Below are 86,213 nucleotides of genomic sequence, written 5' to 3'. Positions count from 1 at the left end.
GCCTTGTGGGGGCGGCGGCCCTGCTGGGGGTGCTGCTGCTGGGGGTGGCCGCCACCCTGGGGTGTACCCGACTGCTCACCGCTACCGTGCTGAAAGGTACCCCCTCCGCCTTTGCACTGGAGCTGCCTCCCTTCCGCCGTCCCCGGGTGGGGCAGGTGGTGGTGCGCTCCCTGCTGGACCGCACGGTGTTCGTGCTGGCCCGGGCGGTGGCGGTGGCGGCCCCCGCCGGGGGTGTCATCTGGCTGCTGGCCAACATCACCCTGGGGGACACCACCATTCTGGCTCATATCACTGGATTTTTGGACCCCCTGGGGCAGCTTATGGGCCTGGATGGGGTGATTTTAACCGCTTTCCTCCTGGGCTGGCCCGCCAATGAGATCGTGATGCCGGTGATGCTCATGGCCTACCTGGCCCAGGGCAGCCTGGTGGACTTTGACCAGCTCACTGGAGTGCAGGCGCTTCTGGAAGCGCACGGGTGGACCATGACCACGGCGGTGTGTACCCTCCTGTTCACGCTGTTCCACTGGCCCTGCTCCACCACCTGCCTCACCATCTGGCGAGAGAGCAAGAGTATCAAGTGGACCCTGGTGGCGGTGGCGGTGCCCACCCTGCTGGGAGTGGGGCTGTGCATCCTGGTCAATGCTTTGGGGAGTCTGTTGGGAATCTAGAAGAAAGGGGCTGTTGCAGACATGCGGTTTGCAACAGCCTGTTTCTGTTTTGCAGCGGCTTCTTCATAGCCTCCCAATGTAAGGAGATACGGAACGGGGTGGGTCCAGATTGAGCACCCGCTTGCCCATTTGCTTGGCCAGTGCTGCATATCTGGCTGCATGACCACAGGGATGGGTCACATATGTCACCACATAATCCGACTGTTTTAACATCCAGCGATTTCTCCAGTCCATGGCGAATTGCTTGGGAATGGTGTCAATACCGTCTGGAAGAATCAAATGGGAGTCATCCATGGCGTTCTCTCTCGTCTCTTGCCCATGGATGGGGAGATGCGCCAGAACAACCCCATAGGTGACGCTTGGATATTCCAGGCAAAGCTCACGGAGGACAGAACAAGCCATGCGCTCAAAACCGCCTTGGTTGCCTACATAGAATGTACGAACGCCGTGCTCTTCGATGAAATCCATGAGAACTCGGCGCAGTTGCAGCCTTAAATCAGGTGGACATTGACGATGCCCCAAAAATGTACACGTTGACATATTGCTCCCTCCAAAGAAGTTACCTTTATTCGGGTATATGACAATTGTAAAACAAAATTATTCCACAAGTCAACCCGTATTCGGGTAGGTTCTCCCTTGTTTGTTGCTATCATCACATCAACCCGTAAATGGGTAATGATTGCAGAGGGAGAAGCCTATGGAATATTACGAGCTATATATTCAGCGCATCCGGGAGCTTTGCAGACAGCGGGGGATTTCCATCAATAAACTGGCCTCCATGAGCAATGTCAAGCAGTCCACCTTGGACAACATTGTGCGAGGGGTGACCCAAAATCCACGGGTGAAGACGCTGCACAAATTGGCGTTGGCCTTCAACATGACGGTGGCAGAGTTTTTAGATTTTGAGTCGCTCAATGAATATTCCTTTGAGGATGACGAAGAAGAGTGATTTACCTGGGGGAAACCCGTTGCAAATGATAGTGGCTGAGTCCAAACAGAAAGCTGGGACATGAAAAAATGAGTGAGAATCGCCTTTTGGCGGCTCTCACTCATTTTGGTTGATGGGATAGGGATTAGCCCTTGCAGGCGTCCAGCAGAGCCTGGGTCATGTCGGTCTTCTCCCAGGGCAGATCCAGCTCGGAACGGCCAAAGTGGCCGTAAGCAGCGGTCTGGCGGTAGATGGGACGGCGCAGGTCCAGACGGTTGATGATGGCGGTGGGCCGCAGGTCAAAGACCTGGTTCACGGCCTGCTCCAGCACCTCGTCGGACACCTTGCCGGTGCCGAAGGTGTCCACCAGCACGGACACAGGCCGGGCCACGCCAATGGCGTAGGCCAGCTGCACCTGGCAGCGGTCGGCCAGCCCAGCGGCCACCACGTTCTTGGCCACCCAGCGGGCGGCGTAGGCGGCAGAACGGTCCACCTTGGTGGGGTCCTTGCCGGAGAAGGCGCCGCCGCCGTGGGGGGCGGAGCCGCCGTAGGTGTCCACGATGATCTTGCGGCCGGTGAGGCCGGAGTCGCCCTGGGGACCGCCTACCACGAAGCGGCCGGTGGGGTTGATGTAGATCTTGGTGTTCTTATCCATCAGATTAGCGGGGATGGTGGGACGGATGACGTGCTCCACCATGTCGGCACGAATCTGCTCCAGAGAGGCCTCGGGGCTGTGCTGGGTGGAGATAACCACAGCGTCCACCCGCACGGGGTTCTGGTTCTCGTCGTACTCCACGGTGACCTGAGACTTGCCGTCGGGGCGGAGGTAGTCCAGAGTGCCGTCCTTACGCACGGCAGTGAGCCGCTGGGCCAGCTTGTGGGACAGGGAGATGGCCAGGGGCATGAGCTCCTCGGTTTCCCGGCAGGCGTAGCCGAACATCATGCCCTGGTCACCGGCGCCGCCGTCCAGCTCGTCGGTCATCTCGCCCTCCCGGGCCTCCAGGGCCTTGTCCACGCCCATGGCGATGTCGGGGGACTGCTCGTCGATGTTGAGCACCACGCCGCAGGTGTCGCAGTCAAAGCCGTACTTGGCCCGGTCATAGCCGATGTCCCGGATGACCTCCCGGGCCACCTTGGCGATGTCCACGTAGCAGGAGGTGGTGATCTCGCCCATGATGTGCACCAGGCCGGTGGATACGGTGGTCTCACAGGCCACACGGGCCACAGGGTCCTGAGCCAGAATGGCGTCCAGAACGGCGTCGGAAATCTGGTCGCAGATCTTGTCGGGGTGTCCCTCGGTGACAGACTCCGAGGTAAAGAAACGTCTTGCCATAAGTAATCTTCCTTTCTTTGTACGGTAAAAGCGAAAACAAAAAATCCGCCGGACAGTCCGGCGGATGGAGACAGCGTGTCCTCATCTTGCGCGCGAGTGTAACACTCGTCTCCGCCGGATTTGGCACCTTGCTCATGCGAGCAGGTTGCCGTGGCTTCATTGGGCCGATCCCTCCGCCACTCTCGATAAGGCAATGTTCAATTGCGGGTAACATTATATCTTTACACCACTGGCTTTGTCAATGGCAGAAACATGGAAAATCACTTCTTGGGCCGGGGTCGAAACAGGAAAGATGCCACAAGACCCAGGGTGATGGCCAAGGCGATACCCCCAGCGGTGGCGGTGAGTCCTCCGGTGAGCACCCCCAGCCAGCCCTCCTCCTCCACGGCTTTGCGCACCCCCTGGGCCAGGGTGTGGCCGAATCCGGTGAGGGGGACGGTGGCCCCGGCCCCCGCCCAGTCCACCAGAGGCTGGTACAGCCCCAGTCCGCTGAGGATGACCCCCGCCACCACGTAAAACACCAGAATCCGGGCGGGGGTGAGGCTGGTGCGGTCCAAGAGTACCTGACCGATGACGCAGAGAATGCCGCCCAGCAAAAAGGCGTTGAAGTATTCCATCAACTTGCACCTCCTTCCAGCACAATGGCGTGGCAGATGCCGGGGATGGACTCCCCCTGCATGGTGGACACCGGGGAGAGCAGCGCCCCGGTGGGGCAGAAGAGGACCCGCTTCCATCGCCCGGACTGGAGGCCGGGCAGAACCATGGTGGTGAGCACGGCGGCGCTGCACCCGCACCCGGAGCCGCCGCAGTGGACGTCCTGGGCCTCCCGCTCAAAGAGAAGCAGGCCGCAGTCGTTGTAGTTGGACAGGGGACACCCGTCCCGGGAGAAGAAGTCGGAGACGATCTCCCACCCCAGCTGGCCCAGGTCCCCGGTGAGGATGAGGTCGTAGTCGGCGGGACTGCGCCCGGTGTCCCGGAAATGGGCCCGCAGGGTCTCGTAGGCTGCTGGGGCCATGGCCGCCCCCATGTTGGCGGGGTCTTTGACCCCCTTGTCCATCACCTTGCCGATGGTGACGGCGGACACCACCGGGCCCTTCTCCCCTTGGGAGGAGAGCACCACCGCCCCGGCGGCGGTGGCGGTCCACTGGGTGGTGGGGGGCCGCTGGCAGCCGTACTCCAGAGGGGTGCGGTACTGCCGCTCGGCGGAACAGAAGTGGGAGGAGGTCATGGCGGCGGCGTGGTGGCCCCAACCCCCGGAGAGGAGCAGGGAGGCCAGGGCCAGGCTCTCCCCCATGGTGGAGCAGGCCCCATAGAGGCCCAGATAGGGCACCCCCGCCCACCGGGCGGCAAAGGCGGAGCTGATGCACTGGTTGAGAAGGTCCCCCGCCAGGAGAAAATCCAGCTGCTGGGCCTCTAGCTTGGCTCGTTTCAGCGCAGACTCCAGGGCCATCTGCTGCATGGTGGTCTCCGCCATCTCCCAGCTGGACTGCTGGAAGGTGTCGTCTTCACAGGTGTGGTCAAAAAAGCGGCCCAGGGGGCCCTCTTTCTCCTTGCGGCCTCCGGCGCTGCCGTAGCCCACGATGACGGGGGGCCGGGAGAGAAGGTAGGTTTGGGACGAGCGGGGCATAGGCAAAGACTCCTTCAAGAAAATGTCTTGCCTCTAGTATGCGCACCGCCAAGGAATTTATCACAAAAGCCAGGGAGTGCTAGAAAAATTCACAAAGGGGTGGTATAATGCACTCTGTTGGAAAAATTTTTTGAGAAATGTTATGGGAGGAATCCTGTTATGTCGGAACAGACCAGATACATCGGCTATATCTGTCCCGTGTGCGGCAAGGCTGTGGTGGTGGAGCGCACCGCCTTTGCCCTGGCCGCTGGGGACCAGACCATTCCCTGCCCCTGCGGCAAGTCTCAGCTGGAATTTCACCAGCAGGGGGAGCACTGTCAGGTGACGGTGCCCTGTCTCTTCTGCGCCAAGGACCACCACACCGTGTGCTCCACCCGAGCCATGATGGAGGAGAAGCTGCTGGTGCTCTCCTGCTCCGCCTCGGGGCTGGGCTGCTGCTTCATCGGAGAAGAGGAGGCAGTGTTCGGCGAGATGGAGAAGCTGGAGCGGGCCGTGGACAAGCTGCGCATGGATGACCAGGAGGAGACCCGGGGCACCTTCCTGGACGAGATCGTCATGGGCGAGGTGCTGGCGGAACTCAAGGACATTGCAGGCCGTAAGGGCATCTCTTGCGGCTGTGGCTGCGACCAGTACGGTATCAAGGTGGGGTACTCCTCGGTGGATGTGGTGTGCGCTGGATGCGGTGCCACCCTGCGGCTGCCTGCCGCCACCCTGGACGACGTGGACGAAATTTGCGCCCGCTACACCCTCACCATTCCTGGAAAGAAGGAAGAGTAAATGAGTCATCAAATCACTGAAGTCACCTTCCGGGTGGGCTCCCTGGATGTGGACATGTTCAACCAGTGCCGACCCTCGGCGCTGCTGGGCTATTTGCAGGAGGCCGCCACCCAGGCGGCCATCCAGCTGGGGGCCTCGGGGCCGGAGATTTTTGAGCGGTATCACTGCCTGTGGATGGTGTCCCGCAACTGGGTGGAGCTGTATGCCCCTCTGCGGTGGAACGACGAGTTCACCATTCAGACCTGGCACCGGGGCGGCACCGGTGTGGCCACCTACCGGGACTTTGACATCTACCGGGACGGGAAGCTCATCGGCCAGGGTGTGGCCCAGTGGGTGATGGTGGACGCCGACACCCACAAGCTGTTCCGGCTGCGGGATGTCACCGAGTTCCAGGGCACCGACGGCGGGGAACGGAACAAGTCCATCAAGCTCCACCGTGTACCGATGCCCAAGGAATTTGGTGCGGCAGGGAAGCGGTATCTCGGGTATTCGGATACCGATATCAACGGTCATATCAACAACAGCCACTATGCTGACTATGCCTGTGATGCCCTCCACATGGAGCGAAACGGGAAGGGAAAGTACATCCGGGACATCCAAATCTCCTACATTAGTGAGTGCCGGGCGGGGGAAGAGCTGTCCATGGCCACCGCCGTGGAGGGAGAGCACCTCTTTGCCCGTGGCATCGGCCCAGAGGGCGAGGTCCGGTTTGAATACGCCATGACCTTGGCGGACGAGGAACAATAAGATGATAAAGCGAAACAAGAGACAGAGAGGGGATGGCCAGCTTCGGCAGCCCGTCCCCATGGATCGCTATTTTCCCACTCCGGAACAGGGCTTGACCCAGGCCCAGGCGGCTCAGTTGGCCGCCGCCGGGTGGCACAACCGGGTGGAGGAGACCAACCTGAAATCCACCGGGGAGATCATCCGGGAAAACACCCTGACCTTCTTCAACCTGGTGTTTGTGGTGCTGGCGGCGCTGCTGGTGCTGGCGGGCAGCTTCCGGGACATGTTCTTTCTGCTCATCGCTGCCATCAACTCCCTCATCGGTATCGTCCAGCAGCTGCGCTCCCGAGCCACCCTGAGCAAGCTGGCTCTGGTGGCTCAGGCCCGGGTCAAAGTGGTGCGGGGCGGACAGCTGGGCACCGTGCCTGTGGACCAGCTGGTGCGGGAGGACATTGTGGAGCTGGGGGCCGGAGACCAGATTCCCGCCGACGGCCCGGTTTTAGTGGGCCAGGTGACGGTGAACGAGGCCCTCATCACCGGCGAGGCGGACCCCATTGTGAAGAATCCCGGGGACCCGCTGCTCTCCGGCAGCTTTGTGGTGTCTGGCAAGTGCCGGGCCCGGATGGACCAGGTGGGAGCGGCCAGCTACGCTGCCCGTCTGGCCCATGAGGCCAAGGCGGACCAGGGGGCAGGCAAGTCCGAGATGATGAAGTCTCTGGACCGCCTGATTCGGGTCATCGGCTTCGCCCTCATACCCCTGGGGATCGCCCTGTTTTGCAACGAATTTCTGGTGCAGGAGCAGAGCTTCTCCACCTCCATCACCTCCATGGTGGCCGCCCTCATCGGCATGATTCCCGAGGGGCTGTATCTGCTCACCAGTGTGGCTCTGGCCGTCTCGGTGATGCGCCTGGCCCAGCGGAAAACCCTGGTCCACCAGATGAGCGCCATTGAGACCCTGGCCCGGGTGGACATGCTGTGCGTGGATAAGACGGGCACCGTCACCCAGCCGGACATGTCGGTGCAGGAGCTGGTGTGCCTGGACCCCCAGACCTCTCCCCAGCAGGTGGAGGGAGTGCTGGGTGCCTACTACCAGGTGATGGACGCCGACAACGACACCGCCAAGGCTCTGGCCCGGCGCTTCCAGCAGGGGAACGGCTGGCAGGCCCAACAGGTGGTCCCCTTCACCTCCGCCAATAAGTGGTCGGCGGTGGTGTTCCAGGACCACGGCTCCTATGTGCTGGGCGCCCCGGAATTCATTCTCAAAGAGGGCTACCAAGCCATTGCCCACCGGGTGGAGCCCTACCAGCAGGCGGGGTGCCGGGTGCTGCTGCTGGCCCAGTGTGACACGCCTCCCACCCAGGAGGGGGGCTTGCAGGGTGCGGTGGTCCCCGTGGCCCTGGTGGTGGTGGCCAACCCCATCCGCCCTGAGGCCCCGGACACCTTCCGCTACTTCGCTAAGTACGGGGTGGACGTGAAGGTCATCTCCGGTGACAACCCCCAGACCGTGTCCCGGGTAGCCCAACAGGCGGGCATTGCTGGGGCGGAGCGATTTGTGGACGCTGCCACCCTCAAGGAGCCGGGGGACTATGACCGGGCTGTGCAGGAATACAACGTCTTTGGCCGGGTGACCCCGGACCAGAAGCGCAAGCTGGTGAAGGCCCTGCAAAAGGCGGGGCACACCGTGGCCATGACCGGCGACGGCGTCAACGACGTGCTGGCCCTGAAAGACGCCGACTGCGGCATCGCCATGGCCTCGGGAGCCGAGGCCGCCTGCCAGGTGGCCGAGCTGGTGCTGCTGGACTCCGACTTCTCCGCCATGCCCCGGGTGGTGGAGGAGGGCCGACGGGTCATCAACAACATCCAGCGGGCCGCCGCCCTCTACCTGGTGAAAAACATCATGTCGGTGTTTTTGGCCCTCATCACCCTCATTGCCGGGTTCCCGTACCCCTTTGTTCCCATTCAGCTCACCCTCATCAGCGCCTTGACCATTGGCATTCCCTCCTTTGTCCTGGCTCTGGAGCCCAACCATGAGCTGGTGCGGGGCCGATTCATGCACAACGTGCTCCGCCGGGCGCTGCCGGGAGGCCTGACCAACATCGTGCTCATTGTGGGCTTGGAGCTGTTCACCTACGCCTTTACCTTCCAGCGGGCCACCTTGTCCACCCTGTCCACCGTCACCATCGGGGCGGTGGGACTGCTGGTGATCTACTATGTGGCCCGGCCCCTGGACAAGAAGCGGTGGGCCCTGCTGGGGGCCATGACCGTGGCCATGGTGGTGGCCGTGGTGTGGTTTGGACCCTTCTTCGAGCTCACCGCCCTGGACCTCCAGTCCGCCCTGGTGGTGACGGTGTTCCTGCTGCTCACCCCCTCGGTGATTTACGCATTTGAGACTGCCTTTGAGTGGGGCAGCCGCATCAAAGGGGAGTGGCTCAAGCGCAGGAAGCAGCGTGCGAAAACCGAACAATAAGAAAAACAGCCTCTGAGTGCACCTCAGAGGCTGTTTTTCAGCCCAAAATCTGGGCCAGTTCTTCAAAGCTGTGGGCAATGTGGGTGGCTCCGGCCTGGGTCAATTCCTCCTGGCTGCCATAGCCGAAGGTGACGCCGATGGAGTCCAGGCCGTTCTCCTGGGCCCCATGGATGTCGTGGAGGCGGTCGCCCACCATGACGCACATGGCCTTGTCCGGGCACTTTTCCCCCAGCCGGGCGAATACCTCCCCAATCACCTCGCCCTTTTTGGTGCGGGTGCCGTCCAGGCAGCTGCCCACAATCTGGTCAAAGTAGCCGTCGATGTGGAAGTGCTCCAGGATTTGACGGGCGAACACCTCCGGCTTGGAGGTGGCCAGACACACGGTCTTTCCCGCCGCTTTCAGCTGGGCCAACAGAGGCTGAGTGCCGGAAAACACTTTGTTTTCAAAAATACCCTTCTGGGAGAAGTATTCCCGGTATTTCTCCACCGCTTTCTGGGCGGTGGGGAGGTCAAAGTGGTAGAACTCCATAAAGGAGTCGATGAGGGGCGGACCGATGAAGGGGGTGAGGCGGTCCGGGTCCTCCTGGATGCCGAAGGACGCCAGAGCATAGGCCACCGAGTTGGTGATTCCCTCTTTGGGGTCGGTGAGGGTGCCGTCTAAGTCAAAGAAAATGTGGGTGTACATAAGTTGCTTCCTCGTTTGTATGGGATGGAACTATTATACCGGAAGTGGAGGGCAGGGACAAGACCAAGATGGAGTGGTTGAGTTCACCCGGCCCCTGTGCTATCATGGGGAGCAACGACACACAAGGAGGGGAGCCCATGCAGGACCAAAACCCATGGTTCACCGTGGACCAAGTGGACCCGGATACCTATATCATCAGCGAATACCGCCACTGGGAGGAGACCCACTGCTATTTGCTCAATGGCAGAGACCGCACCCTGCTCATTGACACGGGGCTGGGCATCTGTGATATCTCCCCGGTGGTGGCTGCGCTGGCCCGGGGCCCGGTGACGGCGGTGGCCACCCACATCCACTGGGACCACATCGGCGGGCACCGCTACTACCTGGACTTTTACGCCCACGAGGCGGAGCTGTCCTGGCTCCAGGGGGGCTTTCCCCAGCCCATTGAGCTGATTCGGGGCTATGTGACGGACCGCTGCCAGCTGCCTGAGGGTTATGACGTGAACACCTACGAATTTTTCCAAGGCACTCCCACCCGGGTGCTCCGGGGCGGGGAGACCATCCATCTGGGAGGCCATCTACGCCGCCATGGGTCAGGCCTTCTTCACCCTGTCTCTGGGCATCGGCGCGCTGGCCATCTTCGGCAGCTACATCGGCAAAGAGCACACCCTGCCCGGCGAGGCCCTGCGGGTGGGCATTCTGGATACCTGCGTGGCCTTCACTGCTGGCCTCATCATTTTCCCCGCCTGCTCCGCCTTTGACGTGGCCGCCGACAGCGGGGCAAACCTCATCTTCATCACCCTGCCCAACGTGTTCAACTCCATGAGCGGGGGACGGCTGTGGGGCGCTCTGTTCTTCGTGTTCATGTCCTTTGCCGCCCTGTCCACCGTCATTGCCGTGTTTGAGAATATCGTCTGCTTCTACATGGATAAGTGGGGCTGGAGCCGGAAAAAGGCGGTGCTGGTGAATACCGTGGCCATTCTGTTGCTGTCCATGCCCTGCGTGCTGGGCTTCAACCTGTGGAGCGGCTTCCAGCCTCTGGGGGCTGGCACCTCCATCATGGATTTGGAGGACTTCCTGGTCAGCGACAACATTCTGCCTTTGGGCTCTCTGGTGTATCTGCTGTTCTGCGTTACCCGCAAGGGCTGGGGCTGGGACAACTTCCTGGCCGAGGCCAACACCGGTTCGGGCCTGCGCTTCCCCCGCAATGTGCGCTTCTATGTGACCTATCTACTGCCCATTATCATGTTCATCATCTTTGTCATGGGCTATTGGAACCGCTTCTTTACCTAACCAAAAGGGCCGGGACATCCCGGCCCTTTTTCTGTGCAAAAATGATGGCTCGCTAGTGTGCGAAAGTGCTTGAAATTTTGACGGCCCTGGGGTAAAATGAAAGCTACGAGTACACGCCCGAGGCAAGGGAAAAAGGAGCGATACCCATGAGTAAAATTCAGATGAAGACCCCCCTGGTGGAGATGGACGGGGACGAGATGACCCGCATTCTCTGGCAGCAGATCAAAGAGGAGCTGCTGGAGCCGTATATTGACCTGAAAACCGAGTATTACGACCTGGGCCTGCGCCACCGGGAGGAGACCGGGGACCAGGTGACGGTGGACGCCGCCGAGGCCACCAAGAAGTATGGCGTGGCGGTGAAGTGCGCCACCATCACCCCCAACGCCCAGCGGGTGGAGGAGTACAACCTCTCCCAGATGTGGAAGTCCCCCAACGGCACCATCCGTGCCATTCTGGACGGCACCGTGTTTCGTGCCCCCATCATGGTGGAGGGCATCAACCCGGTGGTGAAGAACTGGGCCAAGCCCATCACCATCGCCCGTCACGCCTTTGGTGACGTGTATAAGGCCACTGAGATGCGCCTGACTGGCCCCGGCAAGGCCGAGCTGGTGTTCACCGCCGCCGACGGCACCGAGCAGCGCCAGACCATCCAGGACTTCAAGGGGCGGGGCGTGGTGCAGGGCCAGTTCAACCTGGACCAGTCCATCACGTCCTTTGCCCACTCCTGCTTCCAGTACGCCCTGGATGTCAAGCAGGACCTGTGGTTCTCCACCAAGGACACCATCTCCAAGCAGTATGACCACACCTTCAAGGATATCTTCCACGATATCTTTGAGGCGGAGTATAAGGAGAAGTTTGAGCAGGCGGGCATCACCTACTTCTACACCCTCATTGACGACGCTGTGGCCCGTGTCATCCGCTCCAAGGGCGGCTTCATCTGGGCCTGCAAGAACTACGACGGCGATGTCATGAGCGACATGGTGTCCACCGCCTTCGGCTCTCTGGCCATGATGACCTCCGTGCTGGTGTCCCCCGAGGGCTACTATGAGTACGAGGCCGCCCACGGCACCGTCACTCAGCACTACTATCGCCACCTGAGAGGGGAGCAGGTGTCCACCAACCCCATGGCCACCATCTTCGCCTGGACGGGCGCCCTGGCCAAGCGGGGCGAGCTGGACAATCTGCCCGAGCTCACCGACTTTGCCCACCGCCTGGAGAAGGCCGCCATTGACACCATCGAGTCCGGCGTCATGACCGGCGACCTGGTGGGCCTGTGGGAGGGGAAAGCCCCCGCCCAGAAGGTCACCGGCCTGGAGTTTATGAAGGCCATTGCAGCGAAACTCTAATGTGATCCGTGGCACAGCAAATGTGCCGGATGCCGAATGAAAAAAGGATGCAGTCCGCCTAGGACTGCATCCTTTTTTTGAAACCTATGGAAATGGAAGAAGTTATATGGTATGATAGAAAAAATAACAGAAAAATATACGTAAAAAGTACAATATATTGTACTTTGACTGTGATAAAAAGAAAAAGAAGTCCACAAACGTGGACTTCTCGCTCACACACTGTGAGGCCAGTCGAGCTGGCGGGTTTGGCAAAGCCGTATTTGAACCTGTCGTGTTGTCATAGATGGTAGTCTAGACGCTTTGTAGTATAGTTCATTCACCTTCGGTTGTCAATCTTTTTAGAAAGAAGTGGGAGAAAATGAAGGAGCAGTATTATGTAGGCCTGGATATTGGCACCGAGTCGGTGGGGTGGGCCGTCACCGACACCCAGTATCAGATCAAGAAAGTACACGGGAAAGCCTTATGGGGAGTGCGGCTGTTTGATGAGGCGCAGAGTGCCCGGGACCGGCGAGGCTTTCGGGTGGCCCGGCGGCGTATCCAGCGGCGGCGTCAGCGTCTGGATTGGCTGCAAGAGCAGTTTGCCCAGGCGGTGGGAGAGGTGGACCCGGGCTTTTTCCAGCGCATGGAGGAGAGCCGATTCTGGGAGGAGGATAAGCGGGGGGAGGTACCTCTGGGGAAATATACCCTGTTTGGGGACAAGTCCTTTACGGATTGGGACTACCACCATACCTATCCCACCATCTACCACCTGAGAAAAGAATTGATCTTGTCCCAGCAGCCCCATGATGTGCGCCTGGTCTACCTGGCCATCCATCATATTCTGAAAAATCGAGGCCATTTTCTCTATGGAGATATGTCTCTGGACGCCATCTCCCTGGACAAGGGGGTGGAACGGCTCAATGGGGCTTTGGAGCGGGAAGAGGCGGATCCTCTGTCTACCCAGCGTTTGGGAGAGGTGCGGGAGATCCTTCTGGATCACAAAATACGTAAGACTGCCAAGAAGGCAAAACTGCTGGAGCTATTCGGGTTGAGCAAAGAGAAAACCACAACCACCTCTGTGGTGGAGTTATTGACGGGCAGCAAGGTGAGTTTATCCGCGCTATATGGGGAGGAGGTGTCCTCGGAGGAACTCCAGAAATTGAGTTTGGAAGATGACTTTGATGGGGTAGAGGGCCCTTTGCTGGCCGCTGTGGGTGATCGCATCGAACTGGTGTTGGCCGCCAAAGAGGTGTATGACTGGGCATTGCTAGAAAAGATGCGGGATGGGGAGCAATACCTCTCGTTTGCCAAGGTAAAAGTCTACGAAAACCACCGGCACCAGCTGGAGCAGCTGAAAGAGGTGGTGAAACGGTACGGCGGAGAGGACTGCTGCCGTGAGATGTTCCATGGGACCAGAGAGGGGAACTACCCCTCGTATGTGGGGAAGGACTGCAAGAGCAGTCGGTGCGATTACGATACCTTCTGCAAGTATGTGTTAGGCAAGATGAAGGGGTGGAAGGACGCCGACGAGACCACCAAGGAGATCTATGCCCGGTTGGAGCGGCGGGACTTTCTGCGCAAACCCACCAGCAAGGACAATGGGGTGATTCCCCATCAGCTTCATCAGATGGAGCTGGAGAAGATTTTGGCCAATGCCCAGGGATATCTGCCTTTTTTGTCCCAGCGAGATGAAAGCGGCCTGACGGTGGCCGAGCGCATTGTGCGTATGTTTGCCTTCCGCATTCCCTACTATGTGGGCCCCCTGCAATCCGGCGGCCCTCACAGCTGGGTGGTGCGCAGCGGGGAGAAGATTTATCCCTGGAACTTTGACCAGGTGGTGGATCTGGAACAGTGCAGGGAACACTTTATTACCCGCATGACCGCCAAGTGCACCTACATTGGGGAGGATGTGCTGCCCAAGGACTCTCTGCTGTATAGCCGCTTTATGGTGCTCAACGAGCTGAATAACCTGCGTATCAACGGAAAACCCATTTCGGTGAAGCTGAAACAGGACATCTATACCAATTTGTTTGGGAAAGGGCGGAAGGTGACCCAGGCGGGGGTGAAAAAATACCTCATGGTCCACCATGGTATGACCCAAGAGGACACCATCAGTGGCCTGGCCGGCGATTTCCAAGCGACTTTAGCCCCCTGGCGGCAATTTGGCTGGTTGCTGAGCCGTGACGGCGGAGCGGAGATGGTGGAAGAGATCATCCGCTATAAAGTGTTGTTTGGGGAGGATAAGAAGCTGCTGCGGGGCTGGCTGGACAAGACATATGGGGAGAAACTCACCCCCCAGGAACAAAAGCAGGTGTTGGGTGTGAAATGCTCCGGTTGGGGCAGGTTGTCCCGACAATTTCTCACCCAGCTGTTCCATGTGGACCAGAACACCGGGGAGGCGTTCTCCATCATGGATCTGCTGTGGAACAGCAATGAAAATTTGATGCAGCTGCTCAGCGGGCGGTATACCTTTGCCCAGCAGGTGGAGGAGTACCGCAAGCGCAAGCAGGCGGAACACAGCCAGACCTTGAAGGAGTATCTGGCGGAGTGTTACGCCTCTCCCGGCATCAAGCGGGGCATTTACCAGACCATGGCCATTGTGCGGGGGATCGCCAAAATCATGGGTGGCCCACCCGCCCGGGTGTTTGTGGAGATGGCCCGGGGGGAGGAGAAGGACAAAAAGGGGAAGGTACCCAAGTCGCGAAAGGCGCAGTTGGTGGAACTGTATCAGAAGTGCGGAGAGGAGAGCAGTCCGCTCTTTGAGCAGCTGCAAGGGGAGCCGGAGGGAAATTTACGCCGGGACAAGCTGTATCTGTACTACACCCAGATGGGAAGGTGTATGTACAGCGGGGATGTGATCTCCATCGCGGAGCTGGACTCTCGCTATGACATCGACCACATCTACCCCCAGAGCAAGACCAAGGATGACAGCCTGGAAAACCGGGTGCTGGTGCGCCGGGAGCTCAACAGCAAGAAGGGAGATACCTATCCCATCAGCGGTGAGATACGGGAGCATATGCGGGCCTTTTGGACCATGCTCAAGGGGAAGGGATTGATCAGCGAGAAAAAGTATCAGCGGCTGACACGTGCCACCGGATTTGACGCGCAAGAGCTGTCCGGCTTCATTGCCCGCCAACTGGTGGAGACCCGGCAGTCCAGTAAAATTGTGGCCCAGCTGTTGGAGCAGACCTTTGGGGCGTCCACCGAGGTGGTGTATGTCAAGGCGGGGAACGTCGCCCAGTTCCGCCAGGATCAGCGGATCACCCCGGACGGACAGTCCATCCAGGCGGGGGAATGCAAGGGAAAAGCCTATCCCCAGGATCCCTTGTTTGTCAAGTGCCGGGAGGTCAACGACTTCCACCACGCCAAGGATGCCTACCTCAACATTGTGGTGGGCAACGTCTACCATGTGAAATTTACCTGCAGCCCTGCCAATTTCCTGCGGGAGAAGGACAACCGGTATAGCCTCAACCGAATGTTTGACTTTGACGTTCAACGGGGAGGAGAGGTGGCCTGGAAGGCGGGGGAGAGCATCCAAACGGTGCGCCGCACGATGGCCAAGAACAATATCCTCTTTACCAGAAGAGCCTCCACTGTGGGCGGCGGTCTGTTTGACCAAATGATTGTCAAGCAGGGAAAGGGACAGGCCAGCATCAAGTCCTCCGACCCCAGACTGACGGTGGAAAGATACGGCGGTTACAACAAGCTGACGGGGGCATATTTCTGTCTGGTAGAGCACACAGACAAGAAAAAGCGAGTGCGATCTCTGGAGACGGTTTTGCTCATGTATCAGAAACAGTATGAACAAGACCCCGTGGGGTACTGCACGGATATTTTGAAGCTGCATGAACCACGCATCCTGGTTCCGTGCATCAAGATCAACGCCCTGGTGTCCTTTGACGGGTTCCGTATGCACATCTCCGGCCGAACAGGCAGTCAAATTATCTATAAGAATGCCAATCAACTGGTCATTGAGCCCACATGGCAGCAGTACATCAAAGGCATTGTCAAATATCTGGAGCGGTGCAAAGTGGCGGGGCGGGAGCTGGAGCTGACCCGCTTTGATGGGATCACCCCGCAACAGAGCGTGCAGCTGTATGCACTGCTGTTGTCCAAATTGGAAAATCCACGCTATGGAGTGAAGTATGAGACGGCAGCCAACACGTTCCGGGAGCAACAAGAGAAATTTTCTACCCTCTCTCAGGCGGACCAGTGCCGCATTCTGATGCAAATGCTCAATCTGTTTGCCAACAACGCCGCCAGCGCAGACCTCAAGCTGCTCAACGGAAAGGCGGGTATTGGCATCGTATTGACTTCCAAGAACCTGAAAAATTATGAGGGACACCGGTTTTTGCTGCACCATCAGTCTGTCACTGGCTTCTATGAGCAGACCGTGGATCTGCTGCGCGTATGAGCTGGCGGGTGGTGGTGGTGTCCAGCAATGCCAAGGTGGACTATAAGTTGGAGTATCTGGTGGTGCGTACGGTGGACGAGGTCAAACGAGTCCACCTCAGCGAGGTGGGTGTGCTCATGCTGGAGAGCACCGCCATCTCCCTGACCACGTATCTTCTCTGTGAACTGGTGCGGCGTAAAATCATGGAGCGTGTGCGGGACAATAAGCCACCCCAGGGGCTGATCCAAATGCTCACCGTCACCGAGCGCCAGTTTGCCAAAATGGAACTGGTGCTGGGCGAGTACCGCACCGAGATCATTGACGATGAGAGAAGGCTGGTGATTTTATGAAGCTGATGCACCCTTTGCTGTCCCGCCCGTTGGAATTGGGACGGAACCGGGTCCCGGTGCTGGCAGTGGAGTCTCCCCAGCTCTTTCGTCAATGGGTGTTGGATTGATCCGGTCAGAGCCAAGGGGAGGAGGGAAACTGGGTGCTCTCTTGCCAGGATGAGGTGTTGGACTGCGGCCAGCACCTGCTGGTGGTCAGCGACCTTCTCCACCTCTCCCTGGAGGACCGGAAGCTGCACCATCGCTTTCAGACACTGGTACACTCTCTGATGTGGGAGGAACTGGAGGTGGAAAGTACACATCTCCAGCAGAGCATTCAGGGCTATCTGGCCCGTTTGGCGTCCCAAATTCCGGTTCCCGTGGAGTATGGAGAGGGGGATGCCGTGTGGCCCCTGCTCAAAGGGTTGAAATTTCAGCCGGTGCTGGATGGTGTGTCTCCGCTGGAGCGCTTGACCCAATACCTGGAGCTGTACCATCAACTGATGCCCCGGCCCTGTGTTCTGTTGGTGGGGATGCACCTGTACTTTTCCCGGCAGGAGCTGGAGCAGCCTTACCAGATGGCCCTTTATGAGAAGTGGAATGTCCTGGTGTTGGAACCACACCAGTGCCCTCCACAGCCCCAGGAGCAGTGGTGCATCATAGATCACGATGGCTGCGAATTAAGGGTTGATTCCCCGGGAGAAATCCCGTAAAATAGAATTGGTCAAGAGAAAACCATCTAAAACAACACAGCGCAATGTCGTGGCGTACACTCTCATTTGAGGTTTGAGAGTCATGTTGTTTTAGATGGTAGTCAAACCAGGGGACTCATCGGCGAAATCATCGGCAGGTTTGAGAGTCGTGTTGTTTTAGATGGTAGTCAAACCTGGAGTTGATCTCCACGACAAAGGACTTCGTTTGAGAGTCGTGTTGTTTTAGATGGTAGTCAAACCGGTCCAGCACTGCCAGAGGCGTGCCATCGTTTGAGAGTCGTGTTGTTTTAGATGGTAGTCAAACGAAGTGCCACGGTCAACAATGACCCACGCAGTTTGAGAGTCGTGTTGTTTTAGATGGTAGTCAAACAAGAGCCTGTAAACGCCGCCCCGCTGACGGGTTTGAGAGTCGTGTTGTTTTAGATGGTAGTCAAACCAGATAGTACAGCCGTTTGTGTCTCGGTCAGTTTGAGAGTCGTGTTGTTTTAGATGGTAGTCAAACACCACCCCCACTTGCCACGGGGGGAAAAGGGTTTGAGAGTCGTGTTGTTTTAGATGGTAGTCAAACATGGCTCAGCCCCTGCATAGAGTGAGCCCGGTTTGAGAGTCGTGTTGTTTTAGATGGTAGTCAAACGGGTGACGGTCTCCCCGTCTATGTCCTCCAGTTTGAGAGTCGTGTTGTCTTAGATGCAAGGGGAAAAAACCTGCGTGCAGCCTTTTCGCTGCACGCAGGTTTTCACTTTATTGGAACGTAGGTGTCAGCACCAGCTTACCCTCCACACACTTGACGTCCAGGGCCACAATGGGCTGGTCGTAGTGGTCGATGAGCAGGGTGGCGATGGCGTCCTCCAAATCCTTCTGAATCTGGCGGCGCAGGTTGCGGGCGCCGTAGACGGGGGAGAAGGAGGTGTCCACCAGGTAGTCCAGCACGCTCTGGTCATAGGTGAAGGTGATGCCCTTGTTGCGCAGCACCTGGCTGAGCTCGCCCAGCATGATCTTGGCGATCTCCTGGAAGTTCTCCTGAGAGAGCTGGTTGAAGCAGATGATCTCGTCCACCCGGTTGATGAACTCGGGGCGCAGGAAGGACTCCAGGCCCTTCATAGCCTTATCCTTAGCCAGTTGGGTGGGGGAGCGGTCGAAGCCCAGAGAGCCGCCCTTGACGTTGCTGCCGGCATTGGAGGTCATGACGATGACGGTGTTCTCGAAGTTGACCACCTTGCCGTGGGCGTCCGAGATGTGGCCGTCGTCCAGAATTTGCAGCAGCACGTTGAGCACGTCGGGGTGGGCCTTCTCGATCTCGTCAAAGAGGATGACCGAGTAGGGCTTGCGGCGGATCTTCTCGGTGAGCTGTCCGGCGTCGTCATAGCCCACATAGCCCGGGGGAGAGCCGATGATACGGCTGACGGCGTGCTTTTCCATAAACTCGGACATGTCCAGACGGATGAGGGACTCGGGGGAGTCGAACAGGTCGGCGGCCAGCTGTTTCACCAGCTCGGTCTTGCCCACACCCGTGGAGCCCACGAAGATGAAGGACACGGGCTTGCGCTTGGCGGAGATGCCCACACGGCCCCGGCGGATGGCCCGGGCCACGGCGGACACCGCCTCGTCCTGGCCCACAATGTGGGTCTTCAGGCGGTCCTCCAGATGGGCCAGACGCTCAAATTCCTGCTCCTGGATTTGGCTGGCGGGAATTTTGGTCCACAGCTCCACCACACGGGCCAGGTGGGCCACGGTGAGCATGGGGTCGCCTTTGGCTTTCAGCTCCTCCAGCTGGGCATTCAGCTGGGCCTGACGGCTCTTGAGCTCGGCCAGACGGCGGTAGGCCTTCTGGTTGCACTCCTCCTGGAGCTGCTCTTTCTGGGCGGTCACCTGGGACAGCTTGCTCTCCAGGTCCTGGAGCTGGCTCCGGCGCTCCTCCTGGCGGGTCTGGAAGGCGGGGTCCTCCCGGTTGGGGGCCTCGTTGTCGTCCCGGCTGATGGCCATTTCCAGGCTGTCCCGCTGCCGCTGGAGCTTCTGCTCCTGCTGCTGCAGATCTTGGATTTGGGGATTGTCGGCCCCGGTGGCGGCCAGCACCACGTCCACCTCTTTGGCGTAGTCGGCCAGCTCCTTCTCGATCTCTGCCATGCGGGCCAGGTCCTTGTTGTGGAGGTTGACCTCCGAGGCGGCCTCGTCGATGAGGTCGATAGCCTTGTCGGGGAGGTAGCGGTCGGTGATGTACCGCTCACTCATGGACACCGCCAGACGGCAGATGTCCGGGGTGATGACCACGTGGTGGTAGCCCTCATAGTAGGGGGCGATGCCCTGGAGGATTTGGGTGGCCTCCTCCATGGAGGGCTCCTCCACCATCACAGGCTGGAAGCGGCGCTCCAGGGCGGTGTCCTTTTCGATATACTTGCGGTACTCGGTGAGGGTAGTGGCGCCGATGACCTGAATCTCACCCCGGGACAGGGCGGGCTTGAGGATGTTGGCGGCGTTCATGGAGCCCTCGGCGTCGCCGGCACCCACGATGGAGTGCACCTCGTCGATGACCAGGATAATGTTGCCCAGCTTGCGGATCTCCTCAATGAGGCCCTTCATACGGCTCTCAAACTGGCCCCGGAACTGGGTGCCTGCCACCAGAGCGGTGAGGTCCAGCAGGTACACCTCTTTGTCCAGCAGTTTATAGGGCACCTGGCGGTCCTGGATTTTCTGGGCCAGGCCCTCGGCAATAGCGGTTTTACCCACGCCGGGCTCGCCGATGAGACAGGGGTTATTCTTTTGGCGGCGGTTGAGAATCTGAATGGTGCGCTGAATCTCATTGTCCCGTCCCACGATGCGGTCCAGCTTGCCCTCCTGGGCCTTGCGGGTCAGGGAGATGCAGTAGTTTTCCAGAAACTTGCGCTTGGGAGGCTTGGGCGGGCCAGAGGGCTTTTCCTCTTTGCCGCCCCGGGGGCCGGAGCCCTCCTGGGGGGGCTGCGCCCCGAAGAGCTTACTGAGGAAGGGGAAGGTGGCGGTGCGCCCCTCGTCCTCCTCCTCGTCGGGGTTCTCCGGGCGGTCCTGGGCCAGCTGCTCCAGACCCTCGACGCCGCCGAAGGCGGACATCATCTCATGGGAGAGAGAGTCCAGGTCCTCGTCGGAGATGCCCATTTTCTGCATCATGTCGTCCACAGGCTTGAGCCCCAGTTCCCGGGCGCATTTCAGGCAGAGGCCTTCGTTTTTGGTCTCGCCGTTTTCAATTTTCGTGATGAAGATCACTGCCACGTTCTTGTGGCAGCGAGTACAAAGTGTCGGCTGCATGGTTAAACTCCTTTCGGAAGGTATCCTTTTTGGGGTACCCTACCAGAAGAATGTGAACTAGGCATGAAGAATCTGAAATTTCCCTGAAAATCACAGGAGAAGCCGATCCAACAGAGCGCCCAGTCCCTTGGGGGTGAACAGGGAGAGGACCGGGGTGGTGGGGTTGGCGGGGATGATCTCCGCCAGCTGGCCCAGCCACACCAGCACAAAGACGATGAGCACCGCCTTCAAAAGCCCTGCCAACAGTCCGCCCACGGTGTTCACCGTGGCCAGGATGGGCAGGTGGAAGGCCAGGTCCAGAATGTGGCTGAGCAAAAACCAGATCAGGAGAATGAGCAGGAAGGACAGGGCGAACAGGGTGGCCTTGGCCACCAGGTTGGCCAGGTAGTCCGCCAGCGCGCTGGCTACCGTGGTCCCGCCCTCACTGGGGATGGACGCTTCGTTCTTGGCCTGGTCCAGGAAGTAGGAGAAGCCGGCGAACAGGCCCTGCTCCTTCATGGACTCCAGCAGCTGGTCCAGGGTGTAGTCGGGCTCCGCCTGCTCGGCGATGTTGCCGGGAATGCTCAGACTGGGGTCACCGGAGTCGGTCTCCTCCCCCTGGGGCTCGGCCCCACGGATGGCCTGGTAGATGGCAGGCTCCATAATGTGAGCCACAGGGCCGTGGAACTGGGTGGAGATGAACTGTGCCCCGAAGAAGGCCACAAACAGGCCCAGCAGTCCGCACAGAGTGAGGATGAGGCCCTTTTTGGCGCCACGCCAGGCGAAGAAAGCCAAGATAACGACAATGGCGGCATCGAAAATATAAGCGGTCATGGAATCCTCCTTAACTATACGCCCTCAGGGGCAATCTCATTCGTTTAAGGCACGTAGAAGCTGGCACTGTCTGCGGAGATGAGAACGGCGGAGCCGTCCTCCATGAGCAGCACCTGACGGGCGCCCTGGGTGCTGTCCAGGGTGGCGTACAGCTCCAGGTCCTTGGTGTAGATGTTCAGCTGCTTGCCTGTGAGCACGGCGATATACCGCCCGGCAGCGGACAGGGAGAGCACCTGCTGGTCGATCTCCAGGCTCTTGTGGGAGCCGTCGGAGGAGACCACCCACAGCTCGCCCTGGCTGCCTGCCCGGTACTTGGCCAGCAGAGCCACGGCGAAGCCGTCCCCGGCCAGGGAGTAGCGCTTGAGGTGCATGTCGTTGAAGTCGATGACGGCGTTGTTGCCCTCGTGGTCGGTGAGGGTCAGGTTCTGGTCGGAGATGGACCAGACCTGGGAGACGGTGTGGCGGGTCTCCAGCACCACCGAGGAGCCCAGATCACTGGTGAGGTTGGGCTCAAAGTTCCCCGAGTCCGTGGTGTTCAGGGTGTACAGGGAGAGGGTGGAGTCAAACACGCCGTCGGTTTGCCCCACGTTGAGGATGGACAGGGTCTGTCCGTCGTCGGACAGAGCGGCGTCCATGACATAGGCGGAGGAGAGGTTGACGCTCATCATGGGCTCGTAGTCGGTGCTGTACACCGTCACGGAACCCTTGTAGCCGCTGGTCTGGCTGACCACGGTGAGCTGTCCGTTTTGGTTGAGGTGGGCGGAGAGGATGGAGGTCAGGTCGGTGGCCGACCAGATCACCTCCCGCTGGCCCAGCACGTACAGGGAGGAACCCCCGGCGTCATAGATCACAGCCAGAGAGCCGTTGGTGTCCACCACGGGGTTGTCCATGTCCACGGACAGGTCCACATACTGGGTGCCGCTGCCGGAGTACAGGGAGATGGAGGTGGAGGAGCACACCAGCAGGTCTCCGTCCAGCACGGCGAAGGTGTCGTCCAGGCTGCCGTCGTGGGGGAAGGAGTCGGCCTGGCCGCTGTCGTTGAGTACCAGGGAGCGGTAGTGGAGCCACCGCTTGAAGTTGTCCAGGGACAGCCGGTCCCGGAACACCACCACGGCCACCGCCCCCAGGACCACCAGGACGGCCAGGAGAAAGAGCAGAACCCGCACCAAAAACTTGGGCTTTTTGGGCTGGGTGTTGGATTGGTTGTTCTTTGTGTCTTCCATAATCGTATACCTCAAAAGGCGGCGGCGCACACAGGCGCCGGAGTATCGTCACAGTACGTCCTCGTCATACCACAGGTTGGTCATATACAGCCCGTCCGGCGGGGCGGTGGGCCCGGCCAAGGTGCGGTTGCGGGAGGAGAGAATGTCCGGGATATCCTCGGGGGCCAGCTTGCCCTCGGCGGCATAGATGCAGGTGCCCACCATGGCCCGGACCATGTTGTACAAAAAGCCGTCGGCGCACACCCGACAGTCGATGATCTGTCCCTTGCGCTCAATGTCGAAGTAGTGGACGGTGCGCACGGTGGTGCGGGTCTCGGTGCCCACTGAGCGCACGGCGGCAAAGTCGTGGGTGCCCACAAACTGGGCGGCAGCCGCCGCCATAATGGACTCGTCCAGATGGCGGGGGTAGAACCACACCCGGTTGACGTAGAAGGGGTCCCGGATGCGGGAGTTGTAGATGCGGTAGGTGTATTCTTTTTTCAGACAGGAGCCGATGGCGTTGAAGTCATCGGGCACCAGGGTGGCCTTGGACACCACAATGTCGTCGGGCAGGCGGGTATTCACCGCCAGAGGCAGCCGCTCCAGGGGGATGGCGGAGGTGGTGCGGAAATTGGCCACGTAGGTGCGGGCGTGGACCCCGGCGTCGGTGCGGCCCGCCCCGGTGACTTTCACCGGGTGATTGACCACAAAGGACAGGGCCTTTTCCAGAGTCTCCGCCACGGAGACGGCGTTTTTCTGCACCTGCCAGCCGTGGTAGGCGGTGCCGGTATAGCTCAGGCGCAGGGCAATGTTACGGGATTGCATAGGAACACCTCATAGATAAGATGGGGGCGCTCACAGACTCACGTGGGCCAGCAGGCCCACCGCCACGGCCACCACCACCAGGCCCAGGAGAAACAGCCAGTCAGCGGGGCGCAGGTGCAGCTCCCGCATCCGGGTGCGGCCCGTCCCGCCGCAGTAGCAGCGGCACTCCATGGCGGTGGCCAGCTCGTCCGCCCGGCGAAAGGCGGAGATGAACAGGGGCACCAGCAGGGGAATGAGGGCCTTGGCCTTGCGGATGAGGCCGCCGGAGTCGAAGTCGGCCCCTCGGGCCCGCTGGGCGGACATGATCTTGTCCGTCTCCTCAATGAGGGTGGGGATGAAGCGCAGGGCGATGGACATAATCATGGCCAGCTCGTGCACCGGCACCTTCACCTTTTTCAGAGGGGAGAGCAGGCTCTCCAGACCGTCGGTGAGGGCCAGGGGGGAGGTGGTGTAGGTGAGCAGGAAGGTGGCACAGATGAGCATGAGAATGCGTACCACCATGAAAAAGGCGTGTAAAATGCCCTCATAGGTGATGGTGAAAACCCAGAAGGACACCAGAGGGGTGCCGGGGGTATAGAACATGTTCAAGACAGCGGTGAAGATCAGCAGGAAAATCACCGGCTTCATGCCCCCCAGCAGGGTTTTGGCCCGGATGTGGGCCACAGCGCAGCCCCACACCAGCAGGGCCAGCATGATGCCGTAGGTGACAAACCAGTTGGCCAGAAACAGGGCCACCACATACACCAGAAGCCCCGCCAGCTTGATGCGGGGGTCTACCCGGTGGAGAAAGGAGTTGCCGGGGAAAAATTGCCCCAGGGTAATGTCCTTGAGGTTCATGCCTGCGCCCCCTTTCGGGCCAGCAGGATGGCGTCCCGAGCCTGTTCCACGGTGTACACCGAGGCGGGCACCTCATAGCCCATGTCCCGCAGCCGGGCGAACACCCGGGTCATCTCGGGCACGCCCAGGCCCATCCGCTCCAGTTCGGCCCCGTGGGAGAACACCTCTTGGGGGGTGCCGGAGTAGGGAATGGTGCCGTCCCGGAACACCACCAGCCGCTGGGCCTCCCGGGCCACCTCATTCATGGAGTGGGACACCAGAATGATGGCGGCCTTTTTCTCCCGGTGATAGGCCCGGATGTTGCCCAGAATCTGAGCGGCTCCGGCGGGGTCCAGCCCGGCGGTGGGCTCGTCCAGAATGAGCACCTTGGGCTCCATGGCGATGACTCCCGCAATGGCCACCCGGCGCTTTTGGCCGCCGGACAGGTCAAAGGGGGACTTCTCCAGAGTGTGGTCGGACAGGCCCACAAAGCAAGCGGCCTGCCGCACCCGGCGGTCCACCTCGGCCTGGTCCAGCCCCATGTTGGTGGGGCCGAAGGCGATATCCCGGTACACCGTCTCCTCAAAGAGCTGGTACTCGGGATATTGGAACACCAGGCCCACCTGGAAGCGCACCTGACGGGTGCGCTCCTTGGAGCCCCAGATGTCCTCCCCTTCAAAGAGTACCTGTCCCGAGGTGGGACGGAGCAGCCCGTTGAGGTGCTGCATCAGGGTGGACTTGCCCGAGCCGGTGCGGCCAATGACCGCCAGATATTCCCCCGGGGCCACGGTCAGGTCCACGTTTTGCAGGGCCACGTGCTCAAAGGGGGTGCCTTGACTATAGATATGGGTGAGTTGTCTGAGTTCAATGATAGGCGTCATAGATACGGGCCTCTCTTATCGGGGTAGAATGTGGGCCAGTGCCTGGGCGCAGTCCTCGCAGGTGAGGACGTCCAGGGGCACGTCCAGCCCGGCTTGGCGCAGCTCATAGAGCAGGGACACGGAGTCGGGCACTTCCAGCCCCAGGCGGCGCAGGCCCACCACATTCTGAAAGACCTGGGCGGGGGGGCCGTCCATGACCACATGGCCATTGTCCATGACCACCAGCCGCTGGGCCCGGGCCGCTTCGTCCATGTGGTGGGTGATGAGCACCACCGTCATACCCAGCTCCCGCTGGAGACGGCACACGGTGTCCAGCACTTCCCGGCGTCCCACCGGGTCCAGCATGGCGGTGGGCTCGTCCAGCACAATGCACCGGGGGCGCATGGCCAGCACGCCAGCGATGGCCACCCGCTGCTTCTGGCCGCCGGAGAGCAGATGGGGAGCGTGGCGGGCATATTCCGTCATGCCCACCGCCTCCAGGGCCTCGTCCACCCGGCGGCGAATTTCCGCCGAGGGCACCCCCAGGTTCTCCGGGGCGAAAGCCACGTCCTCCTCCACCACACTGGCCACAATCTGGTTGTCTGGGTTTTGGAACACCATGCCCACGGTGCGCCGGATGTCCAGCAGCTTGTCCTCGTCGGTGGTGTCCATGCCGTCCACGTACACCTTTCCGCTAGTGGGCAGGAGGATGGCGTTGAGGTGCTTGGCAAAGGTGGACTTGCCCGAGCCGTTGTGGCCCAGAATGGCCACGAAGGTCCCAGCCTCAATGTCCAGGTCCACATGGTCCAGCACCGTGGGGGCTACTCCCTCGGCGGTGGTGTAGCGAAAGGTCAGGCCTCTGGCCTGGATGATGGGATTAGCCATGGTAGACATGCTCCACGGAAGATGCCACCCAGCGCCCGGTGGCACCGCAGGGGAGCGCCAGCCCGGTCTGGGTTACCGGCAGGCCCAGCTCGTCGGACACGGTGCGCCCGCCGAATTTGCCGCCGATGACGGTCTGCAAAATATAAGTCAGCACCGACGGGGCCAGGCCCGTGGTGTAGGAATTGAGAATCACAAAGAGAGGGTCATCGCTGAGGACGTTGGACACCAGCTCCACAAAGGGGTACAGGTTCTCCTCCAGCTTCCACACCTCACCGGAGGGGCCCCGGCCATAGGAGGGGGGGTCCATGATGATGGCATCGTAGCGGCGGCCCCGGCGGATCTCCCGCTCCACAAACTTGGCGCAGTCGTCAATGATCCAGCGGATGGGCTTGTCCTCCAGACCCGAGGACTTGGCGTTCTCCCGGGCCCACTGCACCATGCCACGGGCGGCGTCCACGTGGCACACGCTGGCCCCGGCCGCGGCGCAGGCCACCGTGGCCCCGCCGGTGTAGGCAAACAGGTTCAGCACCGAAATGGGGCGGCCCGCCCGGCGGATGAGGTCCTGGGCAAAGTCCCAGTTGGCCGCCTGCTCGGGGAACACGCCGGTATGTTTAAAGTTCATCAGGCCCACGTTCAGGGTCAGTTCTTTATAGTGAATCTGCCACCGCTCGGGCACCTGCTTGGAGGCCCACTGGCCGCCACCGGTGTGGGAGCGGGAATAGCGGGCGTGGGCCGTCTTCCAGCCCTTGTTCTGGCGGGGGGTATTCCAAATGGCCTGGGGGTCCGGGCGCACCAGCAGGTGAGAGCCCCAACGCTCCAGTTTTTCTCCACGGCCGCAGTCCAGCAGCTCATAATCTTTCCAATTTTTGGCCAACCACATGAGCACATTCTCCTCATTATATAATCAACGTATTATACTACACAGGTGGGAATTAGTCAAACCCGTGGGGGACGAAAAAACACCCCACGGAAGGGGGAACATTCCGTGGGGTGAGGGGGTTATACTTCGATGGGATAGGACCCGGTAAAGCACCCGTCGCAGAACCCGCAGTCGGCCTGGGGTGCGATCTGGTGCAGGGCCTCCAGAGACAAGAAGTGGAGGGAATCGGCCCCAATCATCTCCCGCATCTCCTCCTGGGTGTAGTTACAGGCGATGAGGGCGTCCCGGTCGGGGATGTCGGTTCCGAAGTAGCAGGGGGCAATGAAGGGCGGGGCGGAGGAGTACATGTGTACTTCCGTGGCCCCCGCCTCCCGGAGCAGGGAGACAATCTGCTTGGAGGTGGTGCCCCGGACGATGGAGTCGTCCACCATCACCACCCGCTTGCCTGCCACACAGCTGGCCAGAGCGCCCAGCTTGATGCGCACCGCCTGCTCCCGGCTCTCCTGGCCGGGGGTGATGAAGGTGCGGCCAATGTAGCGGTTTTTCACCAGGCCCACCCCGTAGGGGATGCCGGACTCCTCGGCAAAGCCCATGGCGGCGTCCAAGCCGGAGTCGGGCACTCCGATGACCACATCCGCTTCCACGGGGAACTCCCGGGCCAGCAGCCGTCCGGCGTTGCGCCGGGCCAGGTGCACCGATTGGCCGCACAGCACCGAGTCGGGGCGGGCGAAGTAGATATACTCGAAGATGCACATATGGCTGGAGGAGCCCTGACAGTTCTCCCGGATGGAGCGCACCTGGGTGCCCTCCACCACTACGATTTCGCCGGGGTCCAGCTCCCGCTCGAACTGGGCGCCCACGGCGTGGAGGGCACAGCTCTCCGAGGCGAAGATCACCGCATCCCCCCGGCGGCCCATGCACAGGGGGCGGAAGCCCCAGGGGTCCCGGACGGCGATGAGTTTCTGGGGGGACATGACCAGCAGGGAGAAGGCGCCCCGCAGGCCCTTCACCGCCCGGCACACCGCCTCCTCGGCGGAGGCGCAGCGCAGCCGCTCCTGGGCGATGGCGTAGGCGATGAGCTCGGAGTCGGTGGTGGTCTGGAAGATGGCGCCCCGGTACTCAAAGAAGGTGCGCAGCTCGGCGGTGTTCACCAGGTTGCCGTTGTGAGCCACCGCCAGGGTGCCCTTGACGTACTTGAGGGTCAGGGGCTGGGCGTTTTCCCGCTGCCCGCCGCCGGTGGTGGCGTAGCGCACATGGCCCACGGCCATGGTGCCATTGAGACGGTCCAGCACGTCGGGGTGGAACACGTCTCCCACCAGGCCCACATCCTTGTGGAAGGAGAGCACACGCTGGTTGATGGTGGCGATGCCACAGGCCTCCTGCCCCCGGTGCTGGAGGGCGTACAGGCCGTAATAGGTGGTGCGGGCACAGTCCCCGTGGGGGTCGCTGATGCCGAACAATCCGCATTCCTCGTGAATGGACATAGTCATTCCTCCTGGGAAAAAATCAAATGGGCGCTGTGACCACAATGGCCACAGCGCCCTTGCTGTCGTCATACACCCATTATAGCGGAGTAGACAGGAGCTTGTCAATCTGCGAATTGCCGAAAAATGGCTCTTAGCGCAAGGTGGCGCCCAGCTCAGAGGCCAGAGCGGCCAGAATGTGCTGCACCTCGGTCTCCGCCTCCTCGCCGGTGAGGGAGCGGTCGTCGGCCCGGAGGGTGAGGTTGAAGGCCACGGACTTCTTGCCGTCCTCCACGCCCTTGCCCCGGTAGATGTCGAAGAGGGTCACCTGCTTCAGCAGGCCGTGGGCGGCGTTCTGGATGCAGGCCTCCAGGGCGCCCACGGTGACGGCCTCGTCACACACCACAGCGATGTCACGGGTGACGGCGGGGAACTTGGGCAGGGGAGTGTACACAGGGTCAGCGCCCTTGGCCAGAGCCAGCTCGTCCAGGGCCAGCTGCGCGCAGTACAGCTCGCCGTCCACCCCGTAGTTCTGAGCCACCAGGGGGTGAATCTGGCCGAAGAAGCCCACGCAGTCAGAGCCCACCCACACCTCGGCATAGCGGCCGGGGTGGTAGGACACCAGCTCGGTGAAGCCGGAGCCGGTGCGGAAGGTGACGTCGCTGGCCCGCAGGTCCTTCAAAATGGCCTCAATGCACCCCTTCATGGTGTAGAAGTCCATGTCGGAGCCATAGGCGCCCAGGGTGAGGGTCTTGGACTCCACCGCCAGGCCATCCTCGCCGCCGGGGGCGTAGGTGCGGCCCACCTCGTACAGGCGCACGTTCTGGTTGCGGTAGTTGTAGTTGCGGGTGAGAATCTCCAGCATGGAGGGGAGGGTGGTGGTGCGCATGATGGAGGTGTCCTCGCCCAGGGGGTTTAAGATCTTCAGGGAGTTACGGCCCAGGTAGTCCGTGGGCCAGTTGATCTTGTCGTAGCAGGTGGGGGAGATGAAGGAGTAGGTGATGATCTCATCATAGCCCATGGTGCGGCACATGGCCCCCAGCTGACGCTCCAGCAGCTCCTCATCGGAGTAGCCGCCCAGGGTGGTCTGGCCCCGCATGAGGGTGCAGGGGATGTTGTTGTAGCCGTAGAACCGGGCCACTTCCTCGGCAAAGTCTGCCATGCCGATGACATCGCCACGCCAGGAGGGAACGGTGACCTGGTTGCCTTCTACCTGGAAGTCCAGGCTGCGGAGGATGCGCACCATCTCCTCCTCGGCCACGTCGGTGCCCAGCAGGGCGTTGATGCGGTCGGGCTCCAGGGTGAGCACCCGGGGTTGGGGCACGTAGTTGAGGATGTCGATGATGCCATCCACCACGTCACCGGCGCCCAGCAGTTCCACCAGCTCACAGGCCCGCTGCACGGCGGGGAGGGTGTTCATGGGGTCCAGGCCCTTCTCAAACTTGGCGCTGGCCTCGGTGCGCATACCCAGGGCCAGAGCGCCCTTGCGGATGGTGGCGCCGTCAAAGCAGGCGGACTCGAACACCACGTCCACGGTGTCGTCCACGATCTCGCTGTTCTCGCCGCCCATGATGCCAGCCAGGCCCACGGCCCGGGTCTCGTCGGCGATGACCAGGTGGTTGGCATTGAGGGTGTGGCTCTTGCCGTCCAGGGTGGTCAGCTCCTCGCCCTCCTGGGCACGGCGGACGATGATCTTGCCGCCGTGGACATAGCGGTAGTCAAAGGCGTGCATGGGCTGGCCATACTCCAGCATCACATAGTTGGTGATGTCCACGATGTTGTTGATGGGGCGCACACCCATGGAGCGCAGCCGCTCCCGCATCCACTTAGGGGAGGGGCCGATCTTCACGTTGCGCACCATCCGGGCGGTGTACCGGGGCACCAGATCGGCGGCGGGGGTCTCCACATCCAGCAGCTCCATGAGGTTGCCCTCGGCTCCGCCCTTCACCACGGGCTCGTGGAGGGTGAGAGGTGCGCCAAAGGTGGCGGACACCTCCCGGGCCAGGCCGATGACGGACAGGCAGTCGGGGCGGTTGGGAGTGATCTCAAACTCCACCACGTGGTCGTCGGCGTTGATGATGGGCTTGATGTCGTCGCCGGGCTTGCAGTCCTCCCGGAGCACGAAAATGCCGTCGGGGATGCAGTGGGGGAACTCTGCCTGCTGGGCATGGAGGTCCGCCAGGGTGCAGATGGCGTCGGTCTTGGTATTGTAGGCCACCAGATCCCCCTCGTGGAGGTTGGGGCAGATGGTGTCGGGAGCGGCGGTGCCGTCACCGGTATCCAGGCAGGTGTGGAAGGTGCCGTCGGGCTGGGAGGTGCACTCCAGGACCTTGGCGGCCACCACGGGGCCGTAGATCTTGTCGCCGGGCTTGATATCGGCGGAGATGGAGGGCTTGGCGGGGTCCAGGGGCTTGTAGTCCCCCAGAATGGCGGCGGGGGTGATGGCGGCGTAGGGGAAGTCCCGCTCGTCCAGGCCCAGCTCCAGCAGGCCGCACATCATGCCGTTGGACAACACGCCACGCAGCTTACCCTTCTCAATCTTCTTGCCACCGGGCAGGGTGGACTTGTGCAGGGCCACAGGCACCAGGTCGCCGGGATGGACGTTCCAGGCGCCGGTGACGATCTGCACCGGCTCGGCCTGGCCGGCGTCGATCTGGCAGACCCACATGTGGTCGGAGTCGGGGTGGCGCTCCATGGACAGGATGCGGCCCACCACCACGTTGGAGATCTCAGCGCCCAGGTCGTGGGTCAGCTCTACCTTGGATCCGGACAGGGTCATGGCCTCGGCAAAATCATGGTCATTGGCGTCTACGGTGACAAATTCACGCAGCCAGTTTCTGCTTAAATTCATGGTAATGTTCCCCTCTTTCCTTAAAACTGCTCCAGGAAGCGCACGTCGTTTTCAAAAATCAGGCGCAGGTCGGCGATCTTGAACCGACGCATGGCGGTACGCTCCAGGCCGATGCCGAAGGCCCAGCCGGAGTACTCGTTGGGGTCGATGCCGCTCATCTCCAGCACCCGGGGGTGAATCATACCAGCGCCCAGCAGCTCAATCCAGCCCTCTCCCTTACAGGTGGGGCAGCCCACGCCGCCGCACTTGTGGCACTGCACGTCCATCTCGCAGGAGGGCTCGGTGAAGGGGAAGTGGTGGGGACGGAACCGGGTCTTGGTGCCCTTGCCGTAGAGCTTCTCCACCACGGTGTTCAGGGTGCCCTTCAGGTCGGCCATGGTGACGTTCTTGTCGATGACCATGCCCTCCACCTGGTGGAACATGGGGGAGTGGGTGGCGTCCACCTCGTCCTTGCGGTACACACGGCCGGGGGCGATGATGCGGATGGGCAGCTCCATGGTGTCCATGGCCCGCACCTGCATGGGGGAGGTCTGGGAGCGGAGCATCACCCGGCTGTCCTCGTCAAAGTAGAAGGTGTCGGACCAGTCCCGGGAGGGGTGGTTCTCCTCGGCGTTGAGGCGGTCGAAGTTCAGCTCGGCCAGCTCCACCTCGGGGCCGTCCAGCACGGTGAAGCCCATGCCGATGAAGATCTCCTTGATCTCGTCCAGGGCGATATACATGGGGTGACGGTGGCCCACCTTCACGGGCTTGCCGGGGATGGTCACGTCCAGAGCCTCGTCCTTGAGCCGCTGCTCCAGGGCCTGGGCCTCCAGCTTCTTGCCCTGGGTCTCCAGAGCGGCCTCCAGGTCTGCGCGCACCTGGTTGGCCAGCTGGCCCATGACGGGGCGCTCCTCGGCGGAGAGCTTGCCCATCTGCTTGAGCACGCCGGTGAGCTCGCCCTTCTTGCCCAGGTACTGCACCCGCAGGGCGTCCAGAGCTGCCAGGCTGTCGGCGGCCTCGAAGGCGGCAAGGGCCTGCACACGAATGTCGTTTAATTGCTGCTTCATCTATTCTCTTCCTTTCGGGTAAAATATAACATGAAAAAAGCCTTTCCTCCCTACAAACAGGGACGAAAGGCCAGCCTTCCGCGGTACCACCCGCATTTGTGCGCCATGCGCGCACACTCTCTTTGCCCCATAACGGAGGGCACACCGTCCTGCTCTCACAGGCCGCTCCCGGGCGAACCAAGCGACACACACCAAGGCGGCTTTCAGCCGGTGACCGCCTCTCTCTGAGATATGCCAGCACGCTATTTTCCCGTTCTTCGCATTTGCACTAAAAACTTTTATATCACAATATAGGTTGAAAAGCAAGAGGGAAAACTTTATAATGGGGCGTGCACGATCTGACATACCCCCATCTCGGCTTCATATATATGGAGACAGGGGCGGCGGTTTCCGCCCCTCAAGTACGGGAAAGGGGGGAGCGCATTGCGCAGAGAATTGGCCTGCGGAGCGCTGATAATGACGGTGCTGCTCACAGGCTGCTCCAAGCAGGACCAGCAGGCGCAGCAGCAGGGCGTGCTGCTGCGGGGCCAGTACCAGACCATGAGCGGCTGGTCGGGCACCTTCCGGGTCAGCGCCCATTTAGGCCAGCAGCTCTATGAGTTCACCTTGGAGGGAACGGCCCAGCAGGAGGGAGAGACGGTGCTCACTGTGGTGGAGCCGGAGTGGATGGCAGGAGTCACCGCCCGGATGACCGATGAGGAGGCTGTCTTGGAGTATGACGGAGCGGGGATGACCTTGGGCACCCTCAACGGGGACGGCCTGAGCCCCATTGCCGCCATACCGGAGATGCTGGACCAGGTGGCCCAGGGCTACATAGCCCAGTGCAGCTGGGCGCAGGAGGGGGAGAACACCTTCCTGGAGCTAACCTGCCGGGACCCGGAGCAGGAGCAGGGAGCGGGCACGGAGTACACCATGTGGTTTGCCCCGGACACCTTTGCCCTTCGCATGGCGGAGGTACAGGTGGAAGGAGTTACCGTGCTCACCGTGACAAGTGATGATTTTACCATGGAGATGAACGAGGATGAATCAACAGACCATGCGGACCTGGACGGAGATCCGTCTGGACAATCTGGAGCATAATTACCATGTACTGCGGGCCTGCGCCCCCCAGAGTAAGTTTCTGGGCGTGGTGAAGGCCAATGCCTACGGACACGGGGCGGAGGAAGTGGCCCACAAATTGCAGCAGCTGGGGGCGGACTATCTGGCCGTGGCCTGCCTCAACGAGGCCACCGAGCTGCGCCAGTCGGGCATTACCATGCCCATTCTCATCCTGGGGGCCACCCCGGCGGAGTTTGCCCCCCAGGTGGTGGAGCACGACCTGACTCAGGCGGTGTTTACCCCCGAGCTGGCCCAGGCCCTGTCCCAGGCCGCTGTGGCCCAGGGCAAGCGGGCCAAAATCCACGTCAAGCTGGACACCGGCATGAGCCGTCTGGGCATTCTGGCCCATGACCCGGCCCAGGCTGCCCAGGACGTGGACGCCCTGTGCGCCCTGGAGGGGCTGGAGGCGGAGGGCATTTTCACCCACTTTGCCAACGCCGACGGGGACGAGGGGTACACCATGGAGCAGTTCACCCGCTTCCTGGACACCCTGGATTTGCTGAAAAATACCTATGGCCGCACCTTCCAGCTGCGCCACTGCGCGGCCAGTGCCGCCGTGCTCAACTTCCCCTGTACCCACCTGGATATGGTGCGCCCGGGCATTGCCCTGTACGGCTACCTGCCCGACCCCTCCTGCCAGGGGCTGGATGCCGGGGAGCTGTGGCCGGTGATGACCTTGAAGACCCGGGTGGCGGCGGTGCGGGAGCTGCCGGGGGACACCCCGGTGAGCTACGGCTGCACCCAGCACATGCCCGCCTCCGGCGGCCGGGTGGCGGTGCTGCCGGTGGGCTATGCCGACGGCCTGCACCGGGTGTTGTCCGGCCAGGGCACCGTGCTGGTGGGCGGCCAGGAGCGGCCCATTGTGGGCCGGGTGTGCATGGACATGTGCATGGTGGCCCTTCAGGAGGGGGACCAGGTGCAGCCGGGGGACGAGGTGGAGCTGTTCGGCGCCCACCACTCCCTGGAGGATATGGCCCAGCTGGCGGGGACTATCCCCTATGAGCTGCTGTGCGCCGTCTCCCCCCGGGTGCCCAGATTGTACCGGGGCGCATAAGATAACACGGGGGGTCGCCCCCGAGGGAGCGGCGAGAGATGGAGCGGCACCCGGTGGCGAAGGAATCCTGTTCCACCGGTATAAGATCCGCCCCACCGTGGGAGAATGATAGTACCCGGCAGGCATGGCAAGGACCGGGCACTATAAATCCGGCGGAGTGTGAAATCCTGTGGACAACAGTGTCAAACGCGGCGATATTTATTACGCCGACCTCAGTCCGGTGGTGGGCAGCGAACAAGGGGGCGTTCGCCCTGTCCTGATCGTGCAAAACGACACCGGAAACAAACACAGCCCCACTGTCATTGCAGCGGCCATCACCTCTCAGACGGGGAAGGCCCGACTGCCCACCCATATCACCCTGGCAGCCCACAGCTATGGCCTGCCCAAGGACTCCATCGTGCTGTTGGAGCAGATTCGTACCCTGGACAAACGGCGGCTACGGGAACATATGGGCCGGGTGGACGAACAAGTGATGAAAAAGGTGGATGGGGCCATTGCCGTGAGCTTCGGCCTGTCCAACCAACAACTGGTTTGATGCGGCGGCCTGCCTGGTTCCTCCGGGCAGGCCGTTTCAGCGTGTCGAAACAATTCGACACGCTTCTCAAAAATGCCAGCATTTTTGAGAGGAGTTGCAGCCCGCTGCATGCATAATCGGGTCAAAGGGCGACCCGATTCCACACTGGCGGGCTGAGAAGTGTTTTTTTTTCGATGCACATGTCCCCGAAAAAAACAGATTTCAATTTATTTTCCCGCCCTCGGGCTGGAAAACTCTGCCGAGGGCTTTTTGGATGATGCAAGAAACCATATCCTTCTTGTGTGCACATGAGCTTTTTTGGCAGACTGCCCCTGTGTGAGGCCGATTTTGGGGTTTACAAAAGGTTCACAATGGGTTCCCAAATTGTCTATCATTCGACATGGGGGTTCTGGTATCATAGGCCATGTCAGGAAGAGATGTCCAGGCAGAGCTGAGACCTCCCCTGACAGCGACGAACGAACAACCGGGGCTGCTCTGGCAGCAGTCGGAGCCCCCCGGACAAACAACTCCAGAGACACCCTCTCTGTTTAGCCTGTCGGAACGGCCAAGCCTTTCCTGACAGGCTTTTTTTGTGCCGGGAGAAGGGGGAAAACGGAAAACACTTGCCAAGTTCGCCTGGACGGGGTAGACTATGGAGAGATGCCGAATGTCCGGGGACGCCCGGGCCAACCTAGAGAATGGAGAAATCGTATGGATTACTTTCACCTGTCAGTGGGACAGGATGTCCTCCACCCCATGAGCAGCCTGGCGCTGGCCCATCTGGGGGATGGAGTGTATGAGCTCATGGTGCGCACCTGGCTGTGCCTGAAGGGCAAGGCCACCAACAAGGGGCTGCACCGTGCGGCGGTGACCTATGTCTCCGCCCCCGCCCAGGCCAAGCGGGTCAAGCTGATTTTGCCCATCCTCACCGAGGAGGAGCAGGACGTGTACCGCCGGGCCCGCAACAGCCACACCGCCGCCATCCCCAAGGGGGCCAGCGTGGGAGAGTACCACGCCGCCACCGGGCTGGAGGCCCTGTTCGGCTGGCTGTACTTGCAGGGCCGTCTGGACCGGCTCAATGAGCTGTTTGAACGGATGATGACGGAGGAATGAGCCATGCCCTTGGATGCAATTGTCATGACCGCCTTAGCCGGAGAGCTGCGGGAACGCATCACCGGCGGAAAGGTGGACAAGATCTATCAGCCCACCCGGGATGAGGTGGTGCTGCACATGCGCACCGGGCAGGGAAATGTGAAGCTGCTGCTGTCGGCAAACCCCGCCCACCCCAGAGCCCAGCTCACCACTGTGACCCGGGAGAACCCGGAGACGCCCCCCATGTTCTGTATGCTGCTGCGCAAGTATTTCTTGGGTGGCCGCATTCTGGAAATCAAACAGCCCCCCATGGAGCGGCTGCTGGAGTTCCGCTTTGAGACCCTCAGCGAGTTGGGGGACCGGGTGGAGCGGGCCCTGGTGCTGGAGTGCATCGGCCGCAAGTCCAACCTCATTATGCTGGACGGAGCGGGGCGCATCACCGACAGCATGCGCCGGGTGGACGGGGATATCTCCGCCCAGCGCCCGGTGATGCCCGGCCTCTTCTACCAGTACCCCGTGCCCACGGGCAAGCTGGACTTCACCGCCATGGGGGAGGAGGAGCTGGAGCAGCTGGTGTCCAGCCAGGCGCCCCAGGGAGAGGGGCAGGACAAGTGGCTGCTGGACACCTTCAGCGGCATTTCCCCCCTGGTGGCCCGGGAGTTGGCCTTCCGGGCCGACGAGACTTCCCGGGGCCTGGCCCGGGAGGTGCTGCGGCTGCGCTCCATCATCCTGGAGGGCAAGTATGAGCCGGTGGTGCTGAAAAAAGAGGGGAAGGAGATGGACTTCTCCTTCCTGCCCATTCTGCAATACGGCCCCGAAGTGGAATTGACCCGCTGTGAGACCTTCTCCCAGCTGCTGGACGACTACTACGCCGCCCGGGAGGCCCAGGAGCGGGTGAAACAGCGGGGGGCGGATTTCATCCGGTCGGTGACCCAGGCCCGCAACCGCACCGCCAAGAAGATCGCCAACCAGGAGGCAGACCTGCGGCGCGCGGGCAACCGGGAGCAGATGCGGGAGTACGGGGACATCATCACCACCAACTTCTATCAGATGCACCGGGGCCAGTCGGTGCTGGTGGCCCAGAACTACTATGACCCGGAGTGCAGAGAGGTGGAAATCCCCTTGGACCCCCTGCTCACCCCCCAGCAAAACGCCGCCAAGTACTATAAGGACTACAAAAAGGCCCAGAAGGCGGAGGAGATGCTGGCCATCCAGCTGGAGAAAAACCGCACCGAGCTGGAGTACCTGGACAGCGTGCTGCAAATGATCACCTTGTCCGAGGGGGACCGGGACTTGCAGGAGATCCGTCAGGAGCTCATGGACAACGGATATTTGCGCCAGCATAAGCGGAAGATGACCGCCAAGGGCAAGGTGAAGATCATCCACGCCAAGCCCATGGAGTTTCGTTCTTCCGCTGGCCTCACCATTTTGGTGGGCAAGAACAACAGCCAGAACGACCGCCTGACCTTGAAGGACTCGGACAAGCGGGATTTGTGGTTCCATGTGCAAAAGCTCCACGGCTCCCACGTGATTTTGAAGACCGGAGGGGTCCAGCCCGACGATCAGTCGGTGACCGAAGCGGCCATGCTGGCTGCCTGGTTCTCCCAGGCCAAGGACTCCGCCCAGGTGCCGGTGGATGTGACCCCTGTGAAAGCCATTAAGAAGCCTGCGGGGGCCAAGCCCGGTTTTGTCATCTACAACACCTATAACACGGTGTATGTCACACCCCAGGAGGATCTGGTGAAGAAACTGCGGGTGAAATGAGCAAAGGGGACAGCTTCCAATTCGGCGGCTGTCCCTCTTTTCTGTACTAGGCGCAGATTTGCTAGCGTGGCAAATACGCTCCGCTGGGCCCGATTTCTCCGCGATGAGAAATCGGGGAAAGAATCGCCTAGGGCGTTCCCCCTAGGTACCCCCTGAGGTCTCCTTGCATGGCGCTGGAGCATCCCCCACCGACGCTGAGGGAGGAAGGATTGTCTGGTTCTTCTTGCTCCGCTGCCGCTGATATATTCCCCGTATTGCCACGGCGATTCCTTGGGTATAGCGTCGGTGCATGGTGGAGACTTGCAGTTCCCACCCACCACCGGCCCTATCCTTCTGGGGCAGTTCCTTCCACTCTGGAAGATTGAGCGGTAGCGGATGTAGCGGCATAGAGGATCGGCTTACCCCTGGGCCGGTTGGGATTTATCCAGAGTCAAAGGACTACTGACCCAAGCAGGGTACCTAGGGGTGCAACCCCTAGGCGGCTTTTTCGTCTATTTTTGGCCGCTCAAAAATAGACCCCTAGCGGAGCGTCCCCGCCAGACTGGCAAGTCTGCATAAAGACATTGGAGAAGAGCAGATGATTGACCATAGAAAAACAGCGGAAGCAACCAAATGGCTGCTTCCGCCGTAGTTATAGAGGGAATCAGGCTTTCAGCTTCTGGACACCCAGCTCCATGCGGCGCAGGGTCTCCTCCTTGCCCAGGATGTAGCACAGCTCCACGGCGCCGCCGGGGGTGACGGTCTTGCCGGCGATGGAAATGCGCAGGGGCCACATGAGGGTGGCGTTTTTCACGCCCAAAGACTCGGCCAGCTGGATGAGGGTGTCGTGGATGCCCTCCTGAGTCCAGTTCTCCAGAGCGGAGAGGACGGGGACGGTCTTCTCCAGCATGTCCAGGGACACCTCAGAGTTGGTCTTGGACTTCTTGTTGGTGAACAGCTCCACGCCGTACTCGGGGAGCACATCGAAGAAGTCCACCTTCTCGGGGATGTCGGTGAGGCGCTCGCACCGGGCCTGGAGCAGGGAGGCGATGACGTCGGCGTCATAGGCCTCGTTGGTGACGGCCTGGCGGATGTAAGGCCGGGCCACCTCAGCAAAGGCCTCAGGGGTCATGGAGCGCAGGTAGGTGGCGTTGAAGTAGTTGAGCTTCTCCATGTCGAAGGCGGAGGGGGACTTGGAGATGCCGGAGATTTCAAACGCCTTCACCAGCTCGTCCAGAGTGAAGAACTCCTGCTCGCTGAGCTCACCGTGGGGGGCCCAACCCAGCAGGGAGACGTAGTTCACCACAGCCTGGGACAGATAGCCCATCTGGATGAGGTCCTCGTAGGAGGGGTCGCCCTTGCGCTTGGACATCTTGCGCACGGCCCCGGTCTCGGGGTCGGTGATCATGACAGAGGAGCAGTGGACGTAGGTGGGGATGGCCCAGCCGAAGGCCTCGTACAGCAGGTTGTACTTGGGGGCAGAGGAGAGGTACTCGGCGCCGCGTACCACGTGGGTGATGCCCATGAGGTGGTCGTCCACCACGTTGGCGAAGTTATAGGTGGGCAGACCGTCCCGTTTCAGCAGCACCTGGTCGTCCAGGGTGTCGTTGTCCACAGTGATGGCGCCGTACACGGCGTCCATAAAGGTGGTCTGGCCCTCGTGGGGGATGCGCTGGCGGATGACATAGGGGTCACCATTGGCCAGACGAGCGGCCACTTCCTCGGGGTCGAGGTTGCGGCAGGGGTCCTCTTCCTTCTGGAAGTTGCCCTCTTCCTCCTCGGTCTCCTCGTGCTTATCGCAGAAGCAGTAGTAGGCGTGACCGCGCTCCACCAGCAGCTTGGCGTACTCGGCGTAGAAGGAGCGGCGCTCGGTCTGGATGTAGGGGCCCACGGGGCCGCCCACGTCGGGACCTTCGTCCCAGGTCAGGCCGCAGGAGCGCATGGTATTATAAATGATTTCGGTGGCGTCCTCCACCAGACGGCCCTGGTCGGTGTCCTCAATGCGGAGGATGAACTTGCCGCCGGCGTGGCGGGCGATGAGGTAGGTGTACAGGGCGGTGCGGAGATTGCCCACGTGCATGTAGCCCGTGGGAGAGGGGGCGAAGCGGGTGCGCACCCCGTCGTGGGGGATGCGGGCTTCCATATCGTCAAACCATTGCTGATTGAGAGCCATGTCAATCAAAACCTCCAGTTTACAGTGTGCCCCCATTATAGCCTCCAGGGGACGGTTTGGCAAGAGGCAGACAGATTGCACAAGGAAATGGCGGGAAAAAGAGTAAAAAATAGATAGGTGAATCTGGGCGTTTTTCCTTGACGAGAGGACGATTTTGTGCTACAATCCCAAATTGTGCTGATATGCCAAAAAGGAGGTCTGCTTGGATGCTGACCAAACTGGAACAAGCCGGCAAGGTTGTGGGCGTCAAGCAGGTTCGCCGGGCCCTGAAAGATGGGCGGGCGACGGGAATCTATCTGGCACGAAATGCCGATCCCGCCCTCACCGAGCCACTGGCTCAACAGGCCCAGGAGCAAGGGGTGGAGGTCCACTGGACGGACACCATGAAGGCTCTGGGACATGCCTGCGGCATCGCCGTGGGAGCCGCTGTAGCGGCAACTGTATAATTTTTTGATTTTAGCGAATAATCTACGGAGAGTTCGTTAAAATATATATTCATTGAAAGGAGGAAAATCATGCCTACTTTTAACCAATTGGTGCGCAAGGGCCGTGAGAAGACTACCTACAAGTCCAACTCTCCCGCCATGCAGCATGGTCTGAACACCCTGAAGAACAAGGAGACTGACCTGCCCTCCCCTCAGAAGCGCGGCGTCTGCACTGCCGTTCGTACTTCCACTCCTAAGAAGCCGAACTCCGCTCTGCGTAAGATCGCTCGTGTGCGTCTGACCAACGGCTACGAGGTGACCGCCTACATCCCCGGTGTTGGCCACAACCTGCAGGAGCACTCCGTGGTGCTGATCCGCGGCGGCCGTGTTAAGGACCTCCCCGGCGTGCGTTACCACATCATCCGTGGCACTCTGGATACCCAGGGCGTCAATGGCCGTATGCAGGCCCGTTCCAAGTACGGTGCCAAGCGTCCCAAGGCCGGCAAGGGCGGCGCTAAGAAGTAATTCTTACCCCACCTGTGCATCTAACTTGCTTACTGCGCTGACTGCGCAAGGCAAACTGCGCCTTGCCGAGCGTTTATTCCATATATATGTGGGTAGACCTCGGACAGGCATGACACAAGCCCCGGCCATCGGGGCCTGAGTACCTATGAATTCTATTTTATTAAGAAGGAGGGAAGCAAAGTGCCCAGAAGAGGAAACGTACCCAAGCGGGAGGTTCTGCCCGATCCGCTGTATAATTCCGTCTTAGTCACTAAGCTCGTTAACAGCATCATGCTGGACGGCAAGAAGGGTGTTGCCCAGAAGGTCGTCTACGGTGCCTTTGACATCATCAAAGAGAAGACCGGCCAGGAGCCCCTGGAGGTGTTCAACGCTGCCATCGAGAACATCATGCCTTCTCTGGAGACCAAGTCCCGTCGTGTGGGCGGCTCCACCTATCAGGTGCCCATGGAAGTGCGTCCCGAGCGCCGTCAGACCCTGGGTCTGCGCTGGCTGACCACTTACTCCCGCAACCGCGGTGAGAAGACCATGAAGGAGCGTCTGGCTGGCGAGATCATGGACGCCGCCAACAACACCGGCTCCGCCGTGAAGAAGCGTGAGGACACTCACAAGATGGCTGAGGCCAACAAGGCCTTCGCTCACTACCGCTGGTAATCCGGGAGGAACAGAGATATGGCTACTAGAAAGACTTCTCTGCAGAATACCCGTAATATCGGTATCATGGCTCACATCGATGCCGGTAAGACCACTACGACCGAGCGTATCCTGTACTACACCGGCGTGAACTACAAGATCGGTGAGACCCATGATGGTACCGCCACCATGGACTGGATGGCTCAGGAGCAGGAGCGTGGTATCACCATCACCTCCGCTGCTACCACCTGTTTCTGGAGCGGTTCTGCTCAGCAGTTCCCCCAGACTCGTATCAACATCATCGACACCCCGGGCCACGTGGACTTCACCGTTGAGGTGGAGCGCTCCCTGCGCGTGCTGGACGGCTCTGTCACCGTCATGTGCGCCAAGGGCGGCGTGGAGCCCCAGTCTGAGACTGTGTGGCGTCAGGCCGACCACTACCGGGTGCCTCGCATGATCTACGTCAACAAGATGGACATCATGGGCGCCGACTTCTACAACGTGCTGCACATGATCCACGATCGTCTCAAGTGCAACGCTGTGCCCATTCAGCTGCCCATCGGCGCCGAGGATACCTTCCGCGGCATCATCGACCTGGTGGAGATGAAGGCCGACGTGTACTATGATGATCTGGGCAAGGATATGCGCGTGGAGGAGATCCCCGCCGACATGATGGAGCTGGCCCAGGAGTACCGGACCAAGCTCATCGACGCCTGCGCCGACATCGACGACGAGATCATGATGCTGGCTCTGGAGGAGGAAGAGATCCCCACCGATATGATCCGCAAGGCTCTGCGCAAGGGTACCATCGACAACCTGCTGGTGCCCGTGGTGTGCGGTACTTCTTACCGCAACAAGGGCGTGCAGAAGCTGCTGGACGCTATCGTGGACTTCATGCCCTCCCCCCTGGACATCCCCGCCATCAAGGGCGTGGATCCCGAGACCGAGGAAGAGGACGAGCGTCCCGCCGACGACAACGCCCCCTTCTCCGCTCTGGCCTTTAAGATCATGACCGACCCCTATGTGGGCCGTCTGTCCTTCATCCGTGTCTACTCTGGTAAGCTGACCACCGGTTCCACCGTGCTCAACTCCACCAAGAAGCAGAAGGAGCGCATTGGCCGCATCCTCCAGATGCACGCCAACCACCGTGAGGACATCGAGGAGGTCTTCTCCGGCGATATCGCCGCCGTTGTGGGTCTGAAGAACACCACCACCGGCGATACCCTGTGTGTGGACGACCACCCCATCATCCTGGAGTCCATGGAGTTCCCCGAGCCCGTTATCCGCGTGGCCATCGAGCCCAAGACCAAGGCCGGTCAGGAGAAGATGGGCATCGCTCTGGCCAAGCTGGCTGAGGAGGACCCCACCTTCAAGACCTACACCGACGAGGAGACTGGTCAGACCATCATCGCCGGCATGGGCGAGCTCCACCTGGAGATCATCGTGGACCGTCTGCTGCGTGAGTACAAGGTGGAGGCCAACGTGGGCGCTCCCCAGGTCGCCTACAAGGAGACCATCAAGAAGAGCGTGGAGCAGGACACCAAGTATGCCCGTCAGTCCGGCGGTAAGGGCCAGTACGGCCACGTCCGCATCACTGTGGAGCCCAACGAGCCTGGCAAGGGCTATGAGTTCCTCAATGAGATCACCGGCGGTGTCATTCCCAAGGAGTATATCCCCGCTGTTGACGCTGGTATCCAGGGTGCCATGCAGGCCGGTGTTCTGGCCGGCTACCCCGTGGTGGACGTGAAGGTCCACCTGACCTTCGGTTCTTACCACGAAGTGGACTCCTCCGAGATGGCCTTTAAGATTGCCGGTTCCATGGCCTTTAAGGAGGCCTGCCGCAAGGCTGGCGCCTGCCTGCTGGAGCCCATCATGAAGGTTTCCGTCATCGTGCCCGAGGACTACATGGGCGACGTCATTGGTGACCTGAACAGCCGCCGTGGCCAGATTCTGGGCATGGAAGCTCGTCCCGGTGCCCAGCAGATCGATGCTCTGGTGCCTCTGAGTGAGATGTTTGGCTACGCCACCGACCTGCGTTCCCGCACTCAGGGCCGTGGCCAGTACTCCATGGAGCCCCACAGCTATCTGGAGATCCCCAAGAACATCGCTGAGAAGATCATTGCCCAGCGTGGTCGTAAGGACGACTAAAAATCTTAATAGCTGGGAAAAAATCTGTTGATTTTTTCCCAGCGATAGGATAAAATAGGCCCATCATGGGTCTGGATGAATGAATCCAATTTTATTGAAGTATAAGGAGGAAACTCAAAATGGCTAAGCAAAAGTTTGAGCGTACTAAGCCCCACGTCAACATCGGCACCATCGGCCACGTTGACCACGGCAAGACCACCCTGACCGCTGCCATCACCAAGTACCTGGCTCTGAAGGGTCAGGCTCAGTACGAGGACTATTCCAGCATCGACAAGGCTCCCGAGGAGCGTGAGCGTGGTATCACCATCAACACCGCCCACGTGGAGTACGAGACCGACGCTCGTCACTATGCCCACGTTGACTGCCCGGGCCACGCCGACTATATCAAGAACATGATCACCGGCGCTGCTCAGATGGACGGCGCTATCCTGGTTATCGCTGCTACCGACGGCCCCATGGCTCAGACCCGTGAGCACATCCTGCTGGCCCGTCAGGTGGGCGTGCCCGCCATGGTCGTGTTCCTGAACAAGTGCGACCAGGTTGACGACGAGGAGCTGCTGGAGCTGGTGGAGATGGAGGTCCGCGAGACCCTGTCCGAGTACGAGTTCCCCGGCGACGAGATCCCCGTCATCAAGGGTTCCGCTCTGAACGCTCTGACCTGCGAGTCCGGCGACATCAACGATCCCGACTTCGCCTGCATCAAGGAGCTGATGGACGCTGTTGACAGCTACATCCCCACTCCCGACCGTAAGGCTGACCTGCCCTTCCTGATGCCCGTTGAGGACGTGTTCACCATCACCGGCCGTGGCACCGTTGCTACCGGTCGTGTGGAGCGTGGCCAGGTCAAGATGGGCGACAAGGTGGAGATCGTTGGTCTGTCCGAGGAGAAGAAGGACACCACCATCACCGGCATCGAGATGTTCCGCAAGCTGCTGGACTACGCTGAGGCTGGCGACAACATCGGCGCTCTGCTGCGTGGTATCGACAAGAAGGAGGTCGAGCGTGGCCAGGTTCTGTGTGCTCCCGGCTCCATTCACCCCCACACCAAGTTCGTTGGCCAGGTGTACGTCCTGTCCAAGGAGGAAGGCGGCCGTCACACCCCCTTCTTCAACAACTATCGTCCTCAGTTCTACTTCCGTACCACCGACGTGACCGGCGTCATCACTCTGCCCGAGGGCACTGAGATGTGCATGCCCGGCGATAACGTCGACATGAACGTTGAGCTGATCACCCCCATCGCCATCGAGAAGGGCCTGCGCTTCGCTATCCGTGAGGGCGGCCGTACCGTTGGCTCCGGTGTTGTTATCGACGTCATCAACGACTAATTTTTAGTTGTTCCCAAAAGAGCGGCCTTCGGGCCGCTCTTTTATTTTACACAGCAAAAATAATTTAAAAACAAAAAGTGAAATACGAAAAATACCGAGAACTGACAGTTCTCGGTATTTTAAACTTTCCATTTTGAAACATGATTGCAACAACACGGGTGAAAAGAGAACATCAATCTGAGGAAGAATCCGGGTCAGGTGTTGCTAGACCATTCTTGGTAGATTCAGGAACCTGTATCACTAGGTCGCTTTCATCCGATAGATATTTTTGAGAACTACTTTTGGACAAATCATAACTTTGCATGGACTGTATAAAGTCGGTGCTGCTTTGATCACCACCGGAAGGGAACAGATGTTCTGCGATTTTACTAGGAAGTATAATGATAACACTTAGTATGCTAGCCAGACCTGTGAGAGCAGCACCTAGATCGGCCAAAGAAATATTTTCTTTTTTGGAAACATTTAAAATTGTCTGCCCTCCAAAATAAATTGTGATAACATAGGTACTACATACAATCAAAAAAAAGAAAATTTTAAGAATAAGTTGAGATATATCCGTACGGCGCTGATTATTTACATAATGTTGGAGCAGTTTGACATATTCTCGATCACGGTTTAGGTGATTACGAGAATACTCTAAATTTTTGGTATCTATCAAACTTCTTGTATCCTTTTTTTTAACAGTCATAGTAAATCATCATCTTTCGTATAGAGATAGAATCAGCTGTCATATGTGTCCATGTTGGGGTTGGACATTGCGTTTACAATACTAGCAACTTCTACACGAGACATACCTTTGCGCTTGATAACAACTTCACTTCCAGCCAGTTGAGCAGGTGTTTCAGCGGTAAATCGTGTGATATCACGTAGAGTTTTCCCAGACTGTCGCCCAACATAAAGCTCAGCGTTATGTTGAAAGACGATATAGCGAGGCTTTTTATTTTGGCTAGAGGTAGAAACGATTTTAAAGCCTGGTGTTGTGGAGGAAGTACGGATGGTTGGGGAGGAATGGGATACAGATACCTCTGCGTTTCTTAGAGAAGTAGTGGGCCTAAAATCTGAAGTAATAAAAGAATGTCTTTTGTGCTGATTACGTTTTGGGTTGTTTTGATGATAGCTTTTTTTTCCTAATCTCATATATATTCTCATCTCCTTTGTATAGATGGTAATAAACATTTCTATGCACCTCCAGTTTACCATATTGGAAGATTTACTTCAATCAAGAACCTGAATTTTGTATACACTCCTTAGAAAATCTTTCTCTAGAAATTCAAAAAGTGAAAGAAAGGGTAGGATTAGTTTGGTGTATTTTTCATTGAGGATACCCTTTGTCTATGGTAATATGATTATATAATAAATAGAAACGAGGGTTGCTTATGCCATGGAACAATCTCACGGAATTGCTGAGCCAGTTGGTGGACTTTGCCGTGGGGAAGATTCTGATCATCGTGCCGGTGGTTGTGGTCAGTTTGATCGTCATCAAGATCATCATGAAATTGGTGGACCGGATGCTGGGCCGTCTTCCCACAGATGAGACCATCAAGACCCTGGTCCGCACTTCCATCAAGATCCTGCTGCTGGCGGTGGCGGCCATTGTCCTCATGAGCTGTCTGGAGATTCCGGTCACCTCCTTTGTGGCCCTGCTCTCTGTGGCAGGCTTGGCCCTGTCCCTGTCCATCCAGAACTTCCTGTCCAACGTGTTTGCCGGCCTCCAGCTGTTGGCATCCAAGCCCTTCAAGGTGGGGGACTACGTGGACGCGGGCAATTGCTCCGGCACCGTGTATGAGATTGGCCTGTTCTATACCAAGCTCACCAGCGTGGACAACAAGCTCATCCAGTTGCCCAACAGCACCATTGTGGGTTCCAATGTGGTCAACTACTCCAGCCAGACCCACCGCCGGGTGGAGATCAAAGTCACCGCCTCCTATGATGCACCCACCGAACAGGTGAAACAGGTGTTGTCCAAAGTGGTGGAGGACAACCCCCTGGTGGACCGGGAAAAGCCCATCATGGTTCGGGTGAACAATTACCAGGATAGCGCCATTGAGTATATCATCCGGGTCTGGTGCGCCAATGAGGACTATTGGACGGTGCACTATGATTTGATGGAGGCCATCAAGCCCGCCTTTGATGCCAACAACATTGAGATGACCTATCCACACCTGAACGTGCACATGATGAAAAACTGAAGGAAACAGCAAAATGGGTCTGTGGAACACCACAGGCCCATTTTCGTCTAGATGGTGGCGGAGGCAGCAGGAGAGGGAGCAGCAGAAGGCGCTGGGGACGGCGTGGCAGACGGGGCTGCCGATGCGGCGGGGAAGTCCAAGGTGCTGACAAAGCTGCCATCAGCGGCCTGGATGTGTCCCCCAATCAAGGTCCCGTCACACACCAATAGCACTGCCTGCACATCCGACCGCCCGGTGGGATGGTTGGAGATCGGATAGACGTACCGCTGGACCCGCTGGCCGCAGTAGTTCTCCAGGTCAAAGCCCTGCTGACGCAGCAAGGTCTGATAGGAGTCATAACTCTCATCCAGAGTGTCCGGGATGAGCAGTTCTTGGGTGGAAACCGCTTGGTCTCCCACCGTCCAGCCCCGTTGCTGGAGATAGGTGACCCGGGCCGAGTTGTCTTCCATCCCCGACACAGAGGCTGAGGTGGGCACTGCTCCCCCATTGAGACTCAGAACCAGTGCCACCACCAGCACCAGACAGCAGCACAGAACACTGACGCCCCCCGCCATCAGTCGGCGCCGGGGAATGCGAGCCGTGACAATGAGCATGTTGATTCCTCCCGTCTTCATGGACTCATACACAGGATGGATATGTATTTTCCCGGGAAAATATGATACAATTTCTACAACCATACCACACAAGGAAAAGGAGAAGGGATATGGAGCGATTGGACAAGCGGCTGGCATCCACAGGACGGTGGAGCCGGAAGGAGGCAAGGGAGCTCATTCGGGCGGGCCGGGTGCAGGTGCAGGGCCAGGTGTGCCGCAGCATTGACCAGAAGGTGGAAGAGGACGCCCTGGTGGCGGTGGACGGCGCTTCCATTGGAGCGGCGGGGCCGGTGTATCTGATGCTGCATAAGCCTGCCGGGGTGGTGTCCGCCACAGAGGACCGGGAGGAGAAGACCGTGCTGGACTTGCTCCCAGACCCCTATCCCGCCATGGGGCTGTTTCCAGTGGGGCGGCTGGACAAGGACACGGAGGGGCTGCTGCTTCTCACCAACGACGGACCGCTGGCCCATCGTCTGCTCGCTCCCAAGCGCCATGTGGACAAGGTATATTACGTGGAAGTGGACGGAATTCTGGACCAACAGGACGTGGAGGCGGTGTCCCAGGGCATTGTATTGCGGGATGGATACCAGTGCCTACCGGGAAAACTGGAACTTCTAGAAGGGAATACTTCGGCTTATATCACTATCCGAGAGGGAAAATATCACCAAATTAAGCGGATGATGGCAGCCCGTGGGAAACCGGTATCTTATCTAAAACGCATAAGGTTTGGGCCCCTCCAGCTGGACCCCCAACTGGATAAAGGTGGTTGGAGAGCACTAACCCAGGAGGAATTGCAAGAGCTTTTCCGTCAATGAGACGAAAGTTATGGCAATATCACCAAAAAAATTAAAAAAAACTATTGAAGTCGGCGGGACAAACCGATATAATATCATTTGTGAAAATAAACAAGGCAGTGGGAAGCGTCAAACTGCCAGGAAAGGGGATTGCGCAATGTCCAGCCGCATTTTCCAGAGCATCGTTCTCCAGATGAAGGATTGCTCCGACCGAGCCATCGGAGTCATCGACGAGCAGGGCACCGTACTGGCATGTAACGAATTGGCTTACATTGGTGAGAAGTGGGGGAATGTACCCGCACTGTTGGCTGCCGAAGGGGACAACATGGTGGTGAGCAACGGCTTCACCTTTAAGGCCATGTCCGGTTGGAATGGTCAGTTTGACTATGCCGCCTTTGTCCGGGGTGAAGATGAGCAGGCTGCCACCATGTGCGCCATGGCCACCATCGCGCTCAACGGTGCCAAGACCTATTATGAGGAGAAGCACGACAAGGCTACCTTTGTCAAGAACATCCTGTCCGACAACATCCTCCTGGGCGACATCTATGTCCGGGCCAAGGAGCTGCACTTCGTCTCCGAGGTGCCCCGGGTGGTCCTGCTGGTGCGCCAGCTGGGTGTGCCCGACGTGTCCGCCGTGGATGTGATGACCAACCTGTACCCCGACCGTCAGACCGACTTCGTCCTCTCCCTCAGCGAGACCGACGTGGCCCTGGTCAAGCAGCTCAGCGAGCACACCGACGCCCGGGACGTGTACAAGATCGCCCAGAACATCCAGGAGACCCTGCTGCGGGAGCTGGGAATCAAGACCGTTGTGGGCATGGGCACCGTGGTGGGCCATGTCCGGGATCTGGCCCGGTCCTATAAGGAGGCCCAGGTGGCCATCGAGGTGGGCAAGGTGTTTGACACCGAGCGCTCCATCATCAACTATGAGAACCTGGGCATCGGCCGTCTGATCTATCAGCTGCCCACCACTCTGTGTGAGATGTTCCTGCAAGAGGTCTTTAAGAAGAACCCCATTGATGCCCTGGACCAGGAGACCCTGTTCACCATCAACAAGTTCTTCGAGAACAACCTCAACGTCTCTGAGACCGCCCGGAAGCTGTTTGTCCACCGCAACACCTTGGTCTATCGACTGGAAAAGATCAAAAAGCTCACCGGCCTGGACCTGAGAGAGTTTGACGACGCCATCACCTTCAAGGTGGCCCTGATGGTCAAAAAGTATCTGGTTTCCCGGGGAATTGAGTCCTAATTTGTCACCTGTTCAAAGAGCACCTGGTTCCAGGTGCTCTTTTCCTATTTACATATATGGGCATAAATTGTTGACACAGGTCAAAGGGCAGTATATAATGAAAAAAGATATGTGTAACAAATGGTTACAAATAGTTACTACGGAGAGGTCAATTCCATGATACGAATGGTGGACGTTTATAAAGAATATGACAACGGCACAAAAGCCATAAAAGGACTGAATTTACGGATAGATGACGGAGAATTCGCTTTTCTGGTGGGGCCTTCCGGCTCAGGTAAATCCACCATCATCAAGCTTTTGACGGCGGAAGAATTTGCCACCAAGGGACGCGTGATGGTAAATGGTTACAACCTCAGCACCATCAAGCGCCGCCAGATTCCCAAGATGCGCCGCACCCTGGGTGTCATCTTCCAGGACTTCCGACTCATCGACAAAAAGACGGTGTGGGGCAATCTGGAATTTACCATGCGCATCATCGGCGCCACCAACCGGGAGATGAGAAAGCGCATTCCTTACGTACTGGACCTGGTGGGCTTGAGCGACAAGGCAAAAGCCTACCCCAACGAGATGAGCGGCGGCGAGCAGCAGCGTGTGGCCATTGCCCGAGCACTGGTGAACAATCCCCAGATGATCATCGCCGACGAGCCCACCGGAAACCTGGACCCCCAGCGCTCCCTGGAAATCATGACTCTGCTGGAGCGCATCAACTCCATGGGCACCACCATGCTGGTGGTCACCCACGAGCGAGGCCTTGTCAATCATTTCTCCAAGCGTGTGGTGGCCATCCAAAACGGAGAACTCATCAGCGATGAAGAGGGAGGCTACTACAAACTATGAGAAAACGGCGAACCAACCTTGGATATTTTATCAGCGAGGGATTTCACAGCATCTTCTCCCACGGGCTGATGTCCTTTGCCGCTGTGTGCATGATTGTGGCTTGCCTCATTATCATGGGCTCCTTTAGTTTGCTGGCCCTGAACGCCGACCAGGTGATGAGCCAGCTGGAGAGTGAAAACGTCTTTTACGCCTACATCGACGAGAACTATACCGATGAACAGATTACCGAGCTGGAGGCCAAGGTCAAACAGATCGACAACGTGGCCTCGGTGGAGTTTGTCAGCCGGGAACAGGCCAAGGAGGAATACCTGGGAGGCCGCACCGAGGAGATGTTTGTGAACATGCCCGACGAGGTGTTCCGGGACCGCTTGGTCATCCACGTCTATGATCTGGAGAAGTTCTCCCAGACGGTGGATGAGGTGTCCGCCCTGGAAGGGGTGGCAGATCACCGGGCGGAGCAGGATTTGACCGACGCATTTATCACCGTGCGAAATGTGGCCACCGCTGTGGCGGGCATTCTGATCGGCATTTTGGCGGCCATCTCCCTGTTTATCATTGCCAATACGGTACGCCTGGCGGCCTTTGCCCGCCGGGAGGAGATCGCCATCATGAAGATGTGCGGTGCCAGCGACAGTTTCATCCGCTGGCCCTTCGTCATTGAAGGTATGCTGTTGGGCCTGTTTGGCGCCCTGTTGGCCTTCTTTGCCCAGTGGGGCATTTACGCCGGGGTGTACAAAGCGGTGATGACCAGCAGTGCCGCCACTATTGTGATTCCGGTGACCTTCGGGGCGGTTTGGTATTGGGTGCTGGGGGTCTTTGCCCTGGCAGGTGTCCTCATTGGTGTGTGCGGCTCTGGCCTGGCCATCCGCCGTTTCCTGCGTGTGTAAAAGGAGTGTCATGATGAAAAAAACAGGAATCCGAGTCATGGTGTTGCTTCTGGCTGTGGTCATGCTGTTGTCCGTGCTCATGCCCGCCATGACCACGTTGGCTGGCGCAGCTGTGACACAGCAAGACATTGACAACTACAAGAGCAGCCTCCAAGATGTCCAGGGACAGCGGTCTGAGCTGCAAAAGAAGCTGGATGCCCTTCAGGACGACAAGGAGGCCACGCAAGAGAAGCTGGCTCTGCTCCAGGAGCAAATCCTCCTCACCGAGCAGCAGATCGGCGAGAGCCAGAAGCTGCTGGACAGCTATGACCAGCAGATCGAGGACAAAAAGGCCGAGATCACCGAGCTGGAGGAGCAGGAGGACCAGCAGTACGACGAGTTCTACACCCAGACCCGCTGGATGGAAGAGAACGGCGGCGCCTCCTTTATCTCTATCATTTTCCAGGCCTCCAGCTTTTCGGAGTTGCTGGACTACATGATGCTGGTCACCGACATCATGAACTACAACGATAAGATCATCACCCAGCTGGAGCAGACCCAGGCAGATCTGGCCCAGGCCCGGGATGATCTGCAGAGCGCCCGGGATGAGCAGGCAGCTGCCCAGAGCCAGCTGGAGACCGCCAAGGCTGATTTGAACAGCCAGAAGAAAGAGGCGGACGAGTACTATCAGCAGCTGCTGGAGGATGAGAAGAGCTACGACAGCGAGGAAGCTCAACTGGAGGCTGAACAGAAGCAGATCGAGGCAGATTTGGCTGAGGCTGAGGAGAAGTATAAGAAGCAGCTGGAAGAGGCCAAGAAGCCCAAGCCCACCCCCACGCCCGCTCCTCCCAGCAATGGTGGCAACACTGGTGGCGGTAGCAGTACTGGTGGTGGAGGTAACTCCGGTGGCGGCAGCAGCAACCCCGTGGTGGACCCCTCCGGTAACTGGTATTGGCCTTTGCCTGGCTACTATTACATCTCCTCTGTGTTCGGCGGTCGTTATCATCCCATCACTGGTGTGTGGGAGACTCACACCGGCACTGATGTTCCCGCTCCCGGCGGCACCCCCATCCAGTGTGCCAAGGACGGCGTGGTGACCACTGTGGTGCCTGAGAGTGCCGGCAGCAGTTACGGTAACTACTGCATTGTGTACCATGGAAATGGCTATGCCACTCTGTACGCTCATATGCAGAGCACACCTAGCGTCAGTGTGGGTGAGTCTGTGTCCGCCGGTCAGGTGATTGGTTACGTGGGCACCACTGGCAGCTCCACCGGTAACCACCTGCACTTTGAGCTGCGTATCAACGGCCAGCGCGCCAGCGCCCTGGATCTCTATCCCAACCTGAGCTTCAGTGGGCTGTAAAGTATGATTTCTCTGAGGGGGTGCAGACTGGTTCTGCACCCCCTGGTTCTTTTTTGAAATGTGGGGGTATGGTCCCGCATAAGCATAGGCCAAGGAGGTTATCACATGGAGGAACAGCAAAAAAAGCGCCGCCGGTTTCCCGGTTGGGCGAAGATCGTCATAGCGGTGGTACTGACTCTGGTGTTGACACTGGGAGCCGTGGCAGGCGCCGCTGTGGTGGTGTTTGGTAAAGATGGCATCGCCCTGATGCAGGGGTATCTGCTGGCCAAGTTCTCCTTTGTGGAGACGGATGCAGACCTGTCCAAGGCGGTGGACAGTGCTCTGAACGGCATGGTGGAAGGACTGGGAGACCGTTGGTCCTACTACCTGGACCCGGAGAGCTACCAGAACACCTTGCAGAGCCGGGCTAACAACTATGTGGGCATCGGTGTCACCGTCAGCTATGACCGGGAGGATGGCTTGCTGGTGCAGGAGGTCACCGAGGAGGGCCCCGCTCAGCAGGCCGGGGTCAAGGCTGGGGATGTCATCACCCATGTGGATGGCACGTCAGTGGCTGGAGATGCCCGCTATGAGGCCACGGATAGGATTGCGGGGGAAGAGGGCACCCAGGTGGAGCTGACCCTGTTGGGAGAGGACGGGACCACCCGCACGGTGACCTGTACCCGCCAGACCCTGAAAAGCGACTCGGTGAGCAGCAAGCTGCTGGATAACGGCGTGGGTTATGTGCGCCTGGACAACTTCTACTCCGGGGCGGCCTCTTCCCTGAGTCGAGAGGTGCAGAGCCTCATGGACCAGGGGGCCACCAGCCTGGTGCTGGATGTGCGCAGCAATCCCGGTGGCTATGTGGCCGAGCTCATCGCCGCTCTGGACTACCTGCTCCCGGAAGGCCCCGTCTTTACCGAGCGGCCCCGGTGGGGCAAGGAGACGGTGTATGAGTCCGACGCCTCCTGTGTGGACCTGCCCATGGTGGTGATGGTGGATGCCAACAGCTACTCTGCCGCCGAGCTGTTTGCCGCCCAGCTGCGGGAGAGCGTCCAGGCCCCCATTGTGGGCGAGGTGACCTCCGGCAAGGGCTACGCCCAGCTCACCTTCCCCCTGGTCAACGGGGGCGGCTTGGGCCTGTCTGTGTCCGCCTACTGCACCGGCGGCGGTCACTCCCTCATTGGGGAGGGCATTCAGCCGGATGTGGAGCTGTCTCTGGACGACAGCGGCACCGACAACCAGTTGCAAGCTGCCATTGACTTGTTGCTGAAATAAAAAAGGACCATCCACGGATTTGTCCGTGGATGGTCCTTTTTTATGCGTATTCGTTGCGCAGGAAGATGATGCCCAGGGTGTTGGGGCCACAGTGGCTGGAGATGGTGCATCCGGCGGTGGCCTCGTAGATGTCCTGGAAGCCGTAGCCCACCAGGGCGGCCCGGACCGACTCCACCACCCCCTGGTCACACCGGGTATGTACCAGGAAGATGCGGTCCCGATTGATGCCCGTGGGGTCGGACACCCGTTCTTTCACGTAGTCCAGCAGCACCTTGTCCCAGTTGCCCCGGTACTTCTTGGCCACGCCCATTTTGCCGTCCGAGACCTGGATGCAGGGCTTGAGCTTGAGCAAGTTGGCGCCCAGCGCCGCCACGGCGGAGCAGCGGCCACCCTTGGCCAGGTAGTCCAGCTTGTCCACCACGAAGGTGGTGTCCACCCGAGCGGTGAGGCGCTCCAGATAGGGCAGAATGTCCTCCACCTTTTCTCCCCGGGCGGCGGCCAGAGCGGCCTCCAGTACCACAAAGCCGTGGCCACAGGAGAGGTTGCGGGAGTCCACCACAAACACGTTGTCAAACTCCCCGGCGGCAAGAACCGCATTCTGGTGGCAGGAAGAGAAGTCCTGGCTGATGTTGATGTGGATGACCGCGTCATACTGGGCGGACAGAGGGGCGAAGATCTCGGTGTAATCGGCGATGTTGATGGCGGCTGTGGTGGGCAGGTTGCCTCCGGCGGCCACGTGGTCGAAAATCTGCTCGGGGACGATGTCCACGCCGTCCCGGTGCACCACCCCGTCCAGATTCACATAGAGGGGCACAATGGTGATCTGGTATTTCTCCAACAGGGCCTGGGGCAGATCGCAGGTGCTGTCAGCGGTGATTTTGATAGACATAGAGAGTCCTCCATCGTCATAAGTATGGTTCTTGGAATACCCCTGTATTCTATCATCAATCCGGGGTGAAATCAATGGTGCAGTTCCGGGTTTTGGAAGTAGGTGGCGGATGTGGCAGCGGTGGGTCGGCTGATCTGGAGGGAAGAGAAGGGGCGGGGGAGCAGTGACCTGCACTATTATGGGACGCTGCCTGTGCTGACCGTGACGGTGTGCGCCTCACCCTCCATGGGTATGTGGCGGAAACGGCGGCGGATGCGGCGGGCAGTGCGTGCCCTGAACCAGGCGGGGGTGCGCCAGGTGATCTGGCCCCAGAACTGCCCCTGGAGCCTCCAGGAGGCGGGCTTTGTCGGAATTGAGGTGGAGGCCCTGTACCAGGCCCAGGCGGACCAGTTGGCTCTGGGGGCGTTGGAAGGGTTAGGCATTCCCCCAGGAGAGGGGCGGATAGCTCTGGTGGGACAGCGGCTTACCATCCCCTTGCAGCGCACCGCCCAGCGGCTGTGCCCACAGGTCAAGGGGCTGCTCATCCAGGTGCCAGGGGCAGGGGAGGACTACGCCCGGTGGCTCCACGGCCAGTACGGCCTCCCGGTGGCCCCAGCTGCGGCGGGGGCGGAGGTGACGGTGGCCTTTTCCCCCGGCGGCCCCCGGTGGGGACGGTGCCTGGAGGTGTACGGGGATTGCCGCCTGGACGGCCTGCGCCTCACCGCCCCGGGGCTGGACCTGCCGGAGGAGATGGAAGAGCCGCTGTTGTCCGTGCTGTGGGAGCGTGGGGAAATCCGGGGGGAGGATTTGGCGGTTACGAGCCTTGACACCCCAAAGGGGCCGTGGTAATATACTGAGGTAAGTAAATATCGCTGGGAACGCATTTGAGTAGCGTGTGTGAAATCCGTCAGAGAGGCTCTGTCAGCGGCTGAAAGCAGGGCTCGGGGGAAGCGTGCGTGAAGTGCAAGCGGGAGCGAGGGGGATGCAGATGCCCTCCGGCTGGGCCACGTCACGGCCTTTGAGTGACAAACGAGAGTGGAACCGCGAGACCATCGCCTCTCATACCCTGGTGGTATGAGAGGCGTTTTTGCTGTATGGCAACGGCATGAGAGGAGGAATCGTCTTGACCCGATTGGGAGAAACGTTACGTGCGTACCAAGCCAGAGACCCGGCGGCCCGGAGCCGTCTGGAGATCTTTTTGCTCTATCCCGGCGTCCACGCGGTGCTCTATCACCGTCTGGCCCATTTCCTCTATGTGCACCACCTGAAATTCCTGGCCCGGTTGGTGTCCCAGTGGAGCCGGTTCTGGACGGGGATCGAAATCCACCCCGGGGCCAAGCTGGGCCGCCGCCTGGTCATTGACCACGGCATGGGAATCGTCATCGGCGAGACTGCTGAGGTGGGAGACGACTGCCTGATCTACCACGGGGTCACTCTGGGCGGTACCGGCAAGGACTGCGGCAAGCGCCACCCCACCATTGGCAACAATGTGATGATCTCCTGCGGGGCAAAAGTGTTGGGCCCCTTCCGCGTGGGAGACGGCTCCCGCATTGCCGCCAATGCCGTGGTCCTCACCGAGATTCCCGACCACGCCACCGCCGTGGGTGTCCCTGCCCAGGTGGTGCGGGTCCGCGGGGAAAAGGTCAACTATACCGATACGGTGGACCAGACCAGCGTGAAAAACCCCACTTTGGAAAAGTTGGGAACCCTGGCGGCTCGGGTTGAGCTGCTGGAAAAACAGGTAAACCAGATGAAAAAGGAGAAGTAAACCATGTATCTATACAATTCCGCCACCCGTAAGAAGGACGAATTTCAGACCCACACCCCTGGCCGTGTGGAGATGTACACCTGCGGCCCCACCGTGTACCACTTTGCCCACATCGGCAACCTGCGCTCCTATATCATGGAGGACGTGCTGGAGAAGTACCTGCGCTGGGAGGGGTACGATGTGAACCGGGTGATGAACATCACCGACGTGGGACACCTGGCCTCCGATGCGGACACCGGCGAGGACAAGATGCTCAAGGGCGCCAAGCGGGAGCACAAGACCGTCATGGAGATCGCCCAGTTTTACACCGACGCCTTCTTTGACGACTGCCGCAAGTTGAACATCAAAACCCCCGACGTGGTGCAGCCCGCCACCGGCCTCATTGACGAGTTCATCCACATGGTGGAGACCCTCATGGAGAAGGGATACGCCTACTTTGCCGGCGGCAACGTGTACTTCGACACCTCCAAGCTGGACCACTACTATGTGTTCAACGACCACGATGAGGAGGACCTGGCCGTGGGCGTCCGCGAGGGCGTGGAAGAGGACGTGAACAAGCGCAACAAAAACGACTTTGTGCTCTGGTTTACCAAGTCCAAGTTTGAGGACCAGGCCCTGAAATGGGATTCTCCCTGGGGCGTGGGCTATCCCGGCTGGCACATCGAGTGCTCCGGCATCTCCGCCAAGTTCAACGGCGAGTACCTGGACCTGCACTGCGGCGGCGTGGACAACGCCTTCCCCCACCACACCAATGAGATCGCCCAGTCCGAGGCCTACTTCGGCCACCCCTGGTGCAAGCAGTGGTTCCACGTGGCCCACCTGAACACCAACTCCGGCAAGATGTCCAAGAGCAAGGGCGAGTTCCTCACCGTTTCCCTGCTGGAGGAGAAGGGCTATGACCCCCTGGCCTATCGCTTCTTCTGCCTCCAGAGCCACTACCGCAAGGGCCTGGTGTTCACCTGGGAGAACCTGGACAACGCCGCCACTGCCTACCAGAAGCTGGTGAAGAAGATTGCCGCCCTCAAGCCTGAGGACGGCGAGGTGGACCAGGCCGTGGTAGAGGAGTACCGCACCAAGTTTAAGACTCAGGTGGGCAACGACCTGAACACCTCCATGGCCGTCACCTGCCTCTACGACGCCTTGAAGGCCAAGACCAATGACGCCACCCGTCTGGCCATTTTGAATGACTTTGACCAGGTGCTCTCCCTGTCTCTGCTGGACAAGGCCGCTGAGCTGCGCAAGAGCCAGCAGGCCCAGGCCCAGAAGGCCGCCTCTGGGGAGTTCACCATCCACGGCGAGGGAGACCCCGCCATTGACGCGCTGGTGAAGGCCCGTGCCGAGGCCAAGAAGGCCAAGAACTTTGCCGAGGCCGACCGCATCCGGGACGAGCTGAAGGCCCAGGGCATTGAGGTTACCGACATGCCCAACGGGGCCAGCTGGAGACGAATTTGAAACAAGAGGAGGGGCGGGGCGTGAGCCAGACCCAACAAGAATCTCACAACCACCTGGAGGGCACCGTCACCGCCATCCTCTTCCGCAACGAGGAGAACGGCTACACGGTGCTGCGCCTGGACACCCCCAACCGGGGTGAGGTGACGGTGGTGGGCTGCATGCCCGGCGTGGCCCCGGGGGAGACCCTGGAGCTGGAAGGCAGCTGGGGGCGCCATGCCAGCTACGGGGAGCAGTTCAAGGCCGAGGCTATCTATCGGCGGATGCCGGTGGGGGAGAAGGCCATCTATGAATACCTGGCTTCCGGGGCGGTGAAGGGCATCCGCATGGGGCTGGCCCGTCAGATTGTGGATAAGTTCGGGGCCCAGGCCCTGGAGATCATTGAGAATGCCCCGGAGGAGTTGGCCCAAATCCGAGGGGTGAGCCTCAAGCGGGCCCGCACCATCAGCGAGGGCTTCCGGGCCCAGATGGGCATGCGGAACTTGGCGGAGTTTCTCACCCAGCACCAGCTGCCCCTGGCCGCCGCCATGCCCCTCTACCAGCGGTTCGGGGACCTGGCGGTGGAAATGGTGCAGAATAACCCCTACCTTCTGGCCGACCGTGGCCTGGACATCCCCTTCTCCAAGGTGGACCAGCTGGCCATTGAGCTGGGCGTGGCGGGGGACGACCCCCAGCGGGTGGAGACCGCCCTCCTCTTTGAGCTGGAGCACAACGCCGACAACGGCCACGTGTTCCTCCCCCAGGACAAGCTGCTGGCCGCCACAGGCGCCCTCATCGGCGTGGAGGGGGAGTGCCTGGACACCGGGCTGGAAGCCCTCATCCAGCGGGGCGAGGTGGTGCGGGAGAGCATCGCCGGGGTCACCGCCTGCTACCTGGCGGGGCTGTACGGGGCGGAGTGCTATGTGGCCATGCGCCTGAGCGAGATGTGCACCATGGAGCTCACTCCGCCTCACAACCTGGACCAGCTGCTGGAGAACATCCAGCGCCGCCAGGGCATCACCTACGCCCAGCAGCAGCGGGACGCCGTGGAGCTGGCGGCAAGCCGCCAGGTGATGCTCCTCACCGGCGGTCCAGGTACCGGCAAGACCACCTCTCTGCGTGGGGTGCTGGCCCTCTTTGACCACCTGGGGCTGGAGACCGCTCTGGCCGCTCCGACGGGACGAGCCGCCAAGCGCATGAGCGAGACCTGTGGACAGGATGCCTACACCATCCACCGGCTGCTGGAGACCAAGATGGACCCCTACACCGGACAGCTGGCCTTTACCAAGAACCAGGATGACCCCCTGGGGGTGGATGCCGTCATTGTGGACGAGACCTCCATGGTGGACATGTCCTTGATGTCCGCCCTGCTAGCCGCCATGCGGGGGGACTGCCGTCTTGTACTGGTGGGTGACCCGGACCAGCTGCCCTCGGTGGGTCCGGGCAACGTGCTGGACCACCTGCTGCGCAGCCATGTGGTGCCGGGGGTGGCTCTCACCGAGATTTTTCGCCAGGCCCAAGAGAGCGCCATTGTCATGAACGCCCACGGAGTCAACCAGGGGGTCATGCCAGACCTGACCAACCACAGCAAGGACTTCTTCTGCATGAAGCGGGGGGACGCGGTGCGCACGGTGGACACCATTGTGGAGCTGTGCCAGCGGCGGCTGCCTCAGAACATGGGGATTCCCCCCAGTCAGATTCAGGTACTGTCCCCCACACGCCGCCGGGAGGCGGGCACCGCCGCCCTCAACCGAGCCCTCCAGCAGGCCCTGAACCCGGCTCAGGAGGGGAAGGGGGAGCGGGCCTTCGGTCCCTATATTTTCCGGGAGGGGGACCGGGTGATGCAGGTGAAGAACAACTACGACCTCTTTTGGGAGAACCCGGAGACGGGGGAGAAGGACCTGGGGGTATTCAACGGGGACATCGGGGAGATTTTGCAGGTGGACGCCGGGGGCGTCACCGTGTCCTTTGATGGCCGCCTGGTGGCCTATCCCCCCGAGCTGCTGGGCGAGCTGGAGCCCGCCTATGCAGTCACGGTACATAAATCCCAGGGCAGTGAGTACCGGGCGGTGATTCTGGCCCTCCAGGACGTGCCGTCCACGCTGTTGGCCCGTGGGGTGCTGTACACCGCCATCACCCGGGCCAAGGAGCTGTTCATTCTGGTGGGCAGCCCGGAGCTATTGGAAAAGATGGTGAAAAACGACCGCCAGACCCGGCGGTATTCCGCTCTGCGCACCCGACTGATACAAGGCGTACAAGAATAAGAAGGGAAGGCCCCACGGCAAACGCCGTGGGGCCTTCATTTGGTTATTGGATAGTGCAGGTGACATTTCCGCTGACGGTGGAGATTTCGCACAGATCTCCAGTGGTGCCCTGAGGGGTACGCACATCACCGCTGACGGTTTGAACTGAGAAGGTCTTGGAAGAGGTCAGCGCGGCGGACACGTTTCCGCTGATGGTCTCAATGTGGATGGCTTGGGCATCGCAGTCGGTGAGGGTTACGTTTCCACTGGTGGATTGCAGGCGAAGAGCTTGGGGCTGAGTCCCGGTGAGTTCCAGCTCGCCGCTTACCGTGTCCACACATACCTCCTCCGTCACCTGTGCAGCCAGGTATACCGACCCGCTGGTGGTATACACCTGGAGGTTATCGAAGGAAAAGTTGTCTGGCACAGAGACCGTGCCGCTGAGGGAGTCCACAGACAGACGATCATATTGGTCCTGAGGCAGATAGATGGTCAGCTCCACAGGGCCCATGTAGATACCCACGTGATGGTACCAGGCACCTGCTTCATTCTGGGACACGGTGAGGACGCCCTGCTTGACCTCTACAGCATAGTGAGAGGTCCGGCTCTCGGGACACTCCACTCGGCAGGTGCCATCCTGGGAGGGGAGAAGCTGTACGTCACAGTCGGTGACATCCACCTGGATGGCGGAAAAGGATTCTTGGATCGGATAGGTGGCGGTGTGGTAGTCCAGGGTGTTCAGCCGGGATAGGTCAAATTTCATCACAATCAAGGCGCTCAGGGCCAGAACAAAGCCCACAATGATGAGGGCACACGAGGTGAGAATGGCAATTTTTTTAGATCGTCTCATCATGCAGCCTCCTTTTGCACAAAGCGGAATTTGAGGGCCAGCAGGGCCTTTTTACTCAGGCGCAGAATCCAGACGGAAATCTGGTTGAAGACAAAAAACAGAAGCACAGCCAGGCCCAGACACGCCAGACCGGCACCCAGCAGGAAGACTCTGGCGGCCAACTCCCCGGAGGGGGCCAGCAGCAGAGAACCCACCAGACCGGCTACCCCGCCCAGCGCGGCGGTGAGGTCTACGGCGTACAGAGTGATGATGCAGGCCCAGAGAACCGCATATCCCGCCAGAAGGACCAGCACAGCGGCGCAGGCCAGAGGAAGCCACACGGGGGACCCCAGCACCAGCAGAATAATTTCCCATGCCTTCATGGGGCGTTTGGGCTTGACTTTTTCGTGGACCAGTCGGGGCAGCGGGGTTTCTGAGAGAATCTGAGCTACGAGGTCCCGGACCGGACCCAGAGCGGCTACCGCTTCTTCTTCAGACATACCGTCCTCCATGCGGTCCTCTACCATCTCCCGGTAGAACTCCACCCAGTGCTGAATATCCCCTCGTGGTAATCCTTTCAGACCTGCCTGGAGGGCAGCGAGAAATTCTTGTTTATTCATGGCTTTCATCCTCTCTTGTGACGAACTGATAGATGGATACAATCTCGTTCCACTCTGCCTTGAAGTCCTCCAGACGCTGGAGCCCCTGGGGCGTGATATGGTAGTACTTGCGCAGTCTGCCGTTGTGCTCGGCCTTTCGTACCGTCAGCAGCTGGGCCCCTTCTAAACGTCGTAAAATGGGGTACAGGGTGGACTCGGAGATCTCCACATAGGGCTTCATGTCTTTGATGATCTGATAGCCGTAGGAATCCTCGTTTTTGATGGCCGCCAGCACACACACGTCCAGCAGTCCTCGCTTTAACTGAATATCCATGGAATACCTCCCTTCACGTAATACTATGCCATGTATAGTATTACGTGTCAAGGGGTATTTAGAAATTGTGCACTATACCGGGAATGATACTTGAATATTAAAAATGATTGTGCTAAACTTACAAGAGAAGACAGGCAGAACATGACTCTCTCATCCTCGCAGCCCCACACAGAAGATGACCCAGCCATGGGCTGGTTGCCGTAGAAAACAGGTCAAAATTTCAACACGAGGAGGATCGGTATGTCAAACAATCACTACACCCTTGGTTCCGACCAGCATCAGGCGTGGATGCGTGAGTATTGGTATGCGCCCAGAGGCATTGGGTTTACAGAACCGGGGATTGTCAGCACAGACAGCGCAGAGTTTAGTGCCTACAACGTGGCCAAGTCCTTCTATCAGAACTATCCCGAGGTGTTCAATTTGAAGTACATCTCGGACAAAGTTGGAATTCCGGCTGCGGAAGTGGGGGAGAGAATCAAGCGGATGTATGACCAGCACGCCATCATGTTCGTGTACAATCCGGCGGTGGCGGTGTATGGCTGGGGCTTGTACTACTGGGTGGTGAAGCTCAAGGATGGCACCGACCCGGCGGTGAAGGCCAAGCTATCCGAGTGGTTCCAGAACAAGGACGACATCTGCACCGGATACGAGACCAACGGCGACTTCGACTACTTCAACGGAAACCACATGCGGGTGCTGGATAACCTGCTCAGCGACGTCATTGGGCCCTGGCGGGATATGCCGGAGGTGGAGTACGTCCACCTGTGCCCCATCCGCCGGGACGTGCGGGAGTCCAACGTGAACATGTGGGACGCCCATGGGGACGGCTACCGCAAGTTCATCTGGGGCCAGGAGCAGGTGGATAAACTGCTGGAGGTCCAGGATGTCCTGGACAAGACAGACTTTGCCATCATCGACGCCATCAACAACACCGCTTCCGTGGGAGATATGTTCGACTATGACGTGCTGGAGCGGCTCAGCGGCCTGGACGGGGCCCAGATGAAGGCGGACTTTGTGGAGATCTGCGACAAGCGCCGCATCGCCGTGCCTATGATCTACATCAACCACATGCGCCTGGGCCTGTCCATGAAGATGTACCTGGTGCGCATGTTCCAGAATGTGCCCAGCTACCGGAAGGCTCAGCTGGTGGACGAGCTCAGCGACATGCCCGAGTTCAACAACATCTGGGAGTTCTCCGACTCCTTCTATGACGTGATGCTCAGCTCCTTCAACCAGCTCACCGACCCCGAGGCCCTGCGGGCCAAGCTGGAGAGCTATGGAGAAATTGAGGAGGTGAAGGTGGCGGACTCGCCCCGGCAGTTCCGCCGCTGGGTGGCCCGCTTGGACGACCAGAACGGCTATTGGGAGGAGTGCGTCTTCACCGACGACTTTCTCCAGGACCGCACCGCTCAGAGCTGCGTCAAGTGCCAGTTTTCCAATCATGAGGAGGTGAAATGACATGAAGGTAGAGCGCGCCAGAGAATATGTCATTGAGAACCTGCAATATGCCCTGAATCCCCGGTCCATCGCCGTGGTGGGCGCCAGCCGGTACCCCACCAAGGTGGGCTATAAGGTCATTGAGGAGCTGCGCCGCTGGGGCTACAAGGGAGAGCTGTACCCCGTCAACCCCAGAAGCAACGTGGTGCAGGGCCTGCCTGCCTACCCCACCGTCAAAGACATTCCCTATGATGTGGATTTGGTATTTGTGGCCGTACCCGCCCACATTGTCAAATCCGTGCTGGAGGACTGCGTGGCCAAAAAGGTGAAGATCGTGGTCATCGCTACCAGCGCCTTTAAGGAGATCGGCCGAGGCGAGCTGCAAAATCAGCTCACCCAGTACTGCCGGGACAACCAGCTGCCCCTCATCGGCCCCAACTTGGTGGGCATGGGCAGCCCCTACCTGAACTTCAACTGCGGCTTCATTCCCTATCTGCCCATCAAGGGCCCTGTGGCCATGATCTCCCAGTCGGGGGCCAATCTGCTGGCCGCTTTGGGCACCTCTCAAAAGGACCACTTCGGCATGAGCTTCTTTGTGGGCCTGGGCAACAAGGCGGACGTGGACTTCTGCGAGTTCGTGGCCTATGCCGGGCGGGACCCCAACACCAAGTGTCTGGCCATCTACATCGAGGGCCTGGACAGCCCCGAGGCCTTTGTGGATGCCTGCCAGCATGTGGATAAGCCCATTGTCACCATCAAGGTGGGCGGCTCCAAGATCGGCGAGAAGGCGGCCTTTGCCCACACCGCCAGCGAGAACGCCGGGACCACCGACGCTTTCTATGACGAGATCTTTGAGCGGGCGGGGGCCATCCGGGCCACCACCTGGCAGGAGTTCCTGGACGTGTCCCTGGCCCTGGGCATGCAGCCCACCCCCAAGGGAGACCACATCGTGATGATTACCAACGGCGGCGGCTCCGGTTTGCTCAGCTGCGACCACTTCGAGCGCTGCGGCCTGCCCCTCCATGAGCTGTCTGAGATCTCCCCGGGTCTGGCCGGACGCATCCGAGCCTATATGCCCATGTTTGGCTCACCTCTGAATCCTGTGGACATTTCGGGCACCGCCTCCCCCATCCAGTACAAGGGCGCCTTTACCCAGGCCATCCGGGACCCCAACGTGCACGGCATTCTGGGCTCCATCTGTCCCACTGCCGTCACCGATGTGCCTGCGGTCACGGATGTGGTCATTCAGATCCACGAGACCTACAAGCACTTGGGCAAGCCTTTTATCATGGAGTGTCAAGGCGGCGAGGAGTGCCAAGAGGCCATCATGAAGCTGCGGGACCACGGCATCCCCGCCTATCCCACGGCAGAGCAGGCAGTCAACGCCATGATTGCGCTGTATAAATACGGCCAAATCAAGAAAAACAAGGCATAATCCCAAGGGTATGGGGCGGGAAGATTCCCGCCCCACACCGGGTGGATGGAAATTATTTTGTATTGCCATTTGACCTCCAATCTGATATGATACAAAGTCGAGACAGAAGGGAGGGAATGGACATGCTGGCACAGATGAAGGCGAATCAGTGTTTGGTGTGGCCGTTCCATCGTCCTATATGAGACAATTACCTTGTTCGGGTGATTGTCTTTTTTTCTGTGAGAACATGAGAGAAAAGGAGAGAATAACGTGAACAACCATCAAGCGCCCATTCAGGACGCCCGTGTCCTGGGCTGGCCCAAGATGCTGATTTTGGGCTTGCAGCACATGTTCGCCATGTTCGGGGCCACCGTGCTGGTGCCCATGCTGGTGAGCAACTCCTATGGCCTGCCCCTGTCCATCCAGACCACTCTGTTTTTTGCCGGTATCGGCACCCTGTTTTTCCACCTGTGTACCAAGCTGAAGGTGCCCGCCTTCCTGGGCTCCTCCTTCGCCTTCCTGGGCGGTTTCCAGGCGGTGAGTGAGCTGACCGCTGGCAAGTACGCCGACATGGCCGCCGCCGAAAAGCTCCAGTACGCCCTGGGCGGTATTGTGGTGGCCGGCCTGCTGTATGTGGTTCTGGCCGGTATCATCAAGCTGGTGGGTGTGCAGAAGGTCATGCGCTTCCTGCCCCCCGTGGTCACCGGCCCCATCATCATCCTCATCGGCCTGAACCTGGCCCCTTCCGCCGTGTCCAACGCCTCCACCTGCTGGTGGCTGGCCATTGTGGCCATGGCCATCATCGTGGTGGCCAACATCTGGGGCAAGGGCATGATCAAGATCATCCCCATCCTCCTGGGTGTGGTGGGCTCCTATATCGTGGCCGTGATCGCCAACTCCTTTGGCGCCACCGCCGTGGATGCCGCTGGCAACGTGGTGCCCCTCATCGACTATTCCGGTGTGGTTGGCGCCAACCTGGTGGGTCTCCAGCCCTTTGTCATCGCCAAGTTTGACCTGACTTCCATCTTTGTCATGGCCCCCATCGCCATTGCTGCCATGATGGAGCACATCGGCGATATGTCCGCCATCTCCGCCACCGTGGGCAAGAACTTCCTGTCCGACCCCGGCCTGCACCGCACCCTCATCGGTGACGGTATCGCCACCTCTCTGTCCGGCCTGTTTGGCGGCCCCGCCAACACCACCTACGGTGAGAACACCGGCGTGCTGGTGCTCTCCCGGGTCCACGACCCCCGTGTGGTGCGCCTGGCTGCCATCTATGCCGTGGTGCTGTCCTTCAGCCCCGCCTTTGCCGCTGTGGTCAACTCCATCCCCACCGCCATCATCGGCGGCGTGTCCTTCATCCTCTACGGTATGATCTCCGCCATCGGCGTGCGTAACGTGGTGGAGAACCGAGTGGACTTCACCAACTCCCGCAACCTCATCATCGCCGCCGTCATTCTGGTGTGCGGTCTGGGCTTCACCAATGGTGTCACCTTCGCCATCGGTGAGGTGCACATCACCCTCACCAACCTGGCGCTGGCCGCCATTGCGGGTATCGCCCTCAACGCCATTCTCCCCGGCAAGGACTACACCTTCGGTGCCGACGTCACCGAGGGCCGCGCTGGCGACTTTGGCCGTTACTAAGCAGCGTTCCAATCAATCACCCGCGGCGTCCGGCTCACCTGGCCGGACGCCGCTGTATTTTGCAGCAAAAATTTTTCGGGGAAGTGTTGTAAGATTTTCCCCACTCCCCAGTCTTATGGGTGGAAGGAGGTGGTGGCGTGACCGAGTTTGAAGAGATATACCGGACCTACTTTAATGACGTGTACCGGTATCTGCTGCGTCTGTCCGGAGACCAACATGTGGCGGAGGAGCTCACCAGCCAGACCTTTTTTAATGCCATGCAGGGCATCCAAACCTTCCGGGGCGACTGCGAGGTGCGGGTGTGGCTGTGTCAGATCGGGAAAAACTGCTACCTGACCTATGTGAAAGGTGAAAACCGCACCCACCTGCTGGATGAGGCCCAGCTATTGGAGCTGCCAGAGGAGGGAGACTCCCCGGAACAGCTGTGTGAGCGGCGGGACCAGGCCATGCGTATCCGCAAGGTACTCCACCAGCTGCCGGAGCCCTACAAAGAGGTGTTTCTGTGGCGGGTGTTTGCCGAGTTGAGCTTCAAGGAGATTGGCCAGATGTTCGGAAAGACCCACAACTGGGCCTGTGTCACCTATCACCGGGCCAAAGCCATGGTCAGACAACGATTGGAGGAGAACGAAACATGAAACAGGAATGCAGCATCGTCCGAGACCTGCTTCCCCTGTATGTGGAGGATATGGTCAGCCCAGAGACGGCGGCGTTTGTGGGGGAACATTTGAAAACCTGTGAGAGGTGCCAGGGGGAGTACCAGAGCCTGCACCAGCCCCCAGATATAGCCCCGCCCCCCCAGGAAGAGCACCCAGAGGCCCCGCTGCGGCTGCTCCAGCGAAAATTGCTGCTCAAGCGAATACAGACTGCCTTGTTGGCCGGAGCATTTGTGCTGGTGATACTCTTGTCCGCCTTTGCCATCCTCTCTGCGCCCCGCTATTTCCCCTACACCGCCCAGCTGTTGGAGGTGACAGAGCAGGCAGACGGCAGCCTCACCATCACCTTTGACCAGGCGGTGACCCAGTGCCAGGTGGAGAGCCTGGGCACCCAGGAGCCGGACAACCAGAGCGAGAGCTATTCCATTCAGGCGTGGACCTCTCCCTGGGACCAGTGGTTTTCCCGTTCCGGGAGTCGCACCCTCACCATTACCCCCCACACCGACCGCCCGGTGCGGGTGTACTACGCCCAGAACAACGGGCAGGGGGACGTATTGGTGTATGGGGAACACCCGGATGGAGGGATGGAGACCCTGCCTCGGCTGGTGCTGGGCTACTATCTGTTCCTGGCGGCGGGGGTGTTTGCGGTGCTCCTGGTGGTGTGGCTTACAGCGAAGAAAAAGCCCAAGGTCCGAACATGGGTGGGGCGGGCCCTACTGCTGCCCCCCGCCTATGGGGTGGGACATCTCATTGTGCTGGGCTTCACCACGGTGTCCTATTGTGCCACCCGGGACTTCATCCTCATTGTGGCCATTGGGGCACTGGTGTACTGCCTGGTCCTGCTGGCGGCCAGCCTCTACCGCTTGTGGAGGGAGTTGAGATCAGATTGAGGGGAAGTGGGGAATTTCTCATGGTTGACAAAATTCTATCCTTTTAGTATGATAAAGCGTGATATATCTGCGGTCTCGTTCAAAGGGGAGCGTCAGCCGCATCAAAGGAGAGAAAACCATGAAGAAACCGTTCCTCACCCTGGCTCAGGCCAAGGAGATTCGTGAGACCTATCCCACCCCGTTCCACATCTACGATCAGGCGGGGATTGAAGACAATGCCAAGAAGCTGTACCAGGCTTTCTCCTGGAATCCCGGCTTTAAGGAATATTTCGCCGTGAAAGCCACCCCCACCCCCAGAATTCTGAAGCTGCTCCACGCCCAGGGCTGTGGCGTGGACTGCTCCTCCCTCACCGAGCTGATGATGGCAGAGCGCTGTGGATTTACCGGCCATGAGATCATGTTCTCCTCCAACGAGACCCCCGCCGAGGAGTTCCGCTACGCCCACAAGCTGGGGGCCATCATCAACCTGGACGACCTGACCCACGTGGACTTCCTCTATGACACCCTGGGCTGTGTCCCCGAGACCATCTCCTGCCGTTACAATCCCGGCGGCACCTTCACCCTGGGGGAGAGCAAGGAGGGCTTCCAGGTCATGGACAAGCCGGGGGACGCCAAGTACGGCATGACCAAGGAGCAGATGAAGCAGGCGTTCACCCGCCTGAAGGAGCTGGGGGCCAAGAACTTCGGCATCCACGCCTTCCTGGCCTCCAACACCCTGTCCAACGACTACTATCCCGCCCTGGCCCGGGTGCTCTTCGAGCTGGCCGTGGAGCTGCAGCGGGACACTGGCTGCCACATCACCTTCCTCAACCTGTCCGGCGGCGTGGGCGTGCCCTACCGCCCCGAGCAGCCCGCCAACGACATCGCCATCATCGGCGAGGGGGTGCGGAAAGCCTACGAGGAGATTCTGGTGCCTGCGGGCATGGGGGATATCTCCCTTTGCACCGAGCTGGGCCGCTTCATGCTGGCCCCCTATGGACACCTGGTCACCACAGCCGTCCACGAAAAGCACATCTACAAGGAGTACATCGGAGTAGACGCCTGCGCTGCCAACCTGATGCGCCCCGCCATCTACGGTGCTTACCATCATATCACCGTGCTGGGCAAGGAGGACGCCCCCTGTGACCACGTCTACGACGTGGTGGGCTCCCTGTGTGAAAACAGCGATAAGTTTGCCATTGACCGCGCTCTGCCCCAGATCGACAAGGGCGACATTCTGGTCATCCACGACACCGGGGCCCACGGCTTTGCCATGGGCTACCAGTACAACGGCAAGCTGCGCTCGGCCGAGCTGCTTTTGAAGCGGGATGGCTCGGTGGAGCTGATGCGCCGGGCGGAGACCCCCGACGACTACTTTGCAACTCTCGTTTGGTAACAAGAAAACTTCCCGTCCGGCACCGCCGGGCGGGAAGTTTTTAGTCTTTGTTCATGCGCTGTAAAATGGCTTGTTCCACCTTGTCCCCGTATCGCATGGCCACGAGAAACACCGCCAGCCCGATGAGGCCCATGAGGACCATGGCCCAGGGTGGAATGGAGAGGGCGGAGCCACCCACGCCGCAGGCCACCAGCAGGCCCCAGGGCCGGGCCACCAGGCAGAGGATGAGAAAGCGTTTCAGGCTCAGGTCGGTGAGCCCTGCCAGAATACACAGCAGGTCGTCGGGGAAGAAGGGAAAGAGAAAGGCCAGAAAGAGGAACACATCCCGCTTGCGCTGGATGACGTCCAGGTACTTGCCGGACACTTTCTCACTGACAAACTGGTGGACAAACTTGTGGCCCAGCACCCGGGCCAGGAGAAAGACGATGACAGAGCCCAGCACCACCGCCCCCCAGGTGAGGAGAAAGGCGGGCCAGAATCCAAACATCACAGACCCCACCAGGGCGGTGATGTTGCTGGGGATGGGGGCGACGATCACCGAAATGAGCTGAATGACAAAGTACATCAGGTGGGACCAGGGAGAGAACTGGGCAATATAGGCCTCCATGGCCGACCTGGAGTGGAGGGTCTGGAAAAAGCCAGTGGCGTACAGGGCGTAGACGCAGCCGCCCAACAGAGCTATGGTGACAAGCCACAACAGGGCCTGTTTGATACGTGGGTTCACAACTTCCCACCTCCTGGGAAAAGATAGGAATATTGTAGCAGATTGTGTCGGAAATAAAAAGATGTCAAACCGTTAGGATTTTATCAAGAAAAAGTTAAGATAGGAGAAGAGCCGCCCACACAGGGGCGGCTCTTCTCGGTGTTGTGAGGTCAGTCGATGGCGGTGACCTGATATCCGGCCCCTTCCACGGCGGCCTTGAGGGTGTCGGCGGACACGTCTCCGGTGACGGTGGCGGTGCCGCTTTCCAGATCCACCTGGGCGGACACGCCGGGGATGGCGTTTAGAGCCTGGGTGACGTGGCTCACGCAGTGGGGGCACATCATGCCCTGGATGTGGATGGTTTGAGTCATGGTAGGTTCTTCTCCTTTCAATTCACAGCAGGTGTTCTTGCACACCGCTGGGGTATCCGATTTGGTAGGGCGGAAGCGGCGCAGCCGCAGGGCGTTGGTGACCACGCACACCGAGCTCAGGCTCATGGCGGCAGAGGCCAGCATGGGGGAGAGCTGGAGATGGAACAGGGGATAGAACACCCCGGCGGCCACGGGGATACAGATGGCGTTGTAGCAGAAGGCCCAGAACAGGTTTTCCTTGATGTTGCGCAGGGTGGCCCGGGATAGCCGCACGGCGGTGACGGCGTCCAGCAGGTCGCTCTTCATCAGTACCAGGTCGGCGGAGTCCAGGGCAATGTCTGAGCCTGCCCCAATGGCAATGCCCACCTCTGCCCGGGCCAGAGCGGGGGCGTCGTTGATGCCGTCTCCCACCATGGCTACCTGATGGCCCTGGGCTTGCAGCTGGGCGATGTGGCCCTCTTTTTCTGTGGGCAGTACCTGGGCGATGACCTGAGACACCCCCACCTCCTGGGCGATGGCCTGAGCGGTGGCAGGGTGGTCTCCGGTGAGCATCACAACCTCCAGTCCCAGCTTGTGCAGTTCCGCCACGGCCTGGGCGCTGGTGGGCTTCACGGTGTCTGCCACCCCAATGACACCTACCAGGGTGGTGCCCTGGGCGAAGTACAGGGGAGTGTGGCCCTTTTCTGTGAGGGCCTGGGTGCGCTGGGCCACGGAAGACAGGTCTACCCCCGCTTCCTCCATCATGGCCTGGTTGCCCGCCAGGAAGGGGAGACCCTGGAGGGTTCCGGTCACGCCCTTGCCGTGGACGGCCTGGAAGTCCGCCACCTCCTGGAGAGGCAGATTTTGAGCCTGGGCGTGGGCCACAATGGCCTGGCCCAGGGGGTGCTGGGAGGGGTGCTCCAGGCTGGCGGCGATGGTGAGCAGCTGCTGTTGGGACAGTTGACCCACCGGGTACACCCCAGTCACCTGGGGCTTGCCCTGGGTGATGGTGCCCGTCTTGTCCAGTACGATGCAGGACACCTTGCCCAGCTGCTCCAGGGCTTGGGCGGACTTGATGAGAATGCCGTTCTGAGCGCCTACGCCTGTGCCCACCATAATGGCCACAGGGGTGGCCAATCCCAGGGCACAGGGGCAGGAGATGACCAGAACCGCCACGGCAGAGGTGAGGGCCTGGGCCACCGTGTGGCCGCTCACCAGCCACACCAGGGCGGTGACCAGGGCGATGCCCATGACCACGGGGACGAAGATACCCGCCACCCGGTCGGCCAGCCGGGAAATGGGGGCCTTGGAGGAGGCGGCCTCCTCCACCAGGGCGATCATCTGGGACAGGGTGGTGTCCTGGCCCACCTGGGTGGCCCGGACGGTGAGCACGCCGGCGCCGTTGAGACAGCCGGACATCACCCGGTCTCCCTCTCCTTTGTCCACCGGGATGGACTCTCCGGTGAGGGGGGACTCGTCCACGCTGGACACCCCAGACACCACCATCCCGTCCACGGGGAGGGAGGAGCCGGGGCGGATGAGGAGCAGGTCCCCCACCTGTACCTCCTGGGTGGGAATGGTCACCTCCTGGCCGTCCCGCAGCACGGTGGCGGTCTTGGGGCTCAAATCCATGAGCCGGGCGATGGCCTGGCCCGTCTTGCCCTTGGAGCGGGCCTCCAGAAACTTGCCCAGGGTGATGAGGGTGACAATCATGGCGGCCGACTCAAAGTACAAGTCCATGGCGTACCGCTCCACCAGGGCGGTGTCCCCGTGGCCCAGCCCCCAGCCGATGGCGTACAGGGCCACAATGCCGTAGAGCACGGCGGCGGAGGAGCCCACGGCGATGAGGGAGTCCATATTAGGGGCCCGATGCCAGAGGGAGCGGAAGCCGTTTATAAAATAGGCCCGGTTGATGATGAGGGGGGGCAGGGTGAGCAAGAAGAGGGTGAGGGCGTATACCATGGCGTTTTGGGTGCCGTGGAAAAAGTGGGGTATGGGCCAGCCCATCATGTGTCCCATGGACAGGTAGAACAGGGGCAGCAGGAAGACCAGGGAGGAGACAAAGCGCACTTTCAAGGACTTCTGGGCGTCGGACACGGGAGCGGGAGTGGGGGCGGCTGTTTCACCCATCACCGTGGCCCCGTATCCGGCCTTGGCCACCGCTTCGCAAATCTGCTGGGCGGTGAGGGGCTCTTTATAGGTCACCGACATGGAGTTGCCCAACAGGTTCACCTGCACCTCCTGGACACCATCTAGCCCCTTCACCGCCTTTTCCACGTGGGCAGAGCAGGCGGCGCAGGTCATGCCGGTGACGGAAAACTTCTGTTTCATGGCGTGGCCTCCTTTACAGCAGCTTACCCAGCGCGGCCACCAGCTCGTCCACCTTCTGGGCTCGCTCCTGGGGGGTGTCCGCCTGCTCCACACAGTGCTTCAGGTGGGCGGTGAGCACCTCCTTGTTGGCCCGGCGCACCAGGGCGTCCACCGCCAACAGCTGTTGGGAGATGTCCATGCAGTAGCGGTCCTCTTCAATCATGGTTAAAATTCCGTCCAATTGTCCTCGGGCGGTTTTCAATAGGCGAGTCACGGTTTTGGCATCGGCCATCATGACGCATCCCTCCTTGTGTTGGAATAACACCCCCCTGGGGGGTAGGGTTATCCTAGCACAAAAGTAGGAGAAAGTCAAGAAAAAACGGCGCCGCATAAGGTGGTACCTTTGCGGCGCCGAGTGGGGTTAGCCCTCCAGCTTGCTCTGGGTCTTGGCCATAAACTTCTCTGCGTGGATGATGAAGCGCTCGTGGATGCCGGAGCCGATCTCGCCCCGCTCGTCGTAGGCGTGGACCTCGAAGGTGACCTTGCGGCCCTCCACAGCGGTGACCACGCTCTCCGCCCACACCTTCATACCCACAGGGGTGGCGGAGGAGTGGGCGATGTTCAGGTGAGTACCCACGGAGCTCTCGCCGGGAGCCAGGCAGGGGATGAGGGAGTCCGAGGCGGCGTTTTCCATCATGGCCACCATATAGGGGGTGGCAAAGACGGGCACCAGACCGGAGCCCACCGCAGTGGCGGTTTTCTCCTGGGTGACCACGGACTCAAAACGGCCCTTGAGGCCGACTTCAATGGACATGGGGATTCCTCCTTTGTGTTGTCTGGACACAGTGTACCCGAAATTTACTCTCTTGACAAGAGAAAAGAGCGGCGCCAACGGACACCGCCCAAATCAAGAGCACTTTGCTTGGCTCGGGGCCTCGCAGAGTTCCGTCACCAGCAGGTGACGGAAAAATCTAAATTGCGTCATTTCCACGGACATGTGCCGGGGAAATGACACTTCTCATGTGGGGTGGAATGACTTTTTCGTCAGAAATCGAGTTCCACCCCACATGCAAGCCTCCTCCCATAGAAGTCCATGGACTTCTATGGGAAGCTTAAAGGCCCAGCTGAATCCAAAGATCGTTGTACAGATCGCGGGTCTCCTGGGGGAGCACCACGTAGTTCTCGCACTTTTTCAGCACGTCGGCAGAGGGGGCCATGATCTCGTAGAGCTCCGGGTCCAGCTCCTCACCGTAGGTCTCTTTGTAGTACTCGGGGTACTTCTCCAGCGCCTCGGTGTTGGGGGAGGCGTACCAGATATAGTCCATGTTGGCCAGAGAGGCGTTGGTGGAGGCCATGAAGTTGATCCACTCCTCCGCTTCAGACCCATGCTGAGCATTTTTCAGAATGCACCAGGCGTCCACAAACCAGTTGGCGCCCTCCTCGGGGATGACATAGGCCAGGTCGGGGTTGTTCTCGTACATGGACAGGTAGTCGCCGGCGTAGTAGGTGGCAATGGCGGCGTTGCCCTGCTCCATCTTGTTGAACACCTCGTCCATCACCTTGCCCTGGAAGACGCCCCGGCGGGTGGCGTCGGCGATGAGGTCATAAGCCTGACGAATCTCGTCCTCGTTGGTGGTGTTCACCGAGTAGCCCAGGTAGATGAGGGCGTTGCCAAAGGCGTCCCGGGAGTTGTTGATGAGCAGCACGTTGCCACGATTGGCGTCATCGTACAGGGAGGACCAGCTGGTGATCTCGCCGTCCACCATGGTCTTGTTGTAGATGATGCCCAGGGTGCCCCAGGTGTAGGGCACAGTGTACTCGTTGTTGGGGTCAAAGGCCAGGTTCTTGAACTGGTCCCCAATATAGGAGTAGTTGGGGATGTTGTCGTAGTTCAGGGGCTGGAGCATGTCCTCCTCAATGAGCTGGGAGATCATATAGTCGGAGGGGCAGATGACGTCGTAGTTGGCGCCGCCATTTTTCAGCAGGGAATACAGGGACTCGTTGCTCTCAGCGGTCTGGTAGTTGACGGTGATGCCCGTCTCCTCCTGGAACTGGGCGATGAGGTCCTCGTCGATATATTCGCCCCAGTTGCACACGTTGAGCACCCGCTTGCCGGTGTTGGTGGCGGCGGTGTTGGTGTCGGCCTCGGGGTCAATGCGCTCAATGGTACAGGCGGAGAAGCAGAAGCCGCCCACCAGCACACAGGCCAGAGCCGCAATGGCTAGCTTTTTCAAAGGTTCATTCCTCCTCGATGAAAATCAATAGACCCGCTTGGCGGCGGCCTTCTCCGCTCGAATCTCCCGGACATTGACGATGATCAGCAGCACCAGCACCACCCCGAAGAGGATGGTGGACACGGCGTTGATCTCCGGGGTAACGCCCTTTTTGGTCATGGAGTAGATCTGCATGGCCAGGGTGGAGGTGGAGGAGCCGGCGGTGAAGTAGGAGATGACGAAGTCGTCCACACTCATGGTGAAGGCGATGAGGGCACCGGAGACAATGCCAGGCATGATCTCCGGCAAAATCACCTTAAAGAAGGCCTGGGGCCAGGTGCAGCCCAGGTCCTGGGCGGCATCCACCAGATTTTTGTCCATCTGCCGCAGCTTGGGGGCCACGGAGAGGATGACATAGGGGATGTTAAAGGTGATATGGGCGATGAGCAGGGTACCAAAGCCCAGGGATAGCTGGTGGAAGGTGACCCGGTACTGGGTGCCGAAGAGGTCGATGATGAGCCGATAGTGGGAGGCCAGGTAGTTCCAGCCGCTGAGGGCGGCCACAAAGAACAGGCACATGGCCACGCCGGTGACGATGTCGGCGTTCATCATGGGGATGTTGTTGATGGTGAGCAGGGGCTCCCGGAACTTCCGGCGCATGGAGTACAGGCCAATGGCGCTGAGGGTGCCCACCACTGTGGCAATGAGGGTGGCCAGCACCGACACCAGCAGGGTGTTGTACACGCTCTTGATGATCAGCTGATTTTGGAACAGCTTGGCATACCACCGCAGGGAGAAGCCCTTCCACACCACGCTGGAGTCTGCGGCGTTGAAGGAATAGAAAATGAGCAGCAAAATGGGGGCGTAGAGGAAGAAGAACACCACACCGATGAGGATGCGGTTGCCCAGGCTGTTTTTCTTGTTCAGACTCATAGCATCACCGCCTGTTCTTCGCCCTCACCGAAGCGATTCATAATCCACATACAGGCCACCACAATGACCATCATCACCAGGGCGATGGCCGAGCCCAGGTGGGGGTTGTAGGCCCCGCCCAAGAACTGCTGTTCAATGAGGTCGCCCAGCAGCATCTGAATGCCGCCGCCCAACAGCCGGGAGATGGCGAAGGTGGACACAGAGGGGACAAACACCATGGTCACGCCGGAGAGAATGCCGGGCAGGGACAGGGGCAGGATGACCTTGCGGAACACCGTGGCGGTGTCGGCCCCCAGGTCCTGGGCGGCCTCCAGCAGGGTGTTGTCCATTTTGATGAGGGTGGAATAGATGGGCAGCACCATAAAGGGCAGGTAGTTGTACACCATACCCACCACCACAGCCCCCTGGGTGCCAATCATCTTGAAATAGTGAATGTCCGTGCCAAAGAGGTTGTTGATGAGATCAAACAGGCCAATGGCAGCAAAAAACTGGTTGATGAGACCGTTGTTTTCCATGATGGACATCATGGAGTAGGTGCGCAGCAGGAAGTTGACCCACATGGGCAGCATGATGAGGAGCATGGCCACCCGCTGGAAGCTCTTGCCCTCTTTGGCCATGGCATAGGACAGGGGATAGCCAATGAGCAGGCACACCAAGGTGGCGATGATGGCCAGCTTGAAAGAGCGGGTGAAAATTACCGTAAAGGTGCCCATACGGGTGAAGTTCTCCCCGGTAAAGGAGAAGTCGGCGGTGGTGAAGGCGTAGATCACCACCATGATGATGGGGGCCACCACAAAGAAGGCCATCCATCCCACATAGGGGATGGCCAGGAGGGAACGCTTATTCTTCATGCCCGTTCTCCTCCTCCTCGGGCTCATAGTCCGCATCGCCGATCTCTTCGTATTCCTCGGAGTAGGAGGAGTAGTCTCCGAACATGCCGGAGTACTCGCTCTTTTTCATCACGTGAATGCAGTCGGGGTCCAGGTGGATGCCGATAACGGTGCCCACGGGATGGTATTCGGTGGTCTGAATGAGCCACTTAAAGCCATAGAAGTCCACGATGGTGTCGTAGTGGACGCCCTTGAAGGTCACAGAGGTGACGGTGCCCTTGAGCTGGCCCTGGTTCTCTGCCACAATGTCCACGTCCTCGGGGCGGATGACCACGTCCACCGGCTCGTCCTTGTCAAAGCCCTTGTCCAGGCAGCGGAATTTCCGGTTGAAGATCTCCACCACCTCGTCGGCCCGCATGATGCCGTCGATGATGTTGGACTCCCCGATGAAGTCGGCCACAAAGGCGTTTTTGGGCTCGTTGTAGATGTCCTCCGGGGTGCCGATCTGCTGGATGCGGCCGCCGTCCATGACCACCACGGTGTCGCTCATGGCCAGAGCTTCCTCCTGGTCGTGGGTGACGTAGATGAAGGTGATGCCCATCTCCTGCTGGATGCGCTTGAGCTCGTTTTGCATGTCCTTGCGCAGGCGCATGTCCAGAGCGCCCAGAGGCTCGTCCAACAGCAGCACCTTGGGCTGGTTGACCAGGGCCCGGGCGATGGCTACCCGCTGCTGCTGACCGCCGGAGAGGGCGGAGATGGAGCGCTTTTCAAAGCCCTTGAGGTTGACGATTTCCAGCATTTCCATTACTCGCTGGTGAATCTCCTTTTCGGGAATCTTCACCTTCTTGGCGGTGGACTTGCCGTTTACCACATTGGTGACGGTTTTGCCCAGACGCAGGCCAAAGGCCACGTTTTCATACACATTCAGGTGGGGAAACAGGGCGTATTTCTGGAATACGGTATTCACTTCCCGCTTGTGGGGCGGGACATGATTAATCCTCACGCCGTCAAATAAAACATCCCCAGAGGTAGGCGTAAGAAACCCGCCGATGATACGAAGCGTGGTTGTCTTGCCGCACCCACTGGGACCCAGCAGCGTGAGGAACTCTTTATCATTGATATACAGGTTGATGTGGTCCAATACCACGCCATCATCGTAGGCCATGACGCAGTCTTTCAGGCGGATCAGCTCCTTGGACATGTGTCCTCCCTCATTTCTATGGTTGTTTCTAAAATGTCAGCTCCCTCGATATTTGTCCCGGCCAGTGCCCTCCAGCGGACAGCCCAATTTGGGCCCGGGGTTTCACGGATAGCGAGTTACACTATATTATGTCGATGGAGAAATGTCAATCATGTTTTTGAAAAAAACAGCCCCATTTCCGGTCAAAAAACAGGCCGCCCAAGGGGCGGCCTGTGGGGGTGAATGGCGGAATGTGGAAACTCAATCCTGGGGCGACCATTGAGTGGAAAATTTGGGGAAATACTGGGGGACAAAGTCAATGTCCCGCACTGTCCACTCCATGCCGTTGAGATGGGAAAGGCATCCTCCGTCGGTGGTAAACTCAAAGCGCAGCTTGTAGGAGTACAGGGCCTGATAGCTTCGGCCAAACGGACGGTTGTCCCGCTCGCGGCCGTACTTGCCGTCCCCCAGCAGGGGGTGCCCGGCGGCGGCGAACTGGGCGCGAATCTGGTGGGTGCGCCCGGTGATGAGATCGCATTCCACCAGGGACAGCCCGCCTTCGGTTGCCAGGGTATTATATAAGGTAAGGGCGGTCTTGCCCCCGGGGACCGGGTGGTCGTACACCTTCACCTGGGCCTTGTTCTCATCTTTGAGGATAAAGCCCTTCAGTTCCCCCTTCCGGGGGCGCATCTCTCCCCGGATAACACACAGGTACAGTTTGGTGAGCTCCCGGTCCTTGATCTTCTGGTTCATGATGCGCAGCGCCTCGGCGGTCTTGGCGGCAATGACGATGCCCCCGGTGTTGCGGTCAATGCGGTTACAAAGGGCGGGGGCAAAGGAGTTCTCCCAGTAGGGGGACCACTCCTTCTTCTGGTAGAGGTAGGCCTGAATGTGGGTCAGCAGGGTATTCACCCGCTCCTGGTCGTCGGGGTGCACCACCATACCCGGGCGCTTGTTTAGAAGCAGAATGTGCTCGTCCTCATACACAATGTCCAGCTGGGGCTTGAACACGGAGAGAAACGCATTTTCCCGATTTGGGGTTTGAAAAAACTCGTCGTTGATGTATAATTGTAATACGTCCCCCACTTCCAGGCGCACGTCCCGCTTGGAGCCCTTGCCGTTGCGCTTGACCCGCTTGAGGCGGATGTACTTCTGGGCCAACGGGGCGGGGAGGAGGGGCACGGTCTTGGCCAGCCAGCGGTCCAACCGCTGCCCGGCGTCATTTTTTCCAATGGTAAATTCCTTCAATCACCATCACTCCTGGACTGTCAAGATACTGCCACCAGTGTACCATGATTTTTGGTGAAAAAAAAGAGAGAAAAAATCAAGAAACCATTTGACAAGTGGGAGACTCTTGAGTATAATACCATTTGTGCCGTTATGCGAGGTGTGCCGATGAAACTGGATTTGAAGCAAATTGCCCGTCAGCCGGGCGCCACCCTTCCGTTTTCCTTCCAGATGGACCTAACTCAGCTGGAGTGGAACGGAGACCACCCTGTATCCCAACCTGTCACTGTGGAAGGCAGAGTGCGGAATATGGCGGGGGTGCTGTTGCTCCAGGCCAGCATGGCAACCACCCTGTCCCTCATTTGCGACCGCTGCGCCCAACCCTTTTCCAAGGAGAAGACGGTGGACTTTGAGTCCATGCTGGCTACCGAATTGGAAGACGAGGAAAATGATGATATCATTTTGCTGGATGGGGAGATGCAGCTGGATCTGGAGGAGTTGCTGGGTGACGTGTTCCTCCTGAATATGGACACGAAGAATCTCTGCTCTCCAGACTGCAAGGGGCTGTGTCCGGGCTGCGGTGCAGACCTGAACCATGAGCCTTGCCGTTGCAAGAAGGAGATTGATCCCCGTCTGTCCAAGCTGGCCCAGCTGTTGGGTCAGGACGGATGATTTGTAATGTTATGTCTGCGGACATTGACCGATAAGGAGGTGTCAAAATGGCCGTCCCTAAGAGTAAAGTATCCAAGCAGCGCAGAAACAAGCGTCGCAGCTCCGTGTGGAAGCTGGAGACTCCCGGTGTCAACACCTGCCCCAAGTGCGGTGCTGTCCGCCTGCCTCACCGCGTCTGCAAGAACTGCATGACCTACAATGGTCGTGAGGTTACTGTGAGCGAGTGATCGCCTGTGATGAAAAAGAGGCTGTTGCAAAGTGCGCTTTGCGACAGCCTCTTTTACGTACTTTTCTGGTGAAAGGGCTGAAAAGCCCGGTTTTGTCAAAATTTGCTTTTCATAGTCTGTGAAGTTTGATATACTGACTTTTAACAATATAAAATAATCTGATCGTTTCGAGTAAGGAGGGATTTTCATGGCGAGACCATTGGTGGCCATTGTGGGCCGCCCCAACGTGGGTAAGTCCATGCTGTTTAATAAGCTGACGGGAAAGCGCCTGTCCATTGTGGAAGACACCCCCGGCGTCACCCGCGACCGCCTCTACGCCCAGGCCGAGTGGCTGGGCCGCACCTTCGATCTGGTGGACACCGGCGGCATTGAGCCCGGCACCGACAACGAGATTCTGTCCTTTATGCGTCTCCAGGCGGAGATTGCCATTGAGTCGGCCACGGTGATCATCTTTGTCTGCGACATCCGCACCGGAATGACCGCCGCCGACCAGGAGGTGGCTGGTATGCTCCAGCGCTCCAAGAAGCCGGTGATCCTGGCGGTGAACAAGATGGACTCCACCGGACCCACCAACCCGGACATCTACGAGTTCTATAACTTAGGGCTAGGTGACCCCTATCCCATTTCCGCCGTCCACGGCCATGGCACCGGCGACCTGCTGGATGCCTGCCTGTCCTACTTCCCCCCCGAGGAGGACGAAGAGGAGGACGACGATGTGGTGAAGGTGGCCATCATCGGCAAGCCCAACGTGGGCAAGTCCTCCCTCACCAACCGGATTCTGGGCCAGGAGCGGGTTATCGTCTCCAACGTGGCGGGTACTACCCGAGATGCGGTGGACAGCTACTTTGAAAATGAGACGGGCAAGTACCTCATCATCGACACCGCCGGTATGCGCAAGAAGTCCAAGGTGGACGACCGCATCGAGAAGTTCTCGGTGCTCCGGGCCACCATGGCCATTGAGCGCAGCGACGTGTGCCTCATTATGATTGACGCCCAGGAGGGTGTCACCGAGCAGGACACCAAGGTGGCAGGCCTGGCTCACGAGGCGGGCAAGGCCTGTATCATCGTGGTCAACAAGTGGGACGCCATCGAGAAGGACGACAAGACCATGAAGCGCATGGAGGAAGAAGTGCGCCGGGATCTGTCCTATATGACCTACGCGCCCATCCTGTTTATCTCCGCCATGACAGGCCAGCGGGTGGACCGCCTGTTCCAGGTCATCCAGAACGTGGTCAACCAGGCCACCATGCGCATCCCCACCGGTGTGCTCAACTCGGTGCTGGCCGATGCCCAGACCCGGGTGCAGCCCCCCACGGACAAGGGCCGCCGCCTGAAGATCTACTATATGACCCAGGTGGGCGTCAAGCCTCCCCACTTCGTCATTTTCTGCAACGATGCCAAGCTGTTCCACTTTTCCTATCAGCGTTATATCGAGAACCAAATTCGTGCCACCTTCGGACTGGTGGGCACTCCGGTGCGCATCACCATCCGGCAAAAGGGTGATAAGGAGGAGTAAGTCGTGCTGAACTATGTGTTGGACTCTGCCCATGTGTCCGGGGGCTGGCTGGCCCTGGCGGCGGTGGGCATTGCAGTGCTGGCCTACTTTTTGGGCTGCTTCAACGGGGCCGTGGTGGTGTCCCGGTACATCCTCCGGGACGACGTGCGCAACCACGGCAGCGGAAACGCAGGTCTGACCAACTTCTACCGCACCTTCGGCGGCCCCTTGACCCTGGTGGTCATCCTCTCGGACGCCGTGAAGGCCGTGGTGGCGGTGCTGTTTGCCATGTGGATTGCAGGCTCCATCTCCCCTGAACTCATCGCTCTGAGTAAGTACTGGGCGGGCCTCTTTTGCCTGCTGGGCCACATGTTCCCCGTGACCTTCCAGTTCCGGGGCGGTAAGGGCATTCTGTCCGGCGGTACCATCGCCCTGATGATGGACTGGCGGGTGGCCCTGGTGGTGTGGGGCGGATTCCTCATCCTGGCCATTGCCACCCGGTATGTGTCCCTGGGCTCCTGCTGGGCCGGACTGTCCTTCCCCTTTGTCACCTGGTTTGTCTACCAGGATGAGCTCATCACCGTTCTGGCTGTCATCATCGGCGGCCTGATTCTGTGGAAACACCGGGGCAACATGGTGCGCATCGCCAAGGGTACCGAGTCCAAGTTCGCCCTGCACAAGAAAAAGGAAGCGGAGGCGGAACCGGAAGCGCCTGACCCCTCGGAAGAGATAGAGGAGACGATGGAGGAGCAGGGTGAGCCTGAGACTCCCGCCGACCAGGTGGACGAGGAGACCTCCGAGCAGGAGGAGGAATCTTCCACACAGGAGGAATCGGCTGAGGAAGTGTCCGACGACCAGGAAGAGAAGAAGCTTCAGGAGGGTGAGGCATGAACATCACCGTGGTAGGCAGCGGCGGCTGGGGAACGGCCCTGGCTCTGGTGCTGCTGGAAAATGGACACCAGGTGTCCATGTGGTGCCGCCGAGCGGAGAAATGCCAAGAGATGCAGGAGAGCCGGGAGAATCCCGTGCTCCCCGGGGTGAAGCTGCCTCAGGAGCTGGAGCTGACCTGTGACCTGAACGTCCTGACCCAAAGCCAGGTGGTGGTTCTGGCCACCCCCTCCTTTGCCGTGCGTGCCACCTCCAAGCAGATTGCCCCCTATCTCAAGGCGGGCACCGTGCTGGTGAGCGTGGCCAAGGGCATTGAAAAAGACAGCTGTCTGCTGCTCCACCAGGTCATTGAGGAGGAAATCCCAAACTGTCCTGTGGTGGTTCTCTCCGGCCCCTCCCACGCCGAAGAGGTGGCCCGTGGGCTGCCCACCGGTGTGGTGGTGGCCTCGGAGAACAAGGAGGCAGCGCTTCTGGCTCAGGACATCTTCATGAACCGCAATATGCGCCTGTACACCTCCCCGGACATTCTGGGGGTGGAGATCGGGGCGGCCCTGAAAAACGTGGTGGCCCTGTGCACCGGCTGCTGTGTGGGAATGGGCTACGGAGACAACACCAAGGCCCTCATCATGACCCGGGCCCTCACCGAGATGGCCCGCCTGGGTGTGGCCATGGGGGCCAACAAGGAGACCTTCGCCGGGCTGTCCGGCCTGGGCGACCTCATTGTCACCTGTACCTCCATGCACTCCCGCAATTGCCGGGCGGGCATTGCCATCGGCAAGGGCACGCCTGTGGCCGAGGCTGTGGGTGGCAAGGACGGCACGGTGGTGGAGGGCTACTATGCCGCTGCCTCTGCCCGTCAGCTGGCCCACAAGATGGGCGTGGAAATGCCCATCGCTGAGGGCGCCTATCAGGTGCTCTATGAGGGCAAGGACCCCCATGTGATTCTGGGCCAGCTCATGGTGCGGGAGCGCCGCTCCGAGCTGGAGCTGGAAGAGATCTGGCTGTAACGTTTTTGATGCGAGAATGAAACAGAGCCCGGAGAGATGAAACCATCTCTCCGTACTCTGTTTTTTTGTTCTCAAAACTTCCTGGGTGTTTGGGAGGGGGCAGAGCCAAAGAAGGTCTCAGTGGCCTGTAACGTTTTTCACTGTGTGGGTTCTAATAGATGAAAGCGAGGTTGCATAGCAAATGTGGGCACTGAGAGAAAAGGAGGGAAAGTGTATATGCTGATTCGTACCACACGATCGCAGATAGGATTTCTACTGCGGCAGAAGGAGGCAATTCTAACTTTTTGTGTGCTGATGCTGCTGATGTTGGCGAATTTTGTTCAGAACTGTCAGATGTTCCAGGGGCAGGATGTGATCAAACTGGCTCACACCACCAAGATGGGACTGTTGAGCTGGAACCGGGCCAGTTACAGTGCGGACCTGGCTCTTTTATTTCAACAGATATACCCCCTCTTGGTGGTGTGTCCGGCTGGCTTTGTGCTGGCCAAGGAGCGGGGAACCCAGGAGCATATCCTCATGATCACCCGCATGGGCAGTGGTATGTACTATTTCAGCAAACTCTTCTCTGCTTTCATCGTGACGGCAGTGGTGTTTATTATTCCATTCTTGGTGGAAATTCCCCTCCATATCATTGCCTTTTCTACCAGGCCCACCTGGGACTTAAGCCATTGGGGGGCGTATGAAACACAGTATATTGCAGAGGTGCGCAATTACCTGTTTTCTGGTTTGTACATCCGCTCCCCCTATGGATATGCCGTGGTGAAAATAGTGCTGTTCGGACTGTTCTCAGGGTTGATGGGGGCGTTTAGCGTGGCAGTATCTGCCCTGTACCGGGTGAAGTTTCGTATCACTGTACTGCTCCCCGTCTTCCTCCTTCTCAACCTCAGCGTTTATGCTCCGGTGATATTGCGGAATATGGAGGGATTAGTGGCTTGGAATGTCATCCTCATGCTCCATGAGGATGCAGTAAAGAATGTTCCAGTGTTCCTGGCGGTGCTGGTGCTGGTGTTTTTGGTCAGCGTGGGTGGGACCTTCTGGGCTGCTAGGAGGGACCAGCTATGAAGCTGCGGAGGTATGGCTGGTATGTGGCCATTGGAGTGGTATGTGGAGGGCTGTTGAGCTTGTCCCGCATCAATCCCTACGACGGACAGATTACGCTCCAAGATTTGGTGCTCCAGCTCTCGGGGTCACGAGGGGACTTCGTCATGGAGCTCTACTATGGAGCCATGGTGGACTTCGGCTTTTTGATGCTCCCCTTTTTTCTCTATCAGTTCTACGGAGGCATCCAGTTGTACTGCCAGTTCTGTGTGGCCAGCGTGTATGTCTTTTCCCGCACCACTAACCGGGTGAAGTGGTATTTCACCGAGCTGTGGGGGATGTGCAAGGGGCTTGTGGTGCTCCAGGTGTTTCTCCAGGGTACCACCCTTCTGGTAGCTGCCCTGCGCTGGGAGGTGATGTGGACCACAGAGGGGTGGGTTCTGTTGGGAATCCACGTGCTACTCTTTACCTTGTGGACCCTCACCATGGCCTTGGGAGTGAATCTGTTGTCTCTCATCTGGGGGAGCAGCGCTGGATTTCTGGTGGTGTTTGCCCTCCAGGCGGGCATGTTGGCGGCGCTGTGTACTGGGGCGAAACTGGAGCCCGCCGACCCCGCTCTGGGGAGGTTGCTGTTTCTGGACCCCATTTCCCGGCTGGTGATGGGGTGGCAGAGCGGGGGAGCCTTTGGTTTAGAGGGTGACCTGCCTGCGGAATACGGTCACGTGCTCACGCTGTCCGGCTCCCTGCTGCTGGTGGCGCTGATGACGGCGGCTGTGTTGGTGCTGGGACTGGTGGCTATCCAGAAAAAAGACATCTTGGTGTCCAATCTTGAGACGGGAGGGGTATAGTATGATTTTGACCGCAGAACACATCTCTAAGACCATTCGTGGAAGGGAGATTCTCAGTAACGTGAGCCTGGAGCTGCACAGCGGAAAGGTGTACGGCTTTGTGGGCCGCAACGGCTCGGGCAAGACCATGCTGTTCCGGGCCCTCTCCGGTCTCATGGGCCTCACTTCCGGGACCGTGCGGTGGGGAGACCAGGTGCTGAAACGGGACTTTGCGGTGCTCCCCAATTTGGGCATCGTGCTGGAGAACGTGGGATTATACCCTAATCTCACAGGGTTAGAAAATCTGCGCTATCTGGCCAACATCCGAAAGAAGTGTACTCAGGAGGACTTGCGGGCTGTGCTGGAGCGGGTGGGGCTGGACCCCGACGACAAGCGCACTTACGGGAAATATTCTCTGGGTATGAAGCAGCGGCTGGCCATTGCCCAGGCCATCATGGAGCAGCCGGACGTGCTCATGCTAGACGAGCCCACCAACGCCCTGGACAGCGAGGCGGTGGTCCAGGTGCGGGACATCATTACCCAGGAGAAGGAGCGGGGGGCTCTGGTACTCCTGGCCAGCCACAACTATGAGGACATCCGCCTGCTCTCCGATGAGGTGTACCACCTGGAGAGCGGCAGGTTGAGAGAGGAGGGCGTGGGATGAAAGCCAAGTGGTTTCTGCTGCCCATGGCAGCTCTGACGGTGGCTGCCGCTGTGTACGGTGGATATATCCGAACGACCCTCACAGACTACACTGAGGAAGGAAACTGGGAAGAGT

78 protein-coding genes, 2 pseudogenes, 1 CRISPR repeat array and 1 riboswitch (1 of these 82 cut by a window edge) are annotated in these 86,213 nt (G+C 59.6%); of the genes and pseudogenes, 47 read left to right on the top strand and 33 right to left on the bottom strand.

Annotation, left to right across the window (positions count from 1 at the left end; all coding sequences use genetic code 11):
• Window positions 1-668, top strand: a 668-nt coding sequence (locus B5F12_RS01460) for a nucleoside recognition domain-containing protein (protein ID WP_275532684.1), incomplete at its 5' end; no start/stop codon positions are given.
• 63 nt (window positions 669-731) lie between these two features.
• Here B5F12_RS01460 and B5F12_RS11640 read toward each other — a convergent pair.
• A complete protein-coding gene (locus B5F12_RS11640; RefSeq protein WP_143482299.1) occupies window positions 732-1,208 on the bottom strand; it encodes an SLOG family protein in 477 nt (158 codons plus the stop codon).
• 157 nt (window positions 1,209-1,365) lie between these two features.
• On the opposite strand from B5F12_RS11640, the gene B5F12_RS01450 reads away from it, so the two are divergent.
• Window positions 1,366-1,617, top strand: a complete 252-nt coding sequence (locus B5F12_RS01450; RefSeq protein ID WP_087229163.1) for a helix-turn-helix transcriptional regulator — start codon at window positions 1,366-1,368, stop codon at window positions 1,615-1,617.
• A gap of 124 nt (window positions 1,618-1,741) precedes the next feature.
• Here the strand turns inward: B5F12_RS01450 and metK are convergent, their stop codons facing one another.
• From metK to spoVAD, 3 genes are all read right to left on the bottom strand, one after another.
• Window positions 1,742-2,929: a methionine adenosyltransferase gene (gene metK / locus B5F12_RS01445; protein ID WP_087229160.1), complete on the bottom strand. Its 1,188-nt coding sequence runs from the start codon at window positions 2,927-2,929 to the stop codon at window positions 1,742-1,744.
• Window positions 2,930-3,007: 78 nt separating this feature from the next.
• Window positions 3,008-3,121, bottom strand: a riboswitch (SAM riboswitch).
• A 68-nt stretch (window positions 3,122-3,189) separates the two neighbouring features.
• On the bottom strand, window positions 3,190-3,546 hold the full coding sequence (gene spoVAE / locus B5F12_RS01440; protein ID WP_087229157.1) for a stage V sporulation protein AE: 357 nt from the start codon (window positions 3,544-3,546) through the stop codon (window positions 3,190-3,192).
• Window positions 3,546-4,556, bottom strand: a complete 1,011-nt coding sequence (spoVAD, locus tag B5F12_RS01435) for a stage V sporulation protein AD (RefSeq protein WP_087229154.1) — start codon at window positions 4,554-4,556, stop codon at window positions 3,546-3,548. The genes spoVAE and spoVAD overlap by 1 nt, the downstream gene beginning before the upstream one ends.
• Window positions 4,557-4,715: 159 nt before the next feature.
• Here spoVAD and B5F12_RS01430 point away from each other — a divergent pair, with 159 nt between their 5' ends.
• The 3 genes from B5F12_RS01430 to B5F12_RS01420 are packed head-to-tail and all read left to right on the top strand — an operon-like array spanning window position 4,716 to window position 8,526.
• The gene (locus B5F12_RS01430; protein WP_087229150.1) at window positions 4,716-5,333 is read left to right on the top strand and encodes a hypothetical protein; all 618 of its coding nucleotides are present in this window, start codon (window positions 4,716-4,718) and stop codon (window positions 5,331-5,333) included.
• Window positions 5,334-6,080, top strand: coding sequence for an acyl-ACP thioesterase domain-containing protein (locus tag B5F12_RS01425; protein ID WP_087229148.1), 747 nt, complete (start codon window positions 5,334-5,336; stop codon window positions 6,078-6,080).
• A 1-nt stretch (window position 6,081) separates the two neighbouring features.
• Complete coding sequence (locus B5F12_RS01420; RefSeq protein WP_087229144.1) at window positions 6,082-8,526, top strand: cation-translocating P-type ATPase; 2,445 nt, start codon at window positions 6,082-6,084, stop codon at window positions 8,524-8,526.
• 37 nt (window positions 8,527-8,563) lie between these two features.
• On the opposite strand, the gene B5F12_RS01415 is transcribed toward B5F12_RS01420, so the two are convergent.
• Window positions 8,564-9,211 (bottom strand): HAD family hydrolase, encoded by a 648-nt coding sequence (locus tag B5F12_RS01415; RefSeq protein WP_087229142.1) that lies wholly within the window; start codon window positions 9,209-9,211, stop codon window positions 8,564-8,566.
• A gap of 137 nt (window positions 9,212-9,348) precedes the next feature.
• Between B5F12_RS01415 and B5F12_RS01410 the strand changes: the two are divergent.
• From B5F12_RS01410 to csn2, 6 genes and pseudogenes are all read left to right on the top strand, one after another.
• Window positions 9,349-9,786 (top strand): annotated as a pseudogene (locus B5F12_RS01410) (MBL fold metallo-hydrolase); the annotation flags it as partial.
• 13 nt (window positions 9,787-9,799) lie between these two features.
• Window positions 9,800-10,504, top strand: a complete 705-nt coding sequence (locus B5F12_RS11820) for a sodium-dependent transporter (protein ID WP_242954858.1) — start codon at window positions 9,800-9,802, stop codon at window positions 10,502-10,504.
• Window positions 10,505-10,650: 146 nt separating this feature from the next.
• Entirely contained in the window at window positions 10,651-11,850 is a 1,200-nt protein-coding gene (locus tag B5F12_RS01400) for an NADP-dependent isocitrate dehydrogenase (protein WP_087229132.1), read from the top strand.
• Between the two features lie 358 nt (window positions 11,851-12,208).
• Complete coding sequence (gene cas9 / locus B5F12_RS01395; RefSeq protein ID WP_087229129.1) at window positions 12,209-16,243, top strand: type II CRISPR RNA-guided endonuclease Cas9; 4,035 nt, start codon at window positions 12,209-12,211, stop codon at window positions 16,241-16,243.
• On the top strand, window positions 16,240-16,572 hold the full coding sequence (locus B5F12_RS01390) for a hypothetical protein (RefSeq protein ID WP_087229126.1): 333 nt from the start codon (window positions 16,240-16,242) through the stop codon (window positions 16,570-16,572). The genes cas9 and B5F12_RS01390 overlap by 4 nt, the downstream gene beginning before the upstream one ends.
• Window positions 16,573-16,697: 125 nt before the next feature.
• Window positions 16,698-17,261, top strand: a pseudogene (csn2, locus tag B5F12_RS01385) (type II-A CRISPR-associated protein Csn2); the annotation flags it as partial.
• 71 nt (window positions 17,262-17,332) lie between these two features.
• Window positions 17,333-17,961: a CRISPR direct-repeat array (repeat unit 36 nt; unit sequence GTTTGAGAGTCGTGTTGTTTTAGATGGTAGTCAAAC).
• Window positions 17,962-18,002: 41 nt separating this feature from the next.
• Here csn2 and B5F12_RS01380 read toward each other — a convergent pair.
• The 11 genes from B5F12_RS01380 to pheS all read right to left on the bottom strand — a co-directional run bounded on the left by B5F12_RS01380 (window position 18,003) and on the right by pheS (window position 32,178).
• Window positions 18,003-20,537 (bottom strand): ATP-dependent Clp protease ATP-binding subunit, encoded by a 2,535-nt coding sequence (locus B5F12_RS01380; protein WP_087229120.1) that lies wholly within the window; start codon window positions 20,535-20,537, stop codon window positions 18,003-18,005.
• A 90-nt stretch (window positions 20,538-20,627) separates the two neighbouring features.
• On the bottom strand, window positions 20,628-21,350 hold the full coding sequence (locus tag B5F12_RS01375) for a CvpA family protein (protein ID WP_087229118.1): 723 nt from the start codon (window positions 21,348-21,350) through the stop codon (window positions 20,628-20,630).
• Between the two features lie 44 nt (window positions 21,351-21,394).
• The gene (locus B5F12_RS01370; protein WP_087229115.1) at window positions 21,395-22,573 is read right to left on the bottom strand and encodes a DUF5711 family protein; all 1,179 of its coding nucleotides are present in this window, start codon (window positions 22,571-22,573) and stop codon (window positions 21,395-21,397) included.
• 48 nt (window positions 22,574-22,621) lie between these two features.
• Window positions 22,622-23,377 carry a tRNA pseudouridine(38-40) synthase TruA gene (gene truA / locus B5F12_RS01365; RefSeq protein WP_087229112.1) on the bottom strand — a complete coding sequence of 252 codons (756 nt, stop codon included), beginning with the start codon at window positions 23,375-23,377 and terminating at the stop codon, window positions 22,622-22,624.
• Window positions 23,378-23,407: 30 nt separating this feature from the next.
• Window positions 23,408-24,214, bottom strand: coding sequence for an energy-coupling factor transporter transmembrane component T (locus B5F12_RS01360; protein WP_087229109.1), 807 nt, complete (start codon window positions 24,212-24,214; stop codon window positions 23,408-23,410).
• Complete coding sequence (locus tag B5F12_RS01355; RefSeq protein ID WP_087229106.1) at window positions 24,211-25,074, bottom strand: energy-coupling factor transporter ATPase; 864 nt, start codon at window positions 25,072-25,074, stop codon at window positions 24,211-24,213. Before B5F12_RS01355 ends, B5F12_RS01360 begins: the two co-directional genes overlap by 4 nt.
• A 15-nt stretch (window positions 25,075-25,089) precedes the next feature.
• A complete protein-coding gene (locus B5F12_RS01350; protein ID WP_087229103.1) occupies window positions 25,090-25,938 on the bottom strand; it encodes an energy-coupling factor transporter ATPase in 849 nt (282 codons plus the stop codon).
• A complete protein-coding gene (locus B5F12_RS01345) occupies window positions 25,931-26,818 on the bottom strand; it encodes a class I SAM-dependent methyltransferase (RefSeq protein WP_087229100.1) in 888 nt (295 codons plus the stop codon). The genes B5F12_RS01350 and B5F12_RS01345 overlap by 8 nt, the downstream gene beginning before the upstream one ends.
• A gap of 119 nt (window positions 26,819-26,937) precedes the next feature.
• Complete coding sequence (gene purF, locus B5F12_RS01340; RefSeq protein ID WP_087229098.1) at window positions 26,938-28,302, bottom strand: amidophosphoribosyltransferase; 1,365 nt, start codon at window positions 28,300-28,302, stop codon at window positions 26,938-26,940.
• Window positions 28,303-28,435: 133 nt separating this feature from the next.
• Window positions 28,436-31,132 carry a phenylalanine--tRNA ligase subunit beta gene (gene pheT / locus B5F12_RS01335; RefSeq protein WP_087229095.1) on the bottom strand — a complete coding sequence of 899 codons (2,697 nt, stop codon included), beginning with the start codon at window positions 31,130-31,132 and terminating at the stop codon, window positions 28,436-28,438.
• 20 nt (window positions 31,133-31,152) lie between these two features.
• Window positions 31,153-32,178 (bottom strand): phenylalanine--tRNA ligase subunit alpha, encoded by a 1,026-nt coding sequence (pheS, locus tag B5F12_RS01330; protein ID WP_087229093.1) that lies wholly within the window; start codon window positions 32,176-32,178, stop codon window positions 31,153-31,155.
• Window positions 32,179-32,601: 423 nt separating this feature from the next.
• Between pheS and B5F12_RS01325 the strand changes: the two genes are divergently transcribed.
• The 5 genes from B5F12_RS01325 (at window position 32,602) to B5F12_RS01305 (ending at window position 37,700) form a co-directional block, all read left to right on the top strand.
• Entirely contained in the window at window positions 32,602-33,258 is a 657-nt protein-coding gene (locus tag B5F12_RS01325) for a hypothetical protein (RefSeq protein ID WP_143482298.1), read from the top strand.
• Window positions 33,200-34,330 (top strand): alanine racemase, encoded by a 1,131-nt coding sequence (gene alr, locus B5F12_RS01320; protein ID WP_087229087.1) that lies wholly within the window; start codon window positions 33,200-33,202, stop codon window positions 34,328-34,330. Before B5F12_RS01325 ends, alr begins: the two co-directional genes overlap by 59 nt.
• 169 nt (window positions 34,331-34,499) lie before the next feature.
• On the top strand, window positions 34,500-34,865 hold the full coding sequence (locus B5F12_RS01315) for a type II toxin-antitoxin system PemK/MazF family toxin (RefSeq protein ID WP_087229084.1): 366 nt from the start codon (window positions 34,500-34,502) through the stop codon (window positions 34,863-34,865).
• 690 nt (window positions 34,866-35,555) lie between these two features.
• On the top strand, window positions 35,556-35,957 hold the full coding sequence (locus tag B5F12_RS01310) for a ribonuclease III domain-containing protein (protein WP_087229081.1): 402 nt from the start codon (window positions 35,556-35,558) through the stop codon (window positions 35,955-35,957).
• Window positions 35,958-35,960: 3 nt separating this feature from the next.
• Window positions 35,961-37,700, top strand: coding sequence for an NFACT RNA binding domain-containing protein (locus tag B5F12_RS01305; protein ID WP_087229078.1), 1,740 nt, complete (start codon window positions 35,961-35,963; stop codon window positions 37,698-37,700).
• A 643-nt stretch (window positions 37,701-38,343) separates the two neighbouring features.
• Here B5F12_RS01305 and gltX read toward each other — a convergent pair.
• Window positions 38,344-39,852 carry a glutamate--tRNA ligase gene (gene gltX / locus B5F12_RS01300; protein ID WP_087229216.1) on the bottom strand — a complete coding sequence of 503 codons (1,509 nt, stop codon included), beginning with the start codon at window positions 39,850-39,852 and terminating at the stop codon, window positions 38,344-38,346.
• Window positions 39,853-40,058: 206 nt separating this feature from the next.
• On the opposite strand from gltX, the gene B5F12_RS01295 reads away from it, so the two are divergent.
• The 5 genes from B5F12_RS01295 to tuf all read left to right on the top strand — a co-directional run bounded on the left by B5F12_RS01295 (window position 40,059) and on the right by tuf (window position 44,905).
• Window positions 40,059-40,298, top strand: a complete 240-nt coding sequence (locus B5F12_RS01295; RefSeq protein ID WP_087229075.1) for a ribosomal L7Ae/L30e/S12e/Gadd45 family protein — start codon at window positions 40,059-40,061, stop codon at window positions 40,296-40,298.
• A gap of 69 nt (window positions 40,299-40,367) precedes the next feature.
• Window positions 40,368-40,802, top strand: coding sequence for a 30S ribosomal protein S12 (rpsL, locus tag B5F12_RS01290; protein WP_087229072.1), 435 nt, complete (start codon window positions 40,368-40,370; stop codon window positions 40,800-40,802).
• Between the two features lie 180 nt (window positions 40,803-40,982).
• The gene (rpsG, locus tag B5F12_RS01285; RefSeq protein WP_087229069.1) at window positions 40,983-41,453 is read left to right on the top strand and encodes a 30S ribosomal protein S7; all 471 of its coding nucleotides are present in this window, start codon (window positions 40,983-40,985) and stop codon (window positions 41,451-41,453) included.
• Window positions 41,454-41,471: 18 nt separating this feature from the next.
• Window positions 41,472-43,580: an elongation factor G gene (gene fusA / locus B5F12_RS01280; RefSeq protein WP_087229066.1), complete on the top strand. Its 2,109-nt coding sequence runs from the start codon at window positions 41,472-41,474 to the stop codon at window positions 43,578-43,580.
• Between the two features lie 119 nt (window positions 43,581-43,699).
• Window positions 43,700-44,905 carry an elongation factor Tu gene (gene tuf / locus B5F12_RS01275; RefSeq protein ID WP_087229063.1) on the top strand — a complete coding sequence of 402 codons (1,206 nt, stop codon included), beginning with the start codon at window positions 43,700-43,702 and terminating at the stop codon, window positions 44,903-44,905.
• 172 nt (window positions 44,906-45,077) lie between these two features.
• Here the strand turns inward: tuf and B5F12_RS11635 are convergent, their stop codons facing one another.
• Together B5F12_RS11635 and B5F12_RS11630 are read right to left on the bottom strand one after the other, a co-directional pair.
• On the bottom strand, window positions 45,078-45,593 hold the full coding sequence (locus B5F12_RS11635) for a hypothetical protein (protein ID WP_143482151.1): 516 nt from the start codon (window positions 45,591-45,593) through the stop codon (window positions 45,078-45,080).
• A gap of 32 nt (window positions 45,594-45,625) precedes the next feature.
• The gene (locus tag B5F12_RS11630; RefSeq protein WP_143482297.1) at window positions 45,626-46,081 is read right to left on the bottom strand and encodes a hypothetical protein; all 456 of its coding nucleotides are present in this window, start codon (window positions 46,079-46,081) and stop codon (window positions 45,626-45,628) included.
• Between the two features lie 200 nt (window positions 46,082-46,281).
• Between B5F12_RS11630 and B5F12_RS01270 the strand changes: the two genes are divergently transcribed.
• Window positions 46,282-47,094, top strand: a complete 813-nt coding sequence (locus B5F12_RS01270; RefSeq protein ID WP_087229060.1) for a mechanosensitive ion channel family protein — start codon at window positions 46,282-46,284, stop codon at window positions 47,092-47,094.
• 47 nt (window positions 47,095-47,141) lie between these two features.
• Here B5F12_RS01270 and B5F12_RS01265 read toward each other — a convergent pair whose 3' ends face one another.
• Window positions 47,142-47,687 (bottom strand): DUF4830 domain-containing protein, encoded by a 546-nt coding sequence (locus tag B5F12_RS01265; protein ID WP_158096719.1) that lies wholly within the window; start codon window positions 47,685-47,687, stop codon window positions 47,142-47,144.
• A 110-nt stretch (window positions 47,688-47,797) separates the two neighbouring features.
• Here B5F12_RS01265 and B5F12_RS01260 point away from each other — a divergent pair, with 110 nt between their 5' ends.
• The 6 genes from B5F12_RS01260 to B5F12_RS01235 all read left to right on the top strand — a co-directional run bounded on the left by B5F12_RS01260 (window position 47,798) and on the right by B5F12_RS01235 (window position 54,053).
• Complete coding sequence (locus B5F12_RS01260) at window positions 47,798-48,502, top strand: 16S rRNA pseudouridine(516) synthase (RefSeq protein ID WP_087229057.1); 705 nt, start codon at window positions 47,798-47,800, stop codon at window positions 48,500-48,502.
• Between the two features lie 136 nt (window positions 48,503-48,638).
• Entirely contained in the window at window positions 48,639-49,730 is a 1,092-nt protein-coding gene (locus B5F12_RS01255; protein WP_087229054.1) for a helix-turn-helix domain-containing protein, read from the top strand.
• Between the two features lie 156 nt (window positions 49,731-49,886).
• Window positions 49,887-50,567 (top strand): cell division ATP-binding protein FtsE, encoded by a 681-nt coding sequence (gene ftsE, locus B5F12_RS01250; RefSeq protein ID WP_087229050.1) that lies wholly within the window; start codon window positions 49,887-49,889, stop codon window positions 50,565-50,567.
• Window positions 50,564-51,454, top strand: a complete 891-nt coding sequence (ftsX, locus tag B5F12_RS01245; RefSeq protein WP_087229047.1) for a permease-like cell division protein FtsX — start codon at window positions 50,564-50,566, stop codon at window positions 51,452-51,454. The genes ftsE and ftsX overlap by 4 nt, the downstream gene beginning before the upstream one ends.
• Window positions 51,455-51,467: 13 nt before the next feature.
• Entirely contained in the window at window positions 51,468-52,796 is a 1,329-nt protein-coding gene (locus B5F12_RS01240) for a M23 family metallopeptidase (RefSeq protein ID WP_143482296.1), read from the top strand.
• A gap of 105 nt (window positions 52,797-52,901) precedes the next feature.
• The gene (locus B5F12_RS01235) at window positions 52,902-54,053 is read left to right on the top strand and encodes a S41 family peptidase (RefSeq protein WP_087229041.1); all 1,152 of its coding nucleotides are present in this window, start codon (window positions 52,902-52,904) and stop codon (window positions 54,051-54,053) included.
• Between the two features lie 40 nt (window positions 54,054-54,093).
• Here the strand turns inward: B5F12_RS01235 and B5F12_RS01230 are convergent, their stop codons facing one another.
• Window positions 54,094-54,942: a DegV family protein gene (locus B5F12_RS01230; RefSeq protein ID WP_087229038.1), complete on the bottom strand. Its 849-nt coding sequence runs from the start codon at window positions 54,940-54,942 to the stop codon at window positions 54,094-54,096.
• Window positions 54,943-55,053: 111 nt separating this feature from the next.
• Between B5F12_RS01230 and B5F12_RS01225 the strand changes: the two genes are divergently transcribed.
• The 4 genes from B5F12_RS01225 (at window position 55,054) to B5F12_RS01210 (ending at window position 60,381) form a co-directional block, all read left to right on the top strand.
• Complete coding sequence (locus tag B5F12_RS01225) at window positions 55,054-55,770, top strand: hypothetical protein (protein ID WP_143482295.1); 717 nt, start codon at window positions 55,054-55,056, stop codon at window positions 55,768-55,770.
• Window positions 55,771-56,026: 256 nt separating this feature from the next.
• Window positions 56,027-56,689 carry a serine O-acetyltransferase EpsC gene (epsC, locus tag B5F12_RS01220; protein ID WP_087229210.1) on the top strand — a complete coding sequence of 221 codons (663 nt, stop codon included), beginning with the start codon at window positions 56,027-56,029 and terminating at the stop codon, window positions 56,687-56,689.
• Between the two features lie 3 nt (window positions 56,690-56,692).
• The gene (gene cysS, locus B5F12_RS01215) at window positions 56,693-58,141 is read left to right on the top strand and encodes a cysteine--tRNA ligase (RefSeq protein ID WP_087229032.1); all 1,449 of its coding nucleotides are present in this window, start codon (window positions 56,693-56,695) and stop codon (window positions 58,139-58,141) included.
• A gap of 20 nt (window positions 58,142-58,161) precedes the next feature.
• The gene (locus tag B5F12_RS01210; protein WP_087229029.1) at window positions 58,162-60,381 is read left to right on the top strand and encodes an ATP-dependent RecD-like DNA helicase; all 2,220 of its coding nucleotides are present in this window, start codon (window positions 58,162-58,164) and stop codon (window positions 60,379-60,381) included.
• 43 nt (window positions 60,382-60,424) lie between these two features.
• Here B5F12_RS01210 and B5F12_RS01205 read toward each other — a convergent pair whose 3' ends face one another.
• From B5F12_RS01205 to B5F12_RS01195, 3 genes are read right to left on the bottom strand one after another with little or no spacing between them, the layout of a single operon-like run.
• Window positions 60,425-61,210: a DUF4097 family beta strand repeat-containing protein gene (locus B5F12_RS01205; RefSeq protein WP_158096718.1), complete on the bottom strand. Its 786-nt coding sequence runs from the start codon at window positions 61,208-61,210 to the stop codon at window positions 60,425-60,427.
• Window positions 61,210-61,809 (bottom strand): DUF1700 domain-containing protein, encoded by a 600-nt coding sequence (locus B5F12_RS01200; protein WP_158096717.1) that lies wholly within the window; start codon window positions 61,807-61,809, stop codon window positions 61,210-61,212. Before B5F12_RS01200 ends, B5F12_RS01205 begins: the two co-directional genes overlap by 1 nt.
• Window positions 61,802-62,122: a PadR family transcriptional regulator gene (locus B5F12_RS01195; protein ID WP_087229020.1), complete on the bottom strand. Its 321-nt coding sequence runs from the start codon at window positions 62,120-62,122 to the stop codon at window positions 61,802-61,804. The genes B5F12_RS01200 and B5F12_RS01195 overlap by 8 nt, the downstream gene beginning before the upstream one ends.
• Before the next feature lie 240 nt (window positions 62,123-62,362).
• Here B5F12_RS01195 and B5F12_RS01190 point away from each other — a divergent pair, with 240 nt between their 5' ends.
• From B5F12_RS01190 to B5F12_RS01165, 6 genes are all read left to right on the top strand, one after another.
• Complete coding sequence (locus B5F12_RS01190) at window positions 62,363-63,580, top strand: AsnC family transcriptional regulator (protein WP_087229018.1); 1,218 nt, start codon at window positions 62,363-62,365, stop codon at window positions 63,578-63,580.
• A gap of 1 nt (window position 63,581) precedes the next feature.
• Window positions 63,582-64,994, top strand: coding sequence for a CoA-binding protein (locus tag B5F12_RS01185; RefSeq protein ID WP_087229015.1), 1,413 nt, complete (start codon window positions 63,582-63,584; stop codon window positions 64,992-64,994).
• Window positions 64,995-65,297: 303 nt separating this feature from the next.
• The gene (locus B5F12_RS01180) at window positions 65,298-66,617 is read left to right on the top strand and encodes a uracil-xanthine permease family protein (protein WP_087229207.1); all 1,320 of its coding nucleotides are present in this window, start codon (window positions 65,298-65,300) and stop codon (window positions 66,615-66,617) included.
• 137 nt (window positions 66,618-66,754) lie between these two features.
• Window positions 66,755-67,252: a sigma-70 family RNA polymerase sigma factor gene (locus B5F12_RS01175; RefSeq protein ID WP_087229012.1), complete on the top strand. Its 498-nt coding sequence runs from the start codon at window positions 66,755-66,757 to the stop codon at window positions 67,250-67,252.
• Window positions 67,249-68,160, top strand: a complete 912-nt coding sequence (locus B5F12_RS01170) for a zf-HC2 domain-containing protein (RefSeq protein WP_087229009.1) — start codon at window positions 67,249-67,251, stop codon at window positions 68,158-68,160. Before B5F12_RS01175 ends, B5F12_RS01170 begins: the two co-directional genes overlap by 4 nt.
• 118 nt (window positions 68,161-68,278) lie before the next feature.
• Window positions 68,279-69,535: a diaminopimelate decarboxylase gene (locus B5F12_RS01165; protein ID WP_087229006.1), complete on the top strand. Its 1,257-nt coding sequence runs from the start codon at window positions 68,279-68,281 to the stop codon at window positions 69,533-69,535.
• Between the two features lie 40 nt (window positions 69,536-69,575).
• Here B5F12_RS01165 and B5F12_RS01160 read toward each other — a convergent pair whose 3' ends face one another.
• The 9 genes from B5F12_RS01160 to B5F12_RS01120 form a co-directional block, all read right to left on the bottom strand.
• Complete coding sequence (locus tag B5F12_RS01160) at window positions 69,576-70,259, bottom strand: VTT domain-containing protein (RefSeq protein ID WP_242954856.1); 684 nt, start codon at window positions 70,257-70,259, stop codon at window positions 69,576-69,578.
• 149 nt (window positions 70,260-70,408) lie between these two features.
• A complete protein-coding gene (locus B5F12_RS01155) occupies window positions 70,409-72,919 on the bottom strand; it encodes a heavy metal translocating P-type ATPase (protein WP_087229003.1) in 2,511 nt (836 codons plus the stop codon).
• Window positions 72,920-72,932: 13 nt separating this feature from the next.
• Window positions 72,933-73,193 (bottom strand): metal-sensing transcriptional repressor, encoded by a 261-nt coding sequence (locus B5F12_RS01150; protein WP_087229000.1) that lies wholly within the window; start codon window positions 73,191-73,193, stop codon window positions 72,933-72,935.
• A gap of 126 nt (window positions 73,194-73,319) precedes the next feature.
• Window positions 73,320-73,712 (bottom strand): thioesterase family protein, encoded by a 393-nt coding sequence (locus B5F12_RS01145; protein WP_087228997.1) that lies wholly within the window; start codon window positions 73,710-73,712, stop codon window positions 73,320-73,322.
• Window positions 73,713-74,010: 298 nt separating this feature from the next.
• Window positions 74,011-75,132 (bottom strand): ABC transporter substrate-binding protein, encoded by a 1,122-nt coding sequence (locus tag B5F12_RS01140; RefSeq protein ID WP_087228993.1) that lies wholly within the window; start codon window positions 75,130-75,132, stop codon window positions 74,011-74,013.
• Window positions 75,133-75,156: 24 nt separating this feature from the next.
• Window positions 75,157-76,044, bottom strand: a complete 888-nt coding sequence (locus tag B5F12_RS01135; RefSeq protein ID WP_087228990.1) for an ABC transporter permease — start codon at window positions 76,042-76,044, stop codon at window positions 75,157-75,159.
• Window positions 76,041-76,895, bottom strand: coding sequence for an ABC transporter permease (locus B5F12_RS01130; RefSeq protein WP_087228986.1), 855 nt, complete (start codon window positions 76,893-76,895; stop codon window positions 76,041-76,043). Before B5F12_RS01130 ends, B5F12_RS01135 begins: the two co-directional genes overlap by 4 nt.
• Window positions 76,885-78,075, bottom strand: a complete 1,191-nt coding sequence (locus tag B5F12_RS01125; protein ID WP_087228983.1) for an ABC transporter ATP-binding protein — start codon at window positions 78,073-78,075, stop codon at window positions 76,885-76,887. Before B5F12_RS01125 ends, B5F12_RS01130 begins: the two co-directional genes overlap by 11 nt.
• A gap of 240 nt (window positions 78,076-78,315) precedes the next feature.
• Window positions 78,316-79,302 (bottom strand): RluA family pseudouridine synthase, encoded by a 987-nt coding sequence (locus B5F12_RS01120; protein ID WP_087228980.1) that lies wholly within the window; start codon window positions 79,300-79,302, stop codon window positions 78,316-78,318.
• Window positions 79,303-79,449: 147 nt separating this feature from the next.
• Between B5F12_RS01120 and B5F12_RS01115 the strand changes: the two genes are divergently transcribed.
• The 9 genes from B5F12_RS01115 to B5F12_RS01075 form a co-directional block, all read left to right on the top strand.
• A complete protein-coding gene (locus tag B5F12_RS01115; RefSeq protein ID WP_087228977.1) occupies window positions 79,450-79,953 on the top strand; it encodes a DUF177 domain-containing protein in 504 nt (167 codons plus the stop codon).
• Window positions 79,954-80,000: 47 nt separating this feature from the next.
• Window positions 80,001-80,180 carry a 50S ribosomal protein L32 gene (rpmF, locus tag B5F12_RS01110; RefSeq protein ID WP_087228973.1) on the top strand — a complete coding sequence of 60 codons (180 nt, stop codon included), beginning with the start codon at window positions 80,001-80,003 and terminating at the stop codon, window positions 80,178-80,180.
• A gap of 187 nt (window positions 80,181-80,367) precedes the next feature.
• Window positions 80,368-81,696 carry a ribosome biogenesis GTPase Der gene (gene der, locus B5F12_RS01105; protein ID WP_087228970.1) on the top strand — a complete coding sequence of 443 codons (1,329 nt, stop codon included), beginning with the start codon at window positions 80,368-80,370 and terminating at the stop codon, window positions 81,694-81,696.
• Window positions 81,697-81,699: 3 nt separating this feature from the next.
• A complete protein-coding gene (locus B5F12_RS01100; RefSeq protein ID WP_087228967.1) occupies window positions 81,700-82,566 on the top strand; it encodes a glycerol-3-phosphate acyltransferase in 867 nt (288 codons plus the stop codon).
• The gene (locus B5F12_RS01095) at window positions 82,563-83,570 is read left to right on the top strand and encodes an NAD(P)H-dependent glycerol-3-phosphate dehydrogenase (RefSeq protein ID WP_087228963.1); all 1,008 of its coding nucleotides are present in this window, start codon (window positions 82,563-82,565) and stop codon (window positions 83,568-83,570) included. The genes B5F12_RS01100 and B5F12_RS01095 overlap by 4 nt, the downstream gene beginning before the upstream one ends.
• Window positions 83,571-83,786: 216 nt before the next feature.
• Window positions 83,787-84,632: a hypothetical protein gene (locus B5F12_RS01090; protein WP_087228959.1), complete on the top strand. Its 846-nt coding sequence runs from the start codon at window positions 83,787-83,789 to the stop codon at window positions 84,630-84,632.
• The gene (locus B5F12_RS01085) at window positions 84,629-85,456 is read left to right on the top strand and encodes a hypothetical protein (RefSeq protein WP_087228956.1); all 828 of its coding nucleotides are present in this window, start codon (window positions 84,629-84,631) and stop codon (window positions 85,454-85,456) included. The genes B5F12_RS01090 and B5F12_RS01085 overlap by 4 nt, the downstream gene beginning before the upstream one ends.
• A gap of 1 nt (window position 85,457) precedes the next feature.
• Window positions 85,458-86,099: an ABC transporter ATP-binding protein gene (locus tag B5F12_RS01080; protein WP_087228952.1), complete on the top strand. Its 642-nt coding sequence runs from the start codon at window positions 85,458-85,460 to the stop codon at window positions 86,097-86,099.
• Window positions 86,096-86,213, top strand: the beginning of a protein-coding gene (locus B5F12_RS01075; RefSeq protein ID WP_087228949.1) for a hypothetical protein. 572 nt of this gene lie beyond the right edge of the window; 118 of the gene's 690 nt are visible here — the first part of the coding sequence; the start codon lies at window positions 86,096-86,098; its stop codon lies off the right edge, out of view. The genes B5F12_RS01080 and B5F12_RS01075 overlap by 4 nt, the downstream gene beginning before the upstream one ends.

It is taken from the genome of Pseudoflavonifractor sp. An176 (genome assembly GCF_002160435.1).
GTDB classification, from domain to species: Bacteria; Bacillota; Clostridia; order Oscillospirales; family Oscillospiraceae; genus Enterenecus; species Enterenecus faecium.
This window is presented reverse-complemented; position numbering and strand designations above follow the sequence as displayed.

Coding starts and splice junctions, on each gene's coding strand:
- B5F12_RS11640 (WP_143482299.1), bottom strand. CDS start 1,208: ATGTCAACGTGTACATTTTTGGGGCATCGTCAATGTCCACCTGATTTA.
- B5F12_RS01450 (WP_087229163.1), top strand. CDS start 1,366: ATGGAATATTACGAGCTATATATTCAGCGCATCCGGGAGCTTTGCAGA.
- metK (WP_087229160.1), bottom strand. CDS start 2,929: ATGGCAAGACGTTTCTTTACCTCGGAGTCTGTCACCGAGGGACACCCC.
- spoVAE (WP_087229157.1), bottom strand. CDS start 3,546: ATGGAATACTTCAACGCCTTTTTGCTGGGCGGCATTCTCTGCGTCATC.
- spoVAD (WP_087229154.1), bottom strand. CDS start 4,556: ATGCCCCGCTCGTCCCAAACCTACCTTCTCTCCCGGCCCCCCGTCATC.
- B5F12_RS01430 (WP_087229150.1), top strand. CDS start 4,716: ATGTCGGAACAGACCAGATACATCGGCTATATCTGTCCCGTGTGCGGC.
- B5F12_RS01425 (WP_087229148.1), top strand. CDS start 5,334: ATGAGTCATCAAATCACTGAAGTCACCTTCCGGGTGGGCTCCCTGGAT.
- B5F12_RS01420 (WP_087229144.1), top strand. CDS start 6,082: ATGATAAAGCGAAACAAGAGACAGAGAGGGGATGGCCAGCTTCGGCAG.
- B5F12_RS01415 (WP_087229142.1), bottom strand. CDS start 9,211: ATGTACACCCACATTTTCTTTGACTTAGACGGCACCCTCACCGACCCC.
- B5F12_RS11820 (WP_242954858.1), top strand. CDS start 9,800: ATGGGTCAGGCCTTCTTCACCCTGTCTCTGGGCATCGGCGCGCTGGCC.
- B5F12_RS01400 (WP_087229132.1), top strand. CDS start 10,651: ATGAGTAAAATTCAGATGAAGACCCCCCTGGTGGAGATGGACGGGGAC.
- cas9 (WP_087229129.1), top strand. CDS start 12,209: ATGAAGGAGCAGTATTATGTAGGCCTGGATATTGGCACCGAGTCGGTG.
- B5F12_RS01390 (WP_087229126.1), top strand. CDS start 16,240: ATGAGCTGGCGGGTGGTGGTGGTGTCCAGCAATGCCAAGGTGGACTAT.
- B5F12_RS01380 (WP_087229120.1), bottom strand. CDS start 20,537: ATGCAGCCGACACTTTGTACTCGCTGCCACAAGAACGTGGCAGTGATC.
- B5F12_RS01375 (WP_087229118.1), bottom strand. CDS start 21,350: ATGACCGCTTATATTTTCGATGCCGCCATTGTCGTTATCTTGGCTTTC.
- B5F12_RS01370 (WP_087229115.1), bottom strand. CDS start 22,573: ATGGAAGACACAAAGAACAACCAATCCAACACCCAGCCCAAAAAGCCC.
- truA (WP_087229112.1), bottom strand. CDS start 23,377: ATGCAATCCCGTAACATTGCCCTGCGCCTGAGCTATACCGGCACCGCC.
- B5F12_RS01360 (WP_087229109.1), bottom strand. CDS start 24,214: ATGAACCTCAAGGACATTACCCTGGGGCAATTTTTCCCCGGCAACTCC.
- B5F12_RS01355 (WP_087229106.1), bottom strand. CDS start 25,074: ATGACGCCTATCATTGAACTCAGACAACTCACCCATATCTATAGTCAA.
- B5F12_RS01350 (WP_087229103.1), bottom strand. CDS start 25,938: ATGGCTAATCCCATCATCCAGGCCAGAGGCCTGACCTTTCGCTACACC.
- B5F12_RS01345 (WP_087229100.1), bottom strand. CDS start 26,818: ATGTGGTTGGCCAAAAATTGGAAAGATTATGAGCTGCTGGACTGCGGC.
- purF (WP_087229098.1), bottom strand. CDS start 28,302: ATGTCCATTCACGAGGAATGCGGATTGTTCGGCATCAGCGACCCCCAC.
- pheT (WP_087229095.1), bottom strand. CDS start 31,132: ATGAATTTAAGCAGAAACTGGCTGCGTGAATTTGTCACCGTAGACGCC.
- pheS (WP_087229093.1), bottom strand. CDS start 32,178: ATGAAGCAGCAATTAAACGACATTCGTGTGCAGGCCCTTGCCGCCTTC.
- alr (WP_087229087.1), top strand. CDS start 33,200: ATGAATCAACAGACCATGCGGACCTGGACGGAGATCCGTCTGGACAAT.
- B5F12_RS01310 (WP_087229081.1), top strand. CDS start 35,556: ATGGATTACTTTCACCTGTCAGTGGGACAGGATGTCCTCCACCCCATG.
- B5F12_RS01305 (WP_087229078.1), top strand. CDS start 35,961: ATGCCCTTGGATGCAATTGTCATGACCGCCTTAGCCGGAGAGCTGCGG.
- gltX (WP_087229216.1), bottom strand. CDS start 39,852: ATGGCTCTCAATCAGCAATGGTTTGACGATATGGAAGCCCGCATCCCC.
- B5F12_RS01295 (WP_087229075.1), top strand. CDS start 40,059: ATGCTGACCAAACTGGAACAAGCCGGCAAGGTTGTGGGCGTCAAGCAG.
- rpsL (WP_087229072.1), top strand. CDS start 40,368: ATGCCTACTTTTAACCAATTGGTGCGCAAGGGCCGTGAGAAGACTACC.
- fusA (WP_087229066.1), top strand. CDS start 41,472: ATGGCTACTAGAAAGACTTCTCTGCAGAATACCCGTAATATCGGTATC.
- tuf (WP_087229063.1), top strand. CDS start 43,700: ATGGCTAAGCAAAAGTTTGAGCGTACTAAGCCCCACGTCAACATCGGC.
- B5F12_RS11635 (WP_143482151.1), bottom strand. CDS start 45,593: ATGACTGTTAAAAAAAAGGATACAAGAAGTTTGATAGATACCAAAAAT.
- B5F12_RS11630 (WP_143482297.1), bottom strand. CDS start 46,081: ATGTTTATTACCATCTATACAAAGGAGATGAGAATATATATGAGATTA.
- B5F12_RS01270 (WP_087229060.1), top strand. CDS start 46,282: ATGCCATGGAACAATCTCACGGAATTGCTGAGCCAGTTGGTGGACTTT.
- B5F12_RS01265 (WP_158096719.1), bottom strand. CDS start 47,687: ATGCTCATTGTCACGGCTCGCATTCCCCGGCGCCGACTGATGGCGGGG.
- B5F12_RS01260 (WP_087229057.1), top strand. CDS start 47,798: ATGGAGCGATTGGACAAGCGGCTGGCATCCACAGGACGGTGGAGCCGG.
- B5F12_RS01255 (WP_087229054.1), top strand. CDS start 48,639: ATGTCCAGCCGCATTTTCCAGAGCATCGTTCTCCAGATGAAGGATTGC.
- ftsE (WP_087229050.1), top strand. CDS start 49,887: ATGATACGAATGGTGGACGTTTATAAAGAATATGACAACGGCACAAAA.
- ftsX (WP_087229047.1), top strand. CDS start 50,564: ATGAGAAAACGGCGAACCAACCTTGGATATTTTATCAGCGAGGGATTT.
- B5F12_RS01240 (WP_143482296.1), top strand. CDS start 51,468: ATGAAAAAAACAGGAATCCGAGTCATGGTGTTGCTTCTGGCTGTGGTC.
- B5F12_RS01235 (WP_087229041.1), top strand. CDS start 52,902: ATGGAGGAACAGCAAAAAAAGCGCCGCCGGTTTCCCGGTTGGGCGAAG.
- B5F12_RS01230 (WP_087229038.1), bottom strand. CDS start 54,942: ATGTCTATCAAAATCACCGCTGACAGCACCTGCGATCTGCCCCAGGCC.
- epsC (WP_087229210.1), top strand. CDS start 56,027: ATGAGAGGAGGAATCGTCTTGACCCGATTGGGAGAAACGTTACGTGCG.
- cysS (WP_087229032.1), top strand. CDS start 56,693: ATGTATCTATACAATTCCGCCACCCGTAAGAAGGACGAATTTCAGACC.
- B5F12_RS01205 (WP_158096718.1), bottom strand. CDS start 61,210: ATGAGACGATCTAAAAAAATTGCCATTCTCACCTCGTGTGCCCTCATC.
- B5F12_RS01200 (WP_158096717.1), bottom strand. CDS start 61,809: ATGAATAAACAAGAATTTCTCGCTGCCCTCCAGGCAGGTCTGAAAGGA.
- B5F12_RS01195 (WP_087229020.1), bottom strand. CDS start 62,122: ATGGATATTCAGTTAAAGCGAGGACTGCTGGACGTGTGTGTGCTGGCG.
- B5F12_RS01190 (WP_087229018.1), top strand. CDS start 62,363: ATGTCAAACAATCACTACACCCTTGGTTCCGACCAGCATCAGGCGTGG.
- B5F12_RS01185 (WP_087229015.1), top strand. CDS start 63,582: ATGAAGGTAGAGCGCGCCAGAGAATATGTCATTGAGAACCTGCAATAT.
- B5F12_RS01180 (WP_087229207.1), top strand. CDS start 65,298: ATGCTGATTTTGGGCTTGCAGCACATGTTCGCCATGTTCGGGGCCACC.
- B5F12_RS01170 (WP_087229009.1), top strand. CDS start 67,249: ATGAAACAGGAATGCAGCATCGTCCGAGACCTGCTTCCCCTGTATGTG.
- B5F12_RS01165 (WP_087229006.1), top strand. CDS start 68,279: ATGAAGAAACCGTTCCTCACCCTGGCTCAGGCCAAGGAGATTCGTGAG.
- B5F12_RS01155 (WP_087229003.1), bottom strand. CDS start 72,919: ATGAAACAGAAGTTTTCCGTCACCGGCATGACCTGCGCCGCCTGCTCT.
- B5F12_RS01150 (WP_087229000.1), bottom strand. CDS start 73,193: ATGATGGCCGATGCCAAAACCGTGACTCGCCTATTGAAAACCGCCCGA.
- B5F12_RS01145 (WP_087228997.1), bottom strand. CDS start 73,712: ATGTCCATTGAAGTCGGCCTCAAGGGCCGTTTTGAGTCCGTGGTCACC.
- B5F12_RS01135 (WP_087228990.1), bottom strand. CDS start 76,044: ATGAGTCTGAACAAGAAAAACAGCCTGGGCAACCGCATCCTCATCGGT.
- B5F12_RS01130 (WP_087228986.1), bottom strand. CDS start 76,895: ATGAAGAATAAGCGTTCCCTCCTGGCCATCCCCTATGTGGGATGGATG.
- B5F12_RS01125 (WP_087228983.1), bottom strand. CDS start 78,075: ATGTCCAAGGAGCTGATCCGCCTGAAAGACTGCGTCATGGCCTACGAT.
- B5F12_RS01115 (WP_087228977.1), top strand. CDS start 79,450: ATGAAACTGGATTTGAAGCAAATTGCCCGTCAGCCGGGCGCCACCCTT.
- rpmF (WP_087228973.1), top strand. CDS start 80,001: ATGGCCGTCCCTAAGAGTAAAGTATCCAAGCAGCGCAGAAACAAGCGT.
- der (WP_087228970.1), top strand. CDS start 80,368: ATGGCGAGACCATTGGTGGCCATTGTGGGCCGCCCCAACGTGGGTAAG.
- B5F12_RS01095 (WP_087228963.1), top strand. CDS start 82,563: ATGAACATCACCGTGGTAGGCAGCGGCGGCTGGGGAACGGCCCTGGCT.
- B5F12_RS01090 (WP_087228959.1), top strand. CDS start 83,787: ATGCTGATTCGTACCACACGATCGCAGATAGGATTTCTACTGCGGCAG.
- B5F12_RS01085 (WP_087228956.1), top strand. CDS start 84,629: ATGAAGCTGCGGAGGTATGGCTGGTATGTGGCCATTGGAGTGGTATGT.
- B5F12_RS01080 (WP_087228952.1), top strand. CDS start 85,458: ATGATTTTGACCGCAGAACACATCTCTAAGACCATTCGTGGAAGGGAG.